We start from the raw sequence: 110,993 nt of genomic DNA, 5'->3' as shown, positions 1-110,993 counted from the left end.
CCCGAGTCGCCCAACGCGGTGTCGTTGCAGGCCAAGGAGCTGGTCTGGGTGCAGATCCACGATGCCAACGGCATGGTGGTCAAGGATATGGTGTTGCAGCCCGGTTTTCTGTTCCGGGTGCCGGAGGGTGGGAACTTCGTGGCCACGCTCGGCAACGCCGCCTCGGTGAAGGTCCGGGTGGGCAGTCAGGAGGTGCCGATGGTGGGGGCGCCGGGTGAGATGGTCGAAGGGTTGAAGCTCAACGCCGAGACGCTGCGCAAGCGGGCGGGTGGACGATGAGTCGGGCGCCGGCTTTGACCCGTCCGCGTCGCGCGACGCGCCGGATCCAGGTGGGGGGTGTCGCGGTCGGCGGGGGTGCGGAGATCTCCGTGCAGTCCATGACCAACACCGACACCCGCGACGTGGCCGCCACTCTGGGGCAGATCCGCGCCCTGGCCGAGGCGGGCGCGGATATCGTGCGGGTGTCGTGTCCGGACGAGGAGGCGGCACGCGCCATGGGGCCGTTGCGCGCCGGATCGCCGGTGCCGCTGATCGCCGACATCCATTTCGACCACCGACTGGCCCTGATCGCCCTTGAGAACGGAGTGGACGGGCTGCGGCTCAATCCCGGCAACATCGGCTCGTCCGCCAGGGTGTCCGAGGTGGCCCGTGCCGCCGCCGAACGGCGCGTGCCGATCCGCATCGGCGTGAATGCCGGCTCCCTGGAACGCGATCTGCTGCTCAAATACGGCGAACCGTGCGCCGAGGCGATGGTGGAATCGGCCTTGGGGCATGTGCGCATGCTTGAGGATCTCGACTACCGCGAGATCAAGGTGAGTCTCAAGGCGAGCAGCGTGGCGATGACCGTGGATGCTTACCGGCGGCTGGCCGAGGTGGTCGATTATCCTCTGCACCTGGGCATCACCGAAGCCGGCGGACTGCTGCCGGGATCGGTCAAGTCGGCGGTGGGGTTGGGGCTGTTGCTGGCCGAGGGGATCGGCGACACCTTGCGGATCTCGTTGTCGGCGGATCCGGTCCATGAGGTGAAGGTGGGCTTCGAGCTGCTCAAGGCCCTGGGGTTGCGCAGTCGCGGCGTGACGATCATCGCCTGTCCCACCTGTTCGCGTCAGGAGTTGCCGGTGATCGATCTGACCGCGCGTCTGGAGGAGCGCCTGGCCCACATCCGCGAGAACATCACCGTCTCGATCATCGGTTGCGTGGTCAACGGACCGGGCGAGGCCAAGGAGAGTCACATCGGCATCGTGGGGGGCGGTGGGGAGAATCTGTTGTATCGCGCCGGCAAGGCGGTCGGCAAGGTGGCCGACGGGAACGTGGTCGAGCGGGTGGTGGAAGAGGTCGAGCGGTTGGCCGGGGGGATGCGATCCACGGCGCGTTGAGTGGCATGCGCGGATGGCCTGGCATGCGAGGTTATCGGACAGGGAGTTGGAGATGATTCAGACCGTGCGCGGCGTGCGCGACATTCCACCCGAGGAGAGCGGGCGCTGGAGCTTTCTCGAGGAGCGCGCGCGGCGGATCTTCGCGCAATACGGCTATCGGGAGCTGAGAACCCCGCTGTTCGAGCGGGTGGAACTCTTCTCGCGCGCCGTGGGCGAGGCCACCGACATCGTGGAAAAGGAGATGTACGTTTTCGAGGATCGCGGCGGCGAGCGTTTGTGCCTGCGTCCCGAAGGGACCGCCTCGGCGGTCCGGTCGTTCATCGAGACCAGCCGGCACCGCTCCCTGCCGTGGCGGGTCTTCTACATGGGACCGATGTTCCGCTACGAGCGTCCGCAAAAGGGACGCTACCGGCAGTTCCATCAGATCGGCTGTGAACTGTTCGGTCCCGAGGGGCCGCTGGCCGACGCGGAGATGATGGCGCTGGTGCTGCGTCTGTTGCGCGCGATCGGCATCGGCGCGGCGGTGACCCTGGAGATCAACTCCCTGGGCTGTCCCGTCTGTCGGGCGCCCTATCGGGAGAAGCTGGTCAACCATCTGGAGTCGGTCAGGTCCAGACTGTGCGGCAACTGTCAGAACCGTTTGGAGCGCAATCCTCTGCGGGTTCTCGACTGCAAGGAGGAGGATCCGGCCCTGCTGGCCGGCGTGCCGCACATGCGCGATCATCTGTGCGCGGGGTGCGAGAGCCATTTTCAGGGGTTGCTCACCCATCTGGACCGTCTGGCGCTCCCCTACCGGTTGAATCCGTTGATGGTGCGCGGTCTGGACTATTACCATCGGACCGCCTTTGAGGCGGTTGCCGGGGGGTTGGGCGCCCAGAATGCCGTGGCCGCCGGCGGACGCTACGACGGGTTGGTGGCGGAGATGGGCGGGGTGTCCACCCCGGCGATCGGCTTTGCCATGGGCATGGAACGGCTGTTGATGCTGATGGATGAATCCTTGGGAGCGCCCGAGGTGGCGGATCTCTATCTGGTGGCGGTCGGGGATGGGGTGGTGGAGGCCGAGGCGGTACGGATCGCCGAGGGGTTGCGGGAGAAGGGAATCGCGGTGGAGATGCACCTGGGCGGTGGCGGCATGAAGAGCCAGATGAAACATGCCGGGCGGTCGCGGGCGCCGTTGGCGGTGATCATCGGTCAGGACGAGCTGACGGAGGGTGTGGCGACCGTGAAGGCGATGGAGAGCGGCAGTCAGGAGCGGGTGGCCCGGGGTGAACTGGACGGGCGGATCCTGGCGCTGTTGGGCAGGTCAATCGGATAAGGACACGCTTCGAGCGGACAGGGGAATGAACCGTGGCGCAGATTGAGATTCAGGGCATTTTTGAAGAGGTTGACGAACAGCTGGAGGTGGAAAACGCCGCCCGCATGTGGATGAAATACAAGGTATGGATCTTCGGCGGTCTGATCCTGCTGTTCGTCGGGCTGTTTGCCTATGTGGGCTGGACCGAATACCAGAAGAAACGCGACCAGGAGGTGGCGCAACGCTACCTGACCGCCCTGGATGGTTTGAGCGACGCCGACGAGACGGCGGGACGCAAGGGGTTGGCCGAGGTGGCGGCCACCTACGGGGATCATGGTTATGCGTTGCTGGCGCGGTTTGCCGAGGCGCGTATCCTGGCGCGGGAGGGCAAGACCGAGGAGGCGGCCTTGATGCTCGAGGAGGTGGCGGCCATGGCCAAGCCACCCTTGAAGAATCTGGCCATCATGCAGGCTGCGTTCGTGATCTCCGATGATCCGAAGCGGGCGTTGCGGCGGCTGGAGAACATTCCCCGCGATTCGGTGTTCAAGCCGCATGCCCTGGAGCTGGCCGGCGTGCTGACCGCCGGGCAGGGGGACGCCCCGGGCGCCCTGGCCCTGTACAAGGACGCGCTCTCCCTGAAGCCGGAAGGGAGTCTGCGCAAGCGGTTGGAGCGGCGCATTCAGCGCATGGGCGGTTGAGCAACGGTGGACGGGGAGGTTGAGGCATGAACAAGCGTGGTCTGGCATGTTGGGTCTCCCTGACCCTGATGGCGTCGCTCCTTCCCGGATGCTCGACGCCGACCTGGCTGGGCGGCAAGGTGGACGAAATGGAGAGCCATCAGTTTCGGGCTCCGGATCCGGGCAAGGGCACCGGTTTGCGCCTGGTCTGGAAACGGGGGGTGGCCAGCTCTCCGGACAAGCACTTCGTTCATCCCGGCAGAGTGGCCAAGGATGAGGATTCGATCTACGTCGGGACCTATCAGGGGCGCGTGGCGCGGGTGAAACGGGCCACGGGCGATATCGTTTGGGAGTACTCGCTCGGCTCGGCGGTGATGGGTGGCGTGGCCGTGGACGGGGAGCGGGTCTATGCCGGCACCGAACAGGGGACGGTGGTCGCCCTGTCGCGCAACACCGGCGTGGAGGTGTGGCGAACGCGCATGAACACCGCGGTCGATTCGGCTCCGCTGGTCGTGGATGGCAAGGTGATCCTGCTGACCCTCGACAACCGCTCCCATGCCCTGGATGCCACCACCGGTCAGCCGGTTTGGAGCCATTCCACCCTGGCCGAGGGGCTGGTGGTGATGGGCTCCTCCACCCCCACGTTCGCGGACGGTCTGGTGTTCGTCGGCTACTCCTCGGGCGAGGTGTTCGCCTTGCGCTCCGACAACGGTCAGAAAGCGTGGTCCGACAACCTGCGCGTGCTGGGCGGCAGCAGTGAGCTGGATCTGATGCAGGATGTGGATGCCTCGGTGGTCTTCTCCGAGGTGCAGGGACCGCGATTGGGCGCACGCAAGGCCTACATGGTCAACCATCAGGGGCGGTTGATCGCCTGTCAGGCGGGCACGGGCAACCGGATCTGGGAAAAGCGGCTCTCCGCCGTGCGTCAGCCTCTCTGGTCGATGGATCGCCTGTTCGTCGTCGATCTGGAGGGGTATGTCTCGGCCATCGGCGCGGATGACGGCATCGAGCTGTGGCGGGTGCGCCTGAGCGATGGGCAGTTGACCTCTCCGGTGCTCCACAAGGATCGGCTGGTGGTGGCCGACGATCAGGAACGGTTGTACACCCTCGATCCGGCCAGCGGACGGGTGCTGGGTCGCGAGTCGCTGCCGGGAGCGGTGTTGTCGTTGCCGGTGGTGGCCGCGGATGGGGTTTATTTTTGGACGAACAGGGGTGATCTGCTGCGTTATGAATAAGGACGGGGCCACGGAGTCCGTGGAGGAGAGGCGGGGTTCCGGACCGCTGTTGGCGTTGGTGGGGCGTCCGAATGTCGGCAAGTCCTCGCTGTTCAACCGGATGACCCGCAGCCGGGCGGCTCTGGTGGACGATACGCCGGGTCTGACCCGTGACCGCAAGTACGGTCACGCGGTGTGGGATGGCAAGCCGTTCCGGGTGGTGGATACCGGCGGTTTCGAGTTCGACGAACGCGAGCCGTTGATGGAGCGCATGCGCCATCAGGTGGAGCTGGCGATCCAGGAGGCGGATGTCCTGCTGCTGGTGCTGGATGCGCGGGTCGGTCCGTTGCCGGATGACCAGGAGCTGGCGCGGCGTCTGCGGCGTGGCGGCAAGCCGGTGGTGTGCGTGGTCAACAAGGCCGAGGGGTTGGTGGGTGCCGAGGGGGTGGGGGAGTTTCACCGCCTGGGCCTGCAACCCGTCGTGGCGATCTCCGCGACCCACGGCACCGGGGTGGATGAGCTGTTGCGGCAGGCTCTGGGGCGTGGTCGGGCGGCGACGGATGACGAGTCGGACGCCCATCCTCCCAAGCGCGATGACGACGATGTGGCGCGGGTGGCCATCGTGGGCTGTCCGAACGCGGGCAAGAGCACGCTGGTCAACCGGTTGTTGGGCGAGGAGCGGTTTGTCACCTCCGAGATTCCCGGCACCACCCGTGACGCGGTGGATGTCGCGTTCGTGGACGGCAAGGGGCAGAAGTACATCCTGGTGGACACCGCCGGCATCCGGCGCAAGGCGCGGATTGCGTTGCGCATCGAGAAATATGCCGCGATCGCCGCCTTGAACGCCATGGAGAAGGCCAAAACCGCCGTATTGGTGTTGGATGCGATCCGGGGCATCAGCGAGCAGGATCAACGGGTGGCCGGTCATGCGTTGGAGGCCGGTTGCGGGTTGGTGTTCGCGGTGAACAAATGGGACACGGTGGGCAAGCGTGGACGGGATGCGGAGAACGCCTTTCGGCGTGAGCTGGGTTTGGCATTTCCGCGTTTTGATCATGCGCCGGTGGTGTTTTTGTCCGGGCGGACCGGGCAGGGGGTGGAGCGGTTGTTGCCGGCGGTGCGCAAGGTGTGGGAGGCGGGACGCAAGCGCATTTCGACCGGCATGTTGAATCGCTGGCTGGCCGAGGTGGTGGAGGCCAACCCGCCTCCGCGCGCCGCGGGCCGACCGGTGAAGCTGCGTTTCATGTCGCAGGTGAAGAGTTCGCCGCCGTTGATCCTCTTTTTCGTGAATCGTCCGGACGCCATCGAGGAGAGTTACCGGCGTTATCTGGAAAACCGGCTGCGGGAGCGGTTCGCGTTTCAGGGCGTGCCGATCCGGTTGGATTTTCGCGGTGGGGAGAATCCCTATGTGACCACGGGGAAGAAACCCTCTTGATCGGATGGCGCGAAGGATGAGGCCTCGGATAGGTAGGGGGCTTGAATCGTTGCCTTTCGTCTTTGTCTGTCGCGCCCCTTTCAAGGAATCAGGCGATTTTGTCGCTTTGGCGAGACAATGCGGGCGTGCGGTTGTCGTGCCGGTGGTCGTTGTCGGTTTCGGGCCATGACCACCGGCGCGTTCGCGGATCATCAAACCGGACCATCCTGAGTTTCCCTATCCGTCAGCGAGGAGCCATGCAACCGACCCTTTTGACCGTGTTTCTGCTCATCCTCTCGAACGTCTTCATGACCTTCGCCTGGTATGGTCACTTGAAGCATCTCGGGGATCGGAGCTGGTATGTCGCCGCGCTGGTGAGTTGGGGGATCGCCCTGTTCGAATATCTGCTCCAGGTGCCGGCCAACCGCATCGGCTATACGGTGCTCTCGGTGTCGCAGTTGAAGATCATGCAGGAGGTGATCACCCTGCTGGTTTTCATGCCGTTCGCGGTTTTCTACATGGGGCAGCCTCTGAAGCTCGATTATCTTTGGGCCGGATTGTGCCTGGTGGGCGCGGTGTATTTCATCTTCCGGTCGTGAAGAGGTCTCATCCGACCTGGGTCACGGTGCTTGTTCCGCCGTCGGCCAGGATCGCCTCGACCCTCTGGCGCCACAACCGACCGAACTCGGCGCGCAGCTCGGGCATGGCCCGGTTGCTCAACACCAGCGGCATGATCTCCCCCATGCGCGGGTCGGGCGGGATGGCGGCGGGGGAGTAGACCAGGGCCACCTTGCGTCCGGTGGAGATGGCCTCGAACACGAACGGGGCCGCACTGCCCATCCCTTCCTGGAAACGCATCAGGTTCATGCGGTTGTGTTGCCCGGCCAGCCCCTTGAAGCCGTTCAGCCCCGCAGCGCCGCTCACCAGGGTGAAGATCTGGGTGATCGGGCCGGTGACCCCCTCCTCGATGCGGTTGGGCACGGTGATCAGAACATCCCCGCGTATCGGCATGGTCCCCGGGTACAACAGTTCCATGGCGCGCCGGATCATCAGAAAGGCGCCGGCCACGGTCGGGCAGGCGTGTCCGGCCAGCTTCACCGCGTCGTTGAAGGTGTAGACGAACGGCTCCTCGCCGGCGCCCAACAGCTCGGCCAGGGGATCGCGCAGGGTGATGTTCGGGGTGTCGGAATAGTGCATGGGAATCGTATCTCCTGGGTGCTGCGAGAGAGGGGCTGGAATGGATGGGGGTGCGCCAGGATCGTTGAAAAGCGCACGAACAGTTGAACCTGGATCCGGCAGTTGCGAACGTTCGCTTGAGACAACCTCTTGATCCACCTGGCGAATCGTAAGAAAGCCTCATGACCGGTCAGGTAACTTCGGTGAAGCCTGCAAAAGTCGCGCGCGGCGCATTTTTCGCAAAAGAGGCGATAAAGCGCTTCTTGTGAAGAGCGCGCCACAATCAACGTCAAGGTCAAAATCCTGGGCGAGGAATCTCCCGGACGTTCTCTTTTTTTTAACGGCCAAGACGACACGGAGCGGTCATCGCGGATCCAGGAACCCTACGCCCCCGGCATGGCGTCGGGCAGGCCGAGGATCCCTTCGATCAACTCCCGCACGATGCCAAAACCGCCCGGCGTCTTCAAGACCCGCCAGGCCGCCTTGCGCACCACCGCCTGGGCATCGGCCACCGCCACCGGGAAGCCGGCGATCTTCATGGCCGGCAGGTCGTTGATGTCGTTGCCCACGAAGATGATCCGCTCCGGTTTGAAGCCGTGTTCGCGACAGAGCGACTCCAGTGCCGCCCCCTTGTCGCGCACCGCCTGGAATACCGGGAGTTTGAGTTTTCTGGCCCGGGCCGACACCACCGGATTGGTCTCCGTGGACATGATGAAGGCGGGAATGCCCGCCGCGCGCAGGATGTCGAATCCCATGCCGTCGCCGCGACTGCACAGCACCGACTCGATGCCATCCTGATTCACCAACACCCGGTTGTCGGTGAGCACGCCATCGAAGTCGAACACGATGGCATCCATCCAGGCCAAAGGCGAGCCGCGCACCGGTTCGGGAGCGATCCGTTCGCAACGCCACTCCTGGGAGGGGCGGCAGTTGAGCAGGGTGTCGATCTCCTGACTCTCCTTTTCGTCCATCAGGAACAGGGTCACCTTGCTGCCCACCAGACTCTTGTTTTCGCGCAACAGTTCGCCGCGGGCGATGGTGATCGAGCCGTTTTCGCGGAAACTCCGTTCCGCCTCGCCCATCTCCTGGATGCGGGTGCGCAGGCGCAGGTCGAAGCCGGGACGGGGGTTGCGCGGATTGGTCCAGAAGAGTTGCGGTTGGGCGCAGACGCTGACCAGCGAATCGGCCCCCTCGGCCTGGAACTGCCACACTGCGGCGGTCACCCGTCCGGGGGAGCGCAACGGCGTGGTGGGGCTGAGGATCATGATCGCGTCGGGTTTGAAGAACTCCCGTTTGGCGAACTCCTCCATGAGGGGGGCGAGGGCGGCTTCCAGGGAGACCCCCTCCCTGGCGAGGGTGGCGGGGATCAGGATCGGCACCTCGGCACCGGCCAGACGGGCGCTCTGGGCGATCTCCTCCTGATCGGTGAGCACCACGGTGCGGGTGACCGCCGGACAGTTCAGGGCGTGTTCGATGGTCCAGGCGAGCAGGGGTCGTCCACCCAGGTCCTGAAGAAACCGGTTGGTGGATCCCTTGGCGCCACAGCGGGCCGGGATGATGGCGAGGAGTTTCATGGGCAGGCCCGGCAGTGGTTCACCTCCACGGTGACGTGATCCAGCCCCTCGATGCCGCGCAACAGGGTTTTGTAGTGGTCCGCGCCTTCGGGATGGTGGGTGATGAGGGATATGATGCAGGCGTGACTGCTCGGACTGACCCGCCACAGATGGAGATCGGCGATTTCGATGTCGGCGTCGTGGTCGAAAAAGCGGTCGCGGATCGCATCGCGCAACGGGAAATTATCCTCGGCGTCGAGCAGGGTCTTGGCGCTGTCGCGGATCAAACCATACGCCCAGACCGCGATCACCAGGGAGCCGAGGATTCCCATCAGGGGATCCATCCACACCCACCCCAGGGTCATGCCGCACAACAGGGCGACGATGGCGGTCACCGAGGTCAAGGCATCGGCGATGACGTGCAGATAGGCGCCGCGCAGGTTATGATCCTGATGTCCGCCGGCCTGGGTCGGGTGATGGTCGTGATCGTGATGGTCGGCGTGGTCATCGTGGTCGTGATGGTCATCGTGGTCGTGATGGTCATCGTGGACGGCATGCCGGGCGTGGTGTCCGTGGTCGTGATGGTCCGGATGCGCGTGATCGTGGCCGTGGTGGTGGGCGCCGCCGAGCAGCCAGGCGCTGACCAGATTCACCACCAGTCCCGCCACCGCCACGAACAGGGCGGTGGAGAACTCCACCGGGGTCGGGGTGATCAACCGTTGCAGCGACTCCGCCGCCATCAACAGGGCGATGAGGCTCAAGGCCACGGCGCTGGCGAAGCCGCCCAACGGACCGGTCTTGCCGGAGCCGAAGGTGAAGCGGGGATTGTTGGCATTGCGGCGCGCGAAGGCGTAGGCGAAGGCGGCCAGGCCCAGGGCTGCGGCATGGGTGCCCATGTGCCAGCCGTCGGCGGTGAGGGCCATGGAGCCGGTGGCGTAGCCGGCCAGCAGCTCGATGATCATGGTGACCAGGGTGAGAGCGACCACCCAGTGGGTGCGACGTTCGGCCTCGAGTTTTTCGTTCAGACCAAAGCTGTGTTCGTGGCGCCAGGTTGAGGTGTCGTGGCCGAGGGGGCGGGCAGCGTGAGCGATCATTGGGGCAGTTTCTCCAGGAGTGAGGCGAGGAGTTGGCCATCGGGCCAGAAGAGTTCGTGTCCGGCGCCGGCGATCCGGGAGGTGGCCTTGCCGCGCAGGACCGGGACGTTGTTGAGATCCTGGCTGATGCCGGGAACCAGGAAATCCCCCATGGCGAACGGTCCGCCGCGCACGATGGAGATGTAGCGGATCTCCGGGTGGGGCTGGTGGTTCAACCAGAACAGGAGCGATCCCGGATGCTGGCGCACGATGTCCAGATAGAGCCCGCGGGAGACCCGCAAGGTCCGGTAGTCGCCATCGTCGAAGAAGTCGCGCAGGATTTCGATGGGCCAGGGATCATCCGTGGCGTTCAGGGCCTGTTCGGCGCGCGGGGTGCCCAGATGGGGCGAGGCGATGGTGATGAGCGCCTTGGGATTGGGGACTTCGCCGCGCACCAGGGAGAGGCGCAGCACCACGCCACCCGCCGAATGGCCGACCAGGATGAGGGGTTCGTTCGGGTGGCGCTGGGCCAGAAGACGCCACATGGGGGTCAGGTGATCGGCCTGGAGTCCCAGGGGGGCGATGGAGGGGAGTTCCACCAGATAGATTTTTTTCTCGGCTTGCCGCCCGGTGCCGGAAATTTCCGTCACGCCGCCCGGTCCCAGGGAGAGAATGCCGGCCCGCTCCCACCCCTTTTGGACAAGCATCGGCACCACGCCGCTCCGTTCCCAGGAGGCGGCGGAACCGAGATAGCCGTGGGCCAGGATCAGCACATCGCTTCGGGCCGTGGAGGCGATGAACAGGGTGGTGACGAGTAGCGCGAACGCCGCGAGGAGGGATTTCATGGTCGTGGCTCCTGGAGGATGTCGTGATTTGCGCGACAAGTTGGCGTGTCTTGTCAGACCGATTATGGTCCTATCGCGCGGCGAATTCAAGCAGTTGCTAATAATGATGAATTGCCATTGCGTTTTTTAGGAATGGGTGAAAAAATCTTGCAATCCTTGATCTGGCATTTGTTATAGGGAGCATGGCCATGGACATGAATCGGGATCTGAAGAACGCCGGGCTCAAGGCCACCGCGCCGCGCATGAAAGTGCTGCGTCTGTTCGTTTCCGACGCGGGTCAACACATGAGCGCCGAGGACGTATACCGAAAGCTGATGTCGGATGGCGAGGAGATCGGTCTGGCGACCATCTACCGGGTTCTGACCCAGTTCGAACACGCCGGATTGCTGATGCGCAGCCATTTCGAGTCCGGCAAGGCGATCTATGAGTTCAACCAGGGGGAGCACCACGACCATTTGGTCTGCATGCAGTGTGGCCGGGTGGAGGAGTTCGTGGACGCCACCATCGAGAAACGCCAGAAGGAGATCGCCGAGGCGCGCGGTTTCGCGGTGCAAGACCATTCGTTGTCGCTGTATGTGAACTGTCAGAACGCGGTCTGTCCCCACCGCCCCCATTGATGGGGGTTGGCAACCGCATCGGCTTGGGATTCGGGTTCATGACCCCCGGATCCCCGTGACCCCGGCCTCAAGGGGGCGTCTCACCCTCCGTTTTCGCCCTCCCCATTCGTTTCCCCCTCTTCCAGATCGCCCTCGAGCGGCAGTTTCAACGCCAGATTGACCGCCTGATAGACCTGCGCCCGCCGGATCGGCTTGGGCAGGATCAACACCCCCGGCAACTCCTCGGCCACCCGCCGCTCATCCCCGCCGAACAACAACACCGGTGTGTCATCTGTACAGGTTCTGCAGGGGTGGAGTTTTTTACCGTGGAACGCCCGTCAGGGAGGTCCACGGTACGGGGGGTGAGGGGGTTCTCCCCCCATCATGCAAATTACCGTGGAACGCCCGTCAGGGAGGTCCACGGTCGGGGGAGGGGTGCAAGGTGATTTCGAGCGGAGTTGATGCCCCTCCGGAACGCCGTTTTGTTGGCATGGTCAACATGATCTGTTATGATTTAACTCGATGTGATGTTATGGAGCCTCTTGGCGGATATTTTGTGCTGAAGAGGTTTTTCTGCTTGAATTGCTTAACCTGACAGGTTAATTTTTATGATAATATCTTATCGTTCCGAGAAACTAGGAAAGACTTTTAATGAACTGAATTTGCTAAGAAAATCGTACGGTGAACGCCAAGCCAAAAAAATCACCATGCGGCTTGCCTCACTCTGCAGTGCGGTCAATTTGAGGGAATTCTGGCCGCCTGAAAGGCTTCCGGAACGATGTCATGAATTGAAAGGTGACCGAAAAGGGGAGTTCTCCATGGACTTGGACCACCCCTTCCGTTTGATTTTTCAACCATCCCACAGACCCATACCACAATTACCGGAAGGTGGGACCGATTGGTCTCAAATCACCGCGATCACGATTCTTCGTGTGGAGGATACCCATGGCTAGGTTGATCGCCAATCAATTTGTCCCAGATTACGCCGTCCACCCGGGGGAGATCTTGGCGGAATATCTGGATAGCCTGGCCATGAGTCAAGCCGAACTGGCCAGCCGTACCGGCCTGACCCCGAAACATATCAACGAGATCATCAAGGGCAAATCGCCGATCACGCACGAAACGGCGTTGATGCTTGAGCGCGTGCTCAATCGCTCCATCCAGTATTGGATCAACCTGCAGAACCTGTACGATGAAACCATGATTCGCCTGGCGGATCGGAAAAGGCTGGAAGCAGACATCGAATGGTTGAATCGATTCCCAATCAAAAAAATGGTTGACCGCAGATGGATTGAATCTCGTCGAGATGCGGCGGATCAAGTAGCGGAACTGCTTGGATTTTTTGGAGTGGCATCCCGCGAGCAGTGGAAGCCCTTCCGTGAGGATTCGTTGGCCGTGGCGTTCAGGCAGTCTCAGAAAAGCAGCATCAATGTCGAGGCCGTCTCTGTTTGGTTGCGTCAAGGAGAACGCCAGGCACAAAAGATCCACTGTGCGCCGTATGACAAGGATGGCTTCAGGCGCGTGTTGGAGGAGGCACGCCTTCTAACCAGGGAAGCTCCCCAAATATTTCAACGACGTCTCGTCAAGATATGCGCCGATGTTGGTGTCGCGGTGGCATTTGTCCCAGAACTCCCTCAGACGGGTCTGTCCGGTGCAACCAAGTGGTTGGGTTCAGACAAAGCATTGATTCAGCTTAGTTTGCGCTACAAACATGACGACCAGTTCTGGTTTACCTTTTTTCATGAGGCCGGTCACATCCTGTTGCACGGGAAAAAGGATATATTCCTTGAATGGGGTGAGGAAGACAGTCAAGACAAGGAGGAGGAAGCGAACCGGTTTGCTGCCGACATACTGATCCCGTCCGATTTATGGCGTTCGTTCGTACAACGTGCTGCTCTCACGATTGCATCCGTCGAATCTTTTGCCGAGGAATCAGGTGTTGCTCCAGGAATCGTCGTGGGACGGTTGCAATATGAAAAACATGTGGGGTTTTCATGGGGGTATCGTCTCAAAAGGCGGTTTGTCTGGAAATCATCTGAGAAGACAGAAGAATAACATCTGATTTCGTGAACCAAATCACAACCATTTTGAAGAACGTGGTTCTTGAAGGCTTTTTTGCAAGATACGAGCGTCGTTTCCAAACATCGGAAACGACGCTCGCGAAGGCTGCGCGCGGTGCAGTTTTCGCAAAAAGCGCGAAAACTGCTTCTTTGAGAAGAGCGCGCCAAAGTCAGAAGCAGAATCACGATCAAAACCCTGGGAGAGGAAGTTCCAGACGCGCTCTTTTTTAACAGTAAAAGAGACACATTTCAGGCTGGATGCGGTTTGAATTCCGCTGGAACGTCATCAATCGCCCCCCTCACCCGTCGTTGCCGTTCTCCCCGTTTATATCCCCCTCTTCCAGATCGCCCTCGAGCGGCAGTTTCAACGCCAGATTGACCGCCTGATAGACCTGCGCCCGCCGGATCGGCTTGGGCAGGATCAACACCCCCGGCAACTCCTCGGCCACCCGCCGCTCATCCCCGCCGAACAACAACACCGGTGTGTCGGCCATGCCCGGCAATCCCCGCAACCGTCGGGCCTCCTCCACCCCTCCCGAGGGGGAGAGGGAGCAGTCCAGACAGACCAGATCGAATGCCGATCGACCGCTTTCGTCTACCATCGCGTCCACGGTCTGACACTGGCTGGCCTCGACCACCTCCAGGCCGCGGGCGATGAGGAGTTTTTTCAAGATCAAACGGTTGACCGGATGCTTGCCGGCCACCAGCGCCTTGCTTCCGGCCAGGGTTCCGGGGGGCGCCACCCCAGGCGCATCCACCACCACCGGTTGATCGCGCGCCTCGACGAGATCCTGCTCCGGAATCTCCAGAGGCAGGGTGATCACGAAGGTGCTCCCCTCTTCGACGCGGCTGGCCAGCCGGATCGAACCGCCCATCAACTCGATGATCCGCTTGGTGATCGCCAGTCCGAGTCCCGATCCGCCGTAGGGGCGAGACAGAGAGGAGTCTACCTGGATGAAGGGGTCGAAGATGGTGGCGTGCAGCTCCTCGGGGATGCCGATGCCGGTATCGGCGATGGTGATGATCACCGTGCCGGGAGGCGCCGGAGGTGGGGCCATCTCCACGCTCATCTCGACGCTGCCCTGGGGGGTGAACTTGATGGCATTGCCCAACAGATGCAGCAACGCCTGCCGCAGCCGCACCGCGTCGCCGCGCAGACGCGCCGGCAGATCGGACTGGATCCGGCAGGAAAATGCCAACCCCTTGGTGCGCGCCTCGGTGGTCACCATGGCCGCAGCCCCCTCCACCAGACCGCGCAATTCGAACAGCTGCTTTTCCAGATTGAACTGCTTGGTGTCCACCCGCGAGATGTCCAGCAGGTCGTCGATCATCAGGGTGAGCCGGTCCGCGGCGGACAACACCTCTTTGATGTATTTGCGCTGGGTTTTGTTCAGCTCGCCGTTGTTCTTTTCGGTCACCAGGTTGGCGCAGCCGATGATGGTGTTGAGCGGGGTGCGCAATTCGTGGCTGATGTTGGCCATGAAGTCGTTCTTGACCTGAATGGCCGCCTCGGCGGCGGCGCGCGCCTGTTCGAGGGCCTTCTCCATCTCGATGCGCAGCGACACATCCTCCTTGATCGCGATGTAATGGATGGTGCCTGCCTCCCGATCCTGGATGGTCGAGATGGCGTTCAACTCCCAATAGGTGGAGCCGTCCTTGCGCCGGTTGTGCAGCTCGCCGCGCCACACCTGACCCGAGGCGATGGTCTCCCAGAGGTTTTTGTAGGTCGAGGCCGGGGTCTTGCCGGATTTGAGAAACCCCGGATCCCGTCCGATGCTCTCCTCGGCGGCATAACCGGTCAGGGTGGTGAATTGGGGATTGACGTACTCGATGAGCCCTTGCGGATTGGTGATCATCACCGCCGCCGGACTCTGCTCCACCGCCCTGGAGAGCTTGCGGATGGCGCTTTCGATCCGTTTGCGCTCCTCCAGTTCGCTTTTCAGACTGTCGCGGGCATCGATGATGGCGTCGGCCAGCTGGCGGAAACGGCTGCGCAGGGTCTGGAGTTCGTCCTGTTGGCCAGGGGTGGCGCTCGAGACCGAGGCGAGCACGGTGCGGGAGAAGTCCACGATGTCACGGGTGATCTGTTCGATGTGACGGGTGATCCAGAGCATGATCAACAGGCAGGCGATGATCAGCGCGCCGGCGGTGATGAACCGTTGATGGCGTTCCGTGGCCAGGATCGATTTCAACAGGGATTCCAACGTCTCCGTCGATTCCAGGGTCACCAGTTGCAGCAGCAGATCCGAGGAGCCGAAATCGAAGAACGAATATCCGGAGACCATGAACCGTCCCGAGGTGTCGGAGAGGGGAATGCCCGAGGGGAGGATTTCCGGCTGGTTGGAGGCGATGATGGTCTGTTTGTCCCCCTCGATCAGCGCCACCAGACCGGTATAGCGTCCCACCGGTCCCTGGAAGCGCGACAGAAACTCGTCGTTGAGGGGGGCGGCCAGCATGAGGGTGGCCTTGGGGTCGCCGGAGCGGTCGAGCACCGTCTCGGAGGTGATCAGATAGGGAGCGCCGGCGATGGCGGTCAGAAAGGTCTGGTTGTGGCTCAGCTCCATGAGCAGAGGCGTGGGTTCGAGGAGTTCGCGGGGCGGCGGGGAGGTCTGTCCCTGGTGGATCTCGCGCACCCGTCCATCCTGATCGAGCAGCAAAAGCAGAGGCAGGGGGGTGAAACCGCGCAACACCGAGGCACGCGGCAGCCAGGGCGGCGGACGTTCGCGGTGGATCACCTGGGCACTTGCGGCATCCATGTTCGGCCAGTCGTCGATGTAGTCGAGAAAGTTTTTCTGGGAGGCCAGAAGGCGCACCGACTGGTGATAGGCGCGGATGTGGTTGTCGAAGAGAATGCGGTTGGCGGCGGCTTTTTCGCCGAGCACCGCCGAGAGACGCGAATGGAAGATGGTTCGCAGGTGGTCGGTCTGCACCAGGTCCAGGAGGCTCCAGGTCGCGGTGGCCACCAGCATGGTGGCCAACAGGGCCTTCCAGGTCAGGGAGAGTCGTTTGAGCATCGCCGACAACCGTCACGCCACCATCGAGTCGAGTCCCGCTCCCCTTGGCGTGGAGAGGCTCCAGACCAAGGGGGGAGGGACGGTGATTCCCGCATGCGCGCCGCTGTCACGCCACGTCGAGTTGAATGGTGGGGTTGGGCGCGTCGTCACGACCAGAGGGGTTGGTGAACTGGTCGTTCAGGTTCTGAACGTACATATCGGAGTTTTTGAGCACTTTCTCGATCTTCATTTTCGCCAGGCGACCCCAGCCGGCAGGCTGGACGTTGAGCAGGGGGCGCATGGGTCGGGTGTTGCGCAGGAAGGCGTTTTCCACATACTCGCGCAGATCGGTATCCACGAGTTCGTTGGGGATTTTCTTGATCAGGAGCGTGGCGGTGAACTTGCGCAGCAGGAAGTGCAAAAAGACGATCACCGACAAAGAGGCGGCGGCGAGGATCCCCACCAGGAGCTGGACCCAGACGGGGCGCTCGACCCAGGTTTGGAGATCGAGCCAGGTGCCGACCGGCACGCCGGCGGAGGCGATCGCTCCGAACAGGCCCACGAGGGTGACCAGGAGGGCGAAATCGAGCAGCAGGGTGTTTTTGCGCCACCGCTTCAGGAGTTCGTTGGTTTTTGGCGCCACCTGATGCATCAGTTGCTTGGCGGTGTGTTCCAGGACGCCGATGATCCGGTAGGCCCGTTCCACCTCCACGCGCCGGATCCGTTCGTCGATCTCGTCCATGTCCTCCTGGCGTTTGTTTTCGTAGCGGGTGCGCATGGTGTCGTCGTCGATGGGCAGGGCGGCTTCGAGGTTGTAGATCTGGTAGAAGCGTCCGGCGGTCAGACCCGACTGGGCCAGGGAGCGTTGCCAGGCGGCGGTGACGTCTTCGAGGTTGTCCTCGCGCACCGTGCAGTCCATCTGGTTGAGGATGAAGAGGAACTTGTTCGAATCCGCCCGGTTGATGGTGTTTTTCACCAGGTGGTCCAGGGTATCCTTCATGGCGCCGGGTTCCGGGTGACGGGCGTCGAAGAAGACCAGCACCAGATCGGAGATGCTCATGATGTGATCGGTGATGCGCAGGGTGGAGGTGCGTTGCGCGTCGGCGTCGAAGCCGGGAGAGTCGATGAGGATCTTGCCGCGCAGCTTTTCGGTCAGGCAGGTCTTGAGCTGGAGATAGGCGTCGATGCGTTTGCCCTCGCCCTGGACCACACTTTCGATCTGCTGGCTGATCTGATAGAAGGGGAAACGCGGATCCGCGTCCAGGGCCAGACCCGGCAGGGTGCGCACCTTCTCCTCCTTGCTGTAGCAGATCACCGTGAACTTGTCGTCCACGGCCTGATTGCCGGTGCGTTGGAGTTTTTGACCGATGAAGGTGTTGATGAAGGTGGATTTTCCCGAGGAGAAGGTGCCCAGGATCGAGATCAGCGGCCACCAGGAAACCCGGGTGGCGAACGAGTCGTCGCGGCTGATCACGCCCATGCGATAGGCGACCTGATCGAGTTCGCGGAAGGTTTGGACCACCTGAAGCAGGACGGGGTTTTCCTGTTGCAGATGTTTTTCGAGGCTGTTGAGACGGCGATCCACTTGGCTGCTGGCGCTGGTGAACATGAAGTCGCTCCGGGTTGATGGCATGATGGGTGATGCGTACGTGGGATCCTCGGGGGTGCCGTGGGGATCCGTGGATCGTTCGGTTCCGGGTTCCTGGCCGGCTTCCTCTCGCGAATCCGGACGCCACGAGATCCTATCACGCCTTGGGACGGATCTAAAGGCGCGGCTCCCGATTCTTGGTGTTCGTGGGCCTTAAAAAGTGATATTCTGGAATGGTGACAACTGTCCAGGCTCAGCGGATGCCTGCGCTCTCCGCGCCGGCAGGGCGTCAACCGGGGCGATTCGTGTGAGGACGCGATAATCGGAAATTTTTTCGATTCGGTTGACAGGTCGGGACGGGAACTTCATAGTTTTTGGCTTGTCCCATGCATCAGAGGTGGAGTTTGTCTTTGCGCATTTCAAGGAGTGAACCAACGTGAAAATGACGGGCGCGCAGATCGTGATACAAACCCTGGTGGATCTGGGGGTCGATACCCTGTTCGGCTATCCCGGCGGCACGGTTTTGTATATCTACGACGAGCTTTACAAAAACAAGCACCGGATCCATCACTATCTCACCCGCCACGAGCAGGGCGCGGTGCATGCCGCCGATGGCTACGCCCGCGTCACCGGACGGGTGGGCGTGGCGATCGTCACCTCTGGTCCCGGCGCCACCAACGCCGTCACCGGCCTGGCCACCGCCCACATGGATTCGATCCCGCTGTTGTGCATCTCCGGACAGGTGCCGGCGCCGCTCATCGGCAACGACGCCTTCCAGGAGGCCGATACCGTGGGCATCACCCGCTCCTGCACCAAACACAACTTCCTGGTGCGCGATGTCAACGATCTGGCGCGGGTGCTGCGCGAGGCCCACTTCATCGCCCGCAGCGGACGTCCCGGACCGGTGCTGGTCGATATCCCCAAGGATATCACCGTGGCCGAGACCGAATATGTCTACTCCGGCGCCGAACCGAAGATCCGTTCCTACAAGCCCACCCTGTCCGGGCATGTCGGTCAGATCCGGCGCGGGGCCCGGATGTTCCAGCAGGCCAAACGCCCGGTGCTCTACGTGGGCGGCGGCGCGGTGCTCTCCAACGCCTCGGAGGAGCTGTTTAAACTGGTGGAGGGGTTGAATTTTCCGCTCACCAACACCCTGATGGGGCTGGGATCGTTCCCTGCCGCCGACGGACGCTTCATCGGCATGCTCGGCATGCACGGCACCTACGAGGCCAACATGGCGGTCTCCAACTGCGACCTGCTGGTGGCCATCGGCTCCCGATTCGACGACCGGGTGACCGGCAAGCTGTCGGTGTTCGCCCCCCACGCGGCCATCATGCACATCGACGTGGATCCTACCTCGATCTCCAAGAACGTGAAGGTGGATCTGCCGATCGTGGGCGACGTGAAGCATGTGCTCGCCCAGCTCAACGATCTGGTGCATGCGCCGGGTTTCAAGTCCGGGTTGCAGGACGTGGGGCCCTGGTGGGAGCAGATCAACGAATGGCGCAAGCGGGAGTGCCTGCGGTTCAACCAGGGCAGCGAGGTGATCGAGCCCCAGTATGTGATCCAGTGTTTGCATCAGGTCACCAAGGGCGATGCGATCGTGGCCACGGACGTGGGTCAGCATCAGATGTGGGCCGCGCAGTTCTACGGCTTCGAGAAGCCGCGGCGCTGGCTCACCTCGGGCGGACTCGGGACCATGGGATATGGTCTGCCCGCCGGCATGGGCGCCCAGGTGGCCAAACCCGACGCCCAGGTGGTGGTGATCACCGGCGAGGGGTCGATCCAGATGAACGTCCAGGAGTTCGCCACCTGCTTGCAGTACAAACTGCCGGTCAAGGTGATCATTCTGAACAACGGCTATCTGGGCATGGTGCGTCAGTGGCAGGAGTTCTTCTACGAGCGGCGCTACGCCGAATCGGACATGCACGTCACCCCGGATTTCGTCCGTCTCGCCGAGGCGTATGGGGCGTTGGGTCTGGTGTGCGACCGGGTGGACCAGGTGATTCCGACCCTGGAGCGGGGATTGAGCCATCCGGGCACGGTGATCATGGATTTCCGCGTCAACCGTGAGGCGAACGTCTATCCCATGGTGCCCGCCGGCGCGGGTTTGAATGAGATGATTCTGATCTAGGAGGAGCCGCACCGGGTCTCTTTGCCCGGTGCCAGGTGCCGTGGAATACGCCTTCATCACTGATCTGGAGGATGTCACCCCGCTCGCCAGCTCCGAGCTGTTCGCCCTTGCCCAGGTGTGGCAGGAGCGGCGCGAAGAGCTGGAGGGGAGCGGGGCCTTCCAGGAGTTCATGCGGCGGCTGTACCGCGAATGGGCCATTGAGACCGGTCTGATCGAACGGCTTTACCACTGGGACCGCGGCGTCACCGAGTTGTTGATCGAGCAGGGGATCGAAGCCAGCCTGATCGCCCATCGCGGCAACATGAGCCGCGACCAGGCCGAGGGGGTGGCAGCCCTGATTCAGGATCAGCGCCATGTGGTGGATTGGCTGTTCCATTTTGTCAAGAGCGAACGGGAGTTGTCGGAGGGCTACATCCGCCAGCTGCACGCCGCGTTTACCCGGCAACAGCAGTCGATTTCCGCCGAAACCCCGGATGGCCGCCGGATCGAGGTGCCGCTTCTGAAAGGGGCGTACAAGCAGCATCCCAACAACCCCCGGCGCGAGGATGGTTCGTTTCACCACTATTGCCCGCCGGAATTTGTGGCCGATGAAATGGAGCGGCTGCTGGTCTGGTACCACGGGCATGTGAAAAGTGAGACGCCGCCGGAGGTGCTCGCCGCCTTCTTGCACCACCGTTTCACCCAGATTCACCCGTTCCAGGATGGCAATGGCCGGGTGGCGCGCGCGTTGGCCAGTCTGGTTTTTATCAAGAACAAGCTTTTTCCTCTGGTGATTCGTGATGAGGAGCGCCGGGTTTACATCGACGCGTTGGAGCAGGCGGACCAGGGCCGGTTGAAACCGCTGTGCGATTTTTTCGTGCGGAGTCAGCGCCGTTCGATCCTGAAGGCGTTGGAGGTTGAACAACAACTCCCGGAGAACCGTCACGCCGAGGCTATCTTGAGTTCGGGGTTAAAATTGCTGCATAAGAAAGCCCAGGTTGATCATCAGGAATTGGCGAAAATTGAGAAGGTGAATCGTTTGGCGGGAATGTTGGATTTTATAACGAAGCAGAGATACGAGGAGATGTTAAAAATAATTAAGCAAGAGAATTTAGTGCTACAGAAGACGTCGGATGAAAATTATTTTGACATTATAATTGACAATAATAAGGGCTTTATATCATCCCTTGAAAGTCTTGAATCTGTTGGAATAATAGATAAAATAATATTGCGCAATAAGTATGACCCACTTGTGGCCGGATTAAATTCTAAGCTCTCTTCGATTTCAATATTAACATTTAAGAATATGTCTAATTTATTTTCTGGTGTCAATATGGGAAATTGTGAAAAATGGGAAAGAGTAAGTATTATATCTAATTTAGTTTTTCAATTTGTAGTTTCGTTTCATTGGGTCTATTCGGAAAATAAAACAATTTTGACTGCAATTAGTTTTATACTGTTTAGAGAATTTGATGGTTCGAAAAACAGATACATAACAACCAATTGTCGGGTAGCTTCTCCAGATTTCTTCCAATTCAATTACAAGGAAGACGAGGCGAGTGTCGTGGCCCGGTTCAAAGAGTGGCTGGAGGAGTCGCTGGCGATTGGTTTGGGCGAGTGGCACAAGATGGTGGCTCGCGAGGTGGTGGGGTTTGAGGATGGCGCGGCGTGATGCGGTGGGGTCGCGTTGACGTTTTGTGAGATTTGAATTACGTTAAACTCTCAGGGAAGCAATCTGTGTCAGGAGGGCGCCATGCGTCACGTCATATCGGTGTTGGTGGAAAACGAAGCCGGGGTGTTGTCCCGGGTGGTGGGACTCTTCTCGGCGCGGGGGTTCAACATCGAAACCCTCACCGTGGCCCCGGTCGGCGATGGCGAGACTTCGCGCATCACCCTGGTGACGCGTGGCGAGGATTCGATCATCGAGCAGATCTTGAAACAGCTGAACAAACTGGTACCCGTGATCCAGGTGGCGGATCTCACCGAGGGGGCGCATGTCGAGCGCGAGTTGATGCTCGTCAAGGTGGCCACCGATCGCGAGACCCGCGCCGAGGTGTTGCGCATCGCCGACATCTTCCGCTCCCGCGTGGTGGATGCCACCCCAACCTCGTTCATGATCGAGGTGACCGGCGATTCGAGCAAACTCGATGCCTGTCTGGCCCTCCTGACCCCGCTCGGTGTCACGGAAATGGTGCGCACCGGTCTGGTGGCCCTCTCCCGTGGCGAGAAGGGGATGGTTTCCAAGAGCAGCCATTGAATCCGGATCGCTTTGGTCTCATCATGAGGGATTTCAAAGGCGCGGCGTTCCGACGGGTCGGGACGCTCGGCGTGTCTCCTTCCATCTTTGTCAAAAGGTATGCTCCATGAAAGTCTATTACGACAGCGACGCCGATCTGAACGAGATCCGTTCCCGTCAGGTGGCGATCATCGGTTACGGCTCCCAAGGTCACGCCCATGCCCAGAATCTCAAGGATTCCGGCGTGAGCGTCACCGTGGGTCTGCGCCGCGACTCCTCCTCCTGGGCCAAGGCCGAAGGGGCTGGCCTGAGCGTCAAGGAGGTCTCCGCCGCCGTGGCCGGAGCCGACGTGGTGATGATCCTGGTTCCGGACGAGCATCAGGCGCGGGTCTATCGCGAGGACGTGGCTCCGAATCTCAAGAACGGCGCGGCGTTGGTCTTTGCTCACGGTTTTAACATCCATTTCGGTCAGATCGATCCGCCCAAGGGTGTCGATGTCTTCCTGGTCGCGCCGAAGGGTCCCGGCCATCTGGTGCGTGCCGAGTATCTCAAGGGGGGTGGCGTGCCGAGTCTGATCGCCATCCATCAGGATGCCACCGGCAAGGCCAAATCCATCGCGTTGGCCTATGCCTCGGCCAACGGTGGCGGGCGGGCCGGCATCATCGAGACCAGTTTCCGCGAGGAGACCGAGACCGATCTGTTCGGCGAGCAGGCGGTGTTGTGCGGTGGCATCACGGCGTTGATCCAGGCCGGTTTCGAGACCCTGGTCGAGGCCGGTTATGCTCCGGAGATGGCCTATTTCGAGTGTCTGCACGAGACCAAGCTGATCGTGGATCTGATCTACGAGGGCGGTATCGCCAACATGCGTTATTCGATCTCGAATACCGCCGAGTATGGGGATCTGACCCGTGGTCCGCGGGTGGTCGATGCCGGCACCAAGCAGGAGATGAAGAAAATTCTCGACGAGATCCAGACCGGTGTTTTTGCCCGTGAGTGGATTCTGGAGAACATGGCCGGTCGCTCTCATTTCCAGGCGTTGCGTCGTCGTGGCACCGAGCATCCCATCGAGAAGGTGGGGGCCGGGTTGCGGGAGATGATGCCGTGGATTCGCAAGGGCAAGTTGGTGGACAAGTCCAGGAACTGATCAAGGACGGAATGGTCTGAAGTGTCGCAGGGGTCCGAGGAGCGCAAGGTTCCCTTGTGCGAAGAATCGCTGCGTGCAGCCTTGGATGCCGGATCGTTTCGCGCTTTTGGCAAAACGATCCGGCGAACATGGCCTCGGACAGGCCGCCGGAGGCGGCTTGGTTTGGGGCATGGATAAGCCGGAGGCGGTTGTTTTGGTGCTCTGTCGTGCGCTGCGTCGTTGCCGTTTTTGGGCAACCTGGACGCAGCGCGCATGAGACCGCGCGCTTGCACGATTTTTCGAAAAAGAAAAATCGCGTATCGTGAAGAGCGCGCGACAGGCAAAAGCAAAGAAAAAAGTCCCAAGGGTTTTGCCCTTGGATCCCACCAGGGGTCATGGGCCCCTGGACCCCGCCAGTTTTGGGCCCTGCCAGCCTGGCCCCGCCAGGTGTCGGGTTAACTTGTATTGGGTTGGATCTGGAGAAAACATAATGTCATCACGCTCACCAGTGGCCAAGGAAGGTCTGCCGTTCATCGCCGCATTCGTGGTCGTGGCTGCGGCGGCAAGCGTCCTGCACGCCCACCCGCTGGCTCAGGGGGTTCTGTGGATCCTGGCCGGCTGGTGCGTCTGGTTCTTCCGCGATCCGGAACGCCAGACTCCCACCGGCGACGGTCTGGTGATCGCCCCGGCGGATGGCCGGGTGGTGGCCATCGAAGAGACCATCGCCCCCCTCTCCGGCCTGCCGGCACGCAAGTTTTCCATCTTCATGAACGTCTTCAGCGTCCATGTGAACCGCTTCCCCATCGCTGGCACGGTGGAGGCGGTCGCCTACCACCCCGGCAAGTTCCTCAATGCCGCCCTGGACAAGGCCTCGATCGAAAACGAACGCATGGAGGTCCATGCCAAAACCAGAAACGGCGTGTCGATCTCCTTCGTGCAGGTGGCCGGACTGGTGGCGCGCCGCATCGTCTGCTACCTCAAGGCCGGAGACGCCAAGAACGCCGGCGAACGGTTCGGCCTGATCCGGTTCGGCTCGCGGGTGGATGTCTACCTGCCGCTCACGGCCAAAATCGAACCGGCCCTGGGGGACAAAACCCGCGCCGGCGAAACGATCATCGCCCGACTGTAGGCGTCCGGGGGCCAAGCCCCACAAGATTGATTGCCGGCACGCACTTCCAAAAAAGAGAGAACCATCACCGTGGGCGAAACCAGCGAGAATACCAAGAAAGGGGCGATCATCTTTCCGTGCCTGCTGACCACCGGAGGGATGTTCTTCGGCTTCTACGCCATCATGGCCGCCTTGACCGGCAGCTATCAACAGGGCGCCATGGCGATCCTGGTGGCCGGGGTGTTCGACGGCCTGGATGGCCGTGTGGCGCGCGCCATGAACGCCACCTCGGCCTTCGGCAAGGAGTACGACAGCCTGGCCGACTTCCTGTCGTTCGGCATCGCCCCGGCGGTCCTGATCCATCAGTGGGCCCTGACCCCCTTCGCCAGGGTCGGCTGGGCCGGCGCGTTTCTGTTCGCGGTGTGCGGCGCGCTGCGCCTGGCACGCTTCAACGTGCAGAAGGCCGCTCCCATCGAATCGGTGGCCAAACGCTATTTTCAGGGATTGCCCATCCCCGCCGCTGCCGGCGTGCTTGCGGCCACGGTGCTTTTTTATGTGGAGTTGGGCATCGCGCCTCCAGGCGGACGCGCCGAGGCCGGCATTTCGGAGTTCTGGCGCTGGCTTCCCCTGGTGCTCGTCTATGCCCTGGGCATCCTGATGGTGAGCGGCATCCGCTTCCGCAGCTTCAAGGAGTTCAACTGGCACCGCCGTCGTCCCTTCCTGACCCTGGTGGCGGTGGTGCTGTTCATCACCGTGCTCACCATCCACATGGCCGCCACCCTGTTCGCGGTCTGTTGGGCCTATCTGCTTTCCGCCTACTCCAGCCATCGCGAGTATCGTCGCCTGCTGGCCCAGGGACAGGAGGAGGAGGAGGACGAAGTGAAGGAGTTCAACGAGATCGCCGAGGGCGAGGAGTCCGGGAAGTCCCACGTCTGATCCGGCATGCGGCATGGCCCGGTCCCTGCATCACCGGTGATCGGCCAGTCGGATCCGGGTGGCGTGTCGATCCAGGAGGGATGAACATGTCCGAGAAAGTTTTCATCTTTGATACCACCTTGCGGGACGGCGAACAGTCGCCCGGCGCGTCGATGACCCCGGACGAGAAGTTGCGCGTCGCCCTGCAGTTGGAACGACTCAAGGTGGATGTGATCGAGGCCGGCTTTCCCATCTCCTCGCCGGGCAACTTCGAATCGGTGCGCAATATCGCCCGATCCATCCGCGACTGCTCGGTGGCCGGACTGGCACGCGCCCGCGACGCGGATATCGATCGCGCCTGGGAGGCGCTGCGCGAGGGGGCCAATCCCCGCATCCACCTGTTCATCGCCACCAGCCCCATTCACATGCGTCACAAACTCGGCATGGCCCCGGACCAGGTGGTCGAGGCCGCGGTGGCCGGCGTGCGACGCGCCAAACGCCACACCTCGAACGTCGAATGGTCTGCCGAGGACGCGGGACGCTCGGAGATGGACTTTCTGTGCCGGATCGTCGAGGCGGTGATCGAGGCCGGGGCCACCACGGTCAACATCCCGGATACGGTCGGCTACACCCTGCCGCATGAGTTCGGCGAACGGATCCATCAACTGATGAGCCGGGTGCCCAACATCCATCGCGCGGTGATTTCGGTTCACTGTCACAACGATCTGGGTCTGGCCACGGCCAACTCCCTGGCTGCGGTGCGCAACGGCGCCCGCCAGGTCGAATGCACCATCAACGGGCTGGGCGAACGGGCCGGCAACGCGGCGCTCGAAGAGGTGGTGATGGCGCTGCGCACCCGACGCGACATCATGCCCTACCACACCGACGTGATCACCGAGGAGATCACCACCGCCTCGCGTCTGATCTCGCGCATCACCGGCTTTCCGATCCAGCCCAACAAGGCCATCGTCGGCGCCAACGCCTTTGCCCACGAATCCGGGATCCATCAGGATGGCATGCTCAAGGATGCCTCCACCTACGAGATCATGACCCCGGCCTCGGTGGGTCTGGCCACCAACCGCCTGGTGCTGGGCAAGCACTCCGGACGCCACGCCTTTGCCGAACGGTTGCGCGAGCTGGGCTACCAGCTCCCGGAAGGGCAGGTCGAGCGCATCATGCAGCGCTTCAAGGATCTGGCGGACAAGAAGAAAAACCTCTTCGACGACGACATTCGCGCCCTGGTGGACGACGAGATGGTGCGCGAGGCCGATCCGTACAAGCTGACCCGTCTGCATGTCGCCTCGGGCACCGAGGATACCCCGGTGGCGGCGGTGGAGATCCAGGTGAATGGGCATGCCCAGCGCGGCGCGGGGTGGGGCGAGGGGGCGATCCACGCGGTGTTCAACGCCATCGTCAACCTGGTGCCCGGCGCCAACGAGGTGCGGTTGCAACGGTATGAGGTGCGCGCCATCACCGGCGGCATCGATGCCCAGGCGGACGTGATCGTCAACATGGAGCGGGATGATCGCTCCGTGCAGGGGCGCGGGGTGGACAACGATGTGGTGGTGGCCTCGGCGCTGGCCTTTTTGAATGCGCTGGCCAAGCTGGCCCGGCGTCCGGCAGAGCAGCGCGGCGGGGTGTGATGGTCGGCGCGGGTGGCGGTTGGATGGGTTGAACCGTCACGGGAGACCGGGGCAGAGATTCATGATGACCATGGAACTCCCGCCAGGGAGGTGCATGGTACGGGGGGTTCTCCCCCATCATGCAAGTGACCATGGAACTCCCGCCAGGGAGGTGCATGGTACGGGGGGTGAGGGGGGGCTCCCCCATCATGCAAGTGACCGCGCTTTACACGCGACACGCCCTACAATTCGATCTGCAACCCCATTTCCACCACGTTGCGATGCGGGATCCGGAAGTAGGATGCCGCCCCGCGCATGTGGCGTGACAGGGCGATGAACAGCCCCAGACGCCAGTTCGCGCGCTCTTGGGACCGTTCACGGGCCACGAAACGGGTCCGGCTCAAGAAGAACGACGCCTCCCGCGCATCGAAGCGGAAATCCCCGAAGCGACAGCTCTCCAGCATGGCCGGAATCTCCGGCGACTCCATGAAACCGAACGCCACCGATACCTTGTGAACCCCGAGCGGCAGGGGGGTGAGCTGGATGCGCCCGGCCTCCGGGATTCGCGGCAGAGGGGCGTTGACCAGGGTCAGGATGATCACATGTTCGTGCAGAACCCAGTTGTGCCGCAGGTTCTGCAACAGGGCATGGGGCACGGTGTCCGGGCGGGCGGCCAGATAGACCGCCACCCCGTCCACCCGCGGGGGCGGCTCCCGTTCGAACTGTCCCAGGAAGGGCTCCAGGGGGATCTCCTCGGCCTGGATGGCACGGCGGGACTGTTCGCGTCCCCACTGCCAGACATGCATAAGAATGAGAATCATCAAGCCCATGGCGAGCGGGAACCACCCGCCATCGAGGATTTTCAGGCTGTTGGCCGCCAGGAAGGCCAGATCGACGCCCAGGAAAAGGACAAGCGGCAGCCGGGCGAGGGGTTTGGGGAGTCGCCACAGGTCCGGCAACACCACGCCGAAGGCGAGCAGCGAGGTGGCCACCATGGTGCCGGTGACGGCGATGCCGTAGGCGGCGGCGAGATGCTCCGAGGAGCGGAAGATCACCACCAGCAGCAACACGCCGATCATCAGCAGGCGGTTGATGGCGGGCAGATAGATCTGACCCGCATGGCGCGCCGAGGTGTGGACCACGCTCATGCGCGGCAGGAAGCCCAGGCGCATCGCCTGGCTGGTGGCCGAGAAGGCTCCGGAGATCACCGCCTGGGAGGCGATCACCGTGGCGGCGGCGGCGAGGATCACCATGGGGAGCCGTCCCCATTCGGGCACCAGGTGGAAGAAGGGGTGGGTGAGGGCCTGGGGATCCGCGAGCAACAGGGCGCCCTGACCGAAGTAGTTCAGGAGCAGCATGGGCAGCACGAGCGTCAGCCAGACGAGGCGGATTGGCGCGCGACCGAAGTGACCCATGTCCGCGTAGAGCGCCTCGCCGCCGGTGACCGCCAGGAACACCCCGCCGAGCACCGGCATGGCCACGGTGGGATGGTCGATGAGCCAGCGGGCTCCCCAGGCGGGATCGAGGGCGCGCAGCACCTCGGGGCGTTCCAGGATGGCCAGAAGGCCGGTCAGGCCGATCACCAGGAACCAGACCAGCAGAACCGGTCCGAACAGCCGTCCCACCCTGGCGGTGCCGAGGTGTTGAAAGGCGAACAGTCCCACCAGAACCAGCAGGGTGATCGGCACCACGACCGGTTTGAGCAGCGGGGTGGCCACTTCCAGTCCCTCGACCGCGCTCAACACCGAGATGGCCGGGGTGATCATGCCGTCGCCGTAGAAGAGGGCGGTGCCGGCCAGGCCCATGACCAGAAGCGGGGCGCGCAGTGGGCTTTGCGGGGTGATTTTTTCCAGGGCGAGGGCGAGCAGGGCCATGATGCCCCCTTCGCCGCCGTGATCGGCGCGCATGATGAAGAGCACGTACTTGATGGTGACGACCAGCAGCAGCGCCCAGAAGATCAGGGAGAGGGCGCCGAGGATGCGGGCCTCGTCGGAGCCGACCCCGCCCGCGGCGCGGACCGCCTCGCGGAGGGCGTAGAGGGGGCTGGTGCCGATGTCGCCGTAGACCACGCCGAGGGCGCCGAGCATCAGACCGCCCCATGCCCGGTGTTTGGAGTGTTGCATGGGTTTGGATCCCGTGGATGGGGAACCGCTCCGCGTTTTGGGCGTCATCAGGGAGTCTTGACGAGCCGGAATCCCAAATCGCCGAAGCTGGTGCGCGGATCCCCGTGGTTGCGCTGGGTGGGGTGGGTAAACTCCGAGTTGCTTTTGATGCTGCCGCCCCGGAAGATGCGCGTGGGGCCGGACTCCGCTCCCTTGGGGTTGTGTTTGGGGGCCTGGGCATAATAGGCCTCGTCGTGACGATCCGCCACCCACTCCCAGACGTTGCCGCTCATGTCGTAGAGGTGAAAGGCGTTCGGTGCCAGTTGTCCGACCGGATGGATGTCGTCACGGGCATTGCCCTTGTGCCAGGCAACCAGGTCCGGATCGTCGCTGCCGCAGTAGCGCTGGGTCGCGCCGCCCCGACAGGCGTACTCCCATTCGGCCTCGGTGGGGAGACGGTAGCGGGTGGCGCTCAGGTCGTTGAGTTTGCGGATGAAGATCTGGATCTGTTCCCAGGAGACCCCATTGACCGGGCATTCGGGGCCGCACCCCTTGATCAGGGAGGGATTTTCTCCCATCACCGACTCCCATTGGGCCTGGGTCACCTCGTATTGGCTCAGGTAGAACCAATCCACGCAGGTTTCATGACGCGGCGCTTCGCGCGGATTTTCGTCGGAGCCCATCTGGAAGCACCCTTGGGGCACGATCACGAATTTCATGTTCAGATAGAATTCATGGCTCAAGAAGTGCCAGGCCATGACCCCTCCCCAGGCGAGGAGCGCGACTGCCAGCAGCCAGAGGAGCGGTTTGCGGACTTTGGGTTGACCAGAGGGGGTGCCGCGGGTGCGTTTTGGACGCGCCTGACCGCAGTGGGTGCAGAAGGCTTCGTTTCCGCCGAAGGTGTCGTCCGGATGGAGCGGATGGGGCAACACGACCCCGCAGCGCCCGCAGAAGCAGGCGTCGTCGGTATTGCGGAAGCGACATTTGGGGCAATCCATGGCCCATCCTCTTGTTTGGCTGGGGGATGTTGGCAAGGTGGGCATTATATCCAATCATTTGTTCATTTGTCATTCGGAATCTCGTCACGTTGTGCTGGTTGGGCCGGTGCGTTCCGGGTCGCGGAGGGGGGTGGGGGTGGTGCGCGCCAGGTTTCCTGGGTGGTATAGCCGTTCCAGGCCCAGCGGATCCTGATGGTGGGGGTGGCCTGGACGAGGGCAGGCGACAGGAGAACCCCCAGACGAGGAGAAGGAGAGTCCGGAGGGGGGGCTGCATGGGGGGGATCCTTGACGAGAGGCGGGAACGTCAGGGGATGGTGAGCTGTTTGGTCAGGCGAATCAGGGGTTCCACGAACCCTTCGCGCTCCAGGATGAACTCTCCGGTGTAGGTGCCGGCGGGCCAGGTGACGGGTGACCTGGGACGGGGACGGCCCAGGTAGCGGATCGTGCGGGCCTGGTGTTTGTCGGCCTGGTCGCTCTGTTCGGCCAGGATGCGGCCTTGCGGGTCGATCAGGCGGATGGTTTCCTTGTCTCCCCGGCGCGCGCCGAAAAAATTCACCCAGAAGATCAGGGCTTTGTCGCGCGGATTGAATCGGGTGTCCGGTGGATCGGCCACCAGGGTGGCATCGGGGATGACCGACGAGAACCCCGAGGAGAGTTCTCCGGCATGTCGATAGGTCAAGGTCGGGCGGAGTTCGGGCCGCCACAGCACCCCGCCCGGCTCTTCGGGACGCTCCGGATCGCGGGCGTCGAAGGGGTCGATGGGGTGGCCGTCGTGGCGCACCTCGAAGTGAACATGGGGGAATTGCGCCAGTCCCGACTGGCCGATCAGACCGAGACGGTCGCCGGCCCGGACCGTTTGACCCGGCGTCACGGCCACGCTGCCGGCGCGCAGGTGACCGTATTGGCTCTCCCATCCCGCGCCATGGTCGATGAGCACCCCGTTGCCGCCCAGACGTTCGCCGATGGCCCGTTCATCCACCGTGCCGCTGGCCGGTCCGTCCGGCATGCCGTCGCGCGTCGCCTTGACCACTCCGTCGGCGGCGGCGACCACCGCCACGCCGGCACGCATGTCGCGAAAGGTGCGCACCCGGAAATCGGTCCCCTTGTGTCCGTCGTAGGTGAGGGAACCGTGGCGGTAATCCTCGGCCAGGGGACCGGGATCGTGATCGAGATGGTTTTGGATGAAGCAGGTTTCACCGGGCAGGCAGTCAACCGGCAGTTGCAGGGGGAGGGGCGGGAGTTCGGCCCGCGCCACGCCCGGAAGCAGGGCAAGGAGAAGCCACGCAAGGGCTGCCCGATGAAAGGATGAAATCGTGACGCGCATGGGCTTTGGGTGTCGTTGGCGGGCGGAACGGTGGCGGAAGGGGGGATGGTCCATGGCGTGGCGGATTGGCGTCGGCTAGGGATGATCCCAGATCCGGCAGTTGCGAAGGATTGCATGAGCTGACATATTGGTTCGTAGGGTGAATGGCAAGAAACCGCGGTTGCCTTATCGGTCCTGCGGCTTTCTTCCGATTCGCCAGGTGGATCGAGAGGGTGTTTCAGGTGAACGTTCGCAATCGCCGGATCAGGGATGATAGTGGATGACGGATCGATCTTTCAAGAGGGGTGTTGACGCGACTCCAAGAAGGGGGAATGCGTCCATGGCGGCGGCAATGAATGGTGCATGATGGGGGCGGATGCGAAGTTACCTTGAGTTCGGCGGTCATGCGCGCGAATCTATACCGCATTTGCGTCGGATCTGGCCTTCGGGCCGGCGGGACGTATCCTTGGTAAAGAGCATGGATGAGGCGTGGGAATGGGCATGGGCGCGGAAGAGACCCGAATGTTGATGTGGATCGCCATTTTCGCGGTCCTGTTCTTCGATTACACCAACGGTTTTCACGACGCCTCGGACATGACCGCCTCGGTGGTTGGTTGCGGCGCCATGAGCCCGACGCGGGCGGTGCTGCTGGCGGCCTTCTTCACCAGTCTCGGCCCCCTGCTCGGAGGAACCGCCGTGGCCAACGCCGTGGGCCGGGTGCTGGACCTGGGCGGCCTGGACGCGCGCATGTCCACGCTCATCATCCTGGCCGGGATCTCCGGGGCGATCTTCTGGAATCTCCTGACCTGGTGGTTCGGCATCCCTTCCTCCTCGTCCCATGCCCTGATGGGCGGGCTGGTCGGGGCCACCTTGACCGCCGTGGGCGATGGACATGTGCTCTGGGGAATCCAGGCGCTCTTCGATGGCCAGGGACTCAAGGGGTTCGCCAAGGTGTTGGCCGCTCTGGTCATCTCGCCGGTGGTCGGTTTTGGTGTGGCCTACGGGGTCTACTGGGTCATGTTCTATCTCATGGAGGGGATCAAGCAGGCCATCTGCCGCTACCGCATCCGCGTCTTCGACAGGATCGGACGCAGCCACCGGCGCGGCGAGGAGATCCCCAACATGAACAAATGGATCAAACGCTCCCAATACCTCACGGTCGCGGTGCTCGCCTTTGCCCACGGCACCAACGACGCCCAGAAAAGCATGGGGGTGATCGCCATGCTGCTGCTGGTCAATGGCCAGACCAGCCAGTTCCATGTCCCCTATTGGGTGATGTTCATCTGTTCGCTGGTGATCACCCTCGGCACCCTCTCAGGAGGATGGCGCATCGTCGAAACCCTGGCGTTCCGGGTCTCCAAACTCCGTCCCATCCAGGGACTGGACGCCCAGTTGGGCGCCGGCGCGGTGGTGTTCGGCGCCTCGATCGTCGGCATGCCGGTCTCCACCACCCATGTGGTCAGCACCTCGATCATGGGCGTGGGCGCGGCGGTGAACATCCGCCGGGTGAAGTGGTTCATGGCCCTGCGCATCGTGCTCACCTGGGTGATCACCATCCCTGGTTCCGGGATGGTCGCCGCCCTCGTCTGCGCTCTCCTGATGTGAGGCCATCCCTTTTTCCCTGTCCGCTCCGGATGGGATCGTGACGATTCCCGACCGGGTGGATCGGTGATGCCAATCGTGCAAAACGTGCGCAAACGCACGCTCGTACCGTTTTTCTGGTGCATGACAATCTTGATTTGGATTGATTTGACAAATTGTATCCAATTGTTTATATTTCAAAAAGACTAGCATCAATACTTTTTGGTCGGGTTGTTGTTCGATTCCCTGGGATGTACGTCCTGGTCGAACATGCCCCCTCGATTCAATTTCTTTGTTGTCTTTGCATGGCTGAAGTTCGTGCCATGGTCCCCATCATCGGGCTGCGTCTGTCAACTTTAATGCTGCTTCCAAAAACAGGTCGAACATGCAGAATCTCAGACCGTGGCTTGGCACGTTAACCAAAAAACAGCTTTTTACCCTCTTTTTTGTCCTGGCCGCGATCGTGGCCAGCGCCCTTTCGGCGCTTGTCTGGATGTTCTTTCTCAAGGAACCCGTCGGCAATCCCATGCGCATCGCCGTGGTCGCCCCTTTCACCGGAGCGGACAAGGCCCAGGGCGAGGCGATGCAACGCGGCGTGGATCTGCTCGTCCAGCAGATCAATCGCAAGGGTGGCATTCAGGGCCGCATGCTGGCCATGGAGAAGATCGACGAGGGAACCAGCGCCGACTCGGCCATCCAGGCCGCCCGGAAGGCCGAAACGGATCCCGATGTCATCGGCGTGGTGGGACACTGGCATGGCGCGGCGGCGGCCAAGGCCATCCCGCTGTACGGCGAGAAGTCCCTGCCGGCGATCCTCATGACCAGCGCCCCGGACAAGTCCCTGCCGGAAAATCCTTACGTTTTTCGTCCCCTGATCGACGAGACCACGGAAATCCGCTTCCTGGCCAACTATCTGCGCAACGTCGTGGGTGAAAAGACGGTGTTCGTCCTGCACGAGGCCAATCCGCGCGGCGAACAGTTGGCGACGGCCTTCGACGAGGTGTACCAACGCTTTGGCACCAAGGTGCTCTACAAATGGCCCCTCACCCCCGGCAAGATGGACGACGAACTCAAGGCCGTGGTCGCGGAGGTGGAGGCCAAGAAACTCTTCGGAACCTTCCTGGTGCTCGGCGAGGTGGAAAGCGCCATCCGCATGATCGCCACTCTGCGCGAGGGTGGGGTGCGTCAACGGATCGTTGGCATGCGCCAGTTGGCCTCGCGCGGCTTCCAGGATGGGTTCGCGGCGGAGTGGAAGGGCAAGGGAACCCCCGCGGCAGCCCTCAACGGCACCCTCATGACCACCCCCATGCTCTTCGATACCGCCGGCGAACGGGCGCAGAAGTTCCAGACCGGCTTCAGCGGGTTTCATCACACCTGGCCGGACTGGGTGGCGGCCTACGCCTACGAGAGCGCCAAACTCATGAGCGAGGCCCTGGCCGAGGGGTATGGCAAGGAGGGCGACAAAACCCTGCGTCAACGGGTGCGGGAGCACATCGCCGCCCGCAATCAGGTCGAAAAGGCCTTCCCAGGCATCAACGGACCGCTCTTTTTCAACGCCAGGGGGATCGCGGCCCGCGACTCCATGGTGGGGCTTTACGACGGGGCCAGTCTGGTCGCGGCCATGACCCAGCTCTCGCCGATTCGCGAGGAGGGGGTGACCAACCTGCTGGGCGAGGTGACCTCCGGTCGGGCCCTCTACGTCAACGACCGCTTCATGTACAAGACCAACGTGGTCTACACCGGCGTGCGCCTGGCCAAGGTCTCCGCCCTGGATCGCTCGGCCAACACGGTGGAGATCGATTTTTCGGTCTGGTTCCGTTGGCGCGGCGATTTCGAACCCCAGGACGTGGTGTTCACCAACGCCGTCACCCCGCTGACGCTGGAAAAACCGACCCGCGAGGGCAAGGATGGCGACATGAACTACCGCGCCTATCGCCTGCGCGGCAAGTTCTACATGGGCTATTCGGACATCGAACGCAACTACGGCACCCAACTGGTCGGATTGTCGTTCCATCACCGCACCCTGGGCAGCCACAACCTGATGTACGTCAGCGACCTGCTGGGCATGAACCTGGTCAACCGCGCCCAGGGCGAGGCTGGGTATCCGCCCGATTCCCAGTCCGGTTCGGGCGCCGAAGCCAAGCCCAAGGAGCCGACCCTTCTGGAGCGGGTGCGCGCCTATTTCCATCTCGACGAAGAGGTGACCGATCCGATCGAGGTGGCGCTCAATCGCGACAAGGTGCTGGCCGGCGCGTCCGGCTGGCTGATCATGCGCGCCTGGCTCTCCCAGGAGGTGATGCCGCGCGGCGTGGATGGCAGCCCGGTCTTCGTCGGCTTCGGCAAGCCGCGACCGCTTTTCTCCCTGCTCGATGCCGGCATGGTGCTCAAACCCGATCGGTTCGACGCCAGGGATGTGCTGCATTCGACCGATCAGTTCGTCTATCTGGCCATTTTCTCGTTTGTCATGAGCATGCTGGCGCGTCTGCTCGACCGGAAGGATCGCGGACAGTTCTGGCGCATCCAGACCCTGTTTCTGCGCATGATCTTCTGGCCGACGCTGCTCATGACCATCGGCAATCTGGCGCGTGACTACAGCCTGCAGAACTTCACCAGCTCCACGGTGGATGGGGTGGTGATGGTTTTCGACACCCTCTGGTTCTTTATTCCGGCGCGCCTGGCGATCATCGCCCTGGAGCGGTTCATCTGGGTGCCCCTGGAGAATCGTACCCAACGCAAGATCCCCAACGTGCTGCGCATGACCGTGGTGCTGATCGTCTACCTGCTGGCCGGCTTCGGGGTGGTCGCCTTCGTCATGGACAAAAGCATCACCAGCATGCTGGCCACCTCCGGCGTGATGGCCATGATCATCGGTATGGCGGTCCAGTCCAATCTGCGCGACATCGTGTCCGGCATCATGCTCAACATCGAACGCCCCTTCAACATCGGCGACACCATCCGGCTTAACAACAGCATGGGCGTGGTCAGCGACATCACCTGGCGCACCACCCGCCTCACCTCCCTGGACGGGCAGCAGATCTCCTTCCCGAACAGCAAAACCTCGGACGCCGAGATCCAGAACTTCACCAAACCGCGCAACATCAAGCGCAATCTGGATGTCTACACCGATCCCAGGCACGAGCCGGCCTTCGTGTTGAAGCTCATCAAGGAGTGCCTGGCCCAGGTCAAGAGTCTGCCCACCGACGCTCCGGCCAACGAGGCGCCCAAGGCCTACTATTTTGGCGTGACGCTCAAGGAGGGGGCGTGGGTGGCCCACTATCCGGTCGGGATGTACATGCCATTCGCCAAACGCAAGGCGGCGATCCAGGAGTTCTGGCAGTTGCTGTGGAAAACCTTCGAGGCCAACAACATCGCCTGGCGGGAGAGACCACTCCAGGCCTCGGAGGATGACGAGGGCAGTGATGGGGCGGTCTGAACCGGCGCGCGGCAGGTGGTTCGAGCCTGGAGGCGGGTCGGGATGCGGTCCGGCGCCTGAAAGTCGTCTCGAGCCGGCGGGCGGGTTGGAACCCGAGTGGCCTGCCCGCGTGTTGGGAACCGAATCGGGGTCCGGGGCGCGGAGGGTCTGAATGACCAGGAACGCGGAGCATCGATGAGAGTCGTCTGGGAGCGGTTGCGGCGCCATCCGGGCGCATTGACGCGGTTGCTGTTCGCCGCGTTGATGATCAACATGCTCGGCATCGCCTCCTCGCTGTATACCATTCAGGTGCTCAACCGTTACGTGGTGTACGGGGTCACCGGCACGCTGCTCACCTTGACCGGGGGCGTGGTGCTGGCGATTCTGGGCGAGCTGGTCTTTCGGAGCGTGCGGTTGAGCCTGGCTGCGGAGATCTCCCGCGACGAGGAGACCCGTCTGACCATCGGGCTGTTCGGACTGCTTCTCACCGCGCCCCTGGAGACGTTGCGGCAACGTCCGGTCGAGGAGTTGGAGGCGTTGGTGCGCGGCGTCGAGCAGGAGGCCAACACCCTGGGCGCGGCCAACATCGCGGCCTTGACCGATCTGCCCTATCTGGCCCTGTTCGTGGGGATCATCGCCCTGCTGGCTCCGTCCCTGGCTTTGGTGACCCTGCTGGTGATGCTTCTGCTGGTTGCGGCGGGTTGGTTCGGACAGCGCCGCATGAACGTTCCGGTTCGGGCCTGGCACGCGATCAACCAGCGCCAGTCCGGATTGCTGGCCACGGCCCTGCGCGCTCCCGAAAGCGTGCGCCACTTCGGCGGCAGGGAACTTCTGATGGGCGGCTGGAGTCAGGTGGTCCACGAGGCGGCCCACATCCGACGGCGGATGGCCCTCGCGGGGGGGGGCGCGGCTTCCTGGGCCCAGGCGCTCCAGTCCGTGGGGAACGTGGCGCTTACCGGGGTGGGGGCGCTGCTGGTCGTGGATGGCCGATTGGACGTGGGTTCGCTGATCGGGGTGAACATTCTGGCGGGACGCGCCTTCGGGCCGATTGGACGTCTGGTCACCCTGGCCGAGGCTTTCAAGAAGGCGGAGAGCACCTTGCGGGCGGCACGGGAGTTCGCCCGCGGGGTCGAGCCCGAATCGGAGAGCGGTTCCGCTCCCACGGCGTGTCGCGGTGACCTCTCCTTGCGCGAGGTGACGATGCAGTGGCCGGGTCGTCCGGTGGCCCTCATCCGGGCGCTCTCCGTGGAGATTCCCGCCGGAACGATCTGTGTGGTCACCGGACCGAACGGTTCGGGCAAATCGACCTTGTTGGCGCTCATGACCGGGCTCATGCGACCAACCGGAGGGCAGATCCTGGTGGATGGGATCGAGATGCGTCAGTTGGCCCCGGAGTGGCGTCGCCGCCGGTTGGGCTATCTGCCCCAGGAGCCGACCTTTCTGGATGGATCCTTGCGGGAGAATCTTCTCGCGGTGGAGGGATCGCTGGACGAGGAGCGCATGCGCGCCCTGTTGACGAGCGTGGGGGCCGGGCGGTTTCTGGCCGAGCATCCGGCGGGTCTGGATCTGGCTCTCGGTCACGATGGTCGGGAGGTGCCGCCGGGGATCCGACGCCGCTTCGCCCTGGCCCGCGCCCTGGCCGGCGATGCGCCGGTGATGCTGCTCGACGAACCTACCGAGGGGTTGGATCGGGAGGCCACCACCCAGGTGTATGGCCTGTTGATCGAACTGGCCCGGCGTGGCAAGACCCTGATCATCGCCTCCCATGACGAGAGCATCCTCCAGGGGGCGGGGCGGGTGATCGATCTGGGGCGTCGGGGAGGTGGATCGTGAGCGGGGTCCGGCGGTTGGGCGGGCGCGGCTTTCCGCCGGGTGCGCGGCGCCTCTCGCGGCGCGGATGCCGCTGATGGGCGACGAACCCTCCATGCTCGATCGGCACGCCCGGCGTCTGTTGCTGGTGAGCGCGATTTTTTTCGGCCTCCTGCTGTTCTGGGCCGCCCATGCCCCCCTGGATGTGACCACCCAGGCCCAGGGGGTGGTGATGCCCAGTTCGCGGGTCAAGTCGATTCAGCACCTCGAGGGCGGGATCGTTCAGGAGATCCTGGTCCGGGAGGGGGAGACCGTGCGCCGCGACCAGCCGTTGTTGCGGTTGGATCCGGTCCGTTCCAACGCCGATTTCGAGGAGCTGAAACGGCGTTTGCTGGGACTTCTGGCCGAGATGGGCCGGTTGAGCGCCGAGGTGGAGGAGCGCGACGCGCCCCGGTTCGACCCGGAGGTGATCGAGGGAGATCCGGAGCGGGTCAGGACCGAACAGGCCACCTTTCAGGCGCGGCGCGAACGGTTCGCCCATGAACTCTCCACCTTGAAGAGCACGGTGAGCCAGCGCGAACAGGAACTGGTCGAAAACCGCATCCGCCTGGAGAGCAATCAGAAGATTCTGGCGACCGTGAGCGATCAGGTCGAGATCAGCCGGAAGATGATGGAAGGAAAACTGACCAGCCGCATGAACCATCTGGAACTGGTGCGGCAGCAGCGCAACATCGAGGGGCAGATCGCCGCCGACAAGGCGGCGCAGCCCCGTTTGAACGCGGCGCTCAAGGAGTCGCGGGAGCGGGCCGACTCGCTGCGGGCCAATTTTCTGGAGAGCGCGCGCAAGGAGTTGACCCAGGCCCGGCAGAATTACGAGGAGCAGTCCCAACGTCTGAAGAAATTCCGTCAGGCCCAGGATCTGACCATCCTCCGTTCGCCGGTGGAGGGGATTGTCAAGAGCATGGCCGTGTCCACCGAGGGCGGGGTGATCGGCCCTGGCCAGACGGTGATGGAGATCGTGCCGGTCGAGGATCGCCTGATCATCGACGCCCGTCTGCCGGTACAGGACATCGGCTATGTGCATGCCGGGCAGCGGGTGTGGGTCTCCCTCAACTCCCAGGACGCGGTGCTGTTCGGTCGCATCGCCGGCGAGGTGGAGGGGGTGAGTCCGGATGCGCTGGTCACCTCGGAGGGCAAGACCTTCTACCGGATTCGCATCGTCACGGAGCGGAATCGCTTCGAGGCCAAGGAGCAGAGTTATGCGTTGTATCCCGGCGTGCAGGTGGTGTGCATGATCCTGATCGGCAGCCGGACCGTGTTGGACTATCTGTTGACCCCGTGGTTGCGTTCGTTGCAGGCCACTTTTCAGGAACGTTGAAGGCATGAAACGGTTGATTCCAGGTGAGAGGCGGAAGGTATCGCGGGTGCGGCTGGGGCTCGTGGCCGGCTTGTTGGCTTGCGGCCTGATCACCCCGGCGTGGGCCGAGGATTGCCGCGGCCTGACGGAACGGATGTTGGAGCAGCATCCGCGTCTGCTGGCGGCCAAGCGGGACGTGGAGGCGGCGCGGGCGAATGTCGGCAAGGTGCGCGGTGGCTGGTTCCCGGATTTCAAGGTGAACGGCGCCACGGGTCAGGAGAAGCGCAAGCCGGCCAATGGCGGCAAACGGACCGAGATGGAGGCCCAAACCCTGACGATGACGCTGAATCAACTCCTCTGGGACTTTGGCAAGACCCATGCCGAGTTTTCCAAGGCGGAGTTGTCGCGGTTGCAGTCGGAGTTGACGCTGGCCAATCAACGGGCGGATCTGATTCTGGACGCGGCCACCACCTGCGTGAATCTTCTGAAACACCATCGAGCCCTGGCGTTCGCCGAGCAGTCGGTGGAGAACATCCGCAAGCAGACCGGTCTGGAGGAGAGCCGGGTGGAGTTGGGCGGCGGCCTTGAGACCGATGCCTTGCAGGCGCGCAGCCAGTTGTCCGGAGCCCAGGCGCGTCTGGCGCGGGCCAAGGGTTCGGTGAACACCGCCATCAACCACTTCCGCACCCTGTTCGAGGTGGAGCCGGGTCCGCCGGAGACGCTTTTCGAGCTGGCCAATCCGGCCAACCGTCTGCCTCCCAGCCTGGAGGAGGTGTTGGCCCGGACCCGTGACGGCAACCTGCAGATCCAGATCGCCCAGGTGGCGGTGACCACCAGTGAGATGGAGAAGGCGCGGGTGATCGGCGCGGAGTTGTCGCCGAGGGTGGGTGCCGTGGTGGAGAAGAAGTACAAGGAGGACGCCGAGGGGGTGCAGGGCAATCAGCAGGAGTTGGCGGCCCGTGTGGAGATGAGCTACCCCTTCAATCTTGGTCTGGCCGGATTCCATGCGCTCGATGGGGCGCGGGAGGGGATGGCCGCCGCCGGGAACCGTCTGGAGGATGCCCGGCGTCAGAGCGAGGAGCAGGCGCGCAACGGTTGGGAGACGATTCGCACGGCCCAGGAGAACGCTGAATTCCTGGAAAACCAGGCGCGCATTGCGGCTGAGTTTCTGCGCATGGCCCGTCAGGAGCGTCTGCACGGTGCCCGGTCGTTGATTGACGTGCTTTCCGGGGAGACCGGGTTGATCAATGCCCGGAGTGATGCCGAAACCGCCATGGCCGACGTGCTCGTGGCCCGTTTCGGATTGCTCAAGACCATGGGGGCGTTGGACCTGGAGCTTCTGCAACGCGGCAAGCGGTTCGAGATGCCCAGGGGAGATGCCTTGGAGAATGAGGTGAAGCCGGGGGAGTCGGTTTCCGAGGGCAACAAGGAGGCTCCGGTGAAGAAAGCGGCGGGAAAGAGAGCGGCGGACAAGAAACCGGTCTCCAAGAAAGCGCCGGCAGAGTGATGGTCAATTCGGCTGACAGGTGAACGGGGTCAGGGGCCAGGGGCCCCTGGTGGGGTTTGGGGCGAAGTTTTGAGGTTTTGATTTTATATGACGTTGGCTTGGATTTTTGCGCGCTTTTTCATGATAATCATTTTTTGCGTCTTTTGTGAAAAACGCGCAAGCGCGCGTTTATATGCGCCATGATTTGTTGCCGTTTTTTGGCAACGAATCATGGCGCATGGCTCGTGGCATTGGGATGATCGCTTTCACCGGCCAGTATTGAACCATGGACGGTGGTCGATGAAAACAACACCAATAATCGTAAAACTGGACAATCAGGCCTGGAGAGACATTATGAAATTCATGAACAAGGAAAACGAATACACTGAAGAAGTTTCTTCATTGGTATGGTTGTGGGTTCTTTTGTTTGGCATGTTCTATTTCGCTGTTAAAGGCGTATGGCGTCATGTTTTAATTTCCTTGATTCTTAGCATGATTACCTTGGGAATTTCATGGCTTGTTTATCCGTTTTTTGCCAAAGGGATCATGCGTAAACATTATTTGAGAATGGGATGGGTTGAAGTTCCTGAATAATCGACCTGCCGGTTCAAGGCTTGGGGCACGCGCAAACGAACAGACCATGCAGCAAAGGCTCTCTGCAACGGATGTTTGACCGGTTGCAAGAGAGCGAATTCTGAATCATTTTTCGTTACCCTTTATGATAGGCTCGTCACGAATGTCCCCGCCCCCCTTCGACGCAATCATCGTTGGCGCCGGTCTTGGCGGCCTGGTGGCCGGCGCGCTGCTGGCCCAGGGCGGTCGCCGCGTGCAGCTGCTCGAGCGACACGACAAATTCGGTGGCGCGGCCACCACCTTCAAACGCCGTGACCTCCAGGTCGAAGCCAGCCTGTGCATGCTGGACGGACTGGACCCCCAGGATTTCAAGACCCCGGTGTTTGCCAAGCTCGGACTGCTCGAGGCGGTCCCGGTGGCCACCTCGGAAACGTTCTATAATTTACGCCATCCCCTGTTGAATGGCGATTTCCGCCTGCCACGCGGCCATGACGCCGCCATCGAGGCGGTCACGAACCGTTTTCCACACCACGAAAAGGGGATTCGCACCTATTTTTCCACGATCCGGCATCTGCGCAACACCCGCAACCAGAACTACATCCAGCAGCTCAAATGGGGCCAGACACCCTTGAGCGATCTGGCCGACATTCAGACCGCCCTGTTGGAGTCCGCCGGGATTCCGCCGTCACCGGCCACTCCGCAACAGCAGCTCGACACCCTGAATGCGGCGCAAAAGATCTCCATGCGCCGTTTTCTCACCACCCTGTTCGGGGCCGACGAGGCGATCCAGTTCGCGTTGTGCGCCAATCTGCAATTTTTCACCGAGAGTCTGGAGCTGATCTCGTTGTTCGATTTTTCGCTCTCCCAGGCCTCCTATCACTACGGCGCCCACTACATCCGCGGCGGTTCGCAACGGTTGAGCGACCAGTTGGCGGGGATCATCCGGGCGCATGGCGGCGAGGCCTGGACGCGCCGCGAGGTGAGCCATCTCCTGACCGAGGGGGAGCGGGTGGTGGGCGTGGCGCATCGCAAGGCCGGAATCATCGGTTCGGGCCGGGAGGCGAGTCAGCCCGATCCGCAGGAGAGCCGTGCCCGGATGGTGCTGGGCAACGCCACGCCACGGGTGATGCGCGACCTTTTGCCCGAGGCGTTGCGGGGGCGGTTCTATCGGCCCTACGAGGGGTTGGCGGCGGATCTTTCCAACTGGACGATCTATCTCGGCTTTGATGGACCGCCCAGCCGCTTCGGAGTGGGGGAGTATGCCCAGTTCATCTTTCCCGAGTGGATGGACAGCATGCAGAAGATGCCGGAGAGCGCCACACTCATGGGTCTGCCCCCCGGCAGTCGCGAGGCGCCTTTCTTGTTTTGTGATTACAGCCAGCTCGGCGAGATGAGCGGCGCGCACGGGCAGTGCCTGGGGCTGATGAACTGGATCGATCGTTTGAGCAACTGGCCCACCGACGAGGCGGCCTACCAGGCCCACAAGGCCGGCTGGCTCGAGGCCCTGATCGCGGCCCTGGACCGGGCCTTTCCGGGGATCGCCGGGAGCGTCGTCTACAAGGAGATGGCCACGCCGCGCACGGTGCGCAACTATCTGAACGATCCTCTGGGCGGGGTTCACGGCTTCGGGGATCCGGGCGTGGCCAACCGGAGCGGTTCGGCCTTTCAACGCGGTTGCCAGACCGGCATCGACGGGTTGCTGCTGGCCTCGTCGTTCGCCTTCGGGCCGGGCTACAGCAAGGCGATCCTGACCGGGACCGTGGCTGCGGAGATGACTTTCAAGGCTTTGAAACGTGGGGTATGATGGTTTTTTGTTCGGCCTTCGACGCACGTTCCAATGCAACCGGAAGCACGGGAAGACAACACGGATGACCTGGGCGAGGTCCGTCACGGGTGATCCTTGGAAAAGGGTGTAAGCACGATGGAAGTCGAGATGTTGAGCGGTCATGTGCGCGCGGCGTTGCGGGCGCTGGACGAGGGACGGGCGGTGGAGCGCGCCGGGATTCGCGCCGGTCTGGAGTTGGTCTTCGGGCGGGCGGTCGCCGAGGCGGAGATCGATGCCGCCATCACCCAGTTGCGGCTGATTCCCTCCTTCATGAGCCTGGAGGAGCGGGTGGAACTGGTGCTCGAATCCCTCTCCGGGGCCACGGACGAAAAACCGTTTCTGCACGAGGAGCAGCAGGCGGTGGACGAACTGTTCGCCGCCGTGGAGCGTGCGGAGCCCTTTTCGTTGCGGGTGCGGCACGATTTCGGGGTGTTGAGCCCCTGGCATGCGACCTGTCTGGCCGAGGCGATCCGGGAAGGACGGCTGACCCGCGCGGATGCCTTGTCCATGCTTCTGGATGGGGAGCGGTTGACCGCCCATCTGGCCGGATTCAACGCGATGCGTCTGCCCCTGGAGTTCCGCACCACCGACCACAACGGCATGCCTCGGGTGACCCGCGATCTGGAGCCGGTCGTTTTTCAGGAGGCGGTCGAGATCGCCACGCCGGGTCGTCCGTTCCGGATGGCGATCGCCAACGAGAGCGAGCTGCGTCAGGTGGCGATTCCGGAGCCGGAGACCGTGGCCTGGCTGGATGAGACCATCACCCCGGAGAGCGTGCTGTACGACGTGGGGGCCAATGTCGGCTATTATGCCCTGCACGCGGTGAGTCTGCATGCGGGGGTGCGCGCCGTGGCCTTCGAACCTGCGCCTCTGAACGTGGCGCGACTCAACACCAACATCCATCTCAACCGGCTGGGCGGAGCGGTCATGGCCTTTCCGATCGCCTTGTCGGATGTGTCCGGCGTGCTGCGTTTCGGCAACTCCTATTTTGTTGGCGGCGGCTGGTCGCATCGTGGCATCGATGACCGCCAGGGGATTCCCGGCGAGACCTTTTTTTCCGGTTGCGTGGCCTATGCCTTGGATGATTTCGTGCGCGCCGCCCCGTTCCTGCCGTTTCCGACCCATCTGAAGATCGATGTCGATGGCCCGGAGCTTAAAGTGTTGCGCGGGGCCATGGCCACCCTGGCCGATCCGCGTCTGCGACATCTGTTGATCGAGATGCGCGCGGATGAGGAGGTGCTTGAGGCCGAACGGCTGCTCGCGACCGTGGGTTGGCGCCTGGTCGGCGCACGCGGCTCCGGCCTCGGCAACCGGATTTTCGCCCGCGCCTGATCCGTCCACGCCACGCGGCAACCGGATGTTCGCCCGCGCCCGATCCGTCCACGCCACGCGGCAGCCGGATTTTCGCCCGCGCCCGATCCGTCCACGCCATCGTGCGACCGGTCAGGGAAGGATCCTCCCGGACTCCCACCCGCCCCCGCCCGGTCAGAAATGCCCGCTGTCGGCAATCCGTGCCCGTCTCTCATCCCCGCGTCACGCCCGCATGCTTGTGTTTGCCCGCTTTCCCTTGGCGTGGACATGGGGAAGAGGATTTGTCCGACGGTTGAAGAATGTTATCGAAATGGAACATTTCTTGAATGCCTTTCCAGAGTGTTGGGTTGGAAGGGCTTGTCCGGCGTGCAAACGTTGCCGGATCCTCGGGGATTGACCGTTTTTTGACAGCCTGATGGATGGAATGGACCATGAGTCGCGATGTCTATCGGATCGACAGCCATAAATTGATCTATCACCCGGAGCGGGCCGCGCGGGTGTTGGCTCATCAAGGGGATTGGGAGAAGGCCAAGGGGATCTATCCGATCTACGTGGAGATCGCCACGGTCGGGGCCTGCAACCACCGTTGCGTTTTCTGTGCGGTCGATTATGTCGGCTACCAGTCGGTGCGCATCGACGTGGGGTTGCTCGAGAAGCGGTTGCCGGAGATGGGGCGGCTCGGGGTCAAGAGCATCATGTATGCCGGCGAGGGGGAGCCTCTGTTGCACAAGGAGATGGCCCGCATCGTCACCCTGACCAGGCAGGCCGGCATCGACGTGGCATTTACCACCAATGCCACGGTGATGCCACCGGGTTTTATCGATACCCTGGAGTCGATCTCCTGGATCAAGGCGTCGATCAACGCCGGCACCGCCGCGACCTACGCGGCGTTGCACCAGACCCGGGAGAGTGATTTCGCCAAGGCCATCGAGCACATGCGCGCCATGGTGGAGAAGAAGCGCCGCGACGGGTTGAAGGTGGTGCTTGGGGCGCAGATGCTTCTTCTGGAGGAGAACCAGCACGAGATCGGGGATCTGGCCCGGATCTGCCGGGACGAGATCGGACTGGATTATCTGGTGGTCAAGCCCTACTCCCAGCATCTGTTCAGCAAGACGCGCCGTTACGAGGAGTTCTCCTACGAGGGGTTCGAGGGGATCGAGAAATCCCTGTCCCATTGGAATACGGATCGATTCTCCTTGATCTTCCGTTGGCACACCATGGCCAAGATGCGTTCCGCCGAGCGGTATCAGCGCTGCTATGCCACCCCATTCTTGTGGGGCTTCGTGATGGCGGATGGTCGGGTGTTCGGGTGCAGCGCCTTTTTGTTGGACGAGCGGTTCGGGTATGGCAACCTGAACGAGCAGAGTTTCCAGGAGATCTGGGAGGGAGAGGCGCGGCGCAAGAGTTTCGAGTATATCCAGAAGGAACTCGACATCTCCGCCTGCCGGGTCAACTGCCGCATGGACGAGATCAACCGTTATCTGCACGCGATCGACACCCAATCCGTGCCGCACATCAATTTCATATGATTTTCACTCGGGTTGCGTCATGAATCAAACCGCGCTTGCCACCGCCGACCTGCTGGCCATCCATCGGAACATGACCCTGATCCGTCTGGTCGAGGAGGGGATCGCCAGTCGTTATCGCGAGGACGGACAGTTGATGCGTTGTCCGGTCCATTTGTGTCTGGGACAGGAGGCGATCGCCAGCGGCGTGGGGGCGCATTTGCGCAGTGCGGACGGTTTGTTCGGCGCGCACCGTTCTCATGGTCACTATCTGGCCAAGGGTGGGGCGTTGCAGCCGTTTCTCGACGAACTGTACGGACGCCGCACCGGCTGTTGTCGGGGCCGGGGTGGATCGATGCATCTGGTGGACCAGGAGGCCGGTTTTTTGGGCGCCACCCCGATCGTGGGGGATACGGTACCGTTGGCCGTGGGGGTGGCCTGGGCGGAACGGATGCGCGGCAGTGACAACATCGGCGCGGTCTTCTTCGGAGATGGATGCTTCGAGGAGGGGGTGGTTCACGAGGTGATGAACTTCGCGGTGTTGAAGAAAATCCCGGTGCTTTTTCTATGCGAAAACAATCAGTATGCCTGTTATACCCATGTGGGGGAGCGGCAGCCGGAGCGGTCCATCCACGGCATCGCCAGGGCTCACGGTCTGGCGGTCTGGCAGGTGGATGGCAACGACGTGGAGGCGGTGTGGGCTGCTGCGGGCGCGGCGGTGGCGCGGGCGCGGGCGGGTGAGGGGCCGGCCTTTCTGGAGTTCGCCACCTACCGCATGGTGCAGCATTGCGGACCGGACGACGATTCGGATCTGGGGTATCATCCCGCCGGGGCGATGGAGGCGTGGCGCGAGCGGTGTCCGTTGCGGCTTGCCGAGGCCCGTTTGATCGAGCGGGGCGTGGAGCGTGCGACCTTGGACGCCTTGCGCGCCGAGGTTCAGGCCGAGGTGGATGCCGGCTTCGAGCGGGCCAGGGCCGCGCCGTTCCCGGATCCCGAGACGCGTGGGGACGGGGTGTTCGCTCCGGCTCCGGAGTGGCCGTCCACGTTGGAGAACCGTGCCGCGCCGCGTCTGATCCGGTGTGCCCAGGCGATCCGCGAGGCTACGGCCCAGGCGCTGGCTGCCGACGAACGGGTGTTTCTGATCGGCGAGGGGGTGCCGGAGCCGCACGGGATTTTCGGCACCACCAAGGATCTGATTCAGGAGTTCGGTCCGGCGCGGGTGATGGACATGCCGTTGTCCGAAAACGGGCTGACCGGGGCGTGCATCGGCGCGGCACTGGCCGGGATGCGACCGGTCATGGTGCATCAGCGCATCGACTTTTTGTATCTGGCCCTGGATCAATTGGCCAATGTGGCGGCCAAGTGGCATTACCTGTTCAACCGACCGGTGCCGTTGGTGTTGCGCACCATCATCGGGCGTGGCTGGGGCCAGGGTCCGCAGCATGCCCAGAGTCTTCAGGCGTTGTTCGGCCATATTCCGGGGTTGAAGGTGGTGATGCCGGTGACCGCGCGGGATGCCAAGGGGATGTTGTTGGCGGCCATCGACGATCCCAATCCGGTGTTGTTCATCGAGCATCGTTGGTTGCACGGGGTGTTGGGGGATGTGCCGGAAGCGCCGTATCGGCTGGCGTTGGACCGGGCGCGACTGGTGCGCAAGGGGCGGGATGTGACGGTGGCGGCCTACTCCTACATGGTTCTGGAGGCTTTGAAGGCTGCCGAGGTGTTGGCCGAGCACGACATCGAGGTGGAGGTGATCGATCTGTCGGTCGTGCAGCCGTTGGATCTGGCGCCGGTGTTGGCTTCGGTGCGCAAGACCGGTCGGCTGGTGGTGGCGGATACCGGTTGGACCAGTTGCGGCATGGGTGCCGAGGTGGTGGCGCGGGTGACGGAGCGATCCTTTCTGGAACTCGACAAGGCGCCGGTGCGGGTGGCCTATCCGGACCATCCGTTGCCCACTTCGCCGGTGTTGGCGCGGTATTACGATCCGGATGCGGAGAGCATTGCCAGGGCGATTCTGCCGTTGTTGCGGCGCAAGCGGCGTCCCAACGAGGAGGCGGTGTTCGGTCGTTTGCATCGGCAGGGGAATCGGGATGTGCCGAATGCCCAGTTCACCGGCCCGTTTTGAGGTGGGGATAAAAATCCGGTCTGATTCGTTGCCGGAATTCGGCAACCATGAGGTGTTGAATCTTTAGCAAGGGAGTGAATCATCGATGGCATCGATACCAAAACCCATCGCCGTGGTGACCGGTGGGGCCGGCTTCATCGGCAGCCACATGACCGACCTTTTGCTGCGGGAAGGGTACCAGGTGCGGGTGATCGACAACTTAAGCGGCGGACGGGAGTCCAATCTCGCCCACGCGGCCAGCAACCCGGATCTGAGCCTGGAGAAGTTGGATATCCGCGATCTGCAACCGGATCACCCGATCTTTCGCGGGGTGAACGAGGTGTATCACTTTGCCGGCATCGGCGATCTGGTCCCCTCCATCGAACAGCCCATCGACTACCTGGCGACCAACGTGCAAGGCACGGTGCGGGTTCTGGAGGCGACCCGGCATGGCGGGGAGGGGAGCCTGAAACGGTTCGTCTACGCGGCATCCTCCTCCTGTTACGGTCTGGCCGACACCCCCACCCCCGAAACCCATCCGATCCGACCCCAATACCCCTATGCGTTGAGCAAATATCTGGGCGAGCTGGCGGTGCTGCACTGGGGACAGGTGTATGGCATGCCGGTGAACGCCATGCGCATCTTCAACGCCTATGGTCCCAGGGTGCGCACCACCGGAGCCTATGGCGCGGTGTTCGGGGTGTTCTTTCGCCAGAAACTGGCCGGCAAACCCTATACCGTGGTGGGGGATGGGACCCAATCGCGGGATTTCATCTACGTCACCGACGTGGCTCAAGCGTTTTATCGGGCCGCCCAGGGGAACCATCCGGGGGAGATCTACAACATCGGCGCCGGCAAGCCCCAGACGGTGCTCCATCTGGTGGAGCTTCTGGGCGGGGAGGTGGTGTTCATCCCCAAACGACCCGGCGAGCCGGACTGCACCTGGGCCGATACCGACAAGATCACCCGCCAGCTCGGCTGGCAGCCGACGGTGGATTTTGCCACCGGGGTGGCCAACATGCTCGCCGAGATCGACAACTGGCGCGATGCCCCGTTGTGGGACAAGGAAAGCATTGCCCAGGCCACGGCTACCTGGTTCAAATATCTGGATAAACCTTAATCACGAGAACGGGCGGATTGGCGATGACGACCCAAACCAAGATCATCACGTTGCAGGAGCTGGCCGAGAAGAGCCGGCAGAGTCGGGAGCAGGGCGAACGGGTGGTGCTGTGCCACGGGGTGTTCGATCTGATCCACCCCGGTCATGTGCGTCATCTGCAAATGGCCCGCTCGTTCGGGGATCTTCTGGTGGTGACGATCACCGCCGATGCGTTCGTCAACAAAGGACCGGGACGCCCGATCTTCCCGGATACGCTGCGCGCCGAAAGCCTGGCGGCTTTGGATTGCGTGACCTGGGTGGCGGTCAACCATGCCACGACCGCGATTCCGGTGCTGCACGCGGTGCGTCCCTCGATCTACGTCAAGGGTCAGGACTACAAGAATCCGGAACAGGATATCAGCGGCAACATCTCCCTGGAACAGCGGGCGGTGGAGAGCCACGGCGGGGAGATGCGCTTCACCGAGGAGATTCTGTTCAGCTCCAGCGGCATCATCAACAACCACTTCGAGGTGTTCACCCCGGAGACCAAAGCCTGTTTGCAGGATTTTCGCGTCCGCTACCGCGCCGACGACATCATCGCCCGGTGCCAGGGGTTGCGTGACAAACGGGTGCTGGTGGTGGGCGAGGCGATCATCGACGAGTATTGCACCACCACCCCGATGGGACTGACCGGCAAGGGGGTGAACGTCATCGCCGCCCGCTACGAGTCCAACGAGCTGTTCGCGGGCGGGGCCATGGCGGTGGCCAACCATCTGGCCGGGTTTGTCGATCGGGTGACCCTGCTCTCCGGCGTGGGTCGGGACGACCCCTATGCCCCGTTCATCCGTTCCAAGCTGGCCCCGAACATCGAGACCGTCTTTTACGAATTTGAATCCGCGCCGACACTTCTGAAAAGAAGATTCATCGACAAGTCGATGAACAAGCTGTTCGAACTCTATTTCTACGAGGAGGAGCCCCTTTCCGAGACGCGGGAGGCCGAGGCGTGCGACTGGATCGCCAAGAATGCCGGATCGTTCGATCTGGTGGTGGTGCCGGATTACGGCAATGGGTTGATTTCGGCCAGGATGGTCCAGGCGTTGTGCGACCACGCCCGTTATCTGGCGGTCAACACCCAGGTGAACGGCGGCAATCGCGGCTATCATGTGATCACCCGCTATCCGCGCGCCGATTTCGTGGCGGTCAACGAGCCGGAGCTGCGTCTGGCCGCCCACAATCGTTTCGATCCGCTGGATGGACTGATGCGCACCATCAGCGCCAAGGTGCATGCCCAACAGTTCGCGGTGACCCAGGGGACCGCCGGCGCCTTGTGGCTGGATGGCACAACGGATCGCCTGCTCCACATTCCGGCCCTCTCCACCCGCATCGTCGATCGCGTGGGGGCAGGGGACAGTTTTCTTTCCCTGGCCAGCCTGTCGTTAAGCGGCGGCATCGAGCCGGAGCTGGCGCTCTTCATCGGCAGCGTGGCGGCAGCGTTGGACGTGCAGATCGTCTGCAACCGCGAACCCATTGCCCCGGTATCGATGTTTAAGTATATCAATACGTTGTTGAAGTGACGGGCCGGAGCGATTCTGGGCGTTCAGGTTAAGAAATCCGCTTGGCGAACGTCGCGTAGCGAGGCCAATAAGCCTGTCATGCGACCGGAGCGCGTTTTTTCGATCGTGCTGGAGGTTTCTGGGTCACCGACGAGGCGTCTTTGCTGGCCGATGAGGTCGGATGGGTGGCTTGGGTGAACTTGAACAACGGGATGCGAATGATCGGCCATTGGAGACGCATGGAGGACTCCTGGACGAACTGTCGCCAATAGGGCCATAAATTGAACAACACCGATGTCCTGGCGAACTCTTCCACGGTCTGGATCTCCGGCAGCGGCTCCTTGACGGCATAGGTTGCGACCATATGACACTCGATCACTCCAGCCGTGGTTGGTGGTGATTTCTCCTCCTTCTCCTGGCCGGCCAGCATCACGCCCATGGCATAGCGCACCTCAAGCCGTGCGGGTGTCTCTTCTGTGATCGTGAAGTGGTCCAGATCGTGCCTGCCAAGCAACCGCAGACCTTCCCCCTGGCGGATCAGGGCACGGTCGTCCGTTCTGGCGACAAAACCGTCCATATGGATCTCCAGGAGTTCCACCGAGTTCAGAAGGGCTCGTAACGATTCGTTCATGCCGCGATCCGCTTGGCATCATCCAGGGTGGTGGTCCCCTGAGGTTGATAGGTCAACGTTGCCTCGGGTTTTGTGGTCAAGGTCGTTTCGATGGGATTCCATTCAGAGGATGCGCTGGAGGCATAGCAACAATAACCATCCGATGCGTCGCACATACGGACGTTTTTGCCTTTAGGGCCTACGTGGACCCGGAGTTGACAGTCCAGCGCATTGGCCCAGCGCACCATGCTTTCGACCGTGAAATTGCCCTCGCCCCTGAAAATCTTGGAAACCTGAGGCGGCGAGACGCCTAACAGTGCGGCAAACTCTTTTTTGCTCAGTTTCTTCTTGAGCATGGCCTGGTAAAGATCGGTGGTGAAGTCCAGGATGACCCGTTCCTTCCAATAGTCGTCGTATTTTTCGGCTTCGGCAAAGAGATCCGCAAAGGATATCGTGCTCATCATTTTGTTCCTTGTTCGTCTGGCAGAATCGTGATCTCGTTTGATTTCTTGTCTGCTTCGTATTTGTTTTTGTTCGAAATCGCCAGAGAGATCTCAGGGGGTGGCGTTTTTTTGGTTGTTTTCAAGAAAGCATGGGAAAGGAGGATTATTTTTCCTTTATCATAAAACCAAAGAACTCTAATTTTCCCGACAATAAATTCCCAAATTCCATGATTTCTGTCAATCAAATGGCACTTGTCATCCGGTAAATCGTGAGGAGACCTGCTGCCATCGGCAATCGACTTGAGCAGCGCCAACAGACTTCTTTGGGATCCCTGATACTGCGCAGGGAGTTCGGCCAGAAACCGCAGCAACTGGCACTCTTTTCGATCATCGCACAGAGCACGTATATTCCAAGGGCCAGAAGCCTTGGTGACATTGCGCAGGATCATGGATTACCTTGTAGGTTAATTTTTTGCAAGTGTCAAGCCAATATGTTGCCGCACTTCCTGGTCTGGACAGTCGGTCGAAAGATCAATCCGAATCATACGGAATCGATTCAGGTTAATGCGGCAAATAACAGGTGTCAAGCCGTGTGGGGTGAAAAAAGGGGGGGATGGTTGCGCAGGAGTTTATGGCGTGAGGTTACAACCGGCCCAGGATGGCGTACAACTCGTCGATGCGGCGGGTGGGATCCTCCCAGGCGCGCTCCTTGATGCCGAGCGTTTGGGTTTCGTGGTTCAGACGGATGGCGCCGCCGCCCTCCTGAAGCAGCTGGATGATCCCTTCGGGTTTGACCTGGGGTTGGGCATGGAACTGGATCGATGCCCCCTTGGGGCCGGCGTCGATCTTGAGGATCTTGATCCGGCGACACGCCTGCTTGAGTCCCATCACCCGCAACAGGTTGGAGGTGGAGTCCGGCAGGGGGCCGAAGCGATCGGTCAGCTCGGCGCGCATCTCGCGCAGGTCGTCGGCGGTCTCTAAAGTGGCGATGCGTTTGTAGAGTGTGAGCCGCTGGCGCACGTCCGGGACATAATCGTCCGGGATGTGGGTGGAGAGGTGCAGGTTGATGACCGGCGAGAACGCCTCTTCGGCCTTCTTCTCCGTCGCGAGCGGTTGGCCGTGGCCGGCGTGCAGGGCGTCCACCGCCTCCTTGAGCATCTGGTTGTACAGCTCGAACCCCACCTCTTCGATCTGGCCGGACTGCTCGTCCCCGAGGATGTTGCCCACCCCGCGGATCTCCATGTCGTGGGTGGCCAGGGTGAAGCCGGCGCCCAGTTCGCCCATGGATTCGATCGCCTCCAGGCGGCGCAGGGCATCCTCGGTGAGGGAGCGGGGGTCGGGAATGAACAGATAGGCATAGGCACGGTGTTTCGACCGGCCCACCCGTCCGCGCAGCTGATGGAGTTGCGCCAGGCCGAAGCGGTCGGCGCGGTGGATGATGATGGTGTTGGCGGTGGGGATGTCCACCCCGTTTTCGATGATCGTGGTGCAGACCAGCAGGTTGAACTCCTGACGGTAGAAGGAGAGCATGATCTTCTCCAGCCGTCCTTCGCGCATCTGGCCATGGGCCACGCCGATCCGGGCTTCGGGGACCAGTTCCGTCAGATCGGCGGCCATCTTCTCGATATCCTCCACCCGGTTGTGGACGAAAAAGACCTGACCACCGCGATAGATCTCGCGCAGCACCGCCTCGCGCACCTTCTGGCGATCGAATGGCAACACGAAGGTGCGGATCGCCAGCCGGTTGACCGGCGGGGTGGCGATGATGGAGATGTCCCGCAGGCCGCTCATGGCCATGTGCAGGGTGCGGGGGATGGGGGTGGCGGTGAGGGTGAGGATATCCACCGTGGCGCGCAGCTGCTTGATGCGCTCTTTGTGGACCACGCCGAAACGCTGCTCCTCATCGACGATCAGAAGCCCAAGATCCTTGAAGATCACATCCTTCTGCAACAACCGGTGGGTGCCGACCACGATATCCACGCCGCCGTGGGCGATCAGTTCGATGGCGGATTTTTGTTCCGCCGGGGTGCGGAAGCGGGAGAGGATCTCCACCGTGACCGGATAGGGGGCGAGCCGACGCAGGAAGGTTTCGTAGTGTTGTTGGGTGAGGATGGTGGTGGGGGTCAACACCGCCACCTGTTTGCCGTCCATCACCGCGCGGAAGGCGGCGCGCAGGGCGACCTCGGTCTTGCCGAAACCCACGTCCCCGCACACCAGCCGGTCCATGGGGCGCGCCGAGGCCATGTCGGCCAGCACCGCCTCGATGGCGGCGGTCTGGTCCGGGGTCTCCTCGAAGGAGAAGCCGGCGGCGAACTCCTCGAGCAGCGGATCGTGGGGGGTGAAGCCGAACCCCTGATGGGCCTCGCGCTGGGCTTGCAGACGCACCAGCTCCTCGGCCATCTCCAGGATCTTGCGTTTGGCCTTTTCGCGGGTCTTTTCCCATTTGACGCCGCCCAGTTTGTCGAGGGGAACCTCCTCGCCGCCGATGTATTTGGTCACCCGGTCGAGGTTTTCCACCGGGGCGTAGAGCTTGTCCGTGCCGGCGTAGTGGATGAGCAGGAAATCGTTCTTGATCCCGCCCACCTCCAGGGAGTGCAATCCGCCGTAGCGACCCACGCCGTGATCGGCGTGGACCACCGGATCCATCTCCTTGAGGTCGGCGAATCCGGCCAGGAGTTGATCCAGGTAGCGGGGATCGGTCTTGCGGCGTTTGCTTTTGATGCCGAAAATGGCGCTGTCGGTGAGCAGCAGGATCCCCATGCGCCCATGGACGAAGCCGGACTCCAGATCGCCCACCGCCAGCCAGCAGGTGGTCGAGGCGGGGCGGGAGGCCAGTTCGCGCCAGTGGGCGATCATGCCGGTGGGGATCTTGTGATCCTCGAGGAGTTCGCGCAGTCGCTCCCGCTGTCCCATCGAGGCGGCGGTGATGCACACCTGGAATCCTTGCGACTGGGCCTTCCGGATCGCCTCGCCGGCCAGATCCAGCGGCGGTCGGGGCGGTTCGGGCTGGTCGGGATCCGGGGGGAGAATGAAACGCGGGGCCGGATCGAAGCCGAGGGAAATCCCTCCTGGTGCCGCCTGGGGAGAGATGGCGAAGGTGGCAAAGCGGTCGAGCTGGGCGGTGAGTTCCTCTGCGGTCAGATAGAGTTCGCGGGGGGGCGCGGGGTGGAACGGATCTCGGCTTCCCTCGGCATCGAGTTGGGCGAGCCGTTCGGTGACCTCGGCCTCGAAGTGACGCGCCTCGGCCAGGGCGTCGCCGTCGAGCAGGAAGAGGGTGTCGGGTGGCAGATAGTCGAAAAAACTCTCCGCCGGGCTGTAGAAGAAGGGGAGATACTGCTCCATCCCCTGGGCTTTTTCGCCCTTGGAGATCTGTTTGTAGAGTTCGTCTTCGGCAGCGCCGATGCCGTTGGCCTGGCGGAAGAAGGCGCGGAAGTCGCGAATCGTCTCCTCGGTGAGGATCACCTCGCTGACCGGCAACGCCTGCACCGACTGGATGCGGTCGGTGGAGCGCTGGGTGATGGGGTCGAAGAGGCGCAGGGTTTCCACCTCGTCGCCGAACAGCTCCAGCCGTACCGGATCCTCGCGACCGGGCGGGAAAAGGTCGATGATGCCGCCGCGAATCGCGAATTCGCCCGGTTCCTCCACCTGGGCGACGGCCCGATACCCTGCCGAGGAGAAAAACAGTCGCAGGGCGGCGATGTCGAGTTGATCCCCCTTGGCCACGGAAAAGCCGTGGCTGGCCAGATGGCGATGGGGCACGGTGCGTCGCATGAGCGCCGCCGGGGTGGTGATCAGGGTGGTCAGGGTGTGTCCGGCCACGTCGCCGGCGCTGATCGGTCCCCCGCCCAGGGTCTGGGTGAGGCGGAACAGGGCGCGGATCCGCTCGCCCATGATCGGTCCATACGGGGAGAGCCGCTCGAAGGGGAGGGTCTCCCAGGAGGGAAACGGCAGGAGTGTGAGGGCAGGCTGGAGCTGATCGGCGAAAAAGAGCATTTCGCGATAGAGGCTTTCGGCGCGCGTCGTGCTGCCGGTGACGACCACGACCGGGCCGGGAATGTGTCGGGTACACTCCACCGCCAGCCAGGCGAGCGCGGCTCCGGGCGCATTGCCCAGAAGCGGGTGGGGAGAGCCGCGACGGTCCATCAGGGGAACGAGCGGCGTGAGCAGGGGATGTTTCACGAGATTTTAAAGAAAGATATGGTATCGGGTGCTCGACGCGGTGTGACGGACGAATAATTGATTGTGTATTTAGGATCAGATAAGATCCGCTGTCAACTCTGTTCGCGATGTTTTTTGCACGACAGGGCGTTCAAAAAAAAATGAGGCAATCCAAAGTGGACTCCAAGGGGATCGGAAGCAAAGCATGACCTGGGAATTGCGCGTGATGGTGGATCGCCCGTGGGATGAGCCCGTGGCCGAGTGGCTGGCGGACGAGGGATCCATGGGGGTTTCGACCGGTTTGACCGGCGAGCGGTTGCTGGTGACCGGTTTTTTCGAGGATACCGTGGATCGGGACGATCTGGAGATCCGCTTGCGGTTGTCGTTGGCCGCGCACGATGTAACCCTCGATGGGGACGCCGTGGCGTGGCGCGATCTGCCGGACACGGATTGGGCCGAGGCGTGGAAGGTGGATTATCAGCCGTTGCAGGTGGGAAAACGGTTGTGGATCGTCCCCTCCTGGCTGGCCCTGCCGGCGGATGAGCCGGAGCGCCTGGTGATCCGCATGGATCCGGAGATGGCCTTTGGCAGCGGCACCCATGCCACCACCCGCGGTTGCCTGGAGCTTCTGGAGGATCTGGCCGCAACGCGCCCGTTGGGGCGGGTGCTGGACATGGGGAGCGGTTCCGGGATCCTGGCGATCTGGGCGGCCCTGCTCGGGGCCGAATCGGTGTTGGGGACCGATCTGGATCCGGTGGCGGTGGAGACCGCGCGGCGCAACGTCGAGGCCAACGGCGTGGCCGGGCGGGTGGAGCTGGTCGAACGGGCCGACGTGCCCGAGGGGAGGTTCGAAACCGGCGTGGCCAACATTCTGGCCTCGGTGCTGCTCGAGAACGCGGCGCGGCTGGTGGCGGCCATGGCGCCGGGAGGGTGGTTGATTCTCTCCGGAATCTTGAGAGAACAGGCGCGAGAAATCCAATTGGCCTTCGAAGGGGAGGGGGCGCGCCTGGAGCGCTCCTTGTTCATCGAGGAGTGGGCGGTGTTGTTGTTGAGGATCGGAGAGAGAGCATGACCGTTTTCGACGTGGCCGTTTGGAAGGATGGCAAGGTGCGCATGCTCGATCAACGCCTGTTGCCGACCGAGGAGCGCTATCTGGAGTTCACCTCCGCCGCCGGGGTGGCCGAGGCGATCCGCGCCATGGTGGTGCGCGGCGCGCCGGCGATCGGTTGCGCGGCGGCCTTCGGGGTGGCGGTCGAGGCGTTCCGTCTGGCAGACTCGGGAACGCCCGCCTCCTGGCCCGAGGCCATGGCCGAGGGGATGCGGTTGTTGCGTCAGGCGCGTCCTACGGCGGTCAATCTGGGCTGGGCCCTGGATCGCCTCGAACCCCTGCTGGCGGGTGATCCGGTCGATCTCCCGCAACGGCTGCTGCGCGAAGCCGAAGCCATCCGCACGGAGGATATCGCCTCGTGTCGGGCCATGGGTAAGGCCGGGGCCGCGATTCTTCCCGCGCCGCCCTCGGGGCGTCCGCTGACCATCATGACCCACTGCAACGCCGGCGCCCTGGCCACCGCCGGATATGGCACCGCCCTGGGGGTGATCCGCGCCGCCCGCGAACGCTTCGGAGAGGTGCGCGTTTTCGCCACCGAGACCCGTCCGTTCTGGCAGGGGGCGCGTCTCACCGCCTGGGAACTCGAACGGGACGGCTTCGAGGTGACCCTGATCACCGACTCCATGTCCGGACACGCCATGAGTCGCGGTCTGATCGATGCCGTGGTGGTGGGCGCGGATCGGGTGGCGGCCAACGGCGATGCCGCCAACAAGATCGGCACCTATGGTCATGCGGTGCTGGCGCGACGCCACGGAATCCCGTTCCTGGTGGCCTGTCCCCTCTCCACCATCGATTTCAAGACGCCGACCGGCCTGGAGATCCCCATCGAGGAGCGCCCCGCCGACGAGGTGACCCATGTGCGCGGCCTGCGCATCGCCGCCGAAGGGGTCAAGGTGTTCAATCCTGCCTTCGATGTCACCCCGGCGGAACTGGTGACCGCGCTGGTCACCGAACGGGGGGTGGTCCACGCGCCGGATGCCATCCGCATGCGCGCGGCGCTCAAGGCTTGACAGATCGCGGCTTCGCGATGAGAATTGGAACATCTCTTGCGTGATTTTTTGATACGAATGATCTGACAGGATACCGGCGCCATGGATTTCGCAACGATAATCGGCTTCGTGTTCGGGTTGGTGCTGATGTTCGGCGCCATCCTGATGGGTGGCCAACTGGGCATGTTCGTGGACATCCCCAGCATCCTGATCGTTTTTGGCGGGACCATCGCCTCATTGTTCATCCGTCATCGCATGAGCGAAGTGTTCGGCGCCTTCAGCATCCTGATGAAGGCCTTTTTCGTCAAATCCCACGACATCCACAAGATCATCAAGCAGATCGTCGAGATGTCGCAGATCGCCCGCAAGGATGGCATCCTCGCCCTGGAAAAGGTCAAGTCCGACGACGAGTTCCTGCAAAAGGCGATCAACCACTGCGTCGATGGCGCGGATCCGGCCTTTCTGGAGAAGATTCTCGCCAAGGAGTTGAGCTGTCAAAAGGATCGCCACCGCAACGGCGTGGGGATCTTCGAGGGGATCGCCGAGGCGGCCCCCGCCTTCGGACTCCTTGGCACCCTGATCGGTCTGGCGCAGATGCTCGGTCACATGGAGGATCCATCCGCCATCGGACCCGGACTGGCCACGGCTCTGGTCAGCACCTTCTACGGCATCCTGATCGCCAATCTGGTGGCGATTCCGGTCTCCTACAAGCTGGTGGCCTACAGCGAGGAGGAGCAGATGGTCCGTCAGGTGATCATCGATGGCATGATCAGCATTCAAAAGGGGGTCAACCCCCGCATGCTGATGCAATCCCTGATCGCGGTTCTTCCGCCCACGGCACGCAAGATCGATTAGAAAACGGCGCGGTAACCATTCAGGATCCCGGCGATTGCAGGGGTCCGGGGATCGCAAGATCCCTGGCGGAGGTTCGGAGGCGGAGCCTCCGAGGTTTGGCTTCTGTCTTTGGCGCGCTCTTTTGAAGAGCGCGCCAAAGACAGAGGAAGAGTCCCAAGGGCTTTGCCCTTGGATCCCACCAGGGGCCATGGGCCCCTGGACCCCGCCCAATGCAGGGGTCCTGAATGGTTGCGTTTTCAGGAAGGTGTCATGACGGACACGGATGAGATGGGTTCCACGGTGACGCCCCGGGGGCCGGGGTGGATGATGCCGCTGGCGAGCACGCTGGCCGTGCTGCTGGGGGTGTGCATCATGCTGCTCGCCATGTCCCGACCGGATCCGGCACGGATGGCCGCCGCCCTGTCGTCGGTGCGCGTCTCCCTGGGGTTGGATGCCATGGAGTTCTCCTTCGAGGGGGGACAGGGGGGGGACTCCCGTACCCTGATCGAGGCGATCGAATTCACCCAGGCCGTGGAGTTGGTGCGCATCAAGGAGCGGCTCGAGGCGATGCGGGGTCGTCTGGCGGACGCCAAATCCCTGGAGGCCAGACCCATCGAGGAGGGTTTTCTGATCCGCATGGGTCGATCCACCCTGTTCGCCGAGGGGACGGTGACCCTGCGTGACGAGGTGCGACCGGTTCTCACGCAGTTGGCGGCGCAGTTCTCCCGTATGCCCAATGTGGTGCGTATCGACAGTTTCGGCGAAAAGAGCGGGTCGGGTGGTGCGTTGGGGAGTGTCTGGGCCTTGACCGCCGCCGAGGCCGCGGCCCTGGGTGAGTTTTTCGTGGCGGGTGGCATGGATCCGACCCGTCTGGCGGTGTCCGGGCATCGGCCCGGCGAGGTGTTGGGAACCTCGCCCACCGAGCGGGGCAAGACGGCGGGCATCGAGATCCTTTTGACCCGCGAGATTCGTCCCGTGGCGGAAAAGACGGAGCCGTCCGTCGCGGTTCAGGCTCCGAAACCCGAGACACCCCCTTCCGGCGGTTCCCATTAGAGCGGTGTTCAGGAGCCAGCATGGCGCAGCAGACCAATCAACCCGCCCAACAGAAACAACAGCGGGAGTTTGTCCGGGTGGACGATCACCTTCCCCTGGCGTGGCGCAAGATCGATGAAGAGCGCTTCAGGGCGGTGATGGCCTATTTCGAGCAACATCGCACCTTTCCGCACAAGAGCGACGACATCCATCAGGCCATCGCGGCGCTCGACATCACCGAGGCTCTCAAAAAACTCGAGCAGAGCGAACCTCTGCTGGCGCGTGTCCTGATCCGTCTGGATCAGAAGCTCAACCTGCTGCTCCGTCTCTTTCATCCGAGCGAGGGGGAGCGACCCATGACCCTGACCCCGGTCAACCTGAGCGGTGGCGGCATCTCCTTCGAGGACAAGGAGACCGGTCTGGTGGTGGGCGATGTGGTGGAGCTGCGTTTGTCCCTTTCGGTCGATACCCTGACCATCATCGAATGTTTCGCGCGGGTGATGAAGATCTTTGATCTCGGCGATGGGGGGATGACCCGGATCGCCTGTCGTTTCGAGCCGATCCTCGACCCGGATCGCGAACGGTTGATTCAGCACATTTTCTTGCGGCAGTCCGAACTGTTGCGCGCCAAGAGCGGCTATTGACCCTTTCGTGGGCAATGAGGGACAGCGCATGGCCGGGAAACCGCCTGGAGTGGGATCCAATGTGATCGAGGTGCCGCTGTGGTGGCGCAAGATCCAGCCCGTGGAGCTGGATGCGGTCACCCGTGCGCGTCGGTCGCGGACGGTGCCGGTGGCCCTGCATCCTGGTTTCGGGGAGGAGACCCGGGCGCTGCTGGAGCGTGAGCGGGAGATCGTGGACGCGGGCGGGATCGAGTCCGTGGCGCGGCTGCCGCGGCTGTTGGCCCTGGAAGTTCTGAACGCCAAGCTCAACCGGGTCGTGGAACAGGCCCAGCCTGGCGATGATCGCTACGTGCCCCATCCGTTGCAATGGCACGATTCCGGCGACGGCGTGACCTTCTGGACCCAGGAGGCTGATCTGACGGTTGGCGATCGGGTCGAGATGCGCTTCTCTCTGTTTGCCGAACAACCGATGCCGATGCACACCTATTGTCGGGTGCATCGGCTGCGTCGCGACTGGAACGGTTCCGCCATCCGCGTCGAGTGCCGTTTCGAAACCATCGCATCGTTCCAGAACCCCCTCCCGACCACGCCGAAAGTCTCCCCGGCATCTGCCGAGCCGGCCTCTTCCGTGTCGGTGCGCGGACCGGTGGCGGAGAAACCGGAGTTCGTGATGCCGGCCCGTTCCGAGACCGCCGCCTATTACATCACGCCCCAGGTGCAGGGTGCCTTGCCCCGCGAGATCCTTCCGCACGCCCCGACCCCCGCCAAACCGGCCCATCCACCCGCCCATTCCGAAGAGGATCGTCACGCCCGGATGGCGCGCAAGCTGGCCGAAGGCAAGGAGATTGTCGAGGCCGAGCCCCATCGCGCCTCGGCTTATCTGAGCGATCATCCCGCCAACCGCGCGGGTCTGGTGCCCAAACGTCAGGATTACCGGCTCAACGACCAGTTGCCGTTGGCCTGGAAGATCATGAGTCTGAAGAGTTTTGACCAGGCGGTGGCCTGTTTTCAGGAACGTCAGCTCTTTTTGTTGCGCGATGCGGTGATGGTCCAGAAACGGATGTTGTTCGAGGCCGATACCCTGCTCAAGGCCATGCGCCAGCAGAATGGCCGTGCCCGGCGACCTGCCTTGTGGGTTCGGGAGTATCTGGATCACCGTTTTCGTCAGGCGATCACTGAAGAGGAGGAGAACCGATTCCAACTCTGTTTGGGACAGTTCACGACCCTTCTCAAGGAGTTGATCAAACGTCCACCTGGCACCGCGGATGTGGCGCAAGTGATGGCCTTTTTCAAGGAAGAGCTGGATCTGCGCATTCTGAGGACACAGTTGGATCCGGTGGCGCAGAAGTTGGCGTTGTTGAACACCGAGCGCGACTTGACCGAGGTGGCGCGGCAGATCGACAAGCGGGTCGAGGGGTTGCGCGTCACCGATCCGTCGCTGGTTGAACCTCTGGTGGGGATTCGTGCCACCCTGGCCGGGATCGATCTGTCCACGTTGGATATCCCCAAGCAGGTGACCCCGGACGGGGATGCGATCTTTGGTGTCAACCTGAGTGCCACGGGAGTGGGCTGGCGCACGTTGCGAACGCGGGTCTACAAGGGGGATCTGGTCGAGATTCGTCTGGCGGTGGATCCCGAGGGGCAAGGATTCGAGACCCTTTGGTCGTATGGTCGCATCGTGGTGGTGCAGGATCCGGATGAATTCGGGCGACGGCGGGTGGCCTGTTCCTTTGAGCACATGTCGCCGTTGCATCGGGAACGGTTGCAGGCCCACATCGTCCGCCGTCAGCGCGAGGATCTGGGGCGTCGGTCAGGAGGGACGTGAACCGGGTGCAACGGTTCGGGACTCCCCGTGATCCCGAACATGCGTGCCTCGAAGGTCAGCAGACATGCGTGCCTCGAAGGTCAGCAGATTGGATGGGTGCGGACTGTTCAACGGTCTGTCATTCCAATCGTGTCTGAACAAATCAGCATTGATTGCAACATCCGGCAATCAAGCACACCTTGAGAGGCTGTTTGGTGATTCCATCCATGGAATCACCAGACACGCACGATTCGAATGCTTCGAACCGTGCGTGAACAAATGGTTGCGCCATTTGGCGGGCCATTCATGGCCCGTGTCGGCTGTTTGGCAAGTGCCAAACAGCCTCTGAACCATGATAACAAAAGTGCTGGGAGTTCCATGTTATGCTGCATGCAGAATTTGATATGAATGGGCGCGTCATTGGTAACGGCCTGCAACCTTACATCATTGCCGAGGCGGGATCGAATTTCAATCAATCCATGGATCTTGCGCGGCGGTTGATCGATGTCGCCGCCGAGTCGGGTGCGGATGCCGTGAAATTCCAATTGTTCCGCGCGGATGTTCTGTATCCGGCAGGCGGGGAGATGTATGAGATATTCAAATCCATTGAGCTGAACGCAGGGTGGGTTCCAGCCTTGCAGGATCATGCGCGTCAGCAAGGTATCGAATTTCTGGCATCCGCTTTTGATGTGGAGTCCGTCAAGACGTTGCGGCAGGTAGATGTTGCAGCCTTTAAAGTCGCCTCCTCCGAGGCAACCAACTTGCAATTGTTGTATCTCATGGCTTCGTTCGGAAAGCCGATGATCATCTCAACCGCCATGTGCGACATGGTGGATGTCGAAGAAGCGGTCGCTGTTTGTCAAGCCGCGGGCAATAATCGTATTGCGTTACTGCAATGTGGCGCTGTTTATCCCTTGTCGCCGGAACAGGTCAACTTGCGCGTGATGCAGACGTTTGTAAAACGGTTTGGTTGCCCGGTTGGTTTCTCGGATCACACCTTGAGCAACCATGTTGCCTTGGCCAGTGTTGGTCTTGGAGCTGCCTTGATTGAGAAGCACTTTACACTTGACAAAACTGCGGAAGGTCCAGATCATGCCTATGCTGCGGAACCTCATCAGCTTCGTGCATTGGTATCTGAAATACGCGAAGCCTATCAGGCAATGGGAAGCCGCGAAAAGGAAATGCTCCCTCAAGAGCGCGCTGTCGGACGCCGGGAAGGTTTGTATGCCGCACGGACCATTTCCGCGGGCAGCATCCTGTCGGAAGGGGATATAGAGGTGCGTCGCCCGGCCTTGGGAATACGCTCCCGCCACAAGCCTGTTGTTTTGGGCGCCCGCAGTCTGCGAGAGATACAACCCGGTGAACCACTGACATGGCAGTTGATCGGCTTTTCTTGAAGCATCTCACCATGCACGGTTCGAAAACGTGTCGAACCGTGCATGTTTGGTGATTCCTTGCATGGAATCACCAAACCGTCTCTGGGTGAATACCGAATGATGGGCGCGCTTGTCCTGGGGGTTCCGAATGATCATGCATACAATCCGGTGATTGTTTAGGGGAAGAGATGGAAACAGGCACACGAAAAAAGAATCAACTGATTGTGTTTGGTTCCGCGGAGATTGCGCGACTGGCTCGATTTTATTTCGAAAATGATAGTAGTTATAGAGTTTCAGCCTTTGTCGTCGATGATGCATACGTTGATGCGGATTCCCTGGATGGCTTGCCGCTTCTGGGGTTCAGTCAGGCGCTGGAGCGGTTTCCTCCGCAGGAATATGAGATGCATGTGGCCATTTCCTATCGCGGCTTCAACCGTTTGCGCAGCGAGAAATATTACCAGGCAAAAGAGGTCGGTTATCGACTGGCCTCGTACATCTGCACCAAATCAGCCCTCTGGCCTGATCTGGATGTCGGGGATAACTGCTTCATTCTCGAGAATCAGACCATCCAGCCAACGGTTCATATTGGCAACAATGTCGTTATCTGGTCTGGAAACCATATTGGACACGGAAGTATCATTGGAGATCACACCTACATTGCATCTCATGTCGTGATCTGCGGGCATTGCAATATTGGAAAAAGATGCTTTTTTGGTGTCAATTCCACAATACGCGATTTTTGCAGTATTGGTGACGATTGTTTCATTTCCATGGATGCCTCGGTTACAGCCAATCTGCCCCCGGAATCCGTGGCCATTGGGCACGGTGCAGAGATCTTGAAGCCGGATGACCGACGCGGCAGGGCGTTGGTCAAGCGATTTTTTGGTCAGGTTTGAGGTCACCACCATTCAGGATCCCACTCTTGCAGGGGACGGCGGACCGGAGGTTTCCGGCTTAAGTGCGGAGACGGAGTTTCCGAGGTTTGGTTTTTGACTTTTTCTAAAGCGCGCGAAAAGATGAACGGAAAAGTCCCAAGGGCTTTGCCCTTGGATCCCACCAGAGGCCGATGGCCCCTGGACCCCGCCAAATGCAGGGGGCCGTTACCGTGGAACTCCCACCAGGGAGGTCCCATGGTACGGGGAGTGAGGAGGGATCCCCCATTACCAAGCTACACGGGATGAATACAGGTCAATGAGAATCCATGGCTGGGAAAAACGAGGTCTGGTCATCAAGCCTGATCAGAAGTTCTGGTGGTCATGTACACATGCAATGGTTCCTACGCCACTGCACATTGCAGGGAGCGTGTATAGAATATATTTTTCCGGGAGGGATCGATACAATCGATCGCATATCGGTTATGTTGTGATCGATATGCATGATCCTGCGGTGGTTCTTGAGTATAGTTCCGAGCCGGTTCTTGGTTTGGGTGCTTTGGGATGCTTTGATGATAACGGCGTCACCCCTTCCTGCGCCGTGAGGGTTGGGGATGAAATCCGATTGTATTATATTGGATGGAATCCGGGTGTGACTGTGAGAATGCATCTGTTTGGTGGTTTGGCTGTTAGCAAGGATGGTGGCAACACATTTCAACGTTGGTCTCAGGCGCCAATTCTGGAGAGATGCCCAACGGATCCCTATCTGAATACCGCGCCATGGGCTGTCTGGAGTGGTGAAGAGTGGCGACTTTACTATGTTTGCGGCACAGGTTGGCGTCATCAAGATCTTCCCCGGTATCACATTCGCATGGCCAGGTCCAAGGATGGCCTGCATTGGCAACGTGATGGTCATGTTTGCATTGATTTCGCGGGAGAGCACGAAAATGCACTTGCCAGACCCTATGTTGTTCTTGAAGAGGGCATCTGGAAAATGTGGTTTGCGCACAAAGGCGAGGCCTATAGACTCGGGTATGCTGAATCACAAGATGGATGTTTGTGGGAGCGCATGGACGAAAGAGTCGGGATTACCGTTTCGTCGGGCGTGGCCTGTGATTCGGAAATGATTGAGTACGCGGCAGTCATCAATCATCATGGACAGCGTATCATGTACTACAATGGAAACGATTACGGCAAAGATGGCATCTGTTTGGCAGTTGAAGCATGAAAAAGATCGCCATTATGCAACCAACCTATCTGCCGTGGATCGGTTATTTTGCACTGATGGATCGGGTGGATGGTTTTGTTTTCCTGGATACGGTGCAATTCGAGCGGCGATCCTGGCAACAGAGAAATCGAATCAAAACACCCCAGGGTGCCATATGGCTGACAGTGCCGGTTCATAATAAAGGGTTGCGAGATCAGACGATTTGTCAAGTTGAGATTGATCTCAATCGTGGTTTTCCATCCGATCATGTTCGGGCTCTTGAGTTGAATTACTCCAAGACCCCGTATTTTTCAAAATACATGCCGGAGATCTGTGCGATCATAACAAAAAGTCATACACTTTTGTCCGATCTCACAATCGAATTGATTCTGTTTTTTCAAAAATCTTTGGAAATATCCGTGCAGACAATACGCTCAACCAATCTGGTGAATGTTGGGAAAAAGGCGGATTTATTGGTCAATCTTTGCAAGCAGTTGGATGCGACTGTTTATGTTTCTCCCCCTGGATCACGCCAATATCTTGAAGATTCAGACGCATTCATGCAAGAAAATATTAAGGTAGTCTATCATCAATATCATCATCCGCAGTATACCCAGAAGTTTGGTTCGTTTGTGCCATACTTGTCAATCGTTGATTTGCTGTTCAATTGTGGGCCAGACAGTCTGACTGTTCTACGTGAAGGTGTGTGCGATGAATGATCCGGTGCGTCGTTTGGCAATCATTCCAGCCCGCGGGGGTAGTAAACGTATTCCCCGCAAGAATATCAGACCATTTTGTGGGCGGCCCATGATTGCGCATATTTTGGATACGGCGCAGGCTTCCGGTCTTTTCGACGTCATTCATGTCTCTACCGAGGATCAAGAAATTGCCGATATCGTGCTTCAATTGGGATATCCTGTGCGCTTCATGAGACCGGCACACCTGGCGGATGACTTTATCGGGACCATGCCGGTACTGAACCATGTTGTGGAGACATTTCGGAAACAAGGGGAGATGTTCACACAGATTTTCTCATTGCTGGCCTGTGCTCCCTTGATTGAACCGGGCGATCTCGTGGGCGGTTCACGTCTTTTCGAGAGCCTTGCGGGACGTCACCCCGTGCTTGCTGTCGCGCCCTATCCGGCGCCTGTAGAGTGGGCCTTTGATCGGCAGACCAATGGGATGTTGGTGCCGCGAACGCCGGGCGCCTTTGCCATGCGTTCCCAGGACCTGCAAACAGCTTATTATGATGCGGGGACATTTGCCATTTTTTCCAGTTCATTTATCACGGACCATCAAGATGGTACGGATGTTGGATTTGTTGGATATCCGTTATCTCGAGACAGAGCCGTTGATATCGATACAATCGAAGATTGGGAGTTCACCGAAAGGCTCTATCTGGCGCGGACTGGGCGTTGAATCCATGGCCGGATCGTGGAAGGTGCAAAATGGAAGCGATTTTTCGCAAAGAACGCGAAAAATCGCTTATCGTGAAAGCGCGCGAAAAGATTCACGAAACAGTCCCCAGCTTTGCCCTTGGATTCCACCAGGGCCTCTTCCCCTGGACCATGGCAAATGCAGGGGGCCTGAATGGTTGCTTGTCGTGAAGGACTGATACAGCAACAAGAGATGAAACCAACTTTGCTGAAACAGGGTGTTCAGCATCATGGTCCTGATTGGAAATGATCGCTGCGTGTCCGTTTTGGAGTATGAGAAGATATGGTTGAGTTGACTCCCCATCCTTGCAAACCATCCCCGTTAACCGATTCTTCCATTCTCATTACAGGCGGCACTGGATCCTTTGGTCATACGTTCGTACCCTTGACCCTGGCACGTTTCAAACCGCGTCGCCTGGTCATTTACTCCCGCGATGAAATGAAACAGTGGGAAATGGCCAAGAAGTTCCGTGACTACGACAACGTTCGATTCTTTATCGGCGATGTGCGAGACAAGGAACGGCTCTATCGGGCGCTCCACGACATCGATTATGTGGTCCACGCGGCAGCCATCAAGATTGTCCCGACTGCGGAATACAACCCTTTTGAATGCGTCAAGACCAATATTCTGGGTGCCATGAACCTGATTGATGCATGCATCGATCAGGGGGTCAAGCGTGTGGTGGCGCTTTCCACGGACAAGGCAAGCAGCCCGATCAACCTGTATGGCGCAACCAAGCTGGCGTCGGATAAATTGTTCATTGCAGGCAATTCCTACTCGGGAAAGAAGAAAACCCGTTTCTCCGTGGTGCGTTATGGCAACGTGATGGGCTCTCGAGGTTCGGTGATTCCCTTTTTTTACAGTCTCAAGGAGCGTGGCTCGCTTCCGATTACCGATCCAAGAATGACCCGTTTCATGATCACCCTCGAACAAGGCGTCGATCTGGTTTGGCATGCCTTTGACGATATGCTGGGTGGAGAAATCTATGTCAAGAAGATTCCTTCCATGAGGGTGTTGGACATCGCTCGTGCCATCGCACCGGAGGCTCTGCATGAGATCATTGGTATTCGTCCAGGAGAAAAACTGCATGAGCAGATGATCAGCACCGAGGATGCCCCATTTACCTATGAGTATGCGGATCATTATAGAATCCTGCCCGCCATCCGTTTGTGGAGCCGGGAGCAGGAGCGATGTGAAAAGGGCGTTCTGGTGGATCCTGAGTTCAGTTATACATCAGATGGCAACAGTGAATGGATGAGTGTTGAATCCTTGAGAGTGTGGATCGAGACCCATCGAGATCAGATTGGATTGTTCTGATGACGATCCCGTATGGCCGACAACACGTCACGCAAGCCGATATCGACGCGGTTGTGGAGGTGTTGCGTTCTGATTGGCTGACGCAAGGCCCCATGGTTCCTCGGTTTGAACAGGCGGTGGCGGATCACTGCCAGGCCGCATGGGCCGTTGCCGTCAACAGCGCGACAAGTGGATTGCATATCGCTTGCCTCTCTCTGGGCCTGGGGCCGGAAGATTGGGTGTGGACCTCACCCATGACGTTTGTGGCCAGCGCGAACTGTGCCCGTTATTGTGGTGCGCGGGTTGACTTCGTTGATATCGATCCGGTCACCTACAACATGAGCATTCCGGCTCTCGAGAAAAAGTTGATCGATGCCGAGCAGACAGGAAAGCTGCCAAAGATCCTGATTCCTGTACATCTGTGCGGGCAGTCCTGCGATATGGAGGCCGTGGATGCTTTGCGTCAACGTTATGGGTTTCGCATCATCGAGGATGCCTCCCATGCGATCGGCGGGTCGTACAAGAACAATCCGGTTGGGAACTGCCGGTATGGTGACATCGCTGTTTTCAGCTTTCACCCGGTCAAGATCATCACCACCGGTGAAGGCGGCATGGCGTTGACGAATGATCCGATTCTGGCCAATCGCATGCGTCGATTGCGCAGCCATGGGGTGTCGCATCAGCCCGCTGAAATGCTGTCACGCCCAGAGCATGAGATCTGGAATTATCAGCAGTTGGAGTTGGGTTACAACTACCGTATGACGGATATTCAGGCTGCCCTGGGTTTGAGTCAGTTGAGTCAACTGGACCATTTTATTCAGCGGCGGACCGAAATCGCGCATCGTTACGATGTTCAGCTTCGTGACCTGCCGATTACACTGCCGTATCGACAGCATGACATCCGCTCCAGCCTGCATCTCTATCCGATTCGTGTCTCTCGTGAACGATGTGGGAAAACCCAACGACAGGTCTATGAGTCTCTGAAACAGGGTGGGGTGGGGGTCAATGTGCATTACATTCCGGTTTACCGACAGCCCTATTATGAACAGCAGGGGTTTCCTGTTGGATACTGTCCGGAGGCCGAACGCTATTTTCAGGAAACCGTGACCCTGCCGATCCATCCCACCCTCACGGAAGCAGAGCAGGATCTTGTCATCCACGCATTGCGCAGGCTGTTTACATGAAGCTGGCTCTTGGAACGGTCCAATTCGGCATGCCCTACGGCATTGCCAATCGTGGCGGTCAGGTTCCCCATGAAGAAGCCGCCACCATTCTCCAGATGGCCCGGCAGCATGGCGTAAAACTCCTTGATACGGCGGTTGGTTACGGCGAAAGCGAAACATGCCTGGGGAGAATCGGAACAGAGGGATTCGACATCGTGACCAAACTGGTCTTGCCGCATCCGATGCACGAGGCCCCAGAGCAGTGGATTGAAGCACAGATTCGCGACTCCTTGATGCGTTTAAACCGCCAGAAATTGTATGGCGTGCTGTTGCACCGCGCCGAGCAGCTCAATGGACCGCATCAAGCGGCGATTGTTCGCGCATTTCAGCGGCTCAAGCAGGCGGGACTGGTTGAAAAATTCGGAGTTTCCATCTACGCGCCAGACGAGATCGCCGCAGTTCTCGAGACCGGAGTCGTTGATTTGATTCAGGCTCCTTTCAACCTGCTGGATCGACGTTTGCTCACCACGGGGTGGTTGCAACGACTTCACGCCGCGGGCGTCGAAATCCACGTTCGATCGGTTTTTCTGCAGGGGCTGTTGTTGATGTCCAGGAGAGCCATTCCCGAACGCTTCGCCCGTTGGAACCCCCTTTGGGATGCGTGGCATGATTGGTTGCAAGATCATCCCGATCAGAGTGCCGCGCAAGTCTGCCTGGGATTTGCTCACGCCTGTGCGGAAATCTCTCGCATCGTGATCGGTGTGGATGGCGCGGAGCAATGGCGGCACCATCTGATCACGTATGGCGCCCTCGATGCGGTCACCTGGCCAGATCTTTCCTGTGATGACGAGGCGTTGATCAATCCCGCAAGGTGGACTCTGCTTTAACCATGGAACTCCCGAAGGGAAGGTCCATGGTGCGGGGGGTGAGGGGATCTCCGACCATCATGCACGTTAGGCGCGCGCATTCCTCGCGTGCCTGCGCCCAATGATGCGAGGATCCATGAACAAGGGGCTTTGCGCGCATTGTTTGCCATTGCGAATCGTTTCCGGAGCGCAATATCCAGGTGTTGGGTGATACCAGAGGGTCGTTTGTTGTTCCCATGGCATATGAAGAGGCGCCTCGATGTTGCGTGCAATCACGCGCTTCACCATTCTGCTGGTTGAGGATAAAAGTATGCGGATGCGGCGAAGATGATGAAACGAATTTATTTGTATGGTTATTATGGATTCGGGAATGTCGGGGACGATCTTCTTCTGAAATCCATGTTGAACTTTCTTGACAGCCGCTTTCCGGATACGGAATTGATTGTCCGCTCGTTGGCACCGGCATCCGTTGCTCGAAAGTATGGGAAATTGACCTATCAATGCGGTGAGGCCACTCTTTATGCGAACTGTTCCAAGTTCGAGAGATTAAGGCGTTATCTTCGTTTGCAATGGGACGCCATGAAGTGTTGTGATCATATCATATTCGGCGGTGGAACGCTCTTTCATGCGCAAAACGGCAATTCAACGAATCTGATGTTGATTGTCCTGATTGTCCTGATTGGCCGTCTGCGCGGTTCCAAGGTACATGCCGTTGGTGTGGGCGTGGGGAAATTGTCCACACGCCTTTCAAGGGTGTTGTTTTCTGGCATCGTTCGCTTTTCTGAGCTTTTTCTGGTGCGTGATGTCACTTCGCTGGATCATTGCCATCGATCTCTGTATTTCGGAAGCGTCACAAGAACGGCTGACCTGGTTTTTACGCTGCCTGTCCACCCTTCTTCCACGGTGAAACGTGACCAAGGTGTCCATTTGGGTATCACCTTGGGGCTGACTGGGGTCAATGCCGATTCTGCAAACCATTCTCCATTTGTTGAGGGGTTCCGCGCTGCCCTGAATCATTGGCGCGGGCAGGGATGGTCGGTGACTTTTTTGGTTTTTCAGGATCTTCATGCCGAATCCGTCACACTGTCCGACAGAGATTCCTTTCATCAGGTGTTTGGAGAGCAGGAAGGTATCGAGAGTCTGCGAGTCTCTTCGGATTTGACGGTTCTTGAAAAACAATTTGCCGGGTTTGATTGTATCGTTGGCATGCGCTATCACAGTCTGGTGATTGCCACTCTTTTGGGCATACCGTTTGTTGGATTGGGGAACGATCATAAAGTGGCCAATCTTTGTGATTCATTGTCCATGCCTGTACTGCCGTTACAGGGCTTTGGCGCATCTGAACTGCTTATGGCCGTGAGTCGAACGGTCGAGCGCGCCCCGGATCCGATGCGCGTTCAGGGGCTCAGACAGGCTGCCTGGGATAATTTTTCACAACTGGCAAACGTCATGGGGTGTGAATCCTTGTGAGTTGGTGACGACTCGGGCCCCCGTCATGCAAATTACGTTTGATCCATGACGGAGCGACTGTTTTTGAGCCAGGATTGAAACATCAGGATGCTCCACAACGAATAGGACCAATTGCGATCTCCATGACAATGCTCGTTCCATTTTTGTCGAATGGCCTTTGCATCGAAGTAGCCTTCCAGGTCCAGCTCTCTTTCGTTGAGCAATCCTTCGGCCCAGTCCCGCAACGGACCTTGCAACCAGAGTTGCAAGGGGATGCCAAACCCCATCTTCGGGCGATCGATCAAGGAAACGGGCAGATGACGTTCCAGAACCTTGCGCAGAATCCATTTCCCCTGGCCATGGCGCCACTTCAGGGCAAGCGGTAATCGCCAAGCGAACTCCACGACCCGATGGTCCAGAAATGGCACGCGCGTTTCCAAGGAGACGCCCATGGCTGCACGGTCCACTTTGACCAGAATATCGTCAGGCAGATAGTGCAGCATATCCATGGCCATCATGTGATGCCAGGCATCCAGCTCTTGTAGAGGCGCTGGAAGCTCAGCGCGCAATTCCGGTTCCAGCACTTCCTTGAGCAGGTGTCGCGAATGGTGCCATTGTGAAATCAAGGCGTGATAGAGTTCATGATGGTTGCGACATTCCAGAAGAACGGCTCCTTTATGGAATTTGTCGCCTGCATTCTGGAGGTGCCAGCGGGTGGGAAGAAGGTGGAAAATTGGGTGGGTTGCCTTGTCCCACGTTGCGGGGGAGATGCTTTGTATGGATTGCGACAGACCGCGCCGCAGTGGCAATGGGAGGTGTTTGATGCGATTCCACCAGGTGTGAGCCTGTGCATAGCGTGTATATCCACCAAACAACTCATCTCCCGCATCACCCGACAGGGCTACGGTTACGTGGGATCGGGTCAGTTTCGAGAGCAGCAGAGTGGGGATTTGTGAGGAGTCTGCAAAGGGTTCATCATAGTGATTCCCAAGTTCGGGAATGACCGCCAGCGCATGTTCGGGTGTGACCAATAATTCGGTATGTTCGGTTCCCAGGTGCGATGCCACCTGTCGTGCATGATACGCCTCGTCAAATTGCTGCTCCGCAAAGCTGATCGTGAATGTTTTGACCGGACGAACCGATTGACATTGCATCAGAGCGACAACGGTTGAGGAGTCGATTCCGCCAGACAAAAAGGCCCCCAGTGGAACATCAGAGAGCATTTGACGATGGACCGCATCTTTGAGCAACGTTTCCAGGGCGTCAATCGCCTGGATGTCGTGACCAGGAAAGGGATCGCGTTGACCCGTGCGCATGATGTCCAGGGGGTGCCAGTAAGGGAGGATTCGAGGCTCCTGGAGATCTGCGGAAACGGTCAGCAACGTTCCCGGTCGCAGCTTGAAAATTCCTTGGTAGATTGACCAGGGAGTTGGAATGCACTGATATTTCAAGAACAGTTCTACGGCTCTCCTTTCGATCTTGTTTGCAAATGCCGGATGGGTGCGTATGGCCTTGAGTTCCGAGGCAAACAGGAATGCGTTGCCTTGCCAGCCGTAATAGAGGGGTTTTTCCCCCAGACGATCACGGAACAGGGTCAGGGTGTGATCTTGTCGGTCCCATACGGCAGCCGCGAACATGCCGATTGTTTTTTTGATCGTTTCCAGGATGCCCCATTGCTCGAACCCCATCAGCAAGGTTTCGGTGTCGGAATGACCTCGCCAGGTGATTGCGGTTCGACTGGAGAGTTTGTCGCGCAGATCGGTGTGGTTATAGATTTCTCCATTGTAGGTCATAATGTAGCGGCCACTTTGGGAGTGCATCGGCTGATGTCCTGCCGGCGATGGATCCAAAATGGACAAGCGGCGGTGACAGAGAAGGATGCCCTGTGGATCATCATGCCAGATGCCTTCATCGTCGGGTCCGCGATGCGTCAAGGCTTGCGCCATTCGTTGCCCGATCACGAAGGAGGGCGTGCTGTGCGGCGTTGAGGAAAGGGCTCCGGCCAGTCCACACATCGGGTGCGATGCTCCTGGGCATTGGATGGTTGCGGTGAAACTCCCGCCAGGGCGGTCCACGGTCGGGGGGTGAGGGGGGCCATCATGCCAAGTTATGGCTGTCCATCGCCGTGTCGGGATGGTGATGCAGTGCTGAAACCAATTGCACCACTATGGCACCATTTTTTCAGAAAAATGCAGAAACTGTCTTATTAACCATTTGATTTTATTGGTGTCCCCGGCGCGATTTGAACGCACGGCCTACGGATTAGGAATCCGTTGCTCTATCCGACTGAGCTACGGGGACGTTCAGACATCAAAAGAGTCTCGGACCAGATGGAAGGGCAATCATGCAAACTGGCCGGTAGAGGTGGGAGTGTGGAATCGTCGATCTTATCCGCTGAGCCTGGAACAGTTTTATGGCTGCATATCCACAACCATCACTTTCGGAGAACCCAAAAAGGGTAGCATCTTTCCGATTGGAATCCAAGTCTGAATCCGACAACGGGATTCGAATCGGGAATTTCAACCCTCTTGCGGGGTGGGCAACGATGCGTCGCCAACCAAACCGGAAGGTGGAGGAGGGGCCTGATACGATCCGACAAAATCCGGTGGTCAGGGCGGTCCTGGCCGTTGCCGGTCATGAGGCTTTGCTTTGACTGGGATATAGGGTCAACGGATTGAGTTTTGTGCCCGCGATGGCCGGATTTGGGTTCATGCTTGCCAGGATGGATTCGGGTTGCCGAAAGGCCGCTGCAAGGATCAGGGACAGGGCTTTCCCGGTAGGGTCCAAAGGGGCAGGCTCACACCGCTCCTGAGTTGATGTGCGCTTGCCACATGGATGAGATTATCTGTTCGTTTCCCGCAACCACCATGCGCTCGCGGCTCCGAACCACGCCGCTCCCGCCAGCAACAGCATGCCCATCTGGTACTCTGCCGGACTGTAAAGACGTACTCCGTCGATCATGGCACCCTGCCAGTGCTGGTCCATCACCCAGCCGACCAGCGGTTGCAACACCGCGCAGGAGAGAAAACCGCCCATATTGACCACCGAGGTGGCAATGCCCGAAAGATGGGGTGGATTCACCTCCTTGGCGCAAGCCCACGAAAGGGTGAAGCCCGCCGTGGTGATGCCCATCAGGGCAAACAGGGTATGGGAGACCGTGGGGGAAAGACGAAGATCGGCCAGCCAAACCAGCCAGATCAGGGCATGCAGGTGGGTGGAGATGAGCATGATCGGTTTGCGGTGACCCAGGCGGTCCGAGAGGGTGCCGACGAGCATGGCACCAATGGCAAAGGCGGCAAAGTAGATCGACAGGTGAGAGGAGGCTGTGGCGCGGCTCATGCCGTGGACCTGGGTGAGGTAGGGCATGGCCCACAGGCCGCCGAAGGCAAAAAAGCTTCCGGTGACGCCCACGTTGATCATGGCGCTGGGCCAGGTGGCGGGGTTGGTCAACACGGTTCGAAGCCCCGCGAATGCGCTGGCGCGATCCATGCGCGCAGTCGGGTGGGTGGCGGTGTGCTCCTCTGCCGGGTGATCGCGCACCAGGAGCCAGCACCCTGCGCCCAGCAGCAGCGACACCACCCCCACGCCCATGAATATGCCGCGCCAGCCAAAGCTTTGCGCGGTGAGGGTCAGCGGCGCGCCAGCCAGCACAGAGCCCAGGTTGCCGATCAGCATGCAGACGCCGACCAGGGTGGCGAAGCGGTTCGCCTCAAACCAGACGGCGATCAGTTTGAGCATGGCGATGAAGGTCACGGAGACCCCCAGACCGATGAGGGTGCGGCCAGCCAGGGCCATGTCCAGGTTGGAGGCCATCCCGAAGAGCAGACTGCCGGCACCCCCGACCAGACCCCCCAGCAGCAGAATGCGGCGTGGTCCCAGGGTATCGACCAGCATGCCCGTGGGTACCTGCATGACCAGATAGACGTAGAAGTAGGTGGCAGCCAGCAGGCCCAACGCCGTGCCGGAGGTGTGAAACGCCTGTTCAAGTTCCTGGGTGATGCCCACCGGCGCAAAGCGCTGAAAAAAGGCGATCACATAGGCGGTGGCGACGATGCCGAGCGCCCACCAGCGGCGCCGTTGTTGTGCGGGTGAGAGTGTGTGCATGGCAGGTCAGTGCGGCGCAAGAGTGGGATATCAGACTTGGTTCGTTGGAATGGTGGCGGCAGGGATGCGTATTTTCTGGTTTCATCACAACCCAAACCTGCCTTGTATCAGGTCACAGCAGCGGTTGCAGAGGAATGTGTCAATAAAAATGAGGTGCGCGCCTTCAGAATTTGAAGAGTTGAAGTTCGTGATTCTTCGGCCTCCGTTTACGCCCTTCTGGCGGGGGGTGAGGCGTGACAGAGATTTGTCATCCGGTGTGTTGGATTTCGATGTGGATGCGGAAGAACTCCTTTCGCACCCTGGCTCACCGTCTGGATGACTCCTGATCGTGTTACCCCCTGGCGGGTTGCTTCCCAGCAGAGCCTGCCTCCATTTCATCCGGCGTTTTCAGTCTATGATGACGTTGTCACGGATGTCACGTCCGTTTTTTTCTTACGGCGGGTGGATTGATCCAGACGGCCGCCGGCGGACTTGCTGGAACCGGTCGCTTCTCGGAGGTCTGGGAACAACAGAGGTAACATCCGGAGAAACTGGTCTGCTCGAGCAGATTCTGAGGACGAGAGTCTCATTTTTATTGACACATTCCGGTTGGTACACTAAAATTCCAGGATATTTAGAGGACGTCCGGCATGTAAGCTTTAATCCGCTTGACATGGTATAGATAGTCTCCGGACGGAGGTTGTCATGCATAAAGATATCAAAAATGATTATAGGATTGCGTCAATCCCTTGCTGGAACCTTGCAAAAGAAGGTGTCCAGGAAGTTCGCTCCCTATTCCTTCCAGGAACATTTTCAATAGCATATTTTAAACAGGATGCCAGCGGGGCATGATTCCAAGATGCTATGGAGCTGAAGTGCGATCCATGAGCATTCTCAACAATGGGTCAGGTGCGGAGTATTGAATAAGATTTTTTATTTGAATCCTTGATGAGCATGAAGAGCTTAAAGGAATCAAGTAGGCATGGCAGACGATGGATGGAGCTTGGATGCAAACTCCTGTTTGGGGAAAAATGGCCCGAAGAAGGACAGGGGCGTAATCCAACAGACAGTGGGCGAAGTGGTGACAGGCTTCATCTTGACGTTGACCAGACAGGCACCTCATTGGGAATTGAATTGGTCGGGGCTAACGTGCATGATAGCTGGTTGGTTGGCTCCATGTTCGCGGTGATGATTGTCGGGTGCTTGGTTGCAACGCCTGAGCAGCCACAAAATTTTTGCCTGGACAAGGGGTTGCGATTGCGTCAGAGTGGACAGGGGGGCAAAGATCCTGGATATCAACCTCATGTTCGACGGATTGGTGAAGAGGATACGGGGGCGGATCGGGAGTTGAATCTTTCCGCCTGCGGGTGGGTAGTCGAACGGACTTTGCATGGTTGAAAGGTCCCCGCGCTTTACGAATCCGTTATTTCGTGAAGGGGGTAAAAATGATCTGGCGACGCAAGAGTCTCTTGCGCGCTTATTGTGTATCGTCGATGTCATACTTCAGGATGGTTGAGCCACGTTAGCTGGACGTCCTCTTGTTTTCGATCTGGTGGTTGCGGGTGATTGTGTGCCAATTTTCTGGTTCATATGGTGAATGGTCAAGAAACTGCAGCTATCTTGTTTGGCTATGTGGATTTCTTTCTGATCTGATATATGAATCAATAGATTATCATAGTCGCTTGCCCGCAACTGCCGGATCTGGTGTCTGACTTCGGAATGGAACGATCGTTTGACCGTCATATCAACTTAACGAAATAAATTGAAAACTTTCGATAAGTTGTTGGCGGAAATTGCTGCAATTTGACCCGGTTAGGTTCGATCTTTCTGGCTGTGCTTGATCATCATGACACGGTATGGCGGTAGCGTGCCTGAAATCGGTCGCATGTTTGAGGTGCCGGCAAAAGGATGGTGCCGAAACCCTGAGCTGCCGCTGTACATCTTCCAGCAGCTTGGCCAGTGCCCAGCACTCTGGTATTCCCTCATGAGCGCATTGGCAGGCTGGTACGGTTTTGGTTGGAGGAATGGATGAACTGGCTGATTTGACGGCTGTTCATGTGAACGTATCCACTGGGGTGACGCCAGAGGTCGCGTCATAGGGTCATGCCGTACACTCCATACCCACGCGTGCAGGGCTGTCTGTCAACGCAGCAGGCTGTAGGCGAGTGAGTATTCGGTGAGCGGGGTTGAATCGCCGGTGCGAAAACCCACCGGGTATGGCATGATCTTGAACCCACGGTTTCGAAGTTCTACCATCGAACGCGGCATGTGCCAGCCGAGGTCACCAGCAACCACGGTTTTTGGCAACGGTCACCCAGAGGCACTTGGCCGTGGGCGGCAAGCTCAAGAGCTGAAAGTTGGAAAGGCTGCTTTTGGATAGGCCTGAGGCGTTCAGGGGTGACCACGGTAATTCATCAGGGAAGAAAGCATGACAGTTACGACCGTTCAACCCGTCATCCTCTGTGGTGGCTCCGGCACCCGCCTTTGGCCCTTGTCGCGTGCGGGGTTCCCCAAGCAGTTTCTCTGCCTCACCGGGATAGAGAGCCTGTTCCAACAAGCCGCCAAGCGTTTAGCGTCCTTGGGCGACAGAACAACCCATGTCGCCCCGCCGCTCATTGTCAGCAACGAAGAACATCGCTTCCTGGCGGCTGAACAGATTCACGAAACCGGCATTGAGTTGGGGGGTGCCCTGCTTGAACCCGTTGGCCGTAATACCGCCCCGGCGCTCACGCTCGCTGCACTGGCGGCCATGGAGAGGGGCAACGATCCAGTCTTGGTCGTCACGCCATCGGACCAAACCGTCGCTGATCAAGTCGCCTTTACCCAGGCCATGCATACCGCCATCCATGAGGCGGCCCAAGGTAGCATCGTCATCCTTGGTATTCGGCCTGACCACCCTGCGACAGGCTACGGCTATATCCATGTCGAGCCTCAATCAGACGCATCAACAACGTCGGCGCTGGCAGTACGGAAGTTTGTCGAGAAACCCGATGCCGCCACCGCTCAAACTTACGTGGATGCCGGCAGTTACTATTGGAACGCGGGTCTTTTTGTGCTGAAGACCTCGGTGTGGCTCAAAGCTCTGCAAACGTTCCGACCAGACATAGCCAAGGCCACAGAAGCGGCGTGGACCGCAAAGACACAAGACTCTGTATTTGTTCGCCCAGACAAAGGAACGTTTATCAATGTTCCGAGCGAATCGATCGACTACGCGGTGATGGAAAAATGCCCCGGCAGCGACTTCCCGATCAAGATGGTCCCACTTGATGCAGGCTGGAATGATCTCGGGGCCTGGGATGCCGTTTGGAACGTGTTGCCCAAGGACGAAGCAGGCAATGTTCATCTTGGCGATGTCATTACCACCGACAGCCGCAACACGCTGGTGAATGCCACAAGTCGTCTGGTCGGTTTGGTCGGCGTGGACAACCTTGTCGTTATCGAAACACCGGATGCTGTGCTCGTTGCTGACAAGTCGCGCAGTCAAGATGTCAAGTACATCGTCAATTCACTGACCCAACAAAAGCGCGAAGAACATACCCTGCACCGCAAGGTTCATCGCCCTTGGGGCTGGTACGACAGCATCGACGACGGCCAGCGATTCAAGGTCAAGCGCATTCAGGTCAAACCCAAGGCCAGCCTGAGCTTGCAAAAGCACCATCATCGCGCCGAGCATTGGATCGTCGTCAAAGGCACTGCCGAGATCACCAACGGCGATAACATCATTGTTCTCACCGAGAACCAGTCCACCTACATTCCGCTCGGCGAAGTGCATCGTCTGGCAAACCCTGGTACGATTCCGCTCGAAATTATCGAGGTCCAATCGGGGAGTTATCTGGGCGAAGACGACATCGTGCGCTTCGAAGATAACTACGGACGGAGCCAGAAATCGTGATCAACAAGACTTGGTGCGCGTTGATATTTAATTGAGGGGTATGCTCAAGCCCCGGAATCCAAATTGAGCTTTGTGGAAAAAAAACTTGAAACAGGACCAATTAAATGAAGAAAATTGCAATTATCACTGGCATTACCGGCCAGGACGGCGCCTACCTCGCTGAACTGCTCCTCGAAAAAGGCTATGAAGTGCATGGCATTCGTCGCCGTGCATCCTTGTTTAATACAGATCGCATCGACCACCTTTATCAAGACCCACACGTGCCAGGAACGCGCATGTTCCTGCACTACGGGGATCTGACCGACACCTCCAGTCTGGTTCGAATCATCCAGCAAGTGCAGCCGGACGAAATCTACAATCTCGCCGCGCAAAGTCACGTTGCCGTAAGTTTTGAAGAGCCTGAATACACCGCCAACTCCGATGCGCTGGGCGCACTGCGCATCCTGGAAGCCATTCGACTTCTGGGCCTGGAGAAAAAAACCAGATTCTATCAAGCCAGCACCTCCGAACTTTACGGCCTGGTTCAGGAAATTCCCCAGAAAGAAACGACGCCATTCTATCCGCGCAGCCCCTACGCCGTCGCCAAACTTTACGCTTACTGGATTACCGTCAACTACCGAGAGGCATACGGCATCTACGCCTGCAACGGTATTCTTTTCAACCATGAAAGCCCGCTCCGTGGTGAAACATTCGTCACGCGGAAGATCACCCGTGCGTTTGCCCGAATCAAACTCGGCCTGCAGGACTGCGTTTATCTTGGTAATCTCAATGCCAAACGTGATTGGGGGCATGCCAAGGATTACGTCGAAATGCAGTGGCTGATGCTGCAACAAGAAAAACCCGAGGATTTCGTCATTGCCACAGGCGTTCAATACAGTGTGCGTGACTTCATCAACGCGGCTGCAAAGGAGTTGGGCATGCTGATCCGCTGGGAAGGTGAGGGCCTGGATGAAAAAGGATATGACGCGTATGGCAAATGTGTCGTGGCTGTCGATCCACGCTATTTCCGCCCCACGGAAGTTGAAACCTTGCTTGGAGATCCAGCCAAGGCCAAGGAGAGACTTGGTTGGTCGCCGAAGATCACCTTCGAAGAACTTGTTGCTGAAATGGTTCGCGAAGACCTCAAGTCGGCTGAGCGTGATGAGTTGATCAAACGTCACGGATTCAAGCCAATGGATTATCACGAATAATCAACATCCTGCCTGCACAACTTTTGCAAGCCATTACAATTATGAAAGTCGTACTTCTCGCCGGTGGACTCGGAACCCGTATATCCGAAGAAACCGCACTAAAGCCAAAGCCCATGATCGAGATCGGTGGCAAACCGATCCTGTGGCACATCATGAAAATGTATTCCGCCCATGGAATTCATGACTTCATTATTTGCTGCGGCTATAAAGGCTATGTTATCAAGGAATATTTCGCCAACTACTTCCTGCACATGTCCGATGTCACCTTTGACATGCAGCAGAACAAAATGGAAGTGCATCAGCGTTACGCTGAGCCTTGGCGTGTAACTTTGGTAGATACTGGCGATGAAACCATGACAGGTGGGCGACTTAAACGGGTTGCGCAATACCTTGAGAGTGAAGAAATTTTCTGTATGACCTATGGGGATGGTGTGAGCGATGTGAATCTCACGAAACTTATCGAGTTTCACCGTTCCCACCGCCTGCAAGCCACTCTGACCGCCACCTATCCGCCAGGCCGATTTGGCGCTTTGGATATACACGCCGATCACAAAGTCACCTCGTTTAAAGAAAAACCAAAAGGTGAGGGAGGGATGATCAATGGTGGTTTTTTTGTCTTGTCACCCAAGGTGATTGATTTGATTGATGGTGACACCACCATTTGGGAACGGGAACCCCTGGAAAGACTCGCGGAATCTGGTGCGCTTAAGGCCTATCCGCACGAAGGGTTTTGGCAGTGTATGGACACGCTGCGTGACAAAACCCATCTCGAAGAACTCTGGGCCAGTGGAAAAGCGCCATGGAAGGTATGGGAATGAATCCGGAGTTCTGGCGCGGCAAGCGTGTCTTCATGACAGGCCACACAGGTTTCAAGGGAAGCTGGCTCTCTTTATGGCTGCAGCGCTTGGGCAGCGAAGTGACAGGCTATGCTCTGAATCCGCCGACCAACCCTGGTTTGTTCGAAGTCGCCAATGTCGGTGCTGGCATGAAGTCGATCATCGCCGACATCCGCGACCCCGAAAGTTTGAGCCGGTCCATGCAAGATGCGAAGCCCGATGTCGTCATCCACATGGCCGCACAGCCCTTGGTTCGCTATTCCTACCAAGCGCCGGTAGAAACCTATGCCACCAATGTCATGGGCTCGGTGCATTTGCTCGAAGCTGTGCGCAAGACCGAGACGGTGCGGGCCGTGGTCAATGTCACCAGCGACAAATGCTACGAAAACAAGGAGTGGCCCTGGGGGTATCGCGAAAATGAGCCCATGGGAGGTTATGACCCTTATAGCAACAGCAAGGGGTGCGCCGAACTCGTGACGGCAGCCTATCGCAACTCCTTTTTCAATCCTGCCAAATATGCCGAGCATGGTGTCGCTATTGCCAGCGGTCGCGCCGGTAACGTCATTGGCGGGGGGGACTGGGCAACAGACCGTCTTATCCCGGATATCTTGCGCGCGATTGAGGCCGGCCAGGCCGTGAATATTCGCAGTCCCCATGCCATCCGGCCTTGGCAACACGTATTAGAACCACTGAGCGGTTACCTTGCTCTCGCGGAACAGCTCTTTACCGAAGGCCCGCTCTACGCTGAAGGGTGGAATTTTGGGCCTGCCGACGAAGACGCCAAGCCCGTGCAATGGATTGTCGAGCAACTCACCGCACAATGGGGCGAAGGCGCCATTTGGCAATTGGATCAACAGCCCCAGCCCCATGAAGCGCATTACCTCAAGTTGGATTGCTCCAAGGCAAGAGCCAGATTGAACTGGTACCCACGATGGTCATTGTCAGAAACACTTTCCAGCATCGTTTCATGGCACAAGGCATGGCTTGAACACGAGGACATGCAAGCGGTCACACTTGATCAAATCAGCAATTACGAAACGACATATCGCCAAATACTATGAATAAAGCCGAACAACTCCGCCAACAGATCGCGGCCTTGGTAGACGAGTATGCCGCGATTGCCTTGGCAGCCAAACCCTTTATACCGGGTACCTCCCCTGTCCCGCCCTCCGGCAAAGTTCTTGGCGCAGCCGAGCTTAAGAACATGGTCGAGGCCTCGCTGGACGGTTGGCTGACGACAGGTCGATTCAACGACGAATTCGAACGGCGCTTGGCCAAATACCTTGGGGTCAAGCACTTGATGACGGTCAACTCCGGTTCATCCGCCAACCTCGTCGCGTTCAGTACCCTTACCAGCCGAAAGTTGGGTGAACGTGCCATTAAGCCTGGTGATGAAGTGATTGGCGTTGCTGCCGGCTTTCCCACCACAGTCAACCCCATCCTGCAATTCGGTGCGGTTCCTGTTTTTATCGACGTACACATCCCTACCTACAACATCGACGTTACTCAACTCGAAGCGGCCATCAACTCCAAGACCAAGGCCATCCTGCTCGCTCACACCCTGGGCAACCCCTACAACCTTGCTGAAGTCACCCGTATTGCCAAGAAATACAACCTTTGGCTGATCGAAGATTGCTGTGACGCGCTCGGTTCCACCTACGATGGGACGTTGGTCGGCACCTTTGGCGACATTGGTACCCTGAGTTTCTACCCAGCCCATCACATCACCATGGGCGAAGGCGGGGCTGTGTTCACAAATAACGGCGAACTCAAACGCATAGCCGAATCCTTTCGCGATTGGGGGCGCGATTGCCACTGCCCACCCGGCACAGACAACACCTGCACCAGGCGTTTTTTCTGGAAGTTGGGCGACCTTCCGAAAGGTTACGATCACAAATACACCTACAGCCACGCAGGCTATAACCTCAAAATCAGTGACATGCAAGCCGCCTGCGCGCTGGCGCAACTGGATCGGCTTGATCACTTCGTGCAGACGCGTAAAGACAATTTTGGCTACCTGAAAGATCGTCTCAAATCCTGTGAAGAGTTCCTCATCCTGCCAGAAGCCACAGAAAACTCCGAACCATCGTGGTTCGGCTTTCCCATAACCTTGCGCGAAAACAGCCCGGTGAGCCGTGTTGATTTGCTCAACTATCTCGATCAGAACAGAATTGGAACACGCCTGCTTTTCGCAGGCAATCTCACGCGGCAGCCTTACATGATCGACCGCAATTTCCGTGTGAGTGGCACCTTGAGCAATACCGATACCGTGATGAATAACACCTTCTGGATCGGTGTCTATCCGGGCCTAAGCACCAAGATGCTCGATTTTGCCGTAGAGAAGATCGAGGCATTCCTTGGAGTGAATTTTTAATTTCCCAAAATCAAGTTAAGGTAACCGCAATGTTTAAGACCATTTCAAAATGCCGCATTTGTGGTGGGGATCATCTGATCAATGTAATGTCATTAGGAGAACAGACCCTGACAGGTGTCTTTCCTCGCTCCCGTACCGAAAAAATCACCAGTGGTCCGGTCGATTTGGTTCAGTGCGCCAGTGGGGGAGGTTGTGGCCTCGTTCAACTCAAGCAAAGCTATGATCTGAGCGAAATGTATGGCATGAATTATGGCTACCGTTCCGGTCTGAATGCCAGCATGGTCAAACACCTCCATTCCAAGGTCGATAAGATTTTGAACCTTGGCATTCTTCAGCAGGGCGATCTGGTTATCGACATTGGCAGCAACGATGCCACCACCTTGCGAGCCTACCCGTCCGGTCTGTATCAGTTGGTCGGTATTGATCCAACGGGCGTCAAGTTCTCGTCATACTATCCTCCCGAAATCCGCCTGATTCCAGAGTTCTTTTCTGCGGAAGCGGTTGCCAAAGCTCTGTCGGACAAAAAGGCAAAGATTATCAGTTCATTCTCAATGTTCTACGATCTTGAAGACCCCATTGCCTTTGCCAAGGAAATCGAAGAGGCCCTTGACGACGAGGGGGTCTGGATTTTTGAACAAAGCTACTTGCCCGCGATGCTGCGAACCAATTCTTTCGATACCATTTGTCACGAGCATTTGGAATTCTACGCGCTGAAACAGATTGATTGGATTACAGACAAGGCAGGTTTGAAAGTCCTTGATGTTGAATTCAATGATGTCAACGGCGGTAGCTTTTCTATTATGGCAGCCAAGGTAGGGTCTGCACGTCAACCCAATGTTGAATGGCTGAACAAGATTCTTGATGATGAACAGGCGCTTGGACTTGGAACCACCAGAGCGTTTGACGACTTCAAGATTCGTGTGGAAGCTGCCAGGGAACAACTGATGAGCTTCCTGACCACAGCCAAGAAAGAAGGCAAACGCGTATGCGGCTTGGGTGCCTCCACCAAGGGCAATGTGCTGCTCCAGTACTACGGCATCAATGAACAACTATTGCCCCAAATTGGTGAGGTTAACGAAGACAAGTTCGGCTCATACACTCCGGCGACGCTGATTCCCTTGGTGCCGGAAGCACAAGTGTTGGGATCCAACCCTGACTACCTGCTGGTGTTGCCGTGGCATTTCCGTTCATTCTTCGAGTCCCTGCCCAGCATGAAGGGCCGCACCTTGGTCTTTCCGCTCCCGAACTTTGAAATCGTCCAGCTTTAACGATCGCTCATGCATGTCTTGCTGACAGGGGCAACGGGCTACCTGGGTAGCCATTTGGCACATGCCTTGGTTGCAGGTGGAGTTAAGGTATCGATTCTGAAGCGATCCACATCCTGCCTTACTCGTTTGGCGGATATTCAGCATCATCTTGCGATGTTCGATATCGATGAGAAAGGAATAGAGGCGCCATTCAGAAGCGGCGGACATATCGATGCCATTATTCATGCCGCAACAAGTTATGGCCGCAATGGTGAAAACGAATTCGAGGTCTTCAAGGTCAATACGCAATTTCCTTTGGATCTTTTGCAAACAGCCACATGTTTCAATACAGAAACATTCTTCAATACAGACACAATACTCCACGAGTATTTGAATGCCTACGCACTCTCAAAGCAGCAATTTTCTCAATGGGGCAGAATATTTGCTGAAAGCACAAAGATTCAGTTTGTAAACATTCGTCTGGAACATATTTATGGACCAGGCGACGATTCGTCAAAATTCACAACCTGGATGATTCGTCAATGTTTGAATAGAGCTTCCAGAATCCCTCTGACCAAAGGCGAGCAGATGCGCGATTTCATCTATATCGAGGATGTAGTCGCAGCTTATATGTTAATGTTCAAAAATTTAACAGGTCAAAAAAAGGTCTGGCAAGAGGTTGCTTTAGGAAGTGGCACCCCAGTAAAGATCAGGCATTTCGCTGAAACGGTAAAGAAACTCACAAATTCAGACAGCGAACTTGATTTTGGGGCGTTTCCTTATCGTAACAATGAAATCATGTCTTCGTCAGCTGATATTAGTACACTCAATGCGATGGGCTGGGCGAGTAAATGGAGTCTTGAAGCCGGTCTTTCCAAGGTTATAGAGATGGAGCGTATTGAATGAAATTTTTAATTACAGGTGGTTGTGGTTTTCTTGGAAGCAACCTTGCCCAGGAAGCCATCCAGCGCGGCGACGAACTCATCATATTTGACAACCTGTCCCGTTCAGGCTCAATCGATAACCTCACCTGGCTCAAAAGTCAGGGTGACTTCCGCTATGTACATGGCGATATTCGCAGCACCAACGATGTCGTTCGTCTTGTTTCAGAAGTTAAGCCCGATGCAATCTTCCATCTTGCGGGGCAAGTGGCAATGACCACATCGATTGCGAATCCAAGGATGGATTTCGAAGTGAATGTTCTGGGGACATTCAATCTTCTTGAAGCGGTAAGACATCATGCACCTGATGCCATTGTCGTTTACTCTTCAACGAATAAGGTATATGGTGACTTGGAGCAATACAAGTATCGTGAAACAGAAACGCGCTATGAGTGTATCGATCACCCCAACGGATTCAATGAGCAGGTACCGCTAGAATTTCATTCTCCTTATGGCTGTTCGAAGGGTGCGGCAGATCAATACATGCTCGATTATGCCCGCATCTTTGGTTTAAGAACAGTCGTCTTCCGTCATTCATCGATGTACGGAGGGAGGCAATTTGCAACCTATGATCAAGGATGGATTGGTTGGTTTTGCCAGAAAGCGGTGGAGACTAGCAAAGGATTGATCAAGCAGCCGTTCTCCATATCTGGAACGGGGAAACAGGTTCGAGATGTGCTTCATGCGGATGATATGAAGCGCCTTTATATTGCGGCTCTCAACAATATTGGAACCGCCGCAGGTCAGGCATTTAATATAGGTGGTGGAAAAGACAATAGTCTATCATTGATTGAATTGTTTGCAATGCTTGAATCAATTCTGGACGTTCGCTTAATCTACATTAAATTGCCCGCGCGAGAGAGTGACCAAATAGTGTATGTTTCAGACATTACCAAGGCGGTTCAAACGCTTAAATGGCAGCCTACAGTTAATGCTTATACAGGCATATCATCCATGATTTCATGGATCGAACAAAGATTCTAGTGTATTAAATAACAGGTTATCTTAAGAATATAGAATGGTTTTATCTCTGATTGTGGACATCTTATGCCTACTGTTTCGATACAAGCACCAACCGAAAGTTGAATTTGGTTATGCTGGCCACGAGCGTTTCTGGAGGCCAACGATCGCTTTAAATGTTTTTTATAGATTATTTCTTTAAAATTTGAATACCAAGCGAACCATACCGAGATACATTGTAGTAGGCCTTTCCACCTGGCTAGCAAGAATTGTTACTGTAGGGTCTTCACTCTACACTACAAGAGTATTATATAGTCATTTAGGGGAATCTGGATTTGCTTTGTATTCTATCCTCCTGAGTCTAACTGGCTGGTTTGCACTTTCTGACTTAGGGATTGGTCAAGCATTACATAACTATTTGGCGGAACGGCGAGCAAAACATTTACCATATAGCAACTATATAATAGCTTCAGCTAAGGCTGTTGCTGTCTTGTGTATAGTTATTTTTATTGTCTCTATTATATTTTCTGGATTGATATGGGAGGTCTTGTCAAGAAAGTCAGGTGGAGCAATAAATCGGGAAAGCGGAGAACTTGCTATTGTATCGATTGCATTAATATCGACAGTTAGTGTATTCGGGTCTCTTTCGACTAAAATATGGTTTGCAGAGCAACGTGGATATCTTGCCAATATATTGATAGCATCTTCAGCAATACTTTCTGCGGCGTCAGTGACATTGATTGGAGCTTTTGAATTCAACAACAAATTGATCGCAGCATTGCTAATTCTTAATGCCCCTCTCGCTTTTTTTACATTTGTTTCTGCGTTGCATCGTATTCGACATGAGTTCTCACTAAGGTCTGCAGAATACGAGAACCTGCCGTTTAGACAATTATTGGAGCGTGGATCATCATTTTCAGCTTTTTTTTTGCTGGCCGCAATTGTTACTCAATCAGACTATTTTATTCAGTCACAGTATTGCGATCCAAAGCAAATCGCAGTCTACGCGATACTGAGCAAGTTGTTTTCTATCTATCAGATGGCTTATATTGCACTCCTTCAGGCGTATGCACCAATAGCGACAGCATCGTATGCAAAGAATGATTGGAAGTCGACCAACAAGATAACGCGCACGCTAATAATTCTTTCTGCAACTGGAGCTGTATTTTATACGGCAATAATTTATTTCAGTAACAGCCATTTGACACTGTATTTTACTGGTGGCCAGTTTTCAGAATTTCCGGTGGACTTGATAATGTTGTTTGGCGTTCTTCTTCTGGTTCGCGTTTGGACGGATACCTATGCTATGATCCTCCAGAGTGCATCGGCACTCAAGAACTTGGTCTTTTCGGCATCTGTTCAAGCCATATTTTCCATTGCGCTACAGTTATTACTGGTTCCTGATTTTGGACCGAGCGGCACCATATGGGCACTTATTATTTCATGGGTATCGACGGTAGCTTGGTTGCTACCAGTTCTAGTAACTCGTCTGCAAAAGCCTTAAACTAACCATGCCAATTTTATCAGTCTGCATTCCGACATATAATCGCGCCGAGCATTTAGCCGCCACTCTCGATTCATTATTGGTAGCCAGGAGAGATTTTGACGTTGAAATCGTAATATCAGACAATGCCTCTAGCGATACCACTCTTGAGGTGTGTCGTCAGTATGTGAACCAGCACCCCAACATAGTTTACACGAGAAATACTACTAATTTAGGTGCCGATCTGAATTATTTAAAGGTCGTTTCAACAGCTAGCGGAAGTTATTGTTGGCTTTTTGGGAGTGATGATATAGCTGAAAGCGAATCGATAGCCAGGATTCTGAAGAGCATTGAAAGTGGATCTGATGTTTATATTCTTGGATTTATGCTGTGTGACGGAGCAATGAATCCTAAAGTTCCTCAGCGTATTTTTACCCGACGAGATGATTTCGTTTTGGATCTTTCTGAGCCAAGTAGGCGGAAAGAGTATTTTGAAACAGCAGTGACCTCGCCTGCAATATTTAGTTTTCTCGGCTCTTTGGTCTTTCGGAAGTCGGTTTGGGATGAATCTGTAATCAATATAGCTGAATTCAATGGAAGTTTGTGGATTCATGTTGCTAAATTCTTTCAAGCCATGAAAAATAAAATCGTCATTGAATCAATAAATTCAATTTGTTTATATAAGCGCGGCGATAATGATTCATTCATGGATAAAGGACTGGCAAATAGGCTTTCTGTTCAAATTGCTGGATTTCATCGATTGGCGGATTATTTTTTTGTTAAGGATTCAATTGAGTCCCTAAATATTAAACGTATAATACGAAATGAAATTCAACTCCGAGATCTTCTCTTTGCTAAAATATTGGCGCAACGTTCAGAAAGTTATCATGATATAAAGCTGCTCAATCAGTTGGCTTGCCTAAATTGGTGTAACGCCGGGCCAAAATATTTTATTGCACTATGGATTTTCAGAGTTGCCTTCGCGCCAATAATTACCAGGGCATTCATTTCACTTATCGACCTCAAGCGATTGATCTTACGTGAACTTTCATAAACATGACACCCTTATCAATTTGTATACCAACATATAACTTCGGTCGTTTTCTTCCTGTAACACTTGATAGCATACTGGCTCAGGGATACAGTGATATTGAAATTGTTATTGTGGACGGAGCATCAACAGATGACACACCAATAGTTATTGATAAATATCAAAAAATATTTAAATATTTAACATATCATAGACTGCCTGCAAAGGGTGGGATTGACAAGGATATTGCATTATCCGTGAAACTTGCGACAAGAGAATACTGCTGGCTCTTTAGTGCCGATGACTGCATGGCAACTGGAGCACTTAAAAGAGTTATTCCCTTGCTTAATAATGGCTGTGATGTATATTTATGTGGTGTATTGTTATGCGACAAAGAAATGACCCCTGAGGTTACTCACCACTATTTTAGATACGATTCACATGATACGGATTTCGAATTGAGTGATCGCTCTGAGCGACTAAGATATTTTTCGAAAGCAAAAACTACCACAGCACTATTTAGTTTCTTGAGTTCAATAATCATAAAGAAAACGAAATGGGATTCTGCTGACGATTCGTGGTTCCAGTTTAACTCGTCGTACTGGGGACATGTGGCTCGATTGTTTTCTCTAATTCCGAACGGTTTGAGAGTTAAAGTAATTCATGAATCCCTTGTCAATAAACGAGGCGAAAACGACTCTTTTTATTGTGGAGATATCGCCAAACGGATAGGTGTCGCAGTTTACGGATTTTCTGGAGTAGCTAAGCATTACTTCGGCGAACAAAGTGAGGAATGTGAACTGATTCATAACTTAATCAGGAATGAATGGCCTTTAATTGCTTTTATAAACTATCGAAGCGAACTTGTATCTAAAGGCCTATCAATTGACTTATTGGATTCCACATTTGGGGATTGCTATTCAGGAAAAGGGCTTCGAATTGCAATCACTCGAATGATTTACAATCATGAATATTTCCATTTTACAGTCCGCTTGTTTAATCTTGCGCAGCGACTTAAATGGACAATTGCAAAATTGAAGTCAAATGGATAAATTGCTTATTTCTTTCTGCATACCAACGCGGAATTTTGGTCAATATATTGAATCAACTTTATCTAATATTCTTGCAAACAATCATGATTTTTTTGAGGTGATAGTAATCGATGGAGGTTCTACAGATAATACGAAGGACATTGTGGGGCGATTTGTTGCCAGCGATAATAGAGTGAAATATATCTATTTGGACACTCCAGCAGGTCTTGATGCGGATCTTGCGCAGGCAACAAGATTGGCTCGAGGAAAATATTTATGGTTATTTTCTGCTGATGATCGTTTGGTTGAATGTGGATTCAGAAAGGTATCTGAACTTTTGGCGGTCAATTGTGACGCATATCTTTTGAATAGAATTGAGTCTCATGTAAAGAAAAACGTGGTAACGAGTAAAACCTGGTTGAGAGCAGATATTAAAAGCACAGTGTTTGATTTTTCAAACGAGGAATCATTCGTTACTTATCTTGATAATTCTAGATCCCTTGGAGCTTTGTTTAGTTTTATTTCGTCCATTATCGTCATTACTAAGACTTACAATGCGATCGATGTTCCACCAAGTCTTATTGGATCCAATTATGCACACACGTATCGGGTTCTTAGGATGCTAAAGTCCAGTGGAAAATTATACTATCTGAACGAGCCAATCGTTCTATGTACAACTGGTAATGATAGCTTTCTTGAGAATTCCGACGAAGGATTAAAGAGAAGGTTCAAGATTGATTTTGATGGCTTTAAAAATATTTTGACCTTTCTCAATTTATCTTCCAAAGAGTATGCAGCTTTTTGCAGCGTTATGAGGCGTGAGCACGGTTTTAAAGATCTGACACGCTATGCATTACGGATTGTAGATTTGAGAGAATTTGACTATTTGTCTTCGGTGATGAGAGAATATGGTTACTCCTGGCTATATCTGTTCGCGGTCAGAGCAGTATATACTGTGGAGTGTCATACTAAAATTTTTTCTTTTGTCCGGTTTTTTAGAAAGAAGTATTTAAAATGATCAGTCCACTAACAAAAAAGATTATGATTGTTTCTGGTTCCTTTCCACCGATGCGCTGTGGGGTTGGTGATTATACTTTTGAGCTTACGCGAGCGTTGACGCGATTGGGTGTTGATGTTTCCGTCTTAACATCTTCGGATAGTGTTTCGGCGAATACAGAATTACAAGTCTATCCAATTATTAAAGCATGGGATTTTATTGGTTTCCAAAAAGCTCTTCGGTTTATTCGAGCGACATGCCCGGATATAGTCCATTTCCAATATCCTACGATGGGCTACCATAACAGTTACTGGCCATATTTGTTACCTCTATTTGTTAAATTGTTAGGTATCAAGGTAGTGCAAACATGGCATGAGGCCCCGACGCGAATACGTTATATTCCATCATCATTCGCTTTCGATAATTTAATTTTTGTTGACAGTAGCATACCGCCAAGAATTCTGTGGTATTATAAAATCATTCTTTCGCTTGGAAGTGCGCCGGATCGTATCCCTATTGGATCAAGTATTCCCATATCTTACTTGTCGGATGGGGAGCGATCCGCTATTCGTGATGCGTTGCAAACCGGGGAAAAACGATTGATTGTTTATTTTGGATTCTGCTATATGGAAAAAGGAGTGCATTGCCTCTTTGATACTTTGGATCCTAAACGTGACAAGCTAATCCTGCTTACTGAACTGTCACCAAGCGGAAACGCTTACCATAGAAGAATACAGCAGTTGGTTGAATCCAAAGAATGGGGGGATAATGTTCATGTTACAGGTCACCTTGAAGGATCTGAAGTTGCGAAACTCTTAGCATCCGCCGACGCGATTATTTTACCCTTCTTGACAGGGGTAAAGGAGCGGAATGGTTCTTTATTAGCAGCCAAGTCGCAGGGCACTTTCACTGTTACAACGTCCTCTTCAATTCAAGGTTATGATGAAAAATCCAACGTATATTATTGCAATCCAGGAAACTACAGTGAGATTCGCAATGCGTTAGATTTATATTGTGGGTATCGCGTACCCCCTAATACAGAAAACATTCCGACCTGGGAAAGTATAGCGAAGTCGCATATAGTGACATATCAAAAATGATCTACAAAGTTTGATCGGCTCCTCGCTGTTTCACGTGGGTAGGGTGTGATAATATGTGCGCTTTGGTAACCATCCAAGGAGGCGCACATGGACCCGTCCACCCTGTTCACACTGGCTTTGGGACTGACCCCACCCTGGGAAGTTTGGAATATCCGCTTCTCTCCAGAGAAGCGCAGGTTGGACATCTCCATCGGTTTTCCTCTTGGAAGCCTTTTCACCTGCCCGGTATGTGGCTCCAAAGGGGCCAAAGCCTATGACACCACCGAGAAGAGTTGGCGGCATCTCAATTTTTTTCAGCATGAGGCGTGGCTCACAGCGCGTGTTCCGCGTGTGGAGTGCGATCAGGGCTGTGGCGTCAAAAAGATCGAGGTCCCTTGGTCGCGACCGGGCAGTGGGTTCACGCTGCTGTTCGAAGCATTGATCATGGTTTTGGTTCGTGAAATGCCCGTAGCGCAAGTAGCCCACCTCCTCGGCGTACACGACACCCGCTTGTGGCGAATCATTCGGCATCATGTCGCCGCTGCCAGAAAGCGATTGGATCTGTCCAATGTTGGACGGGTAGGCATGGACGAGACAGCCAGCAGGCGCGGACATCATTACATCAGCCTGTTCTGTGACATGGATAAAAGCCAATTGCTCTTCGCACAAGGGAAAAGATAAGGAAACCGTGAAAGCCTTTGCCCAGGATCTGACGGCCAGGAAAGGTAAGCCAAAGAGCGTATTGGAGGTCTGCTGCGACATGTCGCCAGCTTTTATATCCGGGGTGCAGGAGCAGTTTCCCAATGCTGAGATCACGTTGATCGCTTCCATATCATGAAGGTGGTCAATGATGCTGTGGATCAGGTCCGACGCGAGGAGGTGCGCACGCAGCCAGCGCTGTCCAAGACCCGCTACATCTGGCTGAAGAATCCGGGCAACCTGACTGCCAAACAACAAGCCACGCTGGCGACATTGAAGGAGCGTAACCTCAAGACCGCCAGGGCCTATCAGATCCGTCTGACACTCCAGGAACTTTTCCAAACCCGTTCCCGCCAAGAAGGCGAAGCGTTCCTGAAAAAATGGTACTTCTGGGCAACCCATAGCCGTCTGCCGCCCATTGTGGCTGCTGCCAAAACCATCAAGAACCACTGGGATGGTGTACTCAATGGATTCCATAGCGGCCTGACCACCGGATTGGTTGAGGGTTCAATAGCCTCCTCCAGGCCACCAAGGCACGGGCCAGAGGCTACCGCTCGGACGCCAACTTCATCACCATGGCCTACCTCGTCGGGGGCAAGTTAAACTTCACCCTGCCCACGTGAAACAGCGAGGAACCCTTCAACAGCCTCCTCCAGGCCGCAAAGGCACGAGCCAGGGGTTACCGCTCGGATACCAACTTCATCACCATGGCCTACCTCATCAGGGGCAAGTTAAACTTCACCCTACCCACGTGAAACAGCGAGGAGCCCGTTGTTTCTAGATGCAATTTGGCCCCATTTAATCCAATCTGACGATAGAATGTTTTTTAATTATAATAGAAATTAAATGGGTTATTCTATGGAACTCTCAATTTGTATTCCAACGCGAAATAGAGGTTCATATATCGCATCTACTATCGAGAAGCTTATACCTCAGATGTGTGCTTCCGTAGAGATCGTTGTAGTAGATGGTGCTTCCACAGACAATACTTCAGAAATCATAAAGAATTTAAAAAATAATTTTTCTGATATTAATATTAATTATATACGCCTTGATAATAATGGTGGTGTTGATGCTGATCTAAAAAAAGCTGTGCAATATGCCTCTGGTCGCTATTGTTGGTTTATGTCAAGCGATGACCACGCCACCCAAGATTCAGTATGTTCAATACTGAATGCACTTTCAGACAATCCCGGAATTTTGCTTTTTAATAGATATGAAGCCGATAGGGATATGAAGATTTTTGGTGTGACAGCATGGTTGCCTAATTTGACTAACACATCGAGTTGGGATTTTGGTTCACCATCACAGGCCGAGCAGTATTTGAAAACGATAAAGACGATTGGAGCTATTTTTAGCTATATACCATGTATTGTTGTAGAGAGAAAATCATGGCTAGAGTCGTACTCTGATTTGTTGAACCGGACTTGTTACGCACACGTTTATGCGTGTTTATCCCTTCTTTTAAGCGGAAGAAGGTTGAAGTATTTGCCGAGCGCTTTTGTTGTTTGCAGAAACGACAATGACAGCTTTTCGAGTGGAGGTAGAATAGCAAGATATAATATAGATTTTTATGGGTATCTAGCCATTTCTAAGCTAATTAAAGAAAAACATAGAGAAATAGACATTCTTCAAGTTGTCAGAAGGGAGCATAGGCTGTTTCGTTTGTCCGAATTAAGGTCAGAAATGCATCTATTGCAATGGAGACAGTACGCAAGTAAAACACTTTACCCTATTGGTTACGGACGACTTATTGTGATGTTTGCATCACTAGTTGGCTCTTCATCAGGTTTGATAGGCTTTGCAAAGCGGCTATATCATAGAGCCAAAATTGTTTACTTTAAGTACAAGAATAGGCTTTATGCATGAACGGCTTAACTTGGCTTGGTTTTGTTGTTTTATTAGCTGCTGTAGCCTTTCCTGGTTTTTATTTGCGTCATGTGTTGTCGATATTGTCATTTTTCATCCCGTTTTCCGCTACTGCAGTTTTTAATTCTGATTCCGGGGCGTCGCTTTTTATAGGGCAGTTCTTTGTTGTTGTATATTTATTTTCTTCGTTTATTAAACGATCCTATATTGGTAAGTTATTCTTATTTCCGCGCGATTTCAATTATTGGGCGTTAGTGCTGTTTGCACTTGCTATTGTTAGTTCGATGGTCAATCCGTGGATTGTTTCTGGTGGAGATTATTCAATACTGGGTGATGGCGGCATCGGCAAAGATGACGTCGCAGAGACGATTCCCATTGAGATCAATTCCACTACCATAAAATATCCTCTTGCAACCTTGCTCGGTGTTGCTCTGGCAATTACCATTTATTGCGAGAAAATTGAAAATGTAAAGGCTGGTATTAAATGGTTCATCCTGGGTTGCTATTTTTCCGCGCTTTGGGGTGCGCTTCAATTCTTGCTTGCTTTATTTGGTTTGGAATATCCGTATTGGATTTTCAATACCTCTTTCAATCCCAGTGCTCAAGGATATCTTCATGTTATCGATGGATGGTCGCGAATTTCATCGACGGCTCTGGAACCTTCTATCTTTGCCAAACAACTACTTGCAGCACTTCCTCTTGTAGCGAGTAAGAGTGCCATAAATTGGGTATTTGGGTCGCGTTACCGACAATACAATAAATTTGCACTTTTTTTATGCGTAACTGTTCTTCTTTTATCGTTATCTACAACCGCAATTCTTGGTTTAGTCGTTTTTTTACTTTTGGGAATTGGTGAGTTCTGGTTTACTAATTTCCGATACAATTATTCAATTGCAGTTTTCTTGATTGCAGTGGCTGCGATTGGTATGGTTATTTTTTCTTATGAGCTACCTGTTTCACTCTATGAAATTACAATCGGAAAAATGGAAACTGGCTCTTTCATTGCCAGAATATGGTCCATTCAAAATGCTTTCGAATATTTCTTGAAATACCCAATAGTCGGAACTGGTTGGGGATTTGTCACTAGTAACGATTTGATAATCCTGATCCTTGCTAACGGAGGGTTGTTTTCCTTTTCTGCATTCTATTTTGCATTTCTAAGACCGTTATGGGTTTCATCAAAACATCCAATCTTGATTGGTGAGAATCATGCGTGCTTTCGGAATAATCTCCAGAATGTAGTGCCGTATATGATTCGCGCTAATATTTTGTGGCTGGTAATTTCATTTTTTTCTGGCTTTGATTATTATCTGCTCTATCCGTATTTTTTGACTGGAATTTTCCTGGTTGTTAGTCGTAAAAATGCACGATATGAGATGTAGATCAAAGTGCGATATTCGGATTTGTTTCCTTTAGGCTAACTAAGCTATGCTTACTATAGATGCACGATGGATTGAAACATCTGGAATTGGTACATATTTAAAAAAAATAATTCCCGGAATTATTGGTCATTTCAGTCATGTCCTCCCTATCATGCTTTTGGGAAATAGGGAAAAATTAAGAAGACATCTTGGATCCTGCTTTTCGATTTGCAATCACATCGAGTTGAATAGTGATATGTATACAATTCAGGAGCAGATTGATTTATTTTTTCACATCCCGAAACAAACTAAATTATATTTTTCCACCCATTACAATGTCCCAATATTTTATTCTGGGAAAATGTTGGTGACGGTGTATGATATGATGCATCTCGCCATGCCTCAGTTTGTTCATGGCTATCATAAGCATCTTTATGCTAGATTGATGTTTTCTGCGGTTCGGCGTAAAGCTGAATCGATCCTTACCATCTCTGAATTCACAAAGAATGAAATGCAGCGACTGCTTGGCGAGTTTGAGCAGACCATTACGCCAATACATTTGGGCGTAGGTGAAGAGTGGTTCTCGATTCCGCAAATGCCTTCACCACATCCGCGTGCTTATATTTTATATGTGGGCAATATTAAGCCGCATAAGAATCTAAAGGTGCTGGTAGACTCTTTTATATCAGTTTCTGACAGAATTAAGCATGATCTTGTGTTGGTAGGCAAGAAAGAAGGCTTTATCACTGGTGATCAAGAAGTGGCGGTCTTGGCGCAATCCTTGCCGGAACGCATTCATTTCACTGGTCGGGTGTCCGATGATCGGTTGCATCAGTATTTTCGTCATGCCGAAGCCTTGGTTTTTCCATCGCTCTATGAAGGCTTCGGATTGCCACCGCTTGAGGCGATGGCAGCCGGGTGTCCGGTGGTTGTTTCAAATGCCGGATCTTTGCCGGAAGTCTGTGGCGATGCTGCCTTGTACTTCAACCCTTACGACGAGAAAGATCTCACAGAGAAGTTGCTGAGAGTGATTAACGATGGTGAGTTGCAGGGTTCATTGCGGCATCGCGGCCATGAGCGCGCAAAGTCCTTCACTTGGGCGCGTTGTGTTGATCAGACCTGCGATGTTATTGAAAGATTGTTAGAGGCACCAGCAAGGAATTCTCTATGAAGATGGCGATTGTCCATGACTATTTGTGCGGGATGGGGGGAGCGGAGCGGGTATTCCAGTATATCTGCGAGGAATTCAAAGAGGCAGATATCTATACGCTCGCTTATAACCCGGCTCGCACCTTGCCTTACTTTAAGGGAAGGAAAATTCACACGACATGGTTGAACCCTTTCGTGCAATCAATGGACGCTTTTCGGTGGTCTTTCCCGGTCGCCACGCATCTCATGGAAATGATTGATTTGAGCGGTTATGATCTGGTGCTGTCATCGTCAGCGACTGTGGCTAAATACATCCGTGTGCCGAATGGTCGGCATATTTGTTATTGTTATATTCCTACGCGAGCGCTGTGGCAAACAGGAGATTATTTTGGCGGGAGCTGGAAGTCAAAATTAATCAGGCCCTTTCTCTCTTACCTCAAGCGCCACGATCTTCAAGCCGCACGGAGGGTCGATCGGTTCATCGCGATATCGAAGACGACGCAGGATCACATTGCCAGTACCTATGGACGCGATTCGCAGATTATTTTCTCGCCGATCGATCTGGATCGATTCGTACCTTCAGAGAATCGCGGAGAAAATTATCTGGTCGTCTCCAGGTTGGAACAGTGGAAGCGGGTTGATTATGCAATTGAGGCATTCAATCGGCTTGGATTGCCATTGAAGGTTATTGGAACCGGCAAGGAAGAGGCCAAGCTTCGTGCAATGGCTGGGCCGAACATCACCTTTCTGGGTGGTGTTGATGATGAGATTCTGGCCAAGGAATATGCCGTCGCCAAGGCTGTCATTTTTACGCCTTTTCTTGAATATGGCTTGATTCCATTAGAGGCTAATGCAAGCGGTACACCCGTGATCTGTTATGGAATAGGGGGAATCACGGAAACCATGATTCCGTGGTCAGCAGATTCCGCCGAGAACGATTCGGCGACGGCAGTTTTCTTTTATGAGCAGACCGCTGAGTCCTTGATGGCGGCGGTCAGTCAATTTGAGAGCGCCGAATTCGACCCCGCCCGCCTGGTCAGACATGCATCCCGTTGGGGGGTGCCAGAATTCAAACGGCAACTTCGTCAAGCCGTGGAGACCATTGGGGGTACAGCATGAGGAAGCTCTTGTTGATAGGGGGAACGGGGTTTGTTGGCTCTCATATGGCGCAGTATTGCTCGGGCCGCTTCGATGTGGTCACGACTGGGCGGGAAGTGGATGTCCGTGATGCCGGACAGCTCCAGGCGGTGATTGCCCGTGCAAGGCCCGACGATGTGGTGCATCTCGCAGCGGTTACGACACTCAAGGAATCCTTTGAGAATCCGCGTGCAACCTATGATATCAATTTTGGCGGAACGCTGAATTTATTGATGGCTTTACGGAACTCAGGGTTCGCCGGGCGTTTTCTGTTTGTAAGCTCCAGTGAGGTTTATGGTCATCTGGGCGAATTCGATTTGCCAGTGAATGAGACGAGACTTGCAAGACCACTCAGCCCCTATGCCGTTTCGAAAATTGCTTCGGAGTCGCTCTGCTATCAATGGAGCCAGAGTGAAAAGTTCAAGATTGTCGTTGCCCGCCCGTTCAATCACATTGGTCCGGGTCAAAGCGAACGATTTGCGATTGCTGATTTCGGTCGTCAAATTACAATGATCAAGTTGGGTCTGGCCTTACCAGTCATTCGGGTTGGGGATATTGAAACAACTAGAGATTTTACAGATGTGCGCGACATTGTTTCATCCTATGAAAGGCTGTTGAATCTCGGACAAAACGGTGAGACTTATAACGTTTGCTCAGGTAGCGAACGAAGCATTCGCTCCTTGATCGAGCGCATGTGTCAATTGGCGGGTGTGTCCGTGGAGATTCAAACCGATTCTGAGCGATTCCGTCTCAGTGAGCAGCGTCGTGTGCGCGGGGATAACGGAAAAATCATGAAGGCTACAGGCTGGTCAGCTGCTTATTCAATGGATCAAACGCTGACGGCTATTTTGGATGACTGGGTTGCCCGGCTAGGCACGCATGCAAGCTAAAAGAGCCTTGATCTGTGGTATCAGCGGCCAGGATGGCGCGTATTTGGCCAAATTTCTGGTTGAGAAGGGGTATGTGGTCATAGGTACTTCGCGTGATGCTGCGGCGTCCTCTTTCGCCAATCTACAGAAACTCGGTATCCGTCACGCAGTCGAAACAGTCTCGATGTCTACTTCTGACTCGGGGAGCGTGCTATCAACGATTCGAAACGCTGCCCCCGATGAGATTTATTACCTTGCAGGTCAAAGCTCAGTTGGGTTGTCGTTTGAGCAGCCGGTCGAAACCATGGAAAGTATCGCCATGGTGTTGGTTCGTCTGCTCGAAGCGATTCGCTTTTTAGATTGTCCTATCCGTTTTTACAACGCCGGGACCAGTGAGTGTTTTGGTGACACGGGTAACCAACGAGCGAATGAGACGACGCCTTTTCGTCCCAGAAGCCCCTATGCCGTCGCCAAGGCATCAGCGCATCAGTTGATTGGGACTTACCGAGAAGCCTATGGTTTGTATGCATGCACCGGCATATTGTTTAACCACGAATCTCCGTTGCGACTTGAACGTTTTGTGACTCAGAAGATCGTGCGCGGCGCGGCGCAGATAGCGCGCGGTGGCAGCGAGAAATTACAGTTGGGCAATTTGGATATTTACCGCGATTGGGGGTGGGCGCCCGAGTATGTTGAGGCCATGTGGTTAATGCTTCAACAAGATCGGGCGGATGATTTTGTTATCGCGACCGGAGAAACGGTTTCACTCAGGCATTTTCTGGACCGAGCATTTCGATACTTTGATTTGGATTGGAACGAGCATGTGATCAGCACGCCTGGCCTGCAACGGCCCTCGGACATCCGGATAGGCAGTGCTGATCCGAGTAAAGCAAAGGCTGTTCTGGGCTGGTCTGCCAAGACTCATGTTGATGGAGTCGTTGATAAAATGTGCGAGGCTGTGAGTTCGTGATTGCCGGTCAAGTCCCCAATTTGCTGTAATTAATCATAAGTAAACCCCCGTCTCTGCCGGGGGATTCACAAAGTTTGACATTTACGGGAATCTTCCACGGTTTGTTGGTCTTTTGGTCGTGCGTATCTCAGCGCTTGAAGAAATAGGGCTGGGATAAACTCAAGCCATTGGAATTTCCTCGGACTGTTTTTCAACGATTGCGAAAAGGCCCCTTTGAGGGGCCAGCAATCGAAATCCCCTGGACATGCAGGGGGATTGTTACTTAACTCCATTCACAAGAATTACGATTGAAATGAACCAAAACATAGAACCTAAAGAGGCATTTCCCTACAAACCGCCTACCGAGGAAATCAAGCAGAAGTACAAACATATCTTCCAGCTGACGGAACCTTTGCCGCCACGTTTCTTCAAAACGTTATTCGACAAGATTGTGGCCCTGATCATGCTGGCAATTGCCACACCAATCATGCTTCTTCTGAAGATTGCCTATGTGATCGAAGGTCTTCTGATACCGGAAAACAGCGGCCCGATGTTTTTCTATTATAATGCGGTGAGTGCGGGGAAAATTATCCCAAAGTACAAGATCCGCCTGATCAAGGAAAAGTATATCGACCCCGAAGGTGCCAAGCGGCACGACTGGATTGCCTTTTCCGCCGAATGGACGCCTGACAGCCGCACCCATGTCGGCGAGTTCGTCAAAAAGTTCTACCTGGACGAGTTGCCTCAGTTCTGGAGCGTGCTGAAAGGCGACATGAGTATCGTTGGTCCTCGCCCCATTTCCGTTTTGCACTACGAGCGGGATCAGGCGCAAGGCAATGTCACGCGTTCCTTACTTCGGGGGGGGCTGCTCGGGCTTGGGCACATCAACAAAGGGACGTCCGAGATGGGCAACCCCGTCTACGAATACGAGTATATCGATCAGTACCTGAATCGCTCATCATTCGGCTTGCTGATGCTCGATTTGAGGATTATCTGGAAGGGGGTTCTGGTGATCATCAAGGGTGGCGGACATTAACGGGTGGCGGTTGGCTTTCTGGCTTGCAGTGGCTGGGGTGGGCCTTGGCTCTCTGACGCCCGTCCCCTATTTGCCAACCCAGGCCCTCGATGTTTGGGATAAGGCACAACACGTATTGGCATTTGTGCTGCTGAGCGGTTTGGGTCTGTTGGCGTTTTCTCAGCGTGCGCTGCGCGTTATGGCTGGTTTACTGGTTTATGGCGGCCTGATTGAACTCGCACAAGCCGCCACCGGCTGGCGGTATGGGGACTGGCAGGATTGGTTTGCCGATGCCATTGGCGTGGGGGCGGTCTGTCTGGGTTGGGTTTTGTGGAAATCGGCTCTGTCCCACGGCCAGATTTTTACGCCGTAACGTTTTCACAATTTAGTAAACCATATTATTCTATAGGTTGTTGATAATCTGGTCGATGAAAATCATCGACTGACTGGCGTAGGAGTAAAATTTTTCCTGATCCAACTCACGGTGTACTCCTTCGTTCAACGCCATCGATTCTGCCTGTTTTGTAAATGGGTCATCCTGAAGAAGTATAGCATATTGAAATGATACATAAATTCGTATTGGTGTAGGCCTGCTGCAAAGCGACTATGGTTGACGAATTGATTTGTCTTGACAGCTGTGTTCCACAGTCCAGGCCAGACGTTCGCGAAACAAAGACGCAATCCGTTCGATCTCATACTGTTTGCGTACAGCGGGCGCGCCCCACGGCTCGTTTGCCAGACGTGACTGCCGCGCCATTTCGAGCCCTGCCAACAATGCCGCATCAATCGCTTCCGGTCTGTCCGGAGCCGCCGTGATCCCACCCAGCTGTGCAATCAGTTTTTGGGAGGCGCCGGGAGGAACGATGCCAAGAATCGGTCTGCGGGAACCGATATAATCCACCAACTTGCTCGGCAGAAATACGCTGAGTTCAGTCGGGGCATCAATGACCAACAGGAGATCCGCCTCCATCATCAATTTTAGGGATGATGCATAGGGCACGGTACGTTGAATGGTGAACAAGTGTTTGGGTAAACGTCGCAGCAAAGGGTGCCAATACATCCAACTCGACATGGTGCCAATCAGTTCCACGCGAACCTTCTCCAATGCGCGTGGATGGCTGGCGAGCAGCCGAACCAAGGATGCAATCAACGGAAATGGGGTGCGCGGTCCATAAAAGTTGCCCAGATAACGCAGCACGATCGCATCATCATCGTTGGTCGATGGCGCGGAACAGTTGGTGGGGAATGCCGTTGCATCGAAACTGTGCGCCAAGACAAACGACTTGGAGGTCCATTCTGGAGCATACTTGCGCATGACAAGCTGTCTGGTTTCTTCCGAGGTGAACACAAGACAGTCCGCCGCCTTGATCACCTGCTGTTCGAGGGAGCGATTCTTCCATTGCGATAGCGGTTGTCCTCTGCGAAAGGGATTGTCTGACCATGGATCGCTGAAATGGGCCAGCCAGGGCAAACCGTAGCGCCGCTTCAGGGTTAAACCGAGCAGATGATCGGACATGGGTTCCCCGAACGTCGCCATCACCTGTATGGCATCGGGATGATCATCCAACCACTGCCCAACCTTTGCCGCAGCGTTGTGAGACCATGCTACGAACTCATCCGGACTCCGTCCGTACCAGGGAAGCAACCGTAAGGCCAGACGATGAGACAGGCCACGCAAAAGGGGGGTATGCGCTATTTTGATCTGTTCCAGGCAAGATGTTCCCAATGAGTTCTCTGGTCCCTGCATCTCGTTCCCGTTCTGAAATTCTGCACTGACCGTGACAAGTTCCATCTGACAGTTGCGCAGCAGCCGACCGATTTGGATTGCCTGTGGATAAAGGATGGGAGGTAACATGCACGATATGGCCAGTAAACGCATCGGATTCTCTCCTTGAGTACCTTTCGGTTTGGACTTGTCGGGAATCACGGGGCCTGTGAAGAGGGACCGACCGGTATTTCCGAACTTCTTCTGACCGTGCCGCGGCAATCTGCACGCTCATGACGATTGCATCCAGACTAACGTTGATTGCGGCACGTTGATGGTGGCAAATCCTCAGGTCGCCTGAGGAAGAAAACCGGTCACTATTCAGGACCTCTACATTTGGCGGGGTCCAGGGGCCAATGGCCCCTGGTGGAATCCAAGGGCAAAGCCCTTGGGACTTTTCCGTTTATCTTTTTGCGCGCCTTCACGATAAGTGTTTTTTGCGAAAAAACTCTTATCGTGAAGAGCGTTCTAAAAAGAAAAGTCAAAAATCAAACCTAGGAGACTCCGCCTTCTCATTTAAGTTTGGGATCTTCGGTCCTCCGTTCCCTGCAAGAGTGAGGTCCTGAATCATTACGAAAACCGAAACCAACCGCGAGGCGTTGCGCGAAGCGACAACGCCGCTGGAGCGGATTCCCATGGAAGACAAGTTCCGGCAGTGCAAGAACCGGCATGCTCTGGCAGAGATTCGAGCCAGGCTGGACGACACCTCCGCGTCCTGGATTCTGGCCATTTTCCTGGTGAAAAACCTGACCCTGCCGGTCAGGTTTTTTTTTGCCCGGAATGGGCCATTGGCTTTTTCTAACCGCGAGCAACGGTTTCACTTCGGAGGTTGCACTGGATAGTAGCAAGACTGACGGGGCTTTTTGAGGAGGCCCCAATGACAGCCTGGTCGTGAATAATGCATGCAACCTGGACTGGGAGTTGGAAGGAGGCTCTTAGTCATGGGGTGGCATGGCGCACGCATCCGCATACCGGGAAGGCGTGCGTATAGAATTGTCAACAGAAAAGGTCAACAATTTTTCCAGAATTTTCGTCGAGGCTTTTCCATTACCGTAAGTGTCATGCCCCTGGCCGGAAACCGACCAGTTGCCTGTCAAGGCTTCAGTGGCGATCTTCACGATATTTTCAGTATGCGTCCCGGCCAAACGAAGCAGACCGGTTGCCAATCCTTCGTGACGTTCGGTGATATCGCGCAACACCACGACCCTTTTGCCGAGAGAGGAGGCCTCTTCCTGAATGCCGCCTGAATCCGTCAAGATGAGTACGGAACGTACCATCAGTACGACGAACGACTGGTAGTCCAAAGGAGGAATCAGAAAAACATTCTGTAGATTCTGGCCAAGTTCGGCAAATACCGTGTCACGGACTCTTGGATTGGGATGGACCGGATAAATGAAGACATGATTCGGAAACTGTTCTGCCAGTGTGGCAATGGCCTTACAGATCGTTACCAGGCATTGTCCGTGATTCTCCCGGCGATGTCCGGTGATGAGAACCAAAGGACGCGGATCATTGGGCACCCCAAGACTGGTGAGCACCTCTTCGGCCTGCCGTTGAGCCGTCGGATCCGAGGCCAGTTTGGCAATCAACAGATGAAGCGCATCAATACCGGTATTGCCGGTGACCAGGATTTGTTCTTCGGGAATGCCCTCTTTCAGAAGATTGTCTTGCGCCCCGTCCGTAGGTGGAAAATGCAGGGTCGCCAGTCTGCCGATGAGACGCCGGTTCATCTCTTCCGGCCAAGGCGCATAGATATGTCCGGTGCGCAATCCGGCCTCCACATGGGCGACGGGAATCCGCTGATAGAAGGCTGCCAAGGCGCCGATAAACGTGGTGGTCGTATCTCCCTGCACGATGACCCAGTCTGGTTTGTCTTGCTGCAGATAGGAATGGAGCCTGGAAAGCAGCAGGGTTGTCAAGTCCGAGAGTGATTGGTCTGGCTGCATCACCTCCAGATCGATATCTGGTCGGATATTGAACAATTTCAGGACATGACTCGTCATATCCCGATGTTGTCCGGTATGGCAAATCCGGATATCTACTGTGGGCAATTGTTGTGCGGCAAGAATCAGGGGGGCCAGCTTGATGGCCTCCGGACGTGTTCCGAAGAGCACAAGCCATCGATGTCTTTTCATGATCCTGTATGAAGATACGTGGTAGGCAAAAGGGATACTCCTTGGACGTATTGATCCGAGACTCTTTTTTTCAGGCGTTGATGATCGCGCGCACGGAGGATAATCATGGCAGGATCATCATGGTCAGCCGATCCGGAAGTGGTATCTATCCTTGATTTTGCCTAATTCTGGTGGTTCTTGCAAGTTTTCGATCGCCCCATCGATAGGCCTTGTTGTCGATCACCGCGGCGAGTAGAGGAAACACTTTATCCGCGACCTCCAGATGGCGATCAATCATAGCGGCGCCATGTGTCATAGCCCCATACACACACTGCGGTCACCAGATAATCCGGTTGATGCATTTCCTGAGCAAACAGCGTAGCAGTGGTCGTCTTGACGCCATGCCCCTTGGAACGAATCGGGACGAACGGAGTTCAAGGCGGGATGGTCGGAAACGGATGACTTTATCGTGGAACTTGTCTGGGTTCAGCGGAAAAAGGACTCCCCCCTGCTTCACTCCTGGCTTTTTCCCTGGTTTTCTGAGTCAGGAAAGGGGCCTTGTAAAGTGGTGTTGCTGCTCTTTCGTCGCTTTGCTCTGGCCTCTCGAGCGGCTTCGAGCTTGCCGTCACGAGCATCCCAGATCTCCTGCTGCCGTCCTTCCAGCCGGTCTCTGGCGCAATGAAACCAATGGCGATGTGCAACCGGACATTATTGTCGTGATCGACGTCATTCCCCGCAATCGGATAACCCACGAAGTTTCAATCCGCGCCCCCGCGTGGGGGGCGACATGGTGGCCGATCAAGATGGGTTGCCCACCGGCGTTTCAATCCGCGCCCCCGCGTGGGGGGCGACTTGGGTGCGCACGCACTTGACCGCCTGAAGAATGTTTCAATCCGCGCCCCCGCGTGGGGGGCGACGGTTCACGGCGCGTTGACCGAGATCGATACCCGTTTCAATCCGCGCCCCTGCGTGGGGGGCGACGAAAAGATGGGGCGACCCCCGGACTGACCGTCCGTTTCAATCCGCGCCCCCGCGTGGGGGGCGACCAGGCACGCAAAGCGCACAAATGCAGCGAGTGTCGTTTCAATCCGCGCCCCCGCGTGGGGGGCGACGTCATGCGGGCCATCCGCCGCGTCAAGGATGCGTGGTTTCAATCCGCGCCCCCGCGTGGGGGGCGACGATCGCGCAATATTTAGTATGCTTGACGCATACGTTTCAATCCGCGCCCCCGCGTGGGGGGCGACCTTGCGATTCGCCGACATGAGATATGAGGATTTGTTTCAATCCGCGCCCCCGCGTGGGGGGCGACTATTCCCGCCGTCGCCCGTATCTGCTCCTGTCGTTTCAATCCGCGCCCCCGCGTGGGGGGCGACTGTGGCCATGGCAACGCCTGATCAGTTGTTGGCTATGTTTCAATCCGCGCCCCCGCGTGGGGGGCGACGCTGCAAAAGGCGTCAAGGACGACAAAGAGGTTTCAATCCGCGCCCCCGCGTGGGGGGCGACAAAATCCGAAAGGGTTATCCTCTACATCCCGAAGTTTCAATCCGCGCCCCCGCGTGGGGGGCGACGATGCCGAGCTAACCAATACCAATAAAGTTTCAATCCGCGCCCCCGCGTGGGGGGCGACAAGTCTGTCCATCCCGACATCCATGCTGCGCTGGTTTCAATCCGCGCCCCCGCGTGGGGGGCGACAACTTGCCGGCGCGTCATTTCTCGGTGCGGAAATGTTTCAATCCGCGCCCCCGCGTGGGGGGCGACGTATGCCCGCCGTCGCCCGTATCTGCTCCTGTCGTTTCAATCCGCGCCCCCGCGTGGGGGGCGACCTACAACGTCGGCGCTGGCCGCCCGAACCAGGACGGTTTCAATCCGCGCCCCCGCGTGGGGGGCGACTGCCGCAGATGTGGCGCGATGGGTCCAGATGATCGGTTTCAATCCGCGCCCCCACGTGGGGGGCGACGGTCTGCGATGCTTGCCATCAATCAAGATTGATGTTTCAATCCGCGCCCCCGCGTGGGGGGCGACTCCCCCAGTTCGTCCAGCCCTTCCTGTTCGATCTTGTTTCAATCCGCGCCCCCGCGTGGGGGGCGACTTAACTCCGCCGCATGCTGCATGAGTAGCACAAAGTTTCAATCCGCGCCCCCGCGTGGGGGGCGACAGCCATCTTACTGCGAGTACGACGGGTTTACCTGGTTTCAATCCGCGCCCCCGCGTGGGGGGCGACATTTATCGGGCGGATGACGGCGGCGGCCACATCGTTTCAATCCGCGCCCCCGCGTGGGGGGCGACGATGTGCGAGTGTGATCGTGACGCGGAAGCGCCGGTTTCAATCCGCGCCCCCGCGTGGGGGGCGACCGCAAGATCGATCTTTTTGCCCTGGGCGCGGACGGTTTCAATCCGCGCCCCCGCGTGGGGGGCGACATCCTCCCGCGAATTATTGCGCGGGATGTCTTCGTTTCAATCCGCGCCCCCGCGTGGGGGGCGACAAGTCGGAGACTGCATCGAGCAGCACATGCAAAGTTTCAATCCGCGCCCCCGCGTGGGGGGCGACGTGCGGAAATGAAAAATGCCATTTTAGACGCACAGTTTCAATCCGCGCCCCCGCGTGGGGGGCGACCCTGGCCACCCGGATAGCTCCACCTCATCGACTACGTTTCAATCCGCGCCCCCGCGTGGGGGGCGACGTGTTTCCGGCGCAAAACTCCCAGCCGCGAACCTGTTTCAATCCGCGCCCCCGCGTGGGGGGCGACCATTTCGGCCCAGCAAGAAAGCCGCGCCAGATCGTTTCAATCCGCGCCCCCGCGTGGGGGGCGACGAGTCGAGCAGCAGACGCGCGCGCGGTGGAAAGAAAGTTTCAATCCGCGCCCCCGCGTGGGGGGCGACCCATCACGTTGATTATTCCGGGTTCAAGAGGCAGTTTCAATCCGCGCCCCCGCGTGGGGGGCGACGACAACGCACGCATGGAAGAATTCTTCTGGGCAGTTTCAATCCGCGCCCCCGCGTGGGGGGCGACTGCTGACCTTCGCCACGCCGACCTGCGCGACGCGTTTCAATCCGCGCCCCCGCGTGGGGGGCGACAATGGCCGCATCTCCAGACATGATCGACGCCTTGTTTCAATCCGCGCCCCCGCGTGGGGGGCGACATCAGCGCGGCGGACGGTGGACATGTGGACGACGTTTCAATCCGCGCCCCCGCGTGGGGGGCGACGCGACAATGACCGGGGGTTTTGGTGGTCGCCGTCGTTTCAATCCGCGCCCCCGCGTGGGGGGCGACTCACCGCCCAGCACAACCAGCCCGCGCTCCACCAGTTTCAATCCGCGCCCCCGCGTGGGGGGCGACAATGAGATAGCCAACACGTTGTCTTACGATGAGTTTCAATCCGCGCCCCCGCGTGGGGGGCGACAACGGACGCTTGAAGCCATCGAGGCGGTACTTGAGTTTCAATCCGCGCCCCCGCGTGGGGGGCGACCGTGCGGGTGGAGCGCATCCAGGAGATCACTGAAGTTTCAATCCGCGCCCCCGCGTGGGGGGCGACCAATATTTCGTATATAAGTCACCGTCTATTCCTGTTTCAATCCGCGCCCCCGCGTGGGGGGCGACCTGGCCACCCGGATAGCTCCACCTCATCGACTACAGTTTCAATCCGCGCCCCCGCGTGGGGGGCGACACAAGTGCTTGTCTGGGACCAAGTGGTGTGGACCGGTTTCAATCCGCGCCCCCGCGTGGGGGGCGACCGCGCCGTTAAGACTTGTCATGCGCAGGTTCGCGTTTCAATCCGCGCCCCCGCGTGGGGGGCGACATGGCAAGCGTTTGATCGTGCGGACGTACAAACGTTTCAATCCGCGCCCCCGCGTGGGGGGCGACCTGTGCGCACAGGTGGCCACCTCTATGAGACCAGTGTTTCAATCCGCGCCCCCGCGTGGGGGGCGACTCTGTTGGAGGGCACATGCAATTGCCGCGCTTCGTTTCAATCCGCGCCCCCGCGTGGGGGGCGACGTCGAGCAGCAGACGCGCGCGCGGTGGAAAGAAAGTTTCAATCCGCGCCCCCGCGTGGGGGGCGACACGTGGTGACCATGTTCCACGCTTGCATATGCAAGTTTCAATCCGCGCCCCCGCGTGGGGGGCGACACGTGGTGACCATGTTCCACGCTTGCATATGCAAGTTTCAATCCGCGCCCCCGCGTGGGGGGCGACCACAAATCCCGAAGACAGGAAAAGCTGTTACTTGGTTTCAATCCGCGCCCCCGCGTGGGGGGCGACTGTCTCCGTCAAACTCGATGCGTGCCGTGAAGTCGTTTCAATCCGCGCCCCCGCGTGGGGGGCGACAGGTTACTGGTCGCGGTTTGGTGGTAAGTATTTGTTTCAATCCGCGCCCCCGCGTGGGGGGCAACGAGGGTTGAATATGAGCGCCACAAAGATTGCCAGTTTCAATCCGCGCCCCCGCGTGGGGGGCGACGACGCCCGATACTTTTGCGACACCGGGGGTCTATGTTTCAATCCGCGCCCCCGCGTGGGGGGCGACAAGGTGTTTCGTGGATTTAGCCGGTTGCGTGCCGTTTCAATCCGCGCCCCCGCGTGGGGGGCGACCATTTATTCATCTCCTTCCACTTTCTGTAATGTAGTTTCAATCCGCGCCCCCGCGTGGGGGGCGACCGATTGCAAGTCAA

General features: G+C 57.6%; 85 protein-coding genes, 1 tRNA gene, 1 pseudogene and 1 CRISPR repeat array (1 of these 88 cut by a window edge). Of the genes and pseudogenes, 68 read left to right on the top strand and 19 right to left on the bottom strand.

Annotated elements, in window-relative coordinates:
- From ACOY6C_RS13970 to ACOY6C_RS13940, 7 genes are all read left to right on the top strand, one after another.
- A partial coding sequence (locus ACOY6C_RS13970; protein ID WP_420906080.1) for a DUF4115 domain-containing protein occupies positions 1–279 on the top strand: 279 nt, incomplete at its 5' end.
- Positions 276–1,376, top strand: coding sequence for a flavodoxin-dependent (E)-4-hydroxy-3-methylbut-2-enyl-diphosphate synthase (gene ispG / locus ACOY6C_RS13965; protein WP_420906079.1), 1,101 nt, complete (start codon positions 276–278; stop codon positions 1,374–1,376). The genes ACOY6C_RS13970 and ispG, both read left to right, overlap by 4 nt.
- 52 nt (positions 1,377–1,428) lie before the next feature.
- Positions 1,429–2,691, top strand: coding sequence for a histidine--tRNA ligase (gene hisS / locus ACOY6C_RS13960; RefSeq protein WP_420906078.1), 1,263 nt, complete (start codon positions 1,429–1,431; stop codon positions 2,689–2,691).
- A gap of 32 nt (positions 2,692–2,723) precedes the next feature.
- Complete coding sequence (locus ACOY6C_RS13955; protein WP_420906077.1) at positions 2,724–3,368, top strand: tetratricopeptide repeat protein; 645 nt, start codon at positions 2,724–2,726, stop codon at positions 3,366–3,368.
- Positions 3,369–3,394: 26 nt separating this feature from the next.
- Positions 3,395–4,582: an outer membrane protein assembly factor BamB family protein gene (locus ACOY6C_RS13950; RefSeq protein WP_420906076.1), complete on the top strand. Its 1,188-nt coding sequence runs from the start codon at positions 3,395–3,397 to the stop codon at positions 4,580–4,582.
- Positions 4,575–5,993, top strand: a complete 1,419-nt coding sequence (gene der, locus ACOY6C_RS13945; protein ID WP_420906075.1) for a ribosome biogenesis GTPase Der — start codon at positions 4,575–4,577, stop codon at positions 5,991–5,993. The genes ACOY6C_RS13950 and der overlap by 8 nt, the downstream gene beginning before the upstream one ends.
- Positions 5,994–6,229: 236 nt before the next feature.
- The gene (locus ACOY6C_RS13940; RefSeq protein ID WP_420906074.1) at positions 6,230–6,571 is read left to right on the top strand and encodes a DMT family protein; all 342 of its coding nucleotides are present in this window, start codon (positions 6,230–6,232) and stop codon (positions 6,569–6,571) included.
- 7 nt (positions 6,572–6,578) lie between these two features.
- Here the strand turns inward: ACOY6C_RS13940 and ACOY6C_RS13935 are convergent, their stop codons facing one another.
- The 4 genes from ACOY6C_RS13935 to ACOY6C_RS13920 form a co-directional block, all read right to left on the bottom strand.
- On the bottom strand, positions 6,579–7,169 hold the full coding sequence (locus ACOY6C_RS13935; protein ID WP_420906073.1) for a hypothetical protein: 591 nt from the start codon (positions 7,167–7,169) through the stop codon (positions 6,579–6,581).
- A gap of 362 nt (positions 7,170–7,531) precedes the next feature.
- Positions 7,532–8,722: a cytidylyltransferase domain-containing protein gene (locus tag ACOY6C_RS13930; protein WP_420906072.1), complete on the bottom strand. Its 1,191-nt coding sequence runs from the start codon at positions 8,720–8,722 to the stop codon at positions 7,532–7,534.
- A complete protein-coding gene (locus tag ACOY6C_RS13925; protein WP_420906071.1) occupies positions 8,719–9,795 on the bottom strand; it encodes a cation diffusion facilitator family transporter in 1,077 nt (358 codons plus the stop codon). The genes ACOY6C_RS13930 and ACOY6C_RS13925 overlap by 4 nt, the downstream gene beginning before the upstream one ends.
- On the bottom strand, positions 9,792–10,619 hold the full coding sequence (locus ACOY6C_RS13920; RefSeq protein ID WP_420906070.1) for an esterase/lipase family protein: 828 nt from the start codon (positions 10,617–10,619) through the stop codon (positions 9,792–9,794). The genes ACOY6C_RS13925 and ACOY6C_RS13920 overlap by 4 nt, the downstream gene beginning before the upstream one ends.
- Positions 10,620–10,807: 188 nt before the next feature.
- Between ACOY6C_RS13920 and fur the strand changes: the two genes are divergently transcribed.
- Entirely contained in the window at positions 10,808–11,236 is a 429-nt protein-coding gene (gene fur, locus ACOY6C_RS13915; protein WP_420906069.1) for a ferric iron uptake transcriptional regulator, read from the top strand.
- A gap of 80 nt (positions 11,237–11,316) precedes the next feature.
- Here fur and ACOY6C_RS13910 read toward each other — a convergent pair whose 3' ends face one another.
- Positions 11,317–11,496: a hypothetical protein gene (locus ACOY6C_RS13910; protein WP_420906068.1), complete on the bottom strand. Its 180-nt coding sequence runs from the start codon at positions 11,494–11,496 to the stop codon at positions 11,317–11,319.
- A 664-nt stretch (positions 11,497–12,160) separates the two neighbouring features.
- On the opposite strand from ACOY6C_RS13910, the gene ACOY6C_RS13905 reads away from it, so the two are divergent.
- The gene (locus ACOY6C_RS13905) at positions 12,161–13,270 is read left to right on the top strand and encodes a HigA family addiction module antitoxin (RefSeq protein ID WP_420906067.1); all 1,110 of its coding nucleotides are present in this window, start codon (positions 12,161–12,163) and stop codon (positions 13,268–13,270) included.
- A 304-nt stretch (positions 13,271–13,574) separates the two neighbouring features.
- Here ACOY6C_RS13905 and ACOY6C_RS13900 read toward each other — a convergent pair whose 3' ends face one another.
- Positions 13,575–16,289, bottom strand: a complete 2,715-nt coding sequence (locus ACOY6C_RS13900) for a hybrid sensor histidine kinase/response regulator (RefSeq protein ID WP_420906127.1) — start codon at positions 16,287–16,289, stop codon at positions 13,575–13,577.
- Between the two features lie 106 nt (positions 16,290–16,395).
- Positions 16,396–17,877: a dynamin family protein gene (locus tag ACOY6C_RS13895; RefSeq protein ID WP_420906066.1), complete on the bottom strand. Its 1,482-nt coding sequence runs from the start codon at positions 17,875–17,877 to the stop codon at positions 16,396–16,398.
- A 421-nt stretch (positions 17,878–18,298) separates the two neighbouring features.
- Between ACOY6C_RS13895 and ilvB the strand changes: the two genes are divergently transcribed.
- The 7 genes from ilvB (at position 18,299) to ACOY6C_RS13860 (ending at position 26,994) form a co-directional block, all read left to right on the top strand.
- The gene (ilvB, locus tag ACOY6C_RS13890; protein ID WP_420906126.1) at positions 18,299–19,990 is read left to right on the top strand and encodes a biosynthetic-type acetolactate synthase large subunit; all 1,692 of its coding nucleotides are present in this window, start codon (positions 18,299–18,301) and stop codon (positions 19,988–19,990) included.
- A 40-nt stretch (positions 19,991–20,030) separates the two neighbouring features.
- The gene (locus ACOY6C_RS13885) at positions 20,031–21,641 is read left to right on the top strand and encodes a Fic family protein (protein ID WP_420906065.1); all 1,611 of its coding nucleotides are present in this window, start codon (positions 20,031–20,033) and stop codon (positions 21,639–21,641) included.
- 81 nt (positions 21,642–21,722) lie between these two features.
- Complete coding sequence (gene ilvN, locus ACOY6C_RS13880) at positions 21,723–22,226, top strand: acetolactate synthase small subunit (RefSeq protein WP_420906064.1); 504 nt, start codon at positions 21,723–21,725, stop codon at positions 22,224–22,226.
- Between the two features lie 106 nt (positions 22,227–22,332).
- Positions 22,333–23,349: a ketol-acid reductoisomerase gene (gene ilvC, locus ACOY6C_RS13875; RefSeq protein ID WP_420906063.1), complete on the top strand. Its 1,017-nt coding sequence runs from the start codon at positions 22,333–22,335 to the stop codon at positions 23,347–23,349.
- Between the two features lie 469 nt (positions 23,350–23,818).
- Positions 23,819–24,457, top strand: a complete 639-nt coding sequence (locus ACOY6C_RS13870; RefSeq protein ID WP_420906062.1) for a phosphatidylserine decarboxylase family protein — start codon at positions 23,819–23,821, stop codon at positions 24,455–24,457.
- Positions 24,458–24,526: 69 nt separating this feature from the next.
- Complete coding sequence (pssA, locus tag ACOY6C_RS13865) at positions 24,527–25,372, top strand: CDP-diacylglycerol--serine O-phosphatidyltransferase (protein WP_420906061.1); 846 nt, start codon at positions 24,527–24,529, stop codon at positions 25,370–25,372.
- Positions 25,373–25,458: 86 nt separating this feature from the next.
- Positions 25,459–26,994, top strand: a complete 1,536-nt coding sequence (locus ACOY6C_RS13860) for a 2-isopropylmalate synthase (protein WP_420906060.1) — start codon at positions 25,459–25,461, stop codon at positions 26,992–26,994.
- 221 nt (positions 26,995–27,215) lie between these two features.
- On the opposite strand, the gene ACOY6C_RS13855 is transcribed toward ACOY6C_RS13860, so the two are convergent.
- The 3 genes from ACOY6C_RS13855 to ACOY6C_RS13845 all read right to left on the bottom strand — a co-directional run bounded on the left by ACOY6C_RS13855 (position 27,216) and on the right by ACOY6C_RS13845 (position 31,397).
- The gene (locus tag ACOY6C_RS13855) at positions 27,216–29,096 is read right to left on the bottom strand and encodes a potassium transporter Kup (protein WP_420906059.1); all 1,881 of its coding nucleotides are present in this window, start codon (positions 29,094–29,096) and stop codon (positions 27,216–27,218) included.
- Positions 29,097–29,143: 47 nt separating this feature from the next.
- Positions 29,144–30,073, bottom strand: coding sequence for an SUMF1/EgtB/PvdO family nonheme iron enzyme (locus ACOY6C_RS13850; RefSeq protein WP_420906058.1), 930 nt, complete (start codon positions 30,071–30,073; stop codon positions 29,144–29,146).
- Between the two features lie 304 nt (positions 30,074–30,377).
- Positions 30,378–31,397 (bottom strand): M23 family metallopeptidase, encoded by a 1,020-nt coding sequence (locus ACOY6C_RS13845; RefSeq protein WP_420906057.1) that lies wholly within the window; start codon positions 31,395–31,397, stop codon positions 30,378–30,380.
- Between the two features lie 474 nt (positions 31,398–31,871).
- Here ACOY6C_RS13845 and ACOY6C_RS13840 point away from each other — a divergent pair, with 474 nt between their 5' ends.
- The 12 genes from ACOY6C_RS13840 (at position 31,872) to ACOY6C_RS13785 (ending at position 51,012) form a co-directional block, all read left to right on the top strand.
- Complete coding sequence (locus tag ACOY6C_RS13840) at positions 31,872–32,981, top strand: inorganic phosphate transporter (protein WP_420906125.1); 1,110 nt, start codon at positions 31,872–31,874, stop codon at positions 32,979–32,981.
- A 361-nt stretch (positions 32,982–33,342) separates the two neighbouring features.
- The gene (locus ACOY6C_RS13835; RefSeq protein WP_420906056.1) at positions 33,343–36,390 is read left to right on the top strand and encodes an ABC transporter substrate-binding protein; all 3,048 of its coding nucleotides are present in this window, start codon (positions 33,343–33,345) and stop codon (positions 36,388–36,390) included.
- 174 nt (positions 36,391–36,564) lie between these two features.
- Complete coding sequence (locus ACOY6C_RS13830) at positions 36,565–38,202, top strand: ATP-binding cassette domain-containing protein (RefSeq protein WP_420906055.1); 1,638 nt, start codon at positions 36,565–36,567, stop codon at positions 38,200–38,202.
- A 73-nt stretch (positions 38,203–38,275) separates the two neighbouring features.
- Positions 38,276–39,556, top strand: a complete 1,281-nt coding sequence (locus ACOY6C_RS13825) for an HlyD family type I secretion periplasmic adaptor subunit (RefSeq protein WP_420906054.1) — start codon at positions 38,276–38,278, stop codon at positions 39,554–39,556.
- Positions 39,557–39,560: 4 nt separating this feature from the next.
- Complete coding sequence (locus ACOY6C_RS13820; RefSeq protein WP_420906053.1) at positions 39,561–41,042, top strand: TolC family protein; 1,482 nt, start codon at positions 39,561–39,563, stop codon at positions 41,040–41,042.
- Positions 41,043–41,321: 279 nt separating this feature from the next.
- Positions 41,322–41,615, top strand: a complete 294-nt coding sequence (locus ACOY6C_RS13815; protein ID WP_420906052.1) for a hypothetical protein — start codon at positions 41,322–41,324, stop codon at positions 41,613–41,615.
- Positions 41,616–41,757: 142 nt separating this feature from the next.
- Entirely contained in the window at positions 41,758–43,398 is a 1,641-nt protein-coding gene (locus ACOY6C_RS13810; RefSeq protein WP_420906051.1) for a phytoene desaturase family protein, read from the top strand.
- Between the two features lie 117 nt (positions 43,399–43,515).
- On the top strand, positions 43,516–44,751 hold the full coding sequence (locus tag ACOY6C_RS13805; RefSeq protein WP_420906050.1) for an FkbM family methyltransferase: 1,236 nt from the start codon (positions 43,516–43,518) through the stop codon (positions 44,749–44,751).
- A gap of 410 nt (positions 44,752–45,161) precedes the next feature.
- On the top strand, positions 45,162–46,259 hold the full coding sequence (locus ACOY6C_RS13800; protein ID WP_420906049.1) for a radical SAM protein: 1,098 nt from the start codon (positions 45,162–45,164) through the stop codon (positions 46,257–46,259).
- A gap of 19 nt (positions 46,260–46,278) precedes the next feature.
- On the top strand, positions 46,279–48,360 hold the full coding sequence (locus ACOY6C_RS13795; protein WP_420906048.1) for an alpha-ketoacid dehydrogenase subunit alpha/beta: 2,082 nt from the start codon (positions 46,279–46,281) through the stop codon (positions 48,358–48,360).
- Positions 48,361–48,445: 85 nt separating this feature from the next.
- The gene (locus tag ACOY6C_RS13790; RefSeq protein WP_420906047.1) at positions 48,446–49,459 is read left to right on the top strand and encodes a GDP-mannose 4,6-dehydratase; all 1,014 of its coding nucleotides are present in this window, start codon (positions 48,446–48,448) and stop codon (positions 49,457–49,459) included.
- A gap of 23 nt (positions 49,460–49,482) precedes the next feature.
- Positions 49,483–51,012 (top strand): PfkB family carbohydrate kinase, encoded by a 1,530-nt coding sequence (locus ACOY6C_RS13785; RefSeq protein ID WP_420906046.1) that lies wholly within the window; start codon positions 49,483–49,485, stop codon positions 51,010–51,012.
- Between the two features lie 76 nt (positions 51,013–51,088).
- Here ACOY6C_RS13785 and ACOY6C_RS13780 read toward each other — a convergent pair whose 3' ends face one another.
- The 4 genes from ACOY6C_RS13780 to mfd form a co-directional block, all read right to left on the bottom strand.
- Complete coding sequence (locus tag ACOY6C_RS13780) at positions 51,089–51,622, bottom strand: hypothetical protein (protein ID WP_420906045.1); 534 nt, start codon at positions 51,620–51,622, stop codon at positions 51,089–51,091.
- The gene (locus tag ACOY6C_RS13775) at positions 51,619–52,062 is read right to left on the bottom strand and encodes a helix-turn-helix domain-containing protein (RefSeq protein ID WP_420906044.1); all 444 of its coding nucleotides are present in this window, start codon (positions 52,060–52,062) and stop codon (positions 51,619–51,621) included. Before ACOY6C_RS13775 ends, ACOY6C_RS13780 begins: the two co-directional genes overlap by 4 nt.
- Positions 52,062–52,493: a type II toxin-antitoxin system RelE/ParE family toxin gene (locus ACOY6C_RS13770; protein ID WP_420906043.1), complete on the bottom strand. Its 432-nt coding sequence runs from the start codon at positions 52,491–52,493 to the stop codon at positions 52,062–52,064. The genes ACOY6C_RS13775 and ACOY6C_RS13770 overlap by 1 nt, the downstream gene beginning before the upstream one ends.
- A 193-nt stretch (positions 52,494–52,686) precedes the next feature.
- Positions 52,687–56,223 (bottom strand): transcription-repair coupling factor, encoded by a 3,537-nt coding sequence (gene mfd, locus ACOY6C_RS13765; RefSeq protein ID WP_420906042.1) that lies wholly within the window; start codon positions 56,221–56,223, stop codon positions 52,687–52,689.
- A gap of 184 nt (positions 56,224–56,407) precedes the next feature.
- Here mfd and prmA point away from each other — a divergent pair, with 184 nt between their 5' ends.
- From prmA to ACOY6C_RS13685, 16 genes are all read left to right on the top strand, one after another.
- On the top strand, positions 56,408–57,274 hold the full coding sequence (prmA, locus tag ACOY6C_RS13760) for a 50S ribosomal protein L11 methyltransferase (RefSeq protein ID WP_420906041.1): 867 nt from the start codon (positions 56,408–56,410) through the stop codon (positions 57,272–57,274).
- The gene (gene mtnA, locus ACOY6C_RS13755) at positions 57,271–58,320 is read left to right on the top strand and encodes an S-methyl-5-thioribose-1-phosphate isomerase (RefSeq protein ID WP_420906040.1); all 1,050 of its coding nucleotides are present in this window, start codon (positions 57,271–57,273) and stop codon (positions 58,318–58,320) included. Before prmA ends, mtnA begins: the two co-directional genes overlap by 4 nt.
- Before the next feature lie 81 nt (positions 58,321–58,401).
- Positions 58,402–59,154, top strand: a complete 753-nt coding sequence (locus ACOY6C_RS13750; RefSeq protein ID WP_420906039.1) for a motility protein A — start codon at positions 58,402–58,404, stop codon at positions 59,152–59,154.
- Positions 59,155–59,403: 249 nt separating this feature from the next.
- Positions 59,404–60,186: a hypothetical protein gene (locus ACOY6C_RS13745; protein ID WP_420906038.1), complete on the top strand. Its 783-nt coding sequence runs from the start codon at positions 59,404–59,406 to the stop codon at positions 60,184–60,186.
- A 20-nt stretch (positions 60,187–60,206) separates the two neighbouring features.
- Positions 60,207–60,809, top strand: coding sequence for a PilZ domain-containing protein (locus tag ACOY6C_RS13740; RefSeq protein ID WP_420906037.1), 603 nt, complete (start codon positions 60,207–60,209; stop codon positions 60,807–60,809).
- Positions 60,810–60,837: 28 nt separating this feature from the next.
- Positions 60,838–62,613 (top strand): PilZ domain-containing protein, encoded by a 1,776-nt coding sequence (locus ACOY6C_RS13735; RefSeq protein ID WP_420906036.1) that lies wholly within the window; start codon positions 60,838–60,840, stop codon positions 62,611–62,613.
- 362 nt (positions 62,614–62,975) lie between these two features.
- Complete coding sequence (locus tag ACOY6C_RS13730) at positions 62,976–63,989, top strand: N-acetylneuraminate synthase family protein (RefSeq protein WP_420906035.1); 1,014 nt, start codon at positions 62,976–62,978, stop codon at positions 63,987–63,989.
- Between the two features lie 167 nt (positions 63,990–64,156).
- Positions 64,157–64,864, top strand: coding sequence for an acetyltransferase (locus tag ACOY6C_RS13725; RefSeq protein WP_420906034.1), 708 nt, complete (start codon positions 64,157–64,159; stop codon positions 64,862–64,864).
- 295 nt (positions 64,865–65,159) lie between these two features.
- On the top strand, positions 65,160–66,068 hold the full coding sequence (locus ACOY6C_RS13720) for a glycoside hydrolase family protein (RefSeq protein WP_420906033.1): 909 nt from the start codon (positions 65,160–65,162) through the stop codon (positions 66,066–66,068).
- Entirely contained in the window at positions 66,065–66,766 is a 702-nt protein-coding gene (locus ACOY6C_RS13715) for a WbqC family protein (protein WP_420906032.1), read from the top strand. The genes ACOY6C_RS13720 and ACOY6C_RS13715 overlap by 4 nt, the downstream gene beginning before the upstream one ends.
- On the top strand, positions 66,759–67,466 hold the full coding sequence (locus ACOY6C_RS13710) for an acylneuraminate cytidylyltransferase family protein (RefSeq protein WP_420906031.1): 708 nt from the start codon (positions 66,759–66,761) through the stop codon (positions 67,464–67,466). The genes ACOY6C_RS13715 and ACOY6C_RS13710 overlap by 8 nt, the downstream gene beginning before the upstream one ends.
- A 29-nt stretch (positions 67,467–67,495) precedes the next feature.
- The gene (locus tag ACOY6C_RS13705; protein WP_420906030.1) at positions 67,496–67,654 is read left to right on the top strand and encodes a hypothetical protein; all 159 of its coding nucleotides are present in this window, start codon (positions 67,496–67,498) and stop codon (positions 67,652–67,654) included.
- A 112-nt stretch (positions 67,655–67,766) separates the two neighbouring features.
- Positions 67,767–68,801: a UDP-N-acetylglucosamine 4,6-dehydratase (inverting) gene (pseB, locus tag ACOY6C_RS13700; RefSeq protein WP_420906029.1), complete on the top strand. Its 1,035-nt coding sequence runs from the start codon at positions 67,767–67,769 to the stop codon at positions 68,799–68,801.
- Positions 68,801–69,964 carry a UDP-4-amino-4,6-dideoxy-N-acetyl-beta-L-altrosamine transaminase gene (gene pseC / locus ACOY6C_RS13695; protein ID WP_420906028.1) on the top strand — a complete coding sequence of 388 codons (1,164 nt, stop codon included), beginning with the start codon at positions 68,801–68,803 and terminating at the stop codon, positions 69,962–69,964. The genes pseB and pseC overlap by 1 nt, the downstream gene beginning before the upstream one ends.
- Complete coding sequence (locus ACOY6C_RS13690; protein WP_420906027.1) at positions 69,961–70,830, top strand: aldo/keto reductase; 870 nt, start codon at positions 69,961–69,963, stop codon at positions 70,828–70,830. Before pseC ends, ACOY6C_RS13690 begins: the two co-directional genes overlap by 4 nt.
- A 306-nt stretch (positions 70,831–71,136) precedes the next feature.
- On the top strand, positions 71,137–72,279 hold the full coding sequence (locus tag ACOY6C_RS13685) for a polysaccharide pyruvyl transferase family protein (protein WP_420906026.1): 1,143 nt from the start codon (positions 71,137–71,139) through the stop codon (positions 72,277–72,279).
- A 32-nt stretch (positions 72,280–72,311) separates the two neighbouring features.
- Here ACOY6C_RS13685 and asnB read toward each other — a convergent pair whose 3' ends face one another.
- From asnB to ACOY6C_RS13670, 3 genes are all read right to left on the bottom strand, one after another.
- Complete coding sequence (gene asnB, locus ACOY6C_RS13680) at positions 72,312–74,273, bottom strand: asparagine synthase (glutamine-hydrolyzing) (protein ID WP_420906025.1); 1,962 nt, start codon at positions 74,271–74,273, stop codon at positions 72,312–72,314.
- Positions 74,274–74,482: 209 nt separating this feature from the next.
- Positions 74,483–74,559, bottom strand: a tRNA-Arg gene (locus ACOY6C_RS13675).
- A gap of 540 nt (positions 74,560–75,099) precedes the next feature.
- Positions 75,100–76,362 (bottom strand): MFS transporter, encoded by a 1,263-nt coding sequence (locus tag ACOY6C_RS13670; RefSeq protein WP_420906024.1) that lies wholly within the window; start codon positions 76,360–76,362, stop codon positions 75,100–75,102.
- 684 nt (positions 76,363–77,046) lie between these two features.
- Here ACOY6C_RS13670 and ACOY6C_RS13665 point away from each other — a divergent pair.
- The 23 genes and pseudogenes from ACOY6C_RS13665 (at position 77,047) to ACOY6C_RS13555 (ending at position 102,822) form a co-directional block, all read left to right on the top strand.
- A complete protein-coding gene (locus ACOY6C_RS13665; protein ID WP_420906023.1) occupies positions 77,047–77,193 on the top strand; it encodes a hypothetical protein in 147 nt (48 codons plus the stop codon).
- A gap of 1,576 nt (positions 77,194–78,769) precedes the next feature.
- Entirely contained in the window at positions 78,770–80,233 is a 1,464-nt protein-coding gene (locus ACOY6C_RS13660; protein WP_420906022.1) for a mannose-1-phosphate guanylyltransferase/mannose-6-phosphate isomerase, read from the top strand.
- Positions 80,234–80,337: 104 nt separating this feature from the next.
- Positions 80,338–81,423: a GDP-mannose 4,6-dehydratase gene (gmd, locus tag ACOY6C_RS13655; protein ID WP_420906021.1), complete on the top strand. Its 1,086-nt coding sequence runs from the start codon at positions 80,338–80,340 to the stop codon at positions 81,421–81,423.
- 41 nt (positions 81,424–81,464) lie between these two features.
- The gene (rfbF, locus tag ACOY6C_RS13650) at positions 81,465–82,241 is read left to right on the top strand and encodes a glucose-1-phosphate cytidylyltransferase (RefSeq protein ID WP_420906020.1); all 777 of its coding nucleotides are present in this window, start codon (positions 81,465–81,467) and stop codon (positions 82,239–82,241) included.
- Positions 82,238–83,320 carry a CDP-glucose 4,6-dehydratase gene (rfbG, locus tag ACOY6C_RS13645; RefSeq protein WP_420906019.1) on the top strand — a complete coding sequence of 361 codons (1,083 nt, stop codon included), beginning with the start codon at positions 82,238–82,240 and terminating at the stop codon, positions 83,318–83,320. Before rfbF ends, rfbG begins: the two co-directional genes overlap by 4 nt.
- Positions 83,317–84,633 carry a lipopolysaccharide biosynthesis protein RfbH gene (gene rfbH / locus ACOY6C_RS13640; protein WP_420906018.1) on the top strand — a complete coding sequence of 439 codons (1,317 nt, stop codon included), beginning with the start codon at positions 83,317–83,319 and terminating at the stop codon, positions 84,631–84,633. The genes rfbG and rfbH overlap by 4 nt, the downstream gene beginning before the upstream one ends.
- A gap of 29 nt (positions 84,634–84,662) precedes the next feature.
- Complete coding sequence (locus ACOY6C_RS13635; protein WP_420906017.1) at positions 84,663–85,901, top strand: class I SAM-dependent methyltransferase; 1,239 nt, start codon at positions 84,663–84,665, stop codon at positions 85,899–85,901.
- Between the two features lie 9 nt (positions 85,902–85,910).
- Positions 85,911–86,786, top strand: a complete 876-nt coding sequence (locus tag ACOY6C_RS13630) for an NAD-dependent epimerase/dehydratase family protein (protein ID WP_420906016.1) — start codon at positions 85,911–85,913, stop codon at positions 86,784–86,786.
- Positions 86,783–87,805, top strand: a complete 1,023-nt coding sequence (locus tag ACOY6C_RS13625; protein WP_420906015.1) for an NAD-dependent epimerase/dehydratase family protein — start codon at positions 86,783–86,785, stop codon at positions 87,803–87,805. Before ACOY6C_RS13630 ends, ACOY6C_RS13625 begins: the two co-directional genes overlap by 4 nt.
- A gap of 316 nt (positions 87,806–88,121) precedes the next feature.
- Positions 88,122–89,285, top strand: coding sequence for an MATE family efflux transporter (locus tag ACOY6C_RS13620; protein ID WP_420906014.1), 1,164 nt, complete (start codon positions 88,122–88,124; stop codon positions 89,283–89,285).
- Between the two features lie 7 nt (positions 89,286–89,292).
- On the top strand, positions 89,293–90,318 hold the full coding sequence (locus tag ACOY6C_RS13615) for a glycosyltransferase family 2 protein (protein ID WP_420906013.1): 1,026 nt from the start codon (positions 89,293–89,295) through the stop codon (positions 90,316–90,318).
- 2 nt (positions 90,319–90,320) lie between these two features.
- Positions 90,321–91,346 carry a glycosyltransferase family 2 protein gene (locus tag ACOY6C_RS13610; RefSeq protein ID WP_420906012.1) on the top strand — a complete coding sequence of 342 codons (1,026 nt, stop codon included), beginning with the start codon at positions 90,321–90,323 and terminating at the stop codon, positions 91,344–91,346.
- Positions 91,339–92,343 (top strand): glycosyltransferase family 2 protein, encoded by a 1,005-nt coding sequence (locus tag ACOY6C_RS13605; RefSeq protein WP_420906011.1) that lies wholly within the window; start codon positions 91,339–91,341, stop codon positions 92,341–92,343. Before ACOY6C_RS13610 ends, ACOY6C_RS13605 begins: the two co-directional genes overlap by 8 nt.
- The gene (locus ACOY6C_RS13600) at positions 92,340–93,422 is read left to right on the top strand and encodes a glycosyltransferase (protein WP_420906010.1); all 1,083 of its coding nucleotides are present in this window, start codon (positions 92,340–92,342) and stop codon (positions 93,420–93,422) included. The genes ACOY6C_RS13605 and ACOY6C_RS13600 overlap by 4 nt, the downstream gene beginning before the upstream one ends.
- Before the next feature lie 87 nt (positions 93,423–93,509).
- Positions 93,510–94,723, top strand: a pseudogene (locus ACOY6C_RS13595) (ISL3 family transposase).
- Positions 94,724–94,946: 223 nt separating this feature from the next.
- Complete coding sequence (locus tag ACOY6C_RS13590; RefSeq protein WP_420906009.1) at positions 94,947–95,969, top strand: glycosyltransferase family 2 protein; 1,023 nt, start codon at positions 94,947–94,949, stop codon at positions 95,967–95,969.
- Complete coding sequence (locus ACOY6C_RS13585; protein ID WP_420906008.1) at positions 95,966–97,351, top strand: hypothetical protein; 1,386 nt, start codon at positions 95,966–95,968, stop codon at positions 97,349–97,351. Before ACOY6C_RS13590 ends, ACOY6C_RS13585 begins: the two co-directional genes overlap by 4 nt.
- Before the next feature lie 235 nt (positions 97,352–97,586).
- Positions 97,587–98,501 carry a glycosyltransferase family 4 protein gene (locus tag ACOY6C_RS13580; protein WP_420906007.1) on the top strand — a complete coding sequence of 305 codons (915 nt, stop codon included), beginning with the start codon at positions 97,587–97,589 and terminating at the stop codon, positions 98,499–98,501.
- Positions 98,498–99,598, top strand: a complete 1,101-nt coding sequence (locus tag ACOY6C_RS13575; protein WP_420906006.1) for a glycosyltransferase — start codon at positions 98,498–98,500, stop codon at positions 99,596–99,598. The genes ACOY6C_RS13580 and ACOY6C_RS13575 overlap by 4 nt, the downstream gene beginning before the upstream one ends.
- A complete protein-coding gene (locus tag ACOY6C_RS13570) occupies positions 99,595–100,506 on the top strand; it encodes a GDP-mannose 4,6-dehydratase (RefSeq protein ID WP_420906005.1) in 912 nt (303 codons plus the stop codon). Before ACOY6C_RS13575 ends, ACOY6C_RS13570 begins: the two co-directional genes overlap by 4 nt.
- A complete protein-coding gene (locus ACOY6C_RS13565) occupies positions 100,496–101,455 on the top strand; it encodes a GDP-mannose 4,6-dehydratase (RefSeq protein ID WP_420906004.1) in 960 nt (319 codons plus the stop codon). Before ACOY6C_RS13570 ends, ACOY6C_RS13565 begins: the two co-directional genes overlap by 11 nt.
- A gap of 292 nt (positions 101,456–101,747) precedes the next feature.
- Positions 101,748–102,470: a sugar transferase gene (locus ACOY6C_RS13560; RefSeq protein WP_420906003.1), complete on the top strand. Its 723-nt coding sequence runs from the start codon at positions 101,748–101,750 to the stop codon at positions 102,468–102,470.
- 10 nt (positions 102,471–102,480) lie between these two features.
- Entirely contained in the window at positions 102,481–102,822 is a 342-nt protein-coding gene (locus ACOY6C_RS13555) for a VanZ family protein (protein ID WP_420906002.1), read from the top strand.
- A 231-nt stretch (positions 102,823–103,053) separates the two neighbouring features.
- Here the strand turns inward: ACOY6C_RS13555 and ACOY6C_RS13550 are convergent, their stop codons facing one another.
- Positions 103,054–104,328 carry a glycosyltransferase gene (locus ACOY6C_RS13550; RefSeq protein WP_420906001.1) on the bottom strand — a complete coding sequence of 425 codons (1,275 nt, stop codon included), beginning with the start codon at positions 104,326–104,328 and terminating at the stop codon, positions 103,054–103,056.
- Between the two features lie 521 nt (positions 104,329–104,849).
- Between ACOY6C_RS13550 and ACOY6C_RS13545 the strand changes: the two genes are divergently transcribed.
- On the top strand, positions 104,850–105,056 hold the full coding sequence (locus ACOY6C_RS13545; protein WP_420906000.1) for a hypothetical protein: 207 nt from the start codon (positions 104,850–104,852) through the stop codon (positions 105,054–105,056).
- A gap of 93 nt (positions 105,057–105,149) precedes the next feature.
- Here ACOY6C_RS13545 and wecB read toward each other — a convergent pair whose 3' ends face one another.
- Positions 105,150–106,349: a non-hydrolyzing UDP-N-acetylglucosamine 2-epimerase gene (gene wecB / locus ACOY6C_RS13540; protein WP_420905999.1), complete on the bottom strand. Its 1,200-nt coding sequence runs from the start codon at positions 106,347–106,349 to the stop codon at positions 105,150–105,152.
- 734 nt (positions 106,350–107,083) lie between these two features.
- A CRISPR array of direct repeats spans positions 107,084–110,993; the repeat unit is 32 nt; unit sequence GTTTCAATCCGCGCCCCCGCGTGGGGGGCGAC (it continues 6,231 nt past the right edge of the window).

Origin of the sequence: Candidatus Magnetaquiglobus chichijimensis (assembly GCF_045865675.1) — a bacterium.
In the GTDB taxonomy this organism is placed as follows: Bacteria; Pseudomonadota; Magnetococcia; order Magnetococcales; family Magnetaquicoccaceae; genus Magnetaquiglobus; species Magnetaquiglobus chichijimensis.
The sequence above is the reverse complement of the archived record's forward strand: the minus strand, read 5'-3'. Positions and strand labels throughout refer to the sequence as shown.

What these genes read in the sequence shown, in the direction of transcription:
- rfbF (WP_420906020.1), top strand. Translation starts at nt 81,465, where the DNA reads ATGAAAGTCGTACTTCTCGCCGGTGGACTCGGAACCCGTATATCCGAA.
- ACOY6C_RS13855 (WP_420906059.1), bottom strand. Translation starts at nt 29,096, where the DNA reads ATGCAACACTCCAAACACCGGGCATGGGGCGGTCTGATGCTCGGCGCC.
- ispG (WP_420906079.1), top strand. Translation starts at nt 276, where the DNA reads ATGAGTCGGGCGCCGGCTTTGACCCGTCCGCGTCGCGCGACGCGCCGG.
- ACOY6C_RS13720 (WP_420906033.1), top strand. Translation starts at nt 65,160, where the DNA reads ATGAGAATCCATGGCTGGGAAAAACGAGGTCTGGTCATCAAGCCTGAT.
- ACOY6C_RS13805 (WP_420906050.1), top strand. Translation starts at nt 43,516, where the DNA reads ATGGAAGTCGAGATGTTGAGCGGTCATGTGCGCGCGGCGTTGCGGGCG.
- ilvC (WP_420906063.1), top strand. Translation starts at nt 22,333, where the DNA reads ATGAAAGTCTATTACGACAGCGACGCCGATCTGAACGAGATCCGTTCC.
- rfbH (WP_420906018.1), top strand. Translation starts at nt 83,317, where the DNA reads ATGAATAAAGCCGAACAACTCCGCCAACAGATCGCGGCCTTGGTAGAC.
- ACOY6C_RS13780 (WP_420906045.1), bottom strand. Translation starts at nt 51,622, where the DNA reads ATGAACGAATCGTTACGAGCCCTTCTGAACTCGGTGGAACTCCTGGAG.
- ACOY6C_RS13940 (WP_420906074.1), top strand. Translation starts at nt 6,230, where the DNA reads ATGCAACCGACCCTTTTGACCGTGTTTCTGCTCATCCTCTCGAACGTC.
- ACOY6C_RS13605 (WP_420906011.1), top strand. Translation starts at nt 91,339, where the DNA reads ATGGATAAATTGCTTATTTCTTTCTGCATACCAACGCGGAATTTTGGT.
- pseB (WP_420906029.1), top strand. Translation starts at nt 67,767, where the DNA reads ATGGTTGAGTTGACTCCCCATCCTTGCAAACCATCCCCGTTAACCGAT.
- mtnA (WP_420906040.1), top strand. Translation starts at nt 57,271, where the DNA reads ATGACCGTTTTCGACGTGGCCGTTTGGAAGGATGGCAAGGTGCGCATG.
- ACOY6C_RS13935 (WP_420906073.1), bottom strand. Translation starts at nt 7,169, where the DNA reads ATGCACTATTCCGACACCCCGAACATCACCCTGCGCGATCCCCTGGCC.
- ACOY6C_RS13860 (WP_420906060.1), top strand. Translation starts at nt 25,459, where the DNA reads ATGTCCGAGAAAGTTTTCATCTTTGATACCACCTTGCGGGACGGCGAA.
- ACOY6C_RS13845 (WP_420906057.1), bottom strand. Translation starts at nt 31,397, where the DNA reads ATGCGCGTCACGATTTCATCCTTTCATCGGGCAGCCCTTGCGTGGCTT.
- ACOY6C_RS13830 (WP_420906055.1), top strand. Translation starts at nt 36,565, where the DNA reads ATGAGAGTCGTCTGGGAGCGGTTGCGGCGCCATCCGGGCGCATTGACG.
- ACOY6C_RS13815 (WP_420906052.1), top strand. Translation starts at nt 41,322, where the DNA reads ATGAAAACAACACCAATAATCGTAAAACTGGACAATCAGGCCTGGAGA.
- ACOY6C_RS13820 (WP_420906053.1), top strand. Translation starts at nt 39,561, where the DNA reads ATGAAACGGTTGATTCCAGGTGAGAGGCGGAAGGTATCGCGGGTGCGG.
- ACOY6C_RS13750 (WP_420906039.1), top strand. Translation starts at nt 58,402, where the DNA reads ATGGATTTCGCAACGATAATCGGCTTCGTGTTCGGGTTGGTGCTGATG.
- ACOY6C_RS13660 (WP_420906022.1), top strand. Translation starts at nt 78,770, where the DNA reads ATGACAGTTACGACCGTTCAACCCGTCATCCTCTGTGGTGGCTCCGGC.
- ACOY6C_RS13925 (WP_420906071.1), bottom strand. Translation starts at nt 9,795, where the DNA reads ATGATCGCTCACGCTGCCCGCCCCCTCGGCCACGACACCTCAACCTGG.
- ACOY6C_RS13835 (WP_420906056.1), top strand. Translation starts at nt 33,343, where the DNA reads ATGCAGAATCTCAGACCGTGGCTTGGCACGTTAACCAAAAAACAGCTT.
- ACOY6C_RS13635 (WP_420906017.1), top strand. Translation starts at nt 84,663, where the DNA reads ATGTTTAAGACCATTTCAAAATGCCGCATTTGTGGTGGGGATCATCTG.
- rfbG (WP_420906019.1), top strand. Translation starts at nt 82,238, where the DNA reads ATGAATCCGGAGTTCTGGCGCGGCAAGCGTGTCTTCATGACAGGCCAC.
- ACOY6C_RS13715 (WP_420906032.1), top strand. Translation starts at nt 66,065, where the DNA reads ATGAAAAAGATCGCCATTATGCAACCAACCTATCTGCCGTGGATCGGT.
- ACOY6C_RS13550 (WP_420906001.1), bottom strand. Translation starts at nt 104,328, where the DNA reads ATGCGTTTACTGGCCATATCGTGCATGTTACCTCCCATCCTTTATCCA.
- ACOY6C_RS13810 (WP_420906051.1), top strand. Translation starts at nt 41,758, where the DNA reads ATGTCCCCGCCCCCCTTCGACGCAATCATCGTTGGCGCCGGTCTTGGC.
- gmd (WP_420906021.1), top strand. Translation starts at nt 80,338, where the DNA reads ATGAAGAAAATTGCAATTATCACTGGCATTACCGGCCAGGACGGCGCC.
- ACOY6C_RS13625 (WP_420906015.1), top strand. Translation starts at nt 86,783, where the DNA reads ATGAAATTTTTAATTACAGGTGGTTGTGGTTTTCTTGGAAGCAACCTT.
- ACOY6C_RS13850 (WP_420906058.1), bottom strand. Translation starts at nt 30,073, where the DNA reads ATGGATTGCCCCAAATGTCGCTTCCGCAATACCGACGACGCCTGCTTC.
- ACOY6C_RS13795 (WP_420906048.1), top strand. Translation starts at nt 46,279, where the DNA reads ATGAATCAAACCGCGCTTGCCACCGCCGACCTGCTGGCCATCCATCGG.
- ACOY6C_RS13870 (WP_420906062.1), top strand. Translation starts at nt 23,819, where the DNA reads ATGTCATCACGCTCACCAGTGGCCAAGGAAGGTCTGCCGTTCATCGCC.
- ilvN (WP_420906064.1), top strand. Translation starts at nt 21,723, where the DNA reads ATGCGTCACGTCATATCGGTGTTGGTGGAAAACGAAGCCGGGGTGTTG.
- ACOY6C_RS13670 (WP_420906024.1), bottom strand. Translation starts at nt 76,362, where the DNA reads ATGCACACACTCTCACCCGCACAACAACGGCGCCGCTGGTGGGCGCTC.
- ACOY6C_RS13745 (WP_420906038.1), top strand. Translation starts at nt 59,404, where the DNA reads ATGACGGACACGGATGAGATGGGTTCCACGGTGACGCCCCGGGGGCCG.
- asnB (WP_420906025.1), bottom strand. Translation starts at nt 74,273, where the DNA reads ATGTGTGGACTGGCCGGAGCCCTTTCCTCAACGCCGCACAGCACGCCC.
- ACOY6C_RS13615 (WP_420906013.1), top strand. Translation starts at nt 89,293, where the DNA reads ATGCCAATTTTATCAGTCTGCATTCCGACATATAATCGCGCCGAGCAT.
- ACOY6C_RS13800 (WP_420906049.1), top strand. Translation starts at nt 45,162, where the DNA reads ATGAGTCGCGATGTCTATCGGATCGACAGCCATAAATTGATCTATCAC.
- ACOY6C_RS13580 (WP_420906007.1), top strand. Translation starts at nt 97,587, where the DNA reads ATGTATACAATTCAGGAGCAGATTGATTTATTTTTTCACATCCCGAAA.
- ACOY6C_RS13685 (WP_420906026.1), top strand. Translation starts at nt 71,137, where the DNA reads ATGATGAAACGAATTTATTTGTATGGTTATTATGGATTCGGGAATGTC.
- ACOY6C_RS13690 (WP_420906027.1), top strand. Translation starts at nt 69,961, where the DNA reads ATGAAGCTGGCTCTTGGAACGGTCCAATTCGGCATGCCCTACGGCATT.
- ACOY6C_RS13825 (WP_420906054.1), top strand. Translation starts at nt 38,276, where the DNA reads ATGGGCGACGAACCCTCCATGCTCGATCGGCACGCCCGGCGTCTGTTG.
- wecB (WP_420905999.1), bottom strand. Translation starts at nt 106,349, where the DNA reads ATGAAAAGACATCGATGGCTTGTGCTCTTCGGAACACGTCCGGAGGCC.
- ACOY6C_RS13590 (WP_420906009.1), top strand. Translation starts at nt 94,947, where the DNA reads ATGGGTTATTCTATGGAACTCTCAATTTGTATTCCAACGCGAAATAGA.
- fur (WP_420906069.1), top strand. Translation starts at nt 10,808, where the DNA reads ATGGACATGAATCGGGATCTGAAGAACGCCGGGCTCAAGGCCACCGCG.
- ACOY6C_RS13775 (WP_420906044.1), bottom strand. Translation starts at nt 52,062, where the DNA reads ATGAGCACGATATCCTTTGCGGATCTCTTTGCCGAAGCCGAAAAATAC.
- der (WP_420906075.1), top strand. Translation starts at nt 4,575, where the DNA reads ATGAATAAGGACGGGGCCACGGAGTCCGTGGAGGAGAGGCGGGGTTCC.
- pseC (WP_420906028.1), top strand. Translation starts at nt 68,801, where the DNA reads ATGACGATCCCGTATGGCCGACAACACGTCACGCAAGCCGATATCGAC.
- ACOY6C_RS13585 (WP_420906008.1), top strand. Translation starts at nt 95,966, where the DNA reads ATGAACGGCTTAACTTGGCTTGGTTTTGTTGTTTTATTAGCTGCTGTA.
- ACOY6C_RS13600 (WP_420906010.1), top strand. Translation starts at nt 92,340, where the DNA reads ATGATCAGTCCACTAACAAAAAAGATTATGATTGTTTCTGGTTCCTTT.
- ACOY6C_RS13710 (WP_420906031.1), top strand. Translation starts at nt 66,759, where the DNA reads ATGAATGATCCGGTGCGTCGTTTGGCAATCATTCCAGCCCGCGGGGGT.
- ACOY6C_RS13840 (WP_420906125.1), top strand. Translation starts at nt 31,872, where the DNA reads ATGGGCATGGGCGCGGAAGAGACCCGAATGTTGATGTGGATCGCCATT.
- ACOY6C_RS13725 (WP_420906034.1), top strand. Translation starts at nt 64,157, where the DNA reads ATGGAAACAGGCACACGAAAAAAGAATCAACTGATTGTGTTTGGTTCC.
- ilvB (WP_420906126.1), top strand. Translation starts at nt 18,299, where the DNA reads ATGACGGGCGCGCAGATCGTGATACAAACCCTGGTGGATCTGGGGGTC.
- ACOY6C_RS13565 (WP_420906004.1), top strand. Translation starts at nt 100,496, where the DNA reads ATGCAAGCTAAAAGAGCCTTGATCTGTGGTATCAGCGGCCAGGATGGC.
- ACOY6C_RS13785 (WP_420906046.1), top strand. Translation starts at nt 49,483, where the DNA reads ATGACGACCCAAACCAAGATCATCACGTTGCAGGAGCTGGCCGAGAAG.
- ACOY6C_RS13895 (WP_420906066.1), bottom strand. Translation starts at nt 17,877, where the DNA reads ATGTTCACCAGCGCCAGCAGCCAAGTGGATCGCCGTCTCAACAGCCTC.
- ACOY6C_RS13790 (WP_420906047.1), top strand. Translation starts at nt 48,446, where the DNA reads ATGGCATCGATACCAAAACCCATCGCCGTGGTGACCGGTGGGGCCGGC.
- ACOY6C_RS13905 (WP_420906067.1), top strand. Translation starts at nt 12,161, where the DNA reads ATGGCTAGGTTGATCGCCAATCAATTTGTCCCAGATTACGCCGTCCAC.
- ACOY6C_RS13950 (WP_420906076.1), top strand. Translation starts at nt 3,395, where the DNA reads ATGAACAAGCGTGGTCTGGCATGTTGGGTCTCCCTGACCCTGATGGCG.
- ACOY6C_RS13610 (WP_420906012.1), top strand. Translation starts at nt 90,321, where the DNA reads ATGACACCCTTATCAATTTGTATACCAACATATAACTTCGGTCGTTTT.
- ACOY6C_RS13770 (WP_420906043.1), bottom strand. Translation starts at nt 52,493, where the DNA reads ATGATCCTGCGCAATGTCACCAAGGCTTCTGGCCCTTGGAATATACGT.
- ACOY6C_RS13545 (WP_420906000.1), top strand. Translation starts at nt 104,850, where the DNA reads ATGGAAGACAAGTTCCGGCAGTGCAAGAACCGGCATGCTCTGGCAGAG.
- ACOY6C_RS13730 (WP_420906035.1), top strand. Translation starts at nt 62,976, where the DNA reads ATGCTGCATGCAGAATTTGATATGAATGGGCGCGTCATTGGTAACGGC.
- ACOY6C_RS13705 (WP_420906030.1), top strand. Translation starts at nt 67,496, where the DNA reads ATGGAAGCGATTTTTCGCAAAGAACGCGAAAAATCGCTTATCGTGAAA.
- ACOY6C_RS13570 (WP_420906005.1), top strand. Translation starts at nt 99,595, where the DNA reads ATGAGGAAGCTCTTGTTGATAGGGGGAACGGGGTTTGTTGGCTCTCAT.
- ACOY6C_RS13920 (WP_420906070.1), bottom strand. Translation starts at nt 10,619, where the DNA reads ATGAAATCCCTCCTCGCGGCGTTCGCGCTACTCGTCACCACCCTGTTC.
- ACOY6C_RS13900 (WP_420906127.1), bottom strand. Translation starts at nt 16,289, where the DNA reads ATGCTCAAACGACTCTCCCTGACCTGGAAGGCCCTGTTGGCCACCATG.
- ACOY6C_RS13560 (WP_420906003.1), top strand. Translation starts at nt 101,748, where the DNA reads ATGAACCAAAACATAGAACCTAAAGAGGCATTTCCCTACAAACCGCCT.
- ACOY6C_RS13740 (WP_420906037.1), top strand. Translation starts at nt 60,207, where the DNA reads ATGGCGCAGCAGACCAATCAACCCGCCCAACAGAAACAACAGCGGGAG.
- prmA (WP_420906041.1), top strand. Translation starts at nt 56,408, where the DNA reads ATGACCTGGGAATTGCGCGTGATGGTGGATCGCCCGTGGGATGAGCCC.
- ACOY6C_RS13930 (WP_420906072.1), bottom strand. Translation starts at nt 8,722, where the DNA reads ATGAAACTCCTCGCCATCATCCCGGCCCGCTGTGGCGCCAAGGGATCC.
- ACOY6C_RS13575 (WP_420906006.1), top strand. Translation starts at nt 98,498, where the DNA reads ATGAAGATGGCGATTGTCCATGACTATTTGTGCGGGATGGGGGGAGCG.
- ACOY6C_RS13630 (WP_420906016.1), top strand. Translation starts at nt 85,911, where the DNA reads ATGCATGTCTTGCTGACAGGGGCAACGGGCTACCTGGGTAGCCATTTG.
- ACOY6C_RS13735 (WP_420906036.1), top strand. Translation starts at nt 60,838, where the DNA reads ATGGCCGGGAAACCGCCTGGAGTGGGATCCAATGTGATCGAGGTGCCG.
- hisS (WP_420906078.1), top strand. Translation starts at nt 1,429, where the DNA reads ATGATTCAGACCGTGCGCGGCGTGCGCGACATTCCACCCGAGGAGAGC.
- ACOY6C_RS13665 (WP_420906023.1), top strand. Translation starts at nt 77,047, where the DNA reads ATGCATAAAGATATCAAAAATGATTATAGGATTGCGTCAATCCCTTGC.